The following is a 111,816-nucleotide window of genomic DNA, read 5'->3' on the forward strand; positions in this document are numbered from 1 at the left end:
TCGGTGGCCAGGCTGGCGGCGTGATCGGTGGGGCTGGCGCGCTCGGTGTTGGTGGTCAGGCCGGCGGCGCCATTGGCGGCGGCCTCGGTGGCGGAATCGGGGTCGGTGGTCAGGCCGGTGGTGCAATTGGCGCCGCTGGCCAGGTCGGCGGAGCGGTCGGTGCCCAAGCCGGCGTTGCGGCCGGTGGCCACGCCGGCGTTGCGGCCGGTGGCCAGGCCGGGCTGGCGGGCCAAGCGGGCCTCGCGGGTCAGGCAGGCCTTGCAGGCCAAGCGGGCCTTGCAACCCAAGCGGCTGTCGGCGGTCAGGCCGCTGCGGCTGCGGGTGGCGGAATCGCCGGTACCGGCAACCTCGGTGCTCTGGGCAACGTCGGCGCCAATCCTGCAATCAATGCGGGTGCCGGTGCGGCCCCGCAGGCCGGGCTCATTGCCAGCGAAGGCGCCGCGCTGCATGGTGCCGCGACGCCGCAGATCGGCGGCCCCATCGGAGGTGTCGGCGTAGGCGGGCAGTCCAGCGGCGCGGCCGGCGCGGGGCTCGGCATCGGCGGTGCAGGAACCCACCCGGCGCCCCAGCCCCTGTCCTCTCCCGGAACGGCCGAGCCTGGCGGCCCCGTCGTCGTGACCGCCGGTGGGCCCGGCACGGTTGCCGGCGGGCCTGGCAGCATCGCGACCGGAACCGGCGGCGTGGCCGCGGGACCCGGTGGGGTCGCGACCGCACCTGGCGGAGCGGGGAACGCCCCCGGTGGCGTTGCGACTGGTCCCGGCACCCACGCGCCGGCCGCCGGTAGCGCCGGTGGACACGGCGACATCCTGGGTCAGGAAGGTACGACGCTCGGTGGTGGAAGCGCTCCGGCCGGTGCTGGCACGCCCGGCAGTGCTGGCACGCCCGGCAGTGCGGGCGGCGGTGCGGGAACCGGCGGCGTCACTCCCGGTGACCACTCGCCGACGTTCCCGTCCGGCCAGGGCCCGGTCATCCAGACCGGCGGCACCGGTGCTGGGACCGGCGGGCAGGGCACGACACCGCCGGCCGGCGGTGGGCACGGTCCGGTCATCCAGACGCCGGGCACCACAACGGGCCAAGGCGACGCCGGTCACGGCGGCACGAACCCGCCGGTGATCAACGTCCCGCACAGCCCGGCGCCGCAGGTGGAGACACCGACCCACCCGGCTCCGGCCGACCACGGCCCGGTGGTTACTCCGCAGCAGCATCAGCCGATCGAGCAGCCGACTCACCACGAGCCGCAAAGCCCTTCGGTGTTCGGCCACGAGCCGCCCGCGGCACACACGCCGCCGGCTCACACCGACGTCCCCGGGACGCACGGCGCGGCCGACCACCACGGGTTCTGATTAGCCCGATCGGCGAGCACCGGCGGGGACCTTCATGGTCCCCGCCGGTTTATGCACATACCGTGTTCTGACAGGCACGCGATCGAGAAAGGGGGGCAGCACGGTGGCTCAACCCGATGACCCGCGCCGGGTCAGCGTGATCGTCGAGCTGATCGACCACACGATCGCTATCGCTGAACTCCACGAGCGCGGTGATCTGGTGCAGCGGCTCAAACGTGCGCGCACGCGGATAACCGACCCGCAGATCCGGGTGGTGATCGCCGGCCAGCTCAAGCAGGGCAAGAGCCAGCTGCTCAACTCGCTACTGAACCTTCCCGTGGCGCGGGTGGGCGACGACGAAGCCACCGTCGTCATCACGGTCGTGAGTTACAGCGCGCAGCCGACCGCCCGGCTCGTCCTTGCCGCCGGGCCCAACGGCGAGACCACCACCGTCGACCTCCCCGTCGATGCGATCAACACCGACCTGCGTCAGGCACCGCAAGCGGGCGGCCGCCGCGTGCTGCGGGTGGAGATCGGCGCACCCAGCCCGCTGCTGCAGGGCGGATTGGCATTCATCGACACCCCGGGCGTTGGGGGCCACGGGCAGCCCCACCTGTCGGCGACCCTCGGACTGCTGCCGGATGCGGATGCCCTGCTGATGGTCAGTGATGCCAGCCAGGAGTTCACCGAACCCGAGATGTGGTTCCTGCGCAAAGCGCATCAGATCTGCCCGGTCGGCGTGGTGGTGGCCACCAAGACCGACCTGTACCCGCGCTGGCGCGACATCGTCAACACCAACGCCGCCCACTTGCACCGCGCCCGAGTGCCGATGCCGATCGTCCCGGTCTCGTCGCTGCTGCGCAGCCACGCCGTCAGCCTCAACGACAAGGAACTCAACGACGAATCCAACTTCCCGGCGATCGTCAAGTTCCTCAGCGAAAAGGTGCTGTCCCGCGAGAACGACCGGGTACGCGATGAGGTGCTGACCGAGATCCGTTCGGCAGCAGAGCAATTGACCGTGTCTGCCAGTTCCGAGCTGGCCGTGGTCAACGATCCGCAGGTGCGAGAGCGGCTCACTGCGGACCTCGAACGCCGCAAGCAGGAAGCTCAGGACGCACTCCAGGCGACCGCGCTGTGGCAGCAGGTCCTCAACGACGGATTCACCGACCTGAGCAACGACGTCGACCACGACCTGCGTGCCCGGTTCCGCGCCCTGACCGACGACATCGAGCGGCAGATCGACTCGTGCGACCCGACGCTGCACTGGGCGGAGATCGGCGCCGACGCCGAGGATGCGGTGGCCACCGCGGTCGGTGACAACTTCGTCTGGGCGTATCAGCGGGCCGAGGCGTTGGCCCTCGACGTTGCCCGCTCGTTCAACGACGCCGGGCTGAACTCGGTGATGTCGCCCGAATTGACCTCGCGCCTGATGGCCGGCAACTTCGACCAGCTCAAGGCATTGGCGGAACTGGACGCCAAACCGCAGGGCAAAGGCCAGAAGATGATCTCCGGGTTGCGCGGCTCCTACGGGGGCGTGGTGATGATCGGCATGTTGTCCTCGGTGGCCGGCCTGGGTCTGTTCAACCCGGTATCGGTGGGCGCCGGGTTGTTACTTGGCCGGATGGCCTACAAGGAGGAGAAGGAGGGCCGAATTCTGCGCGCACGCGCGGAGGCGAAGGCCAACCTGCGGCGCTTCGTCGACGAGGTCTCGTTCGTAGTGGGCAAGGAGTCCCGCGACCGGCTCAAGACGATTCACCGTACCCTGCGCGACCACTACCGCGAGATCGCCAACGAGCTGAGTCAATCGCTGAACGAGTCACTGCAAGCCACGGTCACCGCTGCCCACATCGAAGGCGTCGAACGCGATACCAGGGTGCGCGAACTGGAGCGGCAACTGGACATCCTGCGCCAAGTCACCGAAAACTTAGACAAACTGAGGGTACGGGCGACCATAGGACGAGGGTGAGCACAAGCGATCGGGTCCGCGCCATCCTGGGCGGCACCATCGAGGCCTACCGGGGGGAACCGGCCTACCGCCACCGCGCGGACGTCTTCTACGAACTGGAACGCATCGGCGCGCGGCTCAACGAACCCATCCGCATCGCGTTGGCCGGCACCCTCAAGGCCGGCAAGTCCACACTGGTTAATGCCCTGGTCGGTGACGACATCGCGCCGACGGACGCAACCGAGGCCACCAGGATCGTCACGTGGTTCCGGCACGGCCCGACCCCGAGGGTCACCGCCAACCACCGCGGCGGACGCCGCAGCAACGTCCCGATCACTCACCGCGACGGCCTCAGCTTCGACCTGAGCAGAGTCAACCCCGCCGATGTAATGGACCTGCACGTCGAGTGGCCCGCGCAGGAGTTGGTGCACACCACCATCATTGACACCCCGGGAACCTCGTCGTTGACCCGCGAGGCCTCCGAGCGCACCCTGCAACTGCTCGTTCCCGCCGACGGGGTGCCCCGGGTGGACGCGGTGGTGTTCTTGCTGCGCACGCTGAACGCGGCCGACATCGCATTGCTCAAACAGATCGGCGGCCTGGTCGGTGGCTCGGCCGGTGCGCTGGGCATCGTCGGCGTCGCGTCGCGGGCCGACGAGATCGGTGCGGGACGCATCGACGCGATGTTGTCGGCCAGCGACGTCGCCAAACGGTTCACCAGCGAGATGAATCAAACGGGCATCTGCCAGGCGGTGGTTCCGGTGTCGGGGTTGCTCGCGATGACGGCGCGCACCCTGCGGCAGGGCGAGTTCGTCGCGCTGAAAAAACTTGCCGAGTCCGATCCGGCCGAGTTGAACAAGGCGCTGCTGAGTGTGGACCGGTTCGTCCGACCAGACAGCCCGCTGCCGGTGGACGCGCCCATTCGCGCACAGCTGCTGGAGCGGTTCGGCATGTTCGGTATCCGGATCTCGATCGCGGTGCTGGCGGCCGGGGTCGCCGACGCGACAAGCCTGGCCGCCGAACTACTCGAGCGCAGCGGGTTGGTGGCGCTGCGCGAGGTTATCGACCAGCAGTTCGCGCAGCGTTCGGACATGCTCAAGGCGCACACCGCGTTGGTGTCGTTGCGCCGGTTCGTCGAAACCCACCCGGTGCTGGCCACGCCGTACGTCATCGCCGACATCGACCCGCTGCTCGCCGACACCCACGCGTTCGAGGAACTCCGGTTGCTGAGCCAGTTAGCCTCGCGCACAACAAGATTCGATGCAGAAGAGATGTCGTCGCTGCGCCGCATCCTGGGCGGGTCGGGCACCGATCCGGTCAGCCGACTGGGCCTGGATCCCGAATTGTGCCGGCTCGACCCTCAGGAGGCCCCGCGTGCGGCGTTCGCGGCCGCGCGGTGGTGGCGGCGCCGGGCCGAGCATCCCCTCAACGATCCGTTCACTACCCGTGCCTGCCGGGCCGCGGTACGCAGCGCCGAGGGGATCCTGGCCGAATTTCCCGCCCGCCGCTGAGCCGGATCAGGTCTCGGGCGCGGGCGCCGCGGTGGTCGGCGGCGCGGGTGCCGCGCTGGTGGTGGGCGGCCGCTGGGTGGTGGTCGGCGGCTGCTGCGTGGTGGTCGGTGGGTTGGTGGTGGTCGGCTGGGTCGTGGTGGGCTGAGTCGTGGTGGTCTGTTGAGTCGTCGTCGTTGTGGTGGTCGACGGGGTAGTGGTCGACGTCGACGATGTGGTGCTCGACGGTGGGTTGGTGGTTGTCGTGGACGGCGGTGTCGAGGTCACGGTGACGGGGGGAGGCGTGATCACCGTTTCGGTGGGGCTGTTGTCGGTTCCGATCACCGTGGTGGTGATCGGCGGCGGTTGCGATGTCGTGGTGACGGGTTTGGTGTCGGTTTGGCCTAGCGTCAACGCCAGCACGACGGCCAGGATGATGGCCGCGGCGGCGCCGGCCAGGCTCAACAGGATTGCCGGGCGCTTGTACCAGGGCGGAACGTCCGGTTCGGCGGGGTAGCGGTCCTGATCAGCATCGGGATACCCGACGCCCGGCGGCGGTTCGACCGGGCCGGTGTAGTCGGCGGGGCCGGTGTAGGGAACCGGCTCCATCCCGGTGCCACTGTCTTCGGACCACGCAAGCGCGCGGTCAGTCGACTGTCGGGCGTCCTCGGGGAACGCCTCGGTGGGCACCGCGGTGGTCGGGGATGGCGCGGTGGGGGATGCGGCTGTCGCATCGCCGGCGCCGGCGCCGGCGAGACCCGCGGCGCCGGCCAGACCCGCCGCACCGACGGCGCCGGTGGGCACGTCAGAGACGGGACTCATACCCGTTGGCGCAGCGGCGGCCGATTGCGCGATGGCGCCCAGCGTCGCCGCACCGATCGCGGCTCCGAAAAGGGGTTGCGGCGTGGTGAACACCGGCACCTGCAAGCGTTCCGACAGCCGGGTGGTGATCAATGGGATTTCCGCGCCGCCGCCCACCGTCGCCACTGCAGCTAGGGCGCCAATGCCATTGCGCTGCAAGACGTCTCCGACCGCGGAGATGAAGCGGTCCAGCGGACCCGAGATCAGTTGCTCTAGGGCGGTGCGGGTCAGTTGCACGCCGCTGCCCGTACCAATAGCCACCGTCGCCACCGTCGCGGACGACAGTTGTTCCTTGGCTACCCGGCATCCGGCGAGCATCCGCGTCACCGATCCCATCGATGTGGCGGTGCCGGAAACGTCGGTGCTGTCGGCACTGGGGGAGACGGCCAGCAGATGATTCAGGATCAGCTGGTCGATGTCGTCTCCGGAGAACTCGCTGTAGCGCACCGTGCCACCGACCGGCTGGAAATTGGACCCGGCGTTGGCCAGGGTGATGCTGGTCCCGCCGGCGCCGAAGTCGCACAGGGCGACGACCCCGCTGCGGGGAAATCCGGGGCGGGCGTTGAGCGCCGCCAGCGCGGCCGCCGCATCCGAGATCAACGTCGGCGTCCCGCCACCCTTGGCGGTTAGGTCGGGCTGCGCGAACAGCTCCTGACGCAGCGCGGCCACCTGGTTGTCCGACCAGTAGGCGGGCACGGCAATGGTGATCGGTGTCCCGTATCCGACGGTGCGCGCCATCGCTTCCAGCGCCTCGATGGTCAGCGCTTGGCCCAGGTACTTCGTCCCGTCCGCGGCGACCAGCGGTGCCGCATCGCCGACGCGCTCCACGAACCCGCGCAGCACCAGACCGGTTTCGGTCAGATTCGGATTCTCTTCAGGCAGGCCGACTTCGGAAGGGCGGTGCTCGAACAACGTCAAGACCGGCGTGCGGGATACCGGGGCGCTACCCGAGCGGGCCGCGACCAGGTTGGCCACCCCGATCGACAACCCGAGCGACTCGCTCATATCCACACCTCTGAGTCCATTCCTTTGCTGGCGGTCGGCGGCCGTTCCCCACCCTAGCCGTCCAACGGACGGCGGGGCCGGGTCAGAGGCCCGGCGGCAGATTGATGACGGTGGGGATCTGCGGCAACGTTATCTGCGACGGCAGCTTGGGCAGCAACCCGGGTGCGGGGGAGTTCGCCGGCGTCGTGGTCGGCACGCTGCTCGCGGTGGTGGCCGTCTCCGGCGATGTGGTCGTAGTTGTCTCCGGCGATGTCGTGGTGGTCGTCGTCGGGGTGGTCGTCGTGGTCGTGGTGGTGGTCGTGGTCGTCGTCGTGGTGGACGTGGTGGGCGACGTGGTTGTGGTGGTGGTCGTCGTCGTGCTGACCGAAGCGGGACTGGGCCGGCCTTGGGAAAGTAGAACGATGCCGTAGATGATCAGCCCGATCAGAACCGCGATGAGGACTCCCCAGCCCACCAGCGCCAGCGGCCGGCGCCACCCCGGGACCGGTTCCGGCTCGTAGCCGCCACCCGGCCCATAGCCGTGATTGCCATAGGTCGGGTCATTGGCGCCGTAATCGGGCGGGTCGTACCTGGTCACGGGCGCCGATGCTAGTTGCCGCACCCGCCAGCAAACCGCCGCCACGCGGGCCCGTTGCCGATCGGTGACCTGCGCTAGGGCAGGTGCGGCACCGTGATGGTCGGTCCTCCCGGGATGGTGATCGTCGACGGCAGTGGAGGCAGGTGCGGCCCGCGGCGCGTCGGTTGCTGCGACGGCGGCGCGGCGGGCGGCTGACTCCTCGGCGGGTTGGCCGGCGGAGCCTGAGTTGGGGGCTCCGCGCTGGTACTGGGCTCGGTTGTGGTGGTGGTCGTCTCCGTGGTGGTTGTCGTCGTCGTGGTGGTCGTGGTGGTAGTCGACGTTGACGATGAGGTGCTCGGGGCGGGGCTGTTGCTCTTGTCCCCGCCGATCAGTTGGGTAACGCCGTAGGCGATCAGCGCGAGCAGGATCAGGACCAGAATCGCCCAGCCGATCAGCGTCACCGGCCTGCGGTACCAGGGCCGCGGCTCGGCATCGGGATCCTCGTCGAACGGAGCGTATTGATCGGGCGGCTGCCCCTCCACGGTGGGCTGATTCAGCGGCGAGCCATGTTCGACGGTGGGCTGCCACTGCGGCGCTGGACCGTGTTCCACGGTGGGCTGATACTGCGGCGGCGGACCGTGTTCCACGGTGGGCTCATATTGCGGCGGCGGACCGGGCGGTTGCCCTTCCACAGTGGGTTGCTGATGGGGCCCCGGGGGTGGCCCCTGCTGGGGCGGACCATACGGAGGTCCACCCGGCGGCGGGCCCGGCGGACGCGGACCCTGAGGAGGCCCACCCGGCGGCGGGCCCTGCGGCGGGTAACCGCCGAAGCCGCCGTACTCGGTGGGCTGGTTGTTGAAGTCGTCCCCCGGTGGGCCATAACGTGCCACAAGCCGATGGTATAGGGCGGCGCCAGGTCAGCTTAGAACGTGTTCACCTTGTCGATGCTGACGAACATGCCGTGGCCGGTGCCGTTGTTCTGAAACCGGGTGCCGTCCTTGCTGGCGACGATGGTCCAGCCCTGGGCGTCGTACGTCTTGTAGTCAATGGTGACGGTAGGGATGGCGCCGAGGTTGCCCAGCACCCATTGCACGTTGCCGCCCGAAGTGATGTGCACGCCGTTGGCGTGTTCGCCCTCTTTGATCGGAGAGTTGGTGAACGGTGCCTCGCAACCGACGCTTTCCTTGTTGATCTGACAACGCGTCAGCCCCGACTTGGTTTCGATGAAGACGTAACCGTTCTGGTCGGGCTTCAGCGGTATGGCGCCCGGAGTCGGACTGGTTGGTGGCGCGGGCGGCGGGGCCGGTGCGGGGGCCGAGGAAGTCGGCGGCGCGGCGCTCGGGCGCGACGTCGGGAAGGTGGGCTCGGTGGGCCCCGCGCCGGGCGAGGCGATCGGTCTGCCGTCAATGGTGCTGCTGCACCCCGCGACGAGCACGGCGGCGGCCAGCCAGCCCCACCGTGCCTTCGGCAATAACCGCACGTGCTACTCCCCGAACTCTCCGATCCAGGGAGTCAGATTAAGCGCGCCGCGACGCAAGTCACCGCAGTGACGCGCTGTTGCAACGGCCCCGATGGCAAAGCGTTACCCCAGCGCTGATATTCCTCTCTTGACATGTCAATTATGACGGGTCAGAATCGAAACGTCATGGAAAGGGGGATGAGAGTCAGGACTGCGAGATGAGACGGGACAACGACGACATTTGCTACCGGGGATGCGAGCCCGAGCAGACCGGCGGTGGTCGGTTGGTCACCGTGGAAGCCGGCGGCGAGTTCGTCGGACTGCTTCCGCACCGGGTCAAGCACTCCCCGACCGGCTTGATGTGGGGATACGCCGGCTCAGGACCGGCCGATCTAGCCCGCTCGCTGCTCATCCACACCCTCGGCGACGCCGCCCGGTGCGCGGTGTGCGGTGGCGCGCCCCAGCCCCAGAAGTGCCCTTGGTGCGATGAGGGATGGATCGTGCCGTCGTCGACGTATCAGCGGTTCACCTTCGAGGTCATTGCACGGCTGCCCGACTGCGGGTGGACGCTGCGCCGCTCCGACGTTCTTGACTGGCTACAGGGCGCGGAAGGCTGTTGCTGAGCTCATTCCACCGGTTCCGCCGAGGTCGTCGCCTCGGCATCCCCGGCCTCGTCGAGTTGGCGGGCGTGCGCGGCCGCGGTTTCCCGCACTCGGTTTCGGACCAAAAACCAGCCGACGATGAGTGCCGGGATGCCTACCGCGAGGGCGGCAATCATCCAGCGGCCATAGACCTTGTCGAACATCATCAGGACGAGCACGCCCGCCAGAAACACCAACGTGACCCAGCCGGTATAAGGGGACAGCGGCATCCGGAACGCCGGTCGCTCGGGCTCGCCGGACTTGGCCAGGTGATGGAACCGTAGCTGGCACGCGACGATCGTCGCCCACGCGACGATCACACCCGTCGCGGCGATGTGCAGCACGATCTCGAAGGCGTGGCTGGGGGTGACCGCGTTGAGCACGATGCCGAACAGGCCGATCCCGGCCGTGAGCAGGATGCCGCCATATGGCACACCGTTCTTCGACATCGGCGCGGTGAACTTTGGACCGCTGCCGTTGATCGCCATGGACCGCAGGATCCGGCCGGTGGAATAGAGCCCGGCGTTCAGGCTCGACAGGGCCGCGGTCAGCACTACCAGGTTCATCAGGTCGTCGCCCCAGGAAATCCCGAGCTTGTCGAAGAACGTCACGAACGGGCTGACGCCGTCGTGATATGCGGTGTAGGGCAGCAGCAGGGCCAGCAGGAAGGTGGAGCCGATATAGAAGACCGCGATCCGGAACACCACCGAGTTGATGGCGCGCGGCATGATCTTCTCTGGTTCCGCGGTTTCCCCGGCGGCGATGCCGACCAGTTCCACTGCGGCGTAAGCGAAGACCACTCCGGCGGTGACGAGCACCAGTGCCAACGTGCCGGTCGGCAACAGCCCACCGTGGTCGGCCCAGATCGACCAGCCGGTCGGCTGACCCTGAATCTTGAAGCGTCCGGCCAGGAAAATCGTCCCGACGATCAGGAAAGTCACCAAGGCCAGCACCTTGATCAAGGCGGCCCAGAATTCCAGTTCACCGAAGAGCTTGACCGAGATCAGATTCATCGTCAGCACCACCACGAGCGCGACCAACGCCAGGGTCCACTGCGGGATGGGCTGGAACATCTTCCAGTAGCGGCAGTACTGCGCGATCGCGGTGGTGTCCACGATCCCGGTCATCGCCCAGTTCAGGAAATACATCCAGCCGGCGGCGAAAGCGACCTTCTCGCCGAAGAATTCGCGCGCGTAGGAAACGAAGGAGCCGGACGACGGCCGGTACAGGACCAGTTCCCCGAGGGCACGCAAAATCAGGAAAACGAAGACGCCGCAGATCCCGTAGACCACGAACAATCCCGGGCCCGCCGAGGCCAGCCGGCCGCCGGCGCCCAGGAACAAGCCGGTTCCGATGGCGCCGCCGAGGGCGATCATTTGCAGCTGTCGATTCTTCAGCGCTTTGTGATAACCGGCGTCTTCGCGGTCCAGCGCGCGTGCGGGCGGTGTCATCGAATCCTTATCGCCGAAGCTTGCGCGGATGGCCGCGGGAATTGCTTGCCAGGCTATCCCACGGCAAGCCCCACCGGCAGTTCACAGGCCGAGCAGCAACTCCGCGTTGCGGTGGCTGATGCGGGCCCGGTCGCGCTGCGACAGCGGCAGGCTGTCGAGGAAGTTCCGGCCCGCGTTCATGGATCCGAACGGATAGTCGGTGGAGAAGGCCACCCGTTCGACGCCGACATTAGCGACCAGGTTGGCGTAGGTCGCTGGGTCGTTGAAGTTGGCGAACGTGTAGTGCAGATTGCGCCGCAGGTAGGTGCTGATGGGGTGGTTCAGGCCGGTCAGCTCGGGTTTCAGCGTGGCGTCGAAACGCGGTGCCATGAAGGGGATCCCCTCGCCCATATGCCCGATGATCAGCTGCAGGTTGGGGTGACGGTCGAACACCCCGGCCAGGATGATGCGCAGTACATGGGTCGCGGTGTTGATGTGCCACCCCCAGCCCACCGTGGCCAGCGCGAACGACACATGCTCGGAGAATCCGGCATAGCAGGAGTCGATCACCGCCGGCGGCGGCATGGTCGGGTGCAGATAGAGCGGTGCCTGCAGTGCGGCCGCACGGTCGAGGACCGGTTCGAAGTGCGCGTCGTCGAGGTAGACGCCGCGGCAGTGACCGTTGACTACCCCACCCGCGAAACCATGCTTGCGTACCGCCCGTTCCAATTCGTCGGCGGCCGCCTCAGGTTGGCTGATGGGCAGGGTGGCGAACCCGGCCAGCCGGTCCGGAAATCGCTCGATCGCCGCGGCCAGCTCGTTGTTGCAGTCGTGGGCCAGACGCACGGCCGACGGTCCGTCCAGCTGCTCCACGCCCGGGGCCGCCAGCGACAGCACCGCCAGGTCGATGCCCGCGTCGTCCATCGCCTTGATGCGCGCCTCGCCCAGATTGCAGATCGGCTCGACAATGCCCGGTCGTGTTTTCAACCAGCCGCCCGGTCCATTGAGGAACTGCGTTGTGGCGTAATGTTCTTCGATGGCGATGGTGCGCATTTTCTCAGCTCTCCAGGACTCGGGTGGCACCCGACCAGCGCGGGATGTCGTCACTGTTGGCGGCCAGTCGGATGGTCTTGCTGTAGCCGTACTCGGATAGGGTCTCCTGGGCGTGCTCACGTCCGAAGCCGCTGTGTCCCACGCCGCCGAAACCAGTCCCGACGGCGATCCGCACGTAGTTGTTAACGAAGACGGCACCGGCCCGGATCTGCCGGCTCACCCGCAGCGCCCTGTCAGTGTCCTGAGTGAAAACTCCTGCCACAAGGCCGAATTGAGTATGGTTGGCGATCCGGACGGCTTCCTCCTCGGTGTCGAACCGGAGCACCGTGACGACCGGGCCGAAGATCTCTTCGGTTGCCACCCGCATGTCCGGGTCGACGTGGGTGAAAACCGTTGGTGCGACGTAGAAGCCGTCGGCGAGTCGAGGATCGTCGGGCAGCGGCGCCTGGGCGGCGATATGTGCGCCCTCGGTGACGCCGATGTCGAGGTAGTTCAGCACGCGCTGTTGTTGACTGCGGGTGACCAGCGGTCCGACCTCGGTGGTCTGGTCGGCGCCGTCGCCAACCTTGAGGCGGGTCACGGCCGCGGTGAACTTCGTGATGAATTGATCGAAGATGCCGTCCTGCACCAGGATTCGCGATGCCGCCGTGCAGGCCTCGCCCTGGTTGAAGAAGCCACCGTCGATCGCCGCCAGCAGTGCCTTGTCGAGGTCGGCGTCGTCGAACACCAGCAACGGGTTCTTGCCGCCGAGCTCCATCAGCGTCGGGGTCAGGTTTTCCGCGGCGGTGCGCAGTACCGCCGTCGCAGTGGTCGGGGATCCGGTGAAGGACACCTTGCCGACCAGCGGGTGTCCGGCCAGGGCGGCCCTACCGCGCCGCCGCCCGGAACCGCGTGCACCAGATCCTCAGGCAGGGCGGAGTTGATCAGGTCCACCATCCTTAGCACCACCGAGGGTGCCTGCTCCGGTGGCTTCAGCACGATGCTGTTACCCACCGCGAGCGCCGGGGCAGTCTTGCCGGCGGTGTGGATAGGCGGCCAGTTGAACGGCACGATGCCGGCGATCACGCCGTACGGCTCGAGGGTGGTCACATCGAACACCGGTCCGTAGTCGCGCGCGTGACTGGGCAGCACCTCCACCACGCTGGCGAAGTACTCGAAGATCGTTATCGCCGCTTCAACGTCGAACTGACGTGCCTGGGTGATCGGTTTGCCCATCTCCAGCGACTCCAGGGCGGCGATTTCGTAGGCGTGGGAGCGGATCACGTCGGCGACCCGGCGCAGGCAGCGTCCGCGCTCGCGGGCGGGGCGTTGCTGCCAGTCCCGTTGAGCGGCATGGGCGGCCCGAACGGCCTGGTCCACCTGCGCCGGACCCGCAGCACGCACAACGGCGACGGGTCGGCCGGTCGCGGGGTTGTCGACGACGAACTCGTCATCTTCGCAAGGCGATGCCCACCGCGTCCGGGTGACGTCCACGGGCCCGAAAGTACGCCCGGCCCAGCCATCATCACCAGCGAAATTATCTGATGGCCACTAGCACGATTGGTGATAATGGCTGGGTGGAGCTACGTCAGCTCGAATACTTCCTCGCCGTCGCCGACCACCTGAGCTTCACCCGTGCGGCCCGGCGGCTGCATGTCGTCCAGTCCGGTGTGTCCGCGACGATACGGGCGCTTGAGCGCGAACTCGGTGCCGAACTGTTCGCCCGCGGCCCGGCGGGCGTGCGGCTGACCCCTGCCGGGGAGGAGCTCCGCCCGCATGCGCGCGCCACGATCGACGCCGCGCGCGCCGCCAAGGATGCCGTCAACGCCACCCGCGCAACCGTGCGCGGCACCGTCACCGTCGGGACCCTGACCTCGATCAACGTCATCGACCTGCCGGCACTGCTCGCCGAACTGCACGTCCGCCACCCCGAGGTGCGGGTCCAATTGCGGGCGGCGCGTGCCGGCACGACGGGATTGGCGCGGCAATTGCGCGACGGCGACCTCGACATCGCCTTCCTGGTCTTCACCGGCACTCCGCCGTCGGACCTGCGCGCTCGGCTGGTCGCCGACGTCCCGCTGCAACTGGTGGTGCCCAAAGACCACCCGCTGGCGTCCGGCGATTCGGTGACCCTGGCCGAGTTGGCGGGACTGTCATTCGTCGACGCGCCGCCGGGCTACGGCACCAGGATCGTCGTGGACAACGCGTTCGCCGCGGCCGGCGTCGAGCGCACCGTCACCCTGGAGGTCGCCGACATCGGCACCGCCGCGGCCTACATCCGCAACGGACTGGGCATCGGCTTTTTGAGCTGGTCCATCCTCGACGACATCGACGACGACGGGCTGGTCAGCGTCCCGGTGTCCGATCAGAGCCTGTCCTGGCGGCTGTACGTTACGACGTCGGCCACCCGCTCGCCCAGCGCCGCGGTCCGCGCCCTGCTGTCGCTGATCGAGGAGCGGGTCTAGCTCTCCGTGAGCGCGGCCACGGCCGGACCGAACATGGTGTTCTTGATGGCGCCCAGCGTGCCGCGGTCCTTGCTGCCCAGTGGGCGAAGCAGTTCCACGGCCGCGGTCGTCACCGCTCCCTCCCCCGCGGTGACGTCGACGATTCCGAGCCCGGCGGCGTCGACCCCGCCGAAGCGCCTGCCGGTGGTCATCGAGGCGACCGCGGCCTGCGGTGTGACTTTGGCCTGAATCAGGGCCGCCATTCCGGGGGTGAACGGGATATGGATGTCGACCTCCGGGAAACAGAAGAAGCCGCGATCGGCGCGCATCGCGCGGTAATCGTGGGCGAGGGCGAGCATTGCGCCGGCGCCGAAGGCGTGGCCGACCACGGCTGCGGCGGTCGGTATGGGAAGGGTGAGCACCCGCGCGAGCAGCTTGTGCACCCGGCCGACGTAGGACTGCGCTTGGTCGCCGTGTGCGCCGAGCCAATCGAGATCGAGGCCGTTGGTGTAGAACTTGCCGGTCGCGGTGGTGACCAGGCCGTGTGCGTCGCTTGCCTCGATTTCGTCGAGGCGGGCGTTGATCGCTTCGAGAAAGTCCGGCGAGAAACGGTTTTCGTCGTCGCCGAGGTCTAGCACGGCGATCTTCTCGTCGTAGGTCACGCTGATAGTCATGAGGTGGTCCTTTCTGTGGCGCCAGCGCCACCTAACTGGGGCTCGATTTCCAGGACGGCGCGCACCGCGGCACGGAGTTGCTCGCGGGCTGTGGTGCTGCGGAGGCGGTCGCGTCGCAGCAGGATCGCGGTCGGCAGATCGACGATGCACACGGTGATGGCGTCCACCGCGGCCGCGTCCTTGCGGTTCCACGCCCGGTGCGCAAGGCGGATCATCAACTCGATCAACATGGACTCGAGTTTTCTGATCTCGTCGCGAATGTCATTGGGCAGGCCGGGGTCGAGCAGCTCGTCGCGGGGCACCGTCAACAGCAGTCGGCACGAATCGGGATGTTGCTCGGCAAACGCGGCGGGGGTGTCGGCGGCGGCCGCCACCGCATTGATCGCCGCCGCCCGGCCGGGCGCTGCCAGCGCGGCATCGACCACCGCCGTCTGCGCATCCAAGAACCGCCGGCCCGCCCGCAACCAGGCCTGAGCAAGCAGGCCCGCTCGGGAACCGAAGCTGTGGTACAGCGCACCGTTGGACGCACCGACGGCCGCACTGATCGCCCGGATGGTCACCGCGGCCGGGCCGGCTCGCACAGCCAGCGACTCCGCGGCATCCAACACCCGGTCGGTGTCGTGGATACGGGGGCGAGGCACAGGTAGGAGGATAACAGAGCATCCGCTCTATTATAGGGACCGCATCGTTATCTGTTCTGAACAGGACGAACTCAGGCGGTGGCCGGGACCGCCTCGGCCGTAGCGATCACGCCCTGGGCACGGCGTTTACGGCTCCGCGCGACGCCGGTAGCGGCCAGGGCAAGGCAGATAGAGGCGGGAACGATCAGGGCATGCCCACCGATGCGGGCCCCGGCCATCAAACCGGCCACCGCGCCGGTCAGGAATAGCAGCAGCGTCGCGCTGAGGATCGCCGCCTTCCATTTGTCGATGCCCTCTCGGCGGCTGCGGCCCAGCATCAGTCCGAGGTCGGTGACGGTGCCGGTGAAGTGTGTGGTGCGGACCGGCATGCCGCGGAAACTCGAGGTCAGGCCGTTCTGCAGGCCCAGGGCCGACGCGGCCAGCAGCGCCTGCACCGCGGTCTCCTCGATACCCGAACCCAGGATCAGGGATTTGATATCGGATTCCTCGATGCCTGCGGCCGCGAGCAGGAGCAACGTCGCCTGGATGGCCAGCACGGCTGCGTGCCGCGAGCCGATATGAACACGCTTGGAAGCCAGCAGCGCCCCAGCAATGGCCGCTCCGATCAAGAAGCCCAACAGAATGGCGAACAGCACGTGGCTCTCGTAGCGCCAAGGGTGGGCCCGGTCCATGCCGATCTGGGTGGTGATGCCGGTGAGGTTCCCGACGGGAACGGCCATGATCAGGATTGCGACCGCGTTGACCCAGCCGGCGTTCAGCGCCAGCAGCGAGCTGTAGCCGAGCATGCGGCCCTGCGAGGACATGCCCCGCCTGGGTTCCGAACGCCGCAGCACCATGACCTCGCCTACTCGCTTCCCCCGCTGAAACTTTCGGCAAGCCTAACAACAACATCACGAATTAAATTTCGGATTTTGGACTTCATAGAAGGCGCATATGCGGAGGTTGTCTTCCTATGAATCCACCCCGGGAACAAAGTGTCGCCCGGCGCCGTTAGGATGATCAGCAAGTTGAGTGAGTAGCGCTCAAGTCTGGGTTGACAGCAATCGGTCGGCCGGAGCAGTCTTGAGCGGGGTTCACTCAGCATAGTGCAACAACAGAAGCTCTAGATATTCAGGAGGCATCACTATGGCTCGTGCGGTCGGCATCGACCTCGGGACCACCAACTCCGTCGTCGCAGTTCTGGAGGGTGGCGACCCCGTCGTCGTCGCCAACTCCGAGGGCTCGAGGACGACTCCATCCGTCGTGGCGTTCGCGCGCAACGGCGAAGTGCTCGTTGGCCAACCCGCCAAGAACCAGGCGGTGACGAACGTCGACCGCACCATCCGATCGGTGAAACGCCACATGGGCACCGACTGGTCGGTGGACATCGACGGCAAGAAGTACACCGCCCCGGAGATCAGCGCCCGGGTCCTGCAGAAGCTCAAGCGGGACGCCGAGGCCTACCTCGGTGAGGACATCACCGACGCAGTGATCACCGTTCCCGCCTACTTCAACGACGCCCAGCGTCAGGCGACCAAAGACGCCGGCCAGATCGCCGGCCTCAACGTCCTGCGCATCGTCAACGAGCCCACTGCGGCCGCGTTGGCCTACGGCCTGGACAAAGGTGAGAAGGAACAGACCATCCTGGTCTTCGACCTCGGCGGCGGTACCTTCGACGTCTCGCTGCTGGAGATCGGCGAGGGCGTGGTCGAGGTGCGTGCCACCAGCGGTGACAACCACCTCGGTGGCGACGACTGGGACGAGCGCGTCGTGCAGTGGCTGGTCGATAAGTTCAAGGGCACCAGCGGCATTGACCTGACCAAGGACAAGATGGCCATGCAGCGGCTGCGGGAGGCGGCCGAGAAGGCCAAGATCGAGTTGTCCTCCTCGGGCAGCACGTCGATCAACCTGCCCTACATCACCGTTGACGCGGACAAGAACCCCCTGTTCCTGGACGAGCAACTCACCCGCGCCGAGTTCCAGAAGATCACGCAGGATCTGCTGGACCGCACCCGTCAGCCCTTCCAGTCGGTGATCAAGGACGCCGGAATCTCGGTGTCCGACATCGACCACGTCGTGCTGGTGGGTGGCTCGACCCGGATGCCCGCGGTGACCGACCTGGTCAAGGAACTGACCGGCGGCAAGGAGCCCAACAAGGGCGTCAACCCCGACGAGGTGGTGGCGGTCGGTGCGGCTCTGCAGGCCGGGGTCTTGAAGGGCGAGGTGAAAGACGTTCTGCTGCTTGACGTTACGCCGCTGAGCCTGGGTATCGAGACCAAGGGCGGCGTGATGACCAAGCTCATCGAGCGCAACACCACGATCCCGACCAAGCGGTCGGAGACCTTCACCACGGCCGACGACAATCAGCCGTCGGTGCAGATCCAGGTCTACCAGGGTGAGCGCGAGATCGCCTCGGCCAACAAGCTGCTCGGCAGCTTCGAGCTGACGGGTATCGCTCCGGCCCCGCGTGGTGTCCCGCAGATCGAGGTCACCTTCGACATCGACGCCAACGGCATCGTGCACGTCACGGCCAAGGACAAGGGCACCGGTAAGGAGAACACGATCCGCATCCAGGAGGGCTCCGGCATCTCCAAGGAAGAGATCGACCGGATGATCAAGGAAGCCGAGGCGCACGCGGACGAAGACCGCAAGCGTCGCGAGGAGGCCGACGTTCGCAACCAGGCCGAGACGCTGGTCTACCAGACGGAGAAGTTCGTCAAAGAACAGCGGGAGGCCGAGGGTGGTTCCAAGGTGCCCGAGGAAACGCTGAGCAAGGTGGAAGCCGCTGTGGCAGATGCCAAGTCGGCGTTGGGTGGCCAGGACATCGGCGCGATCAAGTCGGCGATGGAGAAGCTGGGTCAGGAGTCGCAGGCGCTGGGGCAGGCGATCTACGAGGCCGCTCAGGCTGAGGGTGCCGCCGCCGGTGGTCAGCCCGGTGGTGCCGGCTTCGACCAGGCCGGTTCGGCTGACGACGTCGTGGACGCGGAGGTGGTCGACGACGACCGGGAGTCCAAGTGACCAACGGCAATCAGCAACCAGAAGGCAACCAGCAGGAACCGGTGACCGTCACCGACAAGCGGCGCATCGATCCTGAGACTGGTGAACCCCGTCAGGCTTCTCCCGGCGCTCCGGCGCCGGGAGGGCCGGCTGGGGCCGCCTCGTCGGACAAGGTCGCCGAGCTGACCGCCGATCTGCAGCGGGTGCAGGCGGATTTCGCCAACTACCGCAAGCGGGCCATGCGTGACCAGCAGGCCGCGGCCGACCGGGCCAAGGCCACGGTGGTCAGTCAGTTGCTGGGCGTGCTCGACGATCTGGAACGGGCGCGCAAGCACGGCGACCTGGAGTCGGGGCCGATGAAGGCCGTGGCGGACAAGCTGACCAACACGCTGACCGGGTTGGGGCTCACCGCGTTCGGCGCGGAGGGCGAGGACTTCGACCCCGCGCTGCACGAAGCTGTGCAGCACGAAGGTGACGGTGGGCCGGGATCCAAGCCGGTGATCGGAACCGTGATGCGGCAGGGCTATCAGCTTGGTGAGCAGGTGCTTCGGCACGCGATGGTCGGCGTCGTGGACACGGTCGCCGACGAGCAAGCGGCAAGCGACGTCGCCGGTTCGTCGACCGAACAGGCCGACACGAGCGATAACGCCGACGGCTCCGGTGATTAAGGCACAGAATCTACGAGAGGGTGAGGAGGTGACGCGACATGGCTCAGCGTGAATGGGTCGAGAAGGACTTCTATAAGGAGCTGGGCGTCTCCTCTGACGCCAGTGCCAAGGACATCAAGACCGCGTACCGCAAATTGGCGTCCGATTTGCATCCGGACAAGAACCCCAGCGGAGCCGAACGATTCAAAGCGGTCTCCGAGGCCTACTCCGTCCTGTCCGACGAGGCCAAGCGCAAGGAGTACGACGAGACCCGCCGGCTGTTCGCCGGCGGCGGCTTCGGTGGCGGGCGGCGGTTCAACACGGGCGGCTTCGGTGGCTTCGCCGGTGGCGGTGACGGTGCCGAGTTCAATCTGAACGACCTGTTCGACGCCGCCGGGCGATCCGGCGGCGCCAACATCGGCGACCTGTTCGGCGGCTTGTTCGGCCGCGGAAGCACCGCTCGTCCGACCCGACCACGCCGCGGCAACGACCTCGAAACCGAGACCGAACTGGATTTCATCGAGGCCGCCAAGGGCGTCGCGATGCCGCTGCGGCTGACCAGCCCGGCGCCGTGCACCAACTGCCACGGCAGCGGTGCGCGTCCCGGCACGAGCCCCAAGGTGTGTCCGAACTGCAACGGCGCCGGCGTCATCAGCCGCAACCAGGGCGCGTTCGGTTTCTCCGAGCCCTGCACCGAATGCCGGGGCAGCGGCTCGATCATCGAGCACCCGTGTGAGGAGTGCGGCGGCAACGGCGCGACCACCCGGACCCGCACCATCAACGTGCGGATTCCCCCGGGTGTGGAGGACGGGCAGCGGATCAGGCTGGCCGGGCAAGGTGAGGCCGGATTGCGCGGTGCCCCGTCGGGTGATCTGTATGTGACCGTGCACGTGCGTCCGGACAAGGTGTTCGGCCGTGACGGTGATGACCTCACCGTGACCGTGCCGGTCAGTTTTACCGAATTGGCATTGGGCTCAACGCTTTCGGTGCCCACCCTGGACGGCAAAGTGGGCGTGCGGGTGCCGAAGGGCACTGCGGACGGCCGGATCTTGCGGGTGCGCGGACGCGGGGCGCCCAAGCGCAGTGGTGGTAGCGGCGACCTACTCGTCACCGTCAAGGTGGCGGTGCCGCCGAACCTGGAGGGTGCCGCCCAGGAGGCGCTGGAGGCCTACGCGGCGGCCGAACGGGCCAGCGGGTTCGACCCGCGAGCGGGATGGGCAGGTAATCGCTGATGGCTATGCACTCGAAAAAGAAAGAGGAGTCGCGGACGTTCCTGATCTCGGTCGCCGCCGAACTGGCCGGTATGCACGCGCAGACGTTGCGCACCTACGACCGGCTCGGCCTGGTCAGTCCGCAGCGCACACCCGGCGGCGGCCGGCGCTACTCCGAGCACGATGTGGACCTGTTGCGCGAGGTGCAGCGTCTCTCTCAGGACGAAGGCGTCAACCTCGCCGGCATCAAGCGCATCATCGAGCTGACCAATCAGGTCGAGGCGTTGCAGTCCAGGCTCAAGGAGATGGCGGAAGAGATTGCAGTGCTGCGCGCCAACCAGCGCCGCGAGATCGCGGTGGTGCCCAAGAGCCGGGCGCTGGTCGTGTGGCAGCCGCGCAACTCGCGGTAGAGGCGCGCAACCGCGTCAGACGCGGATCGAGAACTGCGCGACGGCAGGCTCACCCGGCCGCGCTGACCGGAAGCCGCCGCGACGCAACGCGTCGGTAGGGGCGGCCATCGGTTCGAAGCACACCAGGTCCTCCCCCGGGGGTGCGAAGATCTGCGCGGCGGTGTAGCCGCGTTCGAAATGCACTTCGAGCCTACGGTCACCGCCGGACACGGCGAACACCGCGCCCTCCGGCACCTCGTCGTACGCATCGTCAAAGCTTTTGTCGCCCAACGCTTCGCGGGTGGCTGGCCACGGGCTCGTCGCGCCGGTCGGCAACCCCCTGTCGTCGAGCGCCAGGTGCCGCAGCGGCGGCGTCTCGATAATCCAGTCGCCGCGGGTCACCCCCGGCAACTGCAGATAGGGATGAAAGCCGAAGCACAGCGGCACGGCCCGCTCGCCGGTGGGCGTCACCGTGGCACGCACCGTCAGCGTGCGATCGGCCAATCCCACGGTGACCCGCAGCACGTGCGGATACGGGAAGCTGGACAGCAGTCGCGGGTCGGCGCCGAAGTCCAGTTCGGCGCTCAATTCGTTGGTCGACTCGTCGATCACCTGCCAGCCGGGGTAGGCGGCCAGGGTGCCGTGGATCGGTAGTCCATTCGGGTCGGCGCGCACCCTATTCTCACCCGGCGTCACCGTGACGGTGACGTTTTCGGCGGTATAGGTGTTGTCTCCCAAGCGATTTGCCCAGGGGTACAGGATGGGGATGCCCATCGTCTTGCCGGCCGAGAGGTAGGCCTCCAGGCCGCGTCGCTGACCCAGCAATTCCACGCCGTCGTCGCTGAGCGACGTGCCGATCATGCCCGCGTCGGGGACGAATTGTGCCGCCACCGAGGACGAGGGGTCGCGCAGCGTGACGACGTGCACCGGCTCAGCCTAACGTGACAGCGGGTCGTGCTGAATGCGTTCGGGCGGCGCGCCTTTGGCCACCAGCGCCGCCTTGGTCGCGCGGATCATCTCTGGCCCGCCGGCGATCAGGATCTGCCGGTCGCCCCAGCCGCCGTACCGGGTCACCACCTCGAGGAGCCGGCCGGTTTGGCGCACGTGTAGCCCGCGCGGCGGCGACGGGTCGGGATACTCGGCGGCCCAGGGCGGATCCCCGTTGTACTCCGAAACCGGCGTCACCGACAACCACGGATTGTGCGCGGCGACCTGCCACAGCGTGCGCAGGTCGTACAGTTCGCAGCGGTAGCGCGCTCCGAAGAACAGGTGCACCCGCGGGTTCTCGGCGAAGCGGCTCAGATCCATGATCAGCGCGCGCAGCGGGGCGAGGCCAGTGCTCCCGGCGACCATCAACACGTCGCTGCCGTCGCGGTCGACCCGCAGTCCGCCGTGTGGACTGGACAGTCGCCACCGGTCGCCGGGCCGGGTCTCGCCGACGATCGCATTGCTGACCAGCCCGCCGGGCACCACCCGCACGTGGAACTCGATTCCCCCGCCGGGGTCGGCCGGAATGGCGGGGCTGAAATAACGCCAGCGACGCGGGCACTGCGGAATCTGCACGTTGACGTATTGGCCGGCGAGGTACTGCAGCGGCCGATCCAGATGCAGCCGAACGACCGCGAGATCCCGTGACACTCGGGAGTGTTCGATGACGGTGCCATCCCACCAGGCCGGTTCGTCCTCGGAGTCCGCCGCGCCGCTCATCACCCCGGCGAACAGGTTGAGCGACTGGTCGGCGGCTTGTTGCACGGGACGGGTCCAGGCGGCGCCCAGATGGGAGCGCAGCGTCGAGTAGAGCGCGTCGCGCAGTGTCTGATAGTGGCCCGGTAGCACGCCGTACTTGCGGTGGTCGCGGCCCAGTTGGGCGAGGAAGGCGACCGGGGTGTCGGCGCGCTGCGCGATTAATTCGCCGTAGAGCCAATGCATCGCATGGGCGAAAGCGGCCCGCTGGCTGTCCATCTCGGGTGGAAAAAGGTCGCGCACCGACGTGTCGAGGGCGAACCAGTGGGTGTAGAAGCGGTGGACGAGTTCGTTGGAGCCGGTGGAGGCGTCGGCGGCGAAGGCGTCCCGCAACACCTGCAGTGCGTCTCGGTCGTCCAGTCCCACGTACGCCGATTCTAGGGGTGTCGCCAATCGCAGCGAGCGGACACAAATGCCCCCTTTTCCGCCGCGTGTCGGGGACTTTACGTCTGCTCGCGCGGATTGGTTAGACTTGAGCGGAACAGACTCAACCTTGACTGCGTTGTACTACGCGACAAGCATTTTTCTAGACGTACCCCGAACGGAGGTGTCGTGGACTCTTTCAACCCGACCACCAAGACGCAGGCGGCCCTGACGTCGGCGCTACAGGCTGCCTCGGCGGCCGGTAACCCCGAGATCAGGCCCGCTCATCTGCTGTTGGCGCTGCTGACGCAGAACGACGGGATCGCTGCACCGCTGCTGGAGGCTGTCGGTGTCGAGCCCGCCACCGTCCGCGCCGAGGCGCAGCGCCTGCTGGACCGCTTGCCGCAGATCAGCGGTTCCAGCTCACAACCCCAACTGTCCCGCGAATCGCTGGCGGCCATCACGACCGCGCAGCAGCTGGCCACCGAGATGGACGACGAGTACGTCTCGACCGAGCACCTGATGGTCGGGTTGGCCACCGGCGACTCCGATGTCGCCAAGCTGTTGACCGGCCATGGCGCCTCGCCGCAGGCGTTGCGGGAAGCGTTCGTCAAGGTGCGCGGCAGCGCGCGCGTGACCAGCGCCGACCCTGAAGCCACCTACCAGGCGCTGGAGAAGTACTCCACCGACCTGACCGCCCGGGCTCGGGACGGCAAACTCGACCCGGTCATCGGACGGGACAACGAGATTCGCCGCGTGGTGCAGGTACTGTCCCGTCGTACCAAAAACAACCCGGTGCTGATCGGTGAACCCGGCGTAGGCAAGACCGCCATCGTCGAGGGACTGGCGCAACGCATCGTGGCCGGCGATGTACCCGAGAGTCTGCGCGACAAGACTGTTGTCGCCCTGGACCTCGGATCCATGGTGGCCGGCGCGAAGTACCGCGGCGAGTTCGAGGAACGGCTCAAGGCGGTGCTCGACGACATCAAGAACTCGGCTGGCCAGATCATCACGTTCATCGACGAGTTGCACACCATCGTCGGCGCCGGCGCGACCGGCGAGGGAGCGATGGACGCCGGCAACATGATCAAGCCGATGCTGGCCCGCGGTGAGCTGCGCCTGGTGGGCGCCACCACGCTCGACGAGTACCGCAAGTACATCGAGAAGGACGCCGCGCTGGAGCGCCGCTTCCAGCAGGTTTTTGTCGGTGAGCCATCGGTGGAGGACACGGTCGGCATTTTGCGCGGCCTCAAGGACCGCTACGAGGTGCACCATGGGGTGCGGATCACCGACTCCGCGCTGGTGGCCGCGGCGACGTTGTCCGACCGCTACATCACCGCCCGCTTCCTCCCGGACAAGGCCATCGACCTCGTCGACGAGGCAGCCAGCCGGCTGAAGATGGAAATCGACTCGCGGCCCGTCGAGATCGACGAGGTGGAGCGGCTGGTGCGGCGGCTCGAGATCGAAGAAATGGCGCTGGCCAAGGAAGAGGACGAGGCATCCAAAGAACGGCTGGAGAAGCTGCGCGCCGAGTTGGCCGACAAGAAGGAGCAACTCGCCGAGCTGACCACCCGCTGGCAGAACGAGAAGAACGCCATCGACGTGGTGCGTGAGCTCAAGGAGCAGCTGGAGGTGCTGCGCGGGGAGTCCGAGCGTGCCGAGCGCGACGGCGACCTGGCCAAGGCCGCCGAGCTGCGCTACGGCCGCATCCCGGAAGTCGAGAAGAAGCTCGACGCTGCGCTGCCGCAGGCCGCGGCCCGTGAGAACGTCATGCTGAAGGAAGAGGTCGGCCCTGACGACATCGCCGACGTGGTGTCCGCCTGGACCGGCATCCCCGCCGGACGGCTGCTGGAAGGCGAAACCGCCAAGTTGCTGCGCATGGAGGACGAGCTGGGCAAGCGCGTCGTCGGTCAGCGCAAGGCCGTCACCGCGGTTTCTGACGCGGTGCGCCGCAGCCGGGCCGGGGTCGCCGACCCCAACCGGCCGACGGGTTCGTTCATGTTCCTTGGTCCCACCGGCGTCGGTAAGACGGAGTTGGCCAAGGCGTTGGCGGACTTCCTGTTCGACGACGAACGCGCCATGGTCCGGATCGACATGAGCGAGTACGGCGAGAAGCACTCGGTGGCCCGGCTCGTCGGTGCCCCGCCCGGCTACATCGGCTACGACCAGGGCGGTCAGCTCACCGAGGCGGTGCGGCGCAGGCCGTACACGGTGATCCTGTTCGACGAGATCGAGAAGGCGCACCCGGACGTGTTCGACGTGCTGCTGCAGGTGCTCGACGAGGGTCGGTTGACCGACGGCCAGGGCCGCACGGTCGACTTCCGCAACACCATCTTGATCCTGACGTCCAACCTCGGGTCGGGCGGCGACGAGGACATGGTGATGGCGGCGGTGCGCGCGGCGTTCAAGCCGGAGTTCATCAACCGGCTCGACGACGTGATCATCTTCGCCGGCCTCGAACCGGGCGAACTGGTGCAGATCGTCGACATCCAGCTGGCCCAGCTGCAGAAGCGGCTCGCGCAGCGTCGCCTCACCCTCGAGGTGTCGCTGCCCGCCAAGCAGTGGCTGGCCCAGCGCGGCTTCGACCCGATCTATGGTGCCCGTCCGCTGCGCCGGTTGGTGCAACAGGCGATCGGCGACCAGCTGGCCAAGATGCTGCTGGCCGGCGACGTGCACGACGGCGACATCGTGCCGGTCAATGTCAGTGCCGACGGCGACTCCCTGGTGCTGGGCTAACCGGCTCGGCTAACACCCGCGAAAAGACGCAAAAGCGCCCAAACGAACCGTTTGGGCGCTTTTGCGTCTGCTCGCCAGCTAACCGAGCTCGAATTCCCGGGTCTGGGCACCGGCATCGATGATGGCCCGCAGCCGTTCGCGGGCCACCGGCTGGGCGAGCGCCTCGCGAAACAGCTGATCCTCGATGCGCAGGCCGGTCGGCAAATCCTCGGACAGCGCGGCGTCGACCGCGCGTTTTGCCGCCGCAATGGCGCTCTGCGGGGCCGAAGCGATGCGCGCGGCCAGTTTGTCGACGAACCGCCGCAACTTCTCCGGCGGCAGCGCCCGGTCGACGTACCCCCAGGCTTCGGCGGTCGCAGCGTCGACATCCCGGCAGCCCAGAATCACCTCTAGAGCCCGGCCACGTCCGACGAGCCGCGGCAACCGCTGGGTGCCGCCCCCGCCGGGGATGATCCCCATCGCCACCTCGGGCTGGCCGAAGACCGCCTTGTTCAGAGCCGCATAGCGCATGTCGAACGCCATGGCCCACTCGCTGCCACCGCCCCGGCAAATCCCTTCGATGACCGCGATCGTCGCTTTGGGCAACGTCCGAAACTCCTCCATCACGGCGTGGAAGTAACTCAGCTCGTCGTGCAGTCCGGTGTCGTCGGTGGGTAGGTCGAGGATCATGCCGACGTCGGCGTGCGCGATGAAGAACTCCGGATCGGCGGAGTCGACGACCAGCACCCGCACGTCGTCGTCGGCCGCCACCTCGCGGGTAAGGCGCACGATCTCCTCCGCGAGCGGTAGATCGAGCAAGTTCAGGGGAGGATTGTCGATCGTCGCGCGGCAGATACCGCTGCTGAGGGAGACGCGCATCAGTCGGTAGCCGGCGAAACTCATGACCGAAAACCCTACGCGGACAATCGTGCGGGTATTCGGTCCTGTGATTCGGTTGTGACCTGCTCGGATTCTTCGTTCCGTACTGACTACAGATACTCTGTTGGGGATGGTCCCGCTCTGGTTCACGCTCTCCGCACTGTGCTTCGTCGGTGCGGCGGTGTTGCTGTACGTCGACATCGATCGGCGGCGCGGGCGCAGCAGGCGCCGCAGGTCCTGGGCCAGGTCGCACGGCTTCGATTACGAGCGCGAATCGACCGACATTCTGCACCGCTGGAAGCGCGGCGTGATGTCCACAGTCGGCGATGTGCCGGCCCACAACGTCGTACTGGGCCAGATCCGCGGCGAGGCCGTCTACATCTTCGACCTCGATGAGGTCGCCACGGTGATCGCCCTGCACCGCAAGGTAGGCACCAACGTGGTGGTGGACCTGCGGCTCAAGGGCCTCAAAGAGCCCCGGGAGAGCGACATCTGGCTGTTGGGGGCGATCGGACCCCGCATGGTGTACTCCACCAACCTCGACGCGGCCCGCCGGGCCTGCGACCGGCGCATGGTCACCTTCGCGCACACCGCACCCGACTGCGCCGAGATCATGTGGAACGAGCAGAACTGGACACTGGTCGCGATGCCGATCGCCAGCACCCGGGCGCAATGGGACGAGGGTCTGCGCACGGTACGTCAGTTCAACGACCTGCTGCGGGTGCTGCCGCCGCTGCCGGCGGAGACCCCGGAGGACGAGGGTGAGGGCGAGGGCCGCCGCAGCGCTGCCCCGGGTCGTCCGTTGGCGCCGGCCGCTCGTGCGGAGTTGCCGCAGCGCCGCACCCAGGCAGACCCGGGCGCCGGCGTCGTGCCAGATCCGGTCCGGCGTGCCGCCGAGCCGATCCGCCGGGAGCCGCGAGCGGGCCGCAACGGCCATCAGGCCAGCAACTACCAGCACTGAGAGCACATGCCCCGACCCGTTGCGCTGATCACTGGGCCGACGTCCGGCATTGGCGCCGGATATGCGCGTCGGTATGCCCGCGACGGCTACGACCTCGTTTTGGTCGCCCGCGACGTCGGGCGCCTCGAGCAGTTGGCCGGCGAACTGCAGTCCGAGGCCGGCAACATCGAGCTGTTGCCCGCCGACCTCGCCGACGCCGCCGATCGTGACAAGGTGTCGGAGCGGCTCGCCGAGGGGGTGCGGGTCCTGGTCAACAACGCCGGATTCGGCACCTCCGGTGACTTCTGGGAAGCCGACCCCGCGCAGTTGCAGAAGCAGCTCGACGTCAACGTCACCGCCGTCATGCACCTGACCCGTGCAGCATTGCCGGCCATGCTCGATGCCGGCGCGGGCACCGTCATCAACATCGCCAGTGTCGCCGGCCTGCTGCCCGGCCGCGGGTCGACTTATTCGGCATCCAAGGCGTGGGTCATCTCTTTCAGCGAGGGGCTGGCCAACGGATTGCAGGGCACCGGTGTCGGCGTGCACGCGGTGTGTCCCGGGTACGTCCGCACCGAATTCCACAGCCGCGCCGGGCTCGACATGGCCGAGGTGCCGTCGTTCATGTGGCTGGAAGTGGACGACGTGGTCAGCGAGAGCCTGGCCGATATCGCGCACGGCAAGGTGATCAGCATTCCGAGTGCGCAGTACAAGTTCCTCGTCGCGACGGGCCGAGCGATGCCGCGGAGGCTGACCCGGTTGGCCACCAAACGATTCGGCAGTGGCCGTGGGCGAACCTGATCAGCAGGCCCGCACCGAATTGGCCGAGCTGGTGCGGCGGCTGTCCGTGGTGCATGGGCGGGTCACCCTGTCGTCGGGCAAGGAGGCCGACTACTACGTCGACCTGCGGCGCGCCACCTTGCACCATCGTGCCTCGGCCCTGATCGGCCGGCTGATGCGGGAGATCACCGCAGACTGGGATTACGCACTCGCCGGCGGGCTGACGCTGGGCGCGGACCCGGTGGCGACCGCGATCATGCACGCGCCCGGCCGGCCAATCGACGCCTTCGTCGTCCGCAAATCAGTGAAAACCCATGGGCTGCAGCGACTTATCGAAGGTTCCGACGTTGCCGGTCAGCGGGTGCTGGTGGTCGAGGACACCAGCACCACCGGCGGTTCCGCGCTGACGGCGGTGCGCGCAGTGCGCGACGCCGGGGGCGAGGTCATCGGGGTGGCCACCGTCGTGGACCGGGCGACCGGCGCCGCCGAAGCGATCGAAGCCGAGGGTGTTCCGTACCGCAGCGTGCTGGGCCTGGCCGATCTGGGGTTGGGCTAGGCCGCCGAAGGTGCGATCCCTTGTTGCGCTCGTCCTGGCTCTCGCCTGCCTGGTGGGCTGTTCGGGCTCCAGCGGTCCCGCCCGGATTTTCGGCGCGTCCAGCGCGCGGATCGGCGAATCCCAGGCGGTGTTCGGCTGGAACCTCTCGGTGACGAATTTCCGGTGGTCGGAAGACTACGTGCTGGTCGACGTCGACGCCGCCCCGACCGATCCGGCCAAGCCGCACGCCAAGCCCGAAGACATCCGGTTCGGGTTGTACGGTGCGCTGTCGCACCCGATGGAGTTCAACGGGCTCAACAGCTGCAACGACGCCGTGACCAAGACGCCGGAAGTGCGCACGCCGCTGACCGCACCGCCCAACCGGCTCACCGGCACGGTCTGTCTGGGCCCGCTCAAGGAGCGCAGCGTGGTGCGGGGTATCTACGTCTACTCACCCAACGAGCGGATCCCCGACACCGCGGCCGCCTACGCGGCAGCCTTTCCGGTGGGCCTGTTGCCGACCAACGTCAACGACACCGGGCTGGTGGTGAAGAGCACCAGCGTGTCGGCCTGGCGCGCCGACGGCATGCCGATCACCAAGGCCCAGTTAGGCGATCCAACGGCTTTTAACGGCAACGGTTACATGCTGCTGGCCTTGGAGGCCGGCGCGGTGGGGGCGCGCTATCGAGAGGACTCCGCCCGCCGAGGCGGGCCCATGATGTTGCTGGCCACACCCACGCTGCCCGGGCGCGGGCTCAATCCGGCGTGCGCGGCCTACGGCTCCTCGGTGCTGATCCTGCCCGACGAATCGCGGGACTCGGTTCAGGTCAACGCGTCGCTGTGCACCCAGGGCGAGGTCAATCAAGCGGTGCTGTACGCGACGATCGCAATTGTCGGCACCCACGCCGCGGTCTGGCTCTCCCGGTGAGTGAACCCGGGCCCACCGAATGGGGCGCCCCGGTCGCGGGTGTCGGGCCCTGGCCCGGTGACCCGCCCGACGATCCGCGCTATGACCCGAATCTGTTGCGCGACGGGGATACTCGCAACGTTGTCGACGCCTATCGGTACTGGACCCGCGAGGCGATCGTGGCTGACATCGACCGGCGCCGGCACCCGCTGCACATCGCGATCGAGAACTTCGGGCACGACGCGAACATCGGCTCGGTGGTGCGCACCGCCAACGCGTTCGCGGTCGACACCGTGCATATTGTCGGCCGGCGCCGGTGGAATCGCCGCGGCGCCATGGTGACCGACCGCTATCAACGATTGCGGCACCACGACAGCGCCGCCGAGTTGATCGACTTCGCCGCCTCCGCCGGACTGGCGGTCGTCGCGGTGGACAACGTCCCCGGTGCCGTTCGGCTGGAACAGGTTTTGTTGCCGCATGACTGCCTGCTGGTGTTCGGACAAGAAGGGCCCGGCATCACCGATGAAACCCGAACCGGTGCGGCGATGACGGTGTCGATCGCCCAGTTCGGATCGACGCGCAGCATCAATGCCGGTGTGGCAGCAGGAATTGCGATGCACGCCTGGATTCGGCAGCACGCCGATTTGAACCGGGCCTGGTGACCGCCAGCTCCACACTCAGCTCCATAAGGTGACGTGAATCTTGGGCCGAAACCGGGTCACTCCAACGCCACTGCCCCGAATCATCGCCTGAATGCACCTCGGTGTGGTGATGAAACGGACCAGCTCGGACACCGCGGGCTGGCGGGCCGAGGGCGCCAGCGTCGCTGCGCACCATTCGCCGGCCTTGTCCAGGCCGGTCCCGACGACGTGCGACAACCGGCCCGCGGCAAGGTCTTTGGCGACGGCAAAGCCGATGGTCAGAGTCACGCCGCCGACGCGCAGCACCTCCTCCAAGGCTGCGGCGTCGCTCTGAAAGATCCGTTGCTGTGACTCCGGGATCGCCAAATCGCGCAGCATGTTTGCGATCTCACCGTCCACACTGCCGGCAGACGGTCCCAGCATCCATTGCTGGCTGCGGATCAGCGCAGGCGTCGGAATGCCCGTCGCCAGTGGGCTGTTCGGTGCGACCACGGTGATCAGCTGGTATTTGAGGAACGGCCGCACAAAGATCGATCCGTCTGAGCCGAAGGAACTTTCACTTGCCGGTCCGATCGCGATGTCGACCGCCCGCGAACAGATCAAGTCACGGAATTGGCTGGTCGGGTGAACGCTCAACTCCACCGAAAGGTCGTCGGCCCGGGAGGAGAAGAGTTCGATCAGTCCAGGCGCCGCGTGTTCGGCGAAGGTGCTCGACGCGGCGATGCGCAACAGCCGGCGGCCGTGGGCGGCCTCGGTGACCTCGATGGCCGTTTGCCGTTGCAAGCCCAGGATTTCCACCGCCCGGCTCGCCAGCCGCAAGCCGCCCGGCGTGAACGCCAGCCCGGCGCCCGTCCGGGTGAACAACGGATCGTCGAGTTCCTTGCGCAGCGCGGCGACGTGCATCGAGATGCCGGCGTCGGAGACACCGAGCTCCGCGGCGGCCGCTCGTACCGAACCCAGACGTACCACGGCCGCGTAGGCCCGAAGCTGCGCCGGGGTCATGGGGCCAGCCTACTTTCAGCCGCCGCGTCCGAGGCATACCGTTACACACGTGCGTGATGTGCTCGACGACTTGATGTCGATGTGGCGCGCCGGTGAGACCGCCGGGCTCGGCACCGTGGTCCGCACCATGCATTCGGCGCCGCGGCCGCCCGGCGCTGCCATGGTCGTGGCACCGGACGGTTCGGTCAGCGGCTCCGTCTCGGGTGGCTGCGTGGAAGGCGCCGTGTACGAACTCGCCACCGACGTGATACGTACCGGCGCGCCGCGCCTGGAGCGCTACGGCGTCAGCGACGGCCCCGAACTCGACGGGAGCTTCGAAGTGGGTCTCACCTGTGGCGGGATCATCGATGTCTTCGTCGAGGCCGTGTCGCAATCGACCTATCCCGAACTCGCTTCGGTGGCCGAGGACATCGCCGCGCAGCGGCCGGTAGCCGTCGCCACCGTGGTCGCTCATCGGGATGCGAGCCGGGTCGGTCGCCGGCTGGTGGTTCGCGCGGACAGCCATGCCGGGACGCTGGGTTCGGCGCGCGCCGACGCGGCGGTGGTCGATGACGCCCGAGGGCTGCTCGCGCTGGGCCGCAGCGAGATCCTCGATTACGGTCCCGACGGGCAGCGCCGCGGCGAGGGCATGGAGGTCTTCGTGGCCAGCCACGCGCCCCGCGCGCGGATGCTGGTGTTCGGCGCCATCGATTTCGCCGCCGCGCTGGCTCGCCAGGGATCCTTCCTCGGCTACCGCGTCACCGTCTGCGACGCCCGGGCGGTGTTCGCCACGCCTGCACGCTTCCCGACCGCCGACGAGGTGGTCGTCGACTGGCCGCACCGCTATCTGGCCGCGCAGGCGAGCGCGGGTTCCGTCGACCGGCGCACCGCGGTCTGCGTGCTCACCCACGACCCCAAGTTCGACGTGCCGCTGTTGGAGGTCGCGCTACGGCTCGATCTCGGCTACGTCGGCGCGATGGGATCGCGCCGAACACACCTCGACCGGTTGGACCGGTTGCGGGCGGTCGGCCTGACCGATGTCGAGCTGGCCCGGCTGTCCAGTCCGATCGGGCTCGATTTGGGCGCCCGGACTCCGGAGGAGACGGCGGTGTCGATCGCCGCCGACATCATCGCGCGCCGGTGGGGCGGCGGGGGCCGACCGCTGGCCGAGGTCACCGGCCGCATCCACCGGGACATGCAAGTCAGCCCTTAGTTAAAGGATCGCTTAACTCGTCATTGACGCGCCTGGGGCGTGGGCTGACACTTTCGGCATGCAAGTACCTGGCCCCTTCGAATACGAGCGTGCGACCAGCGTGGACCACGCCATCGGACTACTGGACCGGTTAGGGGAGGGGGCGCGCGTCGTCGCCGGCGGACACAGCCTGCTGCCGATGATGAAGCTGCGCATCGCCAACCCCGAATACCTGGTCGACATCAACGACCTGGCGCCCGAACTGGGGTATGTGATCACCGACCCGACATTGGTGCGCATCGGCGCGATGACCCGCCACCGGGAGATCCTCGAGTCCGAGACGCTGGCGGCGGTGTGCCCGATCTTCCGCGACGCCGAACGAGTGATCGCCGATCCGGTGGTGCGCAACCGCGGCACCCTGGGCGGGTCGCTGTGCCAGGCGGATCCGGCCGAGGACCTGTCCACCGTGTGCGAGGTGCTGGACGCGACGTGCCTGGTGCGCGGACCGTCGGGGGAACGGGAGATCCCTATCGACGACTTTCTGGTCGGGCCGTACGAGACGGCCACCGCCCCCAACGAGATCCTGATCGAGGCGCGGATTCCGCTGCGGCACAACACATCCAGTGCCTATGCCAAGGTGGAGCGACGGGTGGGTGACTGGGCGGTCACCGCGGCGGGAGCATGCGTCACGCTGGACGGCGACTCGATCGTCGCCATCCGGGTGGGGTTGACGGCGGTCAACGCCGATCGGGAGAGGCTGGCGGAGTTATCGGCGTCGATCGCCGGGAGGCCGGCCACCGAGGAGACCTTCGCCGAGGCCGGCCGCATGGCCGGGCAAGCCTGCGAGCCGGTGTCCGACATCCGCGGCACGGCCGAGTACAAGCGGCACCTCGCATCGGAACTCACCATCCGAACCCTGCGCAAGTCCGTCGAGCGGGTGCGCAACATTCCTGCGCCGGAGGGGAACTGATCATCATGCAAGTAACCATGACCGTCAACGGCGAGCCCGTCACCGCCGACGTCGAGCCCCGCATGCTGCTGGTGCACTTCCTGCGAGATCAGTTGCGGCTTACCGGCACCCACTGGGGTTGTGACACCAGCAACTGCGGAACCTGTGTTGTCGACGTCGACGGCGTCCCGGTGAAGTCTTGCACCATGCTGGCGGTGATGGCGTCCGGGCACAGCGTACGAACCGTCGAGGGACTGGCGGGGCCGGATGGATCGCTCGACCCCGTGCAGGAAGGCTTCATGCGCTGCCACGGCCTGCAATGCGGCTTCTGCACGCCGGGAATGATGATCACCGCCCGCGCCCTGCTGGACCGCGACCCCGACCCCGACGAGGAGACCATCCGGGAAGCGATCTCCGGGCAGATCTGCCGCTGCACCGGCTACACGACCATCGTGCGCTCCATCCAATGGGCCGCAAATCATTCACAAGCGGAGGCCCCGACGTCATGACCACCTTCAAAGACGAGGCGTCCCGTCCCCCGTCACCGGAAGACACCGCGGACAACGACCAGAAGCCTTGCGGCTACGGGCGGATGCTGCGCAAAGAGGACCCGCGGTTCATCCGGGGGCGCGGCCGTTACGTCGACGACATTGCGCTGCCGGGCATGCTGCACCTGGCGATCCTGCGTTCGCCCTACGCGCACGCCAACATTGTCAGCGTCGATGTGACTGCAGCGCAAGCACATCCGAAGGTCAAGCTGGTGGTGACCGGCGCGGCGCTGGCGGAGAAGGGCCTGGCCTGGATGCCGACGTTATCCAACGATGTGCAGGCCGTGCTGGCCACCGACAAGGTGCGCTTCCAGGGACAGGAAGTGGCGTTCGTCGTCGCCGAGGACCGCTACTCGGCGCGTGACGCGCTGGAGCTGATCGACGTCGAATACGACCCGCTGGATCCGGTCGTCGACGCCCGCAAGGCGTTGGACCCGTCCGCGCCGGTGATCCGCACCGACCTGGACGGCAAGGCCGACAACCACTGCTTCGACTGGGAGACCGGTGATGCGGCCGCCACCGACGCGGTGTTCGCCAAGGCCGACGTGGTGGTCAAACAGGAGATCGTCTACCCGCGTGTGCACCCGGCGCCGATGGAAACCTGCGGCGCGGTAGCCGATTTGGACCCGGTCACCGGAAAGCTGACGTTGTGGTCCACCACGCAGGCGCCACATGCGCACCGCACGCTCTACGCCCTGGTCGCCGGCCTGCCCGAGCACAAGATCCAGGTGATCTCGCCCGACATCGGCGGCGGCTTCGGCAACAAGGTGCCGATCTATCCCGGCTACGTCTGCGCCATCGTCGGCTCGCTGCTGCTGGGCAAGCCGGTGAAGTGGATGGAGGACCGCAGCGAAAACCTGACCTCCACCGGCTTCGCGCGCGACTACATCATGGTGGGCGAGATCGCCGCGACCGCCGACGGCAAGATACTGGCAATCCGGTCCAATGTGCTGGCCGACCACGGCGCGTTCAACGGCACCGCCGCTCCGGTCAAGTACCCGGCCGGGTTTTTCGGCGTGTTCACCGGCAGCTACGACCTCGAGGCGGCCTACTGCCACATGACCGCGGTGTACACCAACAAGGCGCCCGGCGGGGTGGCCTACGCGTGCTCCTTCCGGATCACCGAGGCGGTCTACTTCGTCGAGCGACTGGTGGACTGCCTGGCCCATGAGCTGAAGATGGACCCCGCCGAGCTGAGGTTGCGAAACCTGTTGAAGGCGGACCAGTTCCCGTACCGGAGCAAGACCGGCTGGACGTACGACTCCGGCGATTACGAGACGACCATGCGCAAGGCGATGGACATGATCGGCTACCAGGCCCTGCGCGCCGAACAGGCCGCAAAGCGGGAGCGCGGCGAGTTGATGGGCATTGGCATGGCCTTCTTCACCGAGGCGGTGGGCGCCGGGCCGCGCAAGGACATGGACATCCTCGGCCTCGGTATGGCGGACGGTTGCGAGCTTCGCGTGCACCCGACCGGTAAAGCCGTGGTGCGGCTGTCTGTTCAGACGCAGGGGCAGGGGCACGAGACGACGTTCGCCCAGATCGTTGCCGAGGAGCTGGGCATCCCGCCCGACGACATCGACGTCGTGCATGGCGACACCGACCAGACACCGTTCGGGCTGGGCACCTACGGCAGCCGGTCCACACCGGTGTCCGGCGCCGCGGCCGCTCTGGTGGCGCGCAAGGTGCGGGACAAGGCCAAGATCATCGCGTCGGGCATGCTCGAGGTGTCGGTGGCCGACTTGGATTGGGAGAAAGGCAAATTCCACGTCAAAGGTGACCCGTCGGCGGCCGTCACCATCCAGGACATCGCGATGCGTGCGCACGGCGCAGGCGATCTGCCCGAGGGTCTCGAGGGCGGCCTGGACGCCCAGGTCTGCTACAACCCGGAGAACCTGACGTACCCGTACGGCGCGTATTTCTGTGTGGTGGACGTTGATCCAGGTACCGGCGTGGTGAAGGTGCGGCGATTCTTGGCCGTCGACGACTGCGGCACCCGCATCAACCCGATGATCATCGAGGGCCAGGTGCACGGCGGCATCGTCGACGGCATCGGGATGGCGTTGATGGAGATGATCGCCTTCGACGAGGACGGCAATTGCCTGGGCGGCTCGCTGATGGACTACCTGATCCCCACCGCGCAGGAGGTACCGCACCTGGAGACCGGGTTCACCGTGACACCGTCGCCGCATCACCCCATCGGCGCCAAGGGAATTGGCGAATCGGCAACGGTGGGTTCCCCGCCTGCCGTGGTCAACGCGGTTATCGATGCGCTGGCCCCGTACGGTGTTCGGCACGCCGACATGCCGCTGACACCGTCGAGGGTTTGGGAGGCCATGCAGGGTCGGGCCCGGCCGCCGATCTGATAATCATGACCATCAGCGAACGGGCTCAACAACTTCACGCCGCGCGCACACCTTTCGTCCGCGCGACGGTGGTCCGCGCCGAGCAGCCCACCTCGGCATCGCCGGGCGACGAGGCGATCCTGTTGGCCGACGGCACCATCGAGGGCTTCGTCGGCGGGCAGTGTGCCCAGAACTCGGTTCGCAAAGCGGCGCTGGGTGTCCTGCAGGCCGGGGAGAGCGTGTTGTTGCGGGTGCTGCCCGATGGAGACGTGCATTTTCCCGAGGCGCCGGGCGCCTGCGTGGTGGTCAACCCCTGCCTGTCCGGCGGATCGCTGGAGATCTTCCTGACCCCGCAACTGCCGGCCCCGCTAGTACGCATTTACGGCGCCACACCGATCGCCGACGCACTGATCCAGATCTGCGGCGTGCTCGGTTACGACGGGCGCAGGGGCGAGGGTGGCGACATAAGTCCGGATGACACCAGCGCGGTCGTCATCGCCAGCCATGGCGGTCCGGAAGCCCAAATCATCCGTACAGCACTGGATAACGACGTCCCCTACATTGGACTGGTGGCCAGCAAGGTGCGCGGCGCCTCTGTCCTGTCCTCGCTGGACCTCTCCGAATCCGAACGCGCCCGGGTGCACTGTCCGGTTGGCCTGGCCATCGGCGCCAAGACGCCGACGGAGATCGCGGTGGCAATCGCCGCGGAGCTCATCGCCTCCCTCCGCGATGGCACCCTCGTCCGGTCTGCCCCCGCCGTCGGCGCCATTCGGGAAGCGGTCGACCCGGTGTGCGGCATGACCGTGGTCGTCGGACCCCGCGCCGAATACCTGCATCTGGCCGGCACGGATTACTGGTTCTGTTGCTCGGGATGCCGAAGCGCATTCGCCGACCGGAACGGAATATGACGGTCCCGCGCGTCACCGGTATCGTTCTGGCCGCCGGCAGTTCCCGTCGGCTGGGCAGCCCGAAACAACTACTGCCGTACCGGGATACCACGCTGCTCGGTGCGACGCTGGATGTTGCCCGAGCGGTCGGATTCGACCAGTTGATCGTCACCCTGGGCGATGCCGCACAGCAGGTTCGCGACCGGGTGCCATTGGACGGTGCCGAAGTGGTGGCCGTCGAGGACTTCGGCACCGGGTGCTCGGCGTCGCTACAGGCGGCGGTGCAGTGGGTGAACCCGCGGGCGGCTGGCATCGTGCTGATGCTGGGCGATCAGCCCCGAGTGGCCCCGGTGACGGTGCGAGACGTGATCGACAAGGGGCCGGATACCGACGTGCTGGTATGCCGGTACTCCGATGGCATCGGACACCCATTCTGGTTCAGCCGCAACGTATTCGCGGAGCTAGCCCGCTTGCACGGTGATAAGGGGGTCTGGAAGCTGATCGAGTCGGGCCGGTACCCGGTCGAGGAACTGGTGGTGGCCGGGCCCGTCCCGTTGGACGTGGACACCTGGGACGACTACCGGCGTCTGCTGACGGCGGTGCCGTGATGACCTTCACCGGTCCCGACGAGGTGGTCCGACTCTTCGATGCCCAGGACTATCTGCTGGACACCGGGACGGCGTCGGCGATCTTCCTGGCCGTGACGCTCGGCAGGCCGCTGCTGCTGGAGGGCGAACCCGGCGTCGGCAAGACCACCGCAGCCAAAGCGCTTGCCGGCGTGCTTAATACCAGCCTGGTGCGGCTGCAGTGCTACGAGGGGCTGACCGCTAGCGAGGCACTCTATGACTGGAACTATCAACGTCAGCTGCTCTCCATCCGGCTTGCCGAGGCGCGCGGCACCGGGATCGCCGAAGGCGACCTGTACACCGAGGCGTACCTGCTGAACCGGCCCATCCTGCAGTGTGTTCGGCACCGCGGACCCACACCCCCGGTGCTGTTGATCGACGAAATCGACCGTGCCGACGACGAATTCGAGGCGCTGCTGCTGGAGTTCCTCGGCGAAGCCGCGGTCACCGTCCCCGAGTTGGGTACCTTCGTCGCCGAGCGGCCACCGATCGCGGTGCTCACCTCGAATCGCAGCCGCGACTTGCACGACGCACTGCGACGGCGCTGCCTGTATCACTGGATCGACTACCCCGAGCCGGCGCGGGCGGCCGAGATCGTGCGGCGCACCGTACCCGGGGCCACCGCACCACTGATCGACCATGCCACCCAATTTGTCGGCGCCGCCAGGGGACTCGATCTGGACAAGCCGCCGGGAGTGGCCGAGACCATCGACTGGGTCGCGGCTCTGGTTTCGTTGGGCGTGGCTGACCTGGTGGATCCGGCCGCATTGGCCAGTCTCGGCGCGCTGGCCAAAACCCCCGACGACCGTACTCTCATCAGCGACGCACTGGTCGAATACAGCCCCACCTGAGTCGAATACAGCCCCACCTGAGAGGACAAAGATGAAGATCGCCAACCAGTTCACCGTCAGCGCACCAATCGAGCAGGCCTGGGACGTGCTGTGCGACCTGGAACGGGTGATTCCGCTGATGCCCGGCGCCCAGTTCACCGGTCACGAGGGTGAGGAGTACCTGGGCAAGGTCAAGGTGAAGGTCGGGCCGGTCACCAGTGAGTTCAGCGGCAAGGTGCATTTTGTCGAGCAGGACCAGAGCCAGCACCGTGCCGTCTTCGACGCCAAGGGCAAGGAGGCGCGCGGCACTGGCAACGCGGCCGCCACCGTCACCGCCCAGCTGCAGGAAGCGGGGGAGCGCACCAACGTCACCGTCGACACCGATCTGAAGATCGTGGGCAAGCTGGCCCAGTTCGGCAGCGGCATGTTGCAGCAAGTCTCCGAGAAGTTGCTGGGCCAGTTTGTCGAGTCACTCGAAGCCGAACTGGCAGCGCAGAATTCACCAGCCACCCCCGCCGAAGAACCCACAGCCGCAGAAGCTTCGGTGCGGACAGCAACTGCTCCTCCAAAGGAGCCCGAGGCGATCGATTTGCTGGAACTTGCCGGCGGCGACCGGATCAAGAAGTACGGCGCCGCGGCGCTGGCGGCGCTGACGGTTCTTGCATTGTTGTGGGTGTTGCGCCGGCGCCGCTGAGCGCGATGACCACCCCGGCCCTGTTGCGGGGCGTCGACCTGGCGGCTTTTGCGGCCGGCTTGGTGGCGCGGCTACGCCGCGCCGGGGTGACGGTATCGGCTAGCGGCCAGGCGAGCTTCGTGCACGCGTTGCGAGAACTGCCGCCCCACAACCGATCCGCTCTGTACTGGTCGGCGCGGCTGACCCTGGTGAACCGGGTCGACGAGCTAGTGTCTTTCGACAAGGTGTTCGCCGAGATCTTCGGCGGTGCCGAGCTGGACGGCCCCGAGCAACACCCGATTCCGCTGCCGGGTCCGCGCACACCCGCCGCAGGGACCGTGCACCGCGGCGCCGGGCAATCCAGCGTGCCGCAAACGCAGACGCTGCCGTGGGTTACCCGCGGCGGTGCCGACCCCGACGCCGCCGCCGGCATCCGGCTGCCCGATGTGGCGCCCAGCCGCATCGCGGCCTTGGCCGATGAATCTTTCGCCCGGTTCGATCCTGACGATCTGCGGTTGCTCGGCTCGTGGCTGGAGGCATCGGTGCGGCACTGGCCGCAGCGGCGCAGCATGCGTGCAGAACTCAACCCGCACGGCAAGCGGATCGATCTGCGGGCGACCATGAGCGCGTCGCGGTCGTCGGGCTGGGAAGTGCTGACGCTGGCCAGAACCCGGCCGCGCCGCCGGCCTAGGCGCGTCGTCCTGGCCTGCGACGTGAGCCGATCGATGCAGCCTTACGCTGCCATCTATTTGCACCTGATGCGAGCGGCGGCGTTGCGTCAGGCGGGTTTGCGGCCAGAGGTGTTCGCCTTCTCGACGTCCTTGACGCGGCTCACCGCGGTGTTGTCACACCGCTCGGCGGAGCTGGCGCTGCAGCGGGCCAATGCGAAAGTTGTTGATCGCTACGGTGGTACGTTCATCAGCCGTAATATCGAGGCACTGCTGGCGCCGCCGAACGGCAACGCCCTGCGTGGCGCGGTGGTGATCATCGCCTCCGACGGCTGGGACAGCGACCCGCCGGAGAGGCTCGGTCACGCGATGGCGAGGCTGCGGCGCCGCGCCGACCTGGTGGTGTGGCTGAATCCCCGTGCCGCACAGCGTCGATTCCAGCCCGCGGCGGGCGCGATGGCGGCTGCGCTGCCGTACTGCGATCTGTTCATGCCCGCACATTCACTGAGCGCGTTGCAGGACGTGCTGCGGGCGGTCGCCGGCCAGGTGCGGCAGCGCTAGGCTACCCGCAATTCAGGTGAGCCCGGCCAGTTCCTCGTCGGGTGCGTTGGCGACCAACCGGTGCCGGCTGTAGCAGGCGAAGTACAGCATGAACGCGCCGAACACCGCCAAACAGCACAAGGTGGCCACGCCGTCGACCAGGAACGTGGCGATCAGCGCCAATGCGGCGATCACCAACGCGAAACCGGTGGTGACCACGCCACCGGGTGTCCGGTACGGACGGTCCATCTCGGGCGCCCGTCTGCGCAGCACGATGTGGCTGACCATGATCAACACATACGACAGGGTCGCCCCGAAAACCGCCATGTTCAGCAACAGATCGCCCTGGCCGGTCAACGACAACCCGAACCCGATGAGCCCGGGCACGATCAGCGCCAGCGTCGGCGCCTTCCGCGAGTTGGTAACGGACAGGACCGTCGGCAGGTAACCCGCCCGGGACAGCGCGAACAGCTGCCGCGAATACGCATAGATGATCGAGAAGAAGCTGGCGACCAGACCGGCCAGTCCGATGTAGTTGACGGCTTTGGCTGCTCCACCCGGCCCCAGCGCCGCCACCAGCGGGTTGCCGGATGTCGACATCGCCTGCGCGCCACCGGAACCGGTGGCCAGAATCAGTACCAACACGCACGTCGCGAGCAGCACGGCAAACGCCACGGTGATGCCCCGTGGCACATTTCGGGCCGGATCGGCCGTCTCCTCCGCGGCCAGCGGCACGCCCTCGATAGCCAGGAAGAACCAGATCGCGAACGGCAACGCCGACCACGCCCCCAGATACCCGTGCGGCAGGAACGCCGATGCGCCAAGCGAATTCGTGGGCGCGATGTTGGTTAGATTCGCCGAATCGAAGTGCCCGACGGCGGCGACGCAGAAGATCGCGATCCCCACCAGCGCTATCGCGGTGATCGCGAACATCACCTTCAGCGCCTCGCCGACCCCGGCCAAGTGAATGCCGATGAACAGCGCGTAGATCGCCAGGTACACATACCAGCCGTCGCGAATGCCGAACAGGCCCAGCGACTCCACATAGGCGCCGATGAACGTCGCGATGGCAGCCGGCGCGATCGCGTACTCGATCAGCACGGCGGTGCCCGTCGCAAAGCCGCCCCAGGTCCCCAGCGCACGCCGCGCGAACGTGTACCCGCCGCCGGCGGTGGGCAGCGCGGAGGACAACTCGGCCATCCCCAGCACCAATGCCAAATACATGGCGGCGATCACGCCGGTGGCGAGCACCAACCCCCCGAAGCCGCCGTGAGCCAAGCCGAAGTTCCAGCCCGAGTAGTCCCCGGAGACCACGTAGCTGACACCAAGTCCCGCCAGTAGCAACCAGCCGGCGCTACCGGTTTTCAGTTGCCGCTTCTCCAGGTAGGTGCGCGGCTCCGGGTGGCTTTCCACAGGGCTCCCACGTTAAGGCAGGATCGGCAGGTATGGATCAGGTATGGGCGAACCGGGCGGGCAGCTCTGAAACCGCCGTCACGCAACGGCACCTGACGCGACTGTGGGGGTTGCCGGGAACACAGCTGGGCGTGGTGGCCTGGCCGTCGGAGCGCAGGGACCGGTTGTTCGGCACCTGGCACTACTGGTGGCAGGCGCATTTGCTGGATTGCCTGGTCGACGCTCAGCTACGCGACCCGCAGCCGGAGCGGAACACCCGGATCAAGCGGCAGATCCGCTCGCACCGGTTGCGCAACAACTTCTTCTGGACCAACAACTACTACGACGACATGGCGTGGCTGGCGCTGGCGCTGGAACGTGCCACCAAGGTGGCCGGGGTGCAGCGCGACCGGGCGTTGCGCAAGCTCGCCGGGCAGTTCGTCGACTCCTGGGCGCCCGAGCAAGGCGGCGGCATCCCGTGGCGTAAGGGTGGCGAGCGTTTCTTCAATGCCCCCTCCAACGGCCCGGCGGGGATCTTTCTGGCTCGGTACGGGAATCACGTGCAGCGGGCCGACCAGATCAGCGACTGGATCGACCGCACACTGATCGACCCCGAGATGCACCTGGTGTTCGACGGCATCAAGGACGGCTCGCTGGTGCGGGCGCAGTACACCTACTGCCAGGGCGTGGTGCTCGGCTTGGAGACCGAGCTTGCCAAGCGCACCGGCGCCGAGGTCCGGGAACGACACCAGCTGCGGGTGCGCCGGCTGGTCGCCGCCGTCAAGGAACAGATGGCGCCTTCGGGTGTGCTCAAGGGCGCCGGCGGTGGTGACGGCGGGTTGTTCGCGGGCATCACCGCGCGCTATCTGGCGCTGGTGGCCACCGACCTGCCCGGTGATTCCGCCGAGGACGCCGTGGCCCGGGACAGCGCCCGCGGCATCGTGCTGGCCAGCGCGAAGTCAGCGTGGGACTACCGCCAGACGGTGGACGGCCTGCCGGTGTTCGGCGCGTTCTGGGATCGCGACGCCGAACTGCCGAGCGCGGGTGGTCAGCAGGCGCAGTTCGTCGCGGGCGCGGTGAACAGTTCGGAGATTCCCGAACGGGACCTGTCGGTGCAGCTGTCGGGCTGGATGCTGATGGAAGCCGCACACGCCGTCAGTTGATCTGCCAACTAGTCGACGCTGGCGTCAGATGACTCTTCCTTATTCGCGCCCCTGCGCCGCGAGCGGTAGGTCTTCCAGGCGGCGATGAACGCGGGCATCAGTGACACAAAGAGAATGCCCAGGATGATCTTCTCCAGGTTCTGGTGCACGAACGGCACGTTGCCCAGGAAGTAGCCGAGTGTCGTGACGCCGCCACCCCATAGCGTGCCGCCCACGATGTCGAACCCCAGGAAGACGGGGTAGCGCATGTAAGAGATCCCGGCGACCACCGGCGTGAACGTCCGGAGGAACGGCGCGAACCTGGCCAGGATGATCGCCCACGGCCCGTACTTCTCGAAGAACGCGTGCGATTCGGTCACGTAGTGCTTCTTGAAGAACCGCGAATCTTCCTTCTTGAACAGAGCCGGACCGATGCGACGGCCGATGAAGTACCCGGTCTGGTCGCCGAGCACCGCGACGACGGCGACGGCGGGCGCCAGCACCCAGATGTCGATGGTCCCTTTCGACGCCAGCAAGCCGCCGGTGAACAGCAGTGACTCACCCGGCAGGAGCGGAAACAGCAGACCGGTTTCTATAAAGACGATGATCAGGATCCCGGGTAGCACCGCAGACCCGAAGACGCCGCCGGGGCCCAACCAATACCACGGGTCGAGGAAGTCGCCCAACGCGACAACCGAGGTGCTCATGATGCTTCAACATACCGGCGTTGCAATACTGGGTGGACCAAAGTCTTCGAGGAGGAAGTCTCATGCCCATCGCAACGCCCGAGGTCTACGCCGAGATGTTGGGCCGTGCCAAGGAGAATTCGTACGCTTTTCCGGCCATCAACTGCACTTCTTCGGAGACCATCAACGCGGCCATCAAAGGCTTCGCCGATGCGGGCAGCGACGGCATCATCCAGTTCTCCACCGGAGGCGCGGAGTTCGGCTCCGGCCTCGGTGTCAAGGACATGGTGACCGGCGCCGTCGCGCTGGCCGAGTTTGCCCACGTTATCGCGGCGAAGTACCCGATCAACGTTGCGCTGCACACCGACCACTGCCCCAAGGACAAGCTCGACACCTACGTGCGCCCGCTGCTGGCGATCTCATCCGAGCGTGTCTCTGCGGGCAAGAACCCGTTGTTCCAGTCCCACATGTGGGACGGCTCGGCGGTGCCGATCGACGAGAACCTCGAGATCGCGCAGGAACTGCTCAAACAGGCCGCGTCCGCCAAGATCATCCTGGAGATCGAGATCGGCGTGGTCGGCGGTGAGGAGGACGGCGTCGCGAACGAGATCAACGACAAGCTGTACACCACCCCGGAGGATTTCGAGAAGACGATCGACGCGCTGGGCCACGGCGAGCACGGCCACTACCTGCTGGCGGCGACGTTCGGCAACGTCCACGGTGTCTACAAGCCCGGCAACGTGAAGCTGCGTCCCGACATCCTGGCCCAGGGTCAGAAGGTGGCCGCGGCCAAGCTCGGACTCGGCGACGACGCCCAGCCGTTCGACTTCGTCTTCCACGGCGGTTCGGGCTCGGAGAAGTCCGAGATCGAGGAGGCGTTGCGGTACGGCGTGGTGAAGATGAACGTCGACACCGACACCCAGTACGCGTTCACCCGCCCGATCGTCGCGCACATGTTCACCAACTACGACGGCGTGTTGAAGGTCGACGGCGACGTGGGTTCCAAGAAGGTCTACGACCCGCGCAGCTACCTCAAGAAGGCCGAGGCCGGCATGACCGAGCGCGTCATCGAGGCCTGCAACGACCTGCACTGCGCTGGCAAGTCCCTCGCCGGTTAGGCGGGCGGGCTAACTCGCGCGACTAACTGGGGGACTGGCAGATCTTCCACTGCTCGTCGCGGTACTGCAGATCCAAGCTGCGCGTCGACCGCGTTTGCGGGTCATAGGCCATGAACGAGGTGATATTGGCCTCGGCGTGCTGGCCGTTGACCACCACCTGGTCGATGCTGGCGATCACCGGATACTGCTTGGCCGCCGACACCCGGCGGTAGGTCTCCGTCCAGGCCTTCTCGTCGTAATCCACGTAGCCGTCGCGGGTCGTGCCGCAGGTTATGCCGCGCAGCGCCGTCAGGTCGCCCCGCTGTATTGCCACGTCGAAGCTCTGGATGGTCTGCCGGACCTGCTCCTCCTGCGAGGGCTTGGCGTGCTTGGTTCGGGTGAGCAGCACCGTGCCGAAGATCGCGATCGCCGCCAGCGCCAACACGATCACCACGATCGCCAGCACCCAGCCCCAGTTGCGGTGCTTCGGTGCGGTTTTCGTCGCGCCACGCGGCGGAATCGACTGCGGCACTGCGGCTTTCGGCGGCGGCTGGGAACCTGGTGGCGGTTGGGACCCGGGTGGCAGCGGCACCGAGCCCTGCGGCGCCGGGCGGGTTTCGAAGACCTCGGTGGCAGCTTCCGGGGCCGTGGCGATGACCTGGGTTTCTTTCTCGTCGAAGCCGGGCGCGGTGAATCGGCGCTCGGGTTCATCCGGGGCGGTCGGTTCGGACGTCTCGTCCGGTTGCTTTTTGGCGATCCTCAGAGCCTCGGTTTCGGCATCACCTGTGACCAGGGGGTAGCCCTCGGTGGCCTCGTTGCTGGGGTCGCGCTCGCGCTCCGGGTTGCCGCGCAAGGATTTGCCGTCGCGGTCGGACTCAGGTGCGTTGGGCATGAATGGAGCTTAGCGACAGGCTTGGCAAGATGTAGGCATGACGCCGACCGGTGATCTTCTGGGACCTGATCCAATTCTGCTGCCGGGCGACAGCGAGGCCGAGGCTGCGCTGCTCGCCGACGAGAACCCCGGCATCGTCGCCGCCGCGCACCCGTCGGCATCGGTGGCCTGGGCGGCGCTCGCCGAGGACGCACTTGCCGAAGACCGCGCTATCACCGCCTACGCGTACGCCCGCACCGGCTACCACCGAGGGCTGGACCAGCTGCGCCGCAACGGCTGGCGGGGCTTCGGCCCGGTGCCATATTCGCACGAGCCGAACCGGGGATTTCTGCGGTGTGTGGCAGCACTGGCACGCGCCGCGGATGCCATCGGCGAAACCGACGAATACCGACGCTGCCTGGACCTACTCGACGACTGTGATCCCACCGCCCGCCAGGCGCTGGGTCTTTAGCAGCCGCTAAAACGTTTCTTCGCAGTGCCCGTCCGGGCAGTCGATCTGCACGGTGGCGTGGTCCAGTCCGCGGGCCGATAGGACCGCACGTGCCGCGTTCAGCACCTGCGTCGAGTCCCGGTCGCTGGTCAGGTGCGCGGTGACCATGTCCTTGCCCGGTGACAGCGTCCACACGTGCAGATCGTGGACGTCGGTCACGCCGTCGAGCTCGCCCAGCGCCGAACGTAGTTCGGCCACATCGATGTGTGCCGGCGACGACTCAGACAGGATCCGCAGCGCGGCGCGCGCCAGCGCAATCGCCCGCGGCAATACCCACAGTGCGACAAGCACCGCGACCACCACGTCGGCGTAGGGCCAGCGCGTCGTGACGGTCACGATGCCGGCGATCAGGACGCCGATGCTGCCGACGGTGTCGGCGACCACCTCCATGTAGGCGCCCTTGACCGCCAGGCTGTCGTCCGAATGAGACCGCAGCAGCATCGCCACCACGAAGTTGGCGGCAACCCCGGCCAGCGCCACCACGATCATCGGCACGCCGGGCACCGACGGCGCCCCGCCGAGCCGGTCGATCGCCTCGTACAGGATGAACAGCGCCACCCCGACCAACAGCACCGCGTTCGCCACCGCGGTGAACACCTCGGCGCGATGCCAACCGTAGGTGCGGTCCGGTGACGAGCTGCCCCGGCGGGCCAGCACCACGGCGGCCAGCCCCATGAACACCGCCACCACATCGGTGAGCATGTGCCCCGCGTCGGCCAGCAGCGCTATCGAGTTGATCAGCAGCGCGGTCGTCAGCTCGATGACGAAGAATGCGGCCAGGATGCCCGCCGCGGCGATCATCCGCGGGATCATTCGCGACGCATCCGCCTCCGCGGGAGTGTGACTGTGTCCGGCACCCATGCGCAGTAATATATGCGCGAAGTCGCATATATCGCAATACTCAGAACCAGGCGCCCCAGAACCGGGTCAGCCCCGCCCCGGCCATCGACAACCGCGGCGGCACCCCGGACAGATCGAAAAGCCAGTACACCGCCTCGAAGAAATAGCGGTTCAATCCGGGCGCCAGCAGCACGACCAACAGCACGAAGAGCCCGAACTGCTTGGCGGGGGCCAAGGCACGCTGGGTCTGCGGGCTCAGGTGCGGCTCGACGGCGTCGTAGCCGTCCAGGCCGGGTACCGGCAGCAGATTCAGCACTACCGCGGTCAGTTGCAGGAATCCCAGGAACGCCATCCCGGCCGTGAACACCAGGTGTGCCGGGTCGTACCGGACCCGCACCGCGGCCAGCAGCAGCACCGCCAGCACCAGGTTGGCCGCCGGACCGGCCAGACTGACCAAAGTCCGCCGGGCGGGCGTCATGAATCCGGTCTGCAGATACACCGCCGCGCCCGGCAGCCCGATACCCCCTAACGCGATGAACACCATCGGCAACACCAGCGACAGTGCGAGGTGGCTGTATCGCCGCGGATCCAGGCTGAGGTAGCCGCGCACCGCCGCGTCGCGGTCACCGAATCGCCACGCCGTGTACGCATGCCCGAACTCGTGCAGACATAACGACACCAGCCAGCCCGCGATCACGAAGATGAACACCCCGGCGTAGGCCAGCGGACGCACGACCGATCCTGCGGCCCAGGCCAGCGCCCCACCGATGACCGCCAGACCGACCAGGCCAAGGAATATCGGGCTGGGCCGCACCGGTCGAAACTACCGAACCAGCTGCCAGCCTTCGACATTGCGGTAGAACGACGATCTGCGGATCGGTCGGGTCGCGGGGACACCGTCGCGCACCACCGCCGCTCCGGTGGTGCCCAGCTGCGCGGCGCGCCCGCTGAACCAGCGCACCCACCGGCCCGCCACGGCGGCGCGCACCCCCGGCAACGCCAACGTCGGCTCGATCCAGACCGCCGTGACGTCGCCATCGAACAACACGGTGTCGTCCACGACGGCCTCACCACGGATCGACGCCGCCCCCTCAACCGGTAACCACACGCCGCGCCCGACGATCACCGTGCCGGTCTCGTCGCGGATCAGCGGTACCCGACGGGCGGTCCCGCGGCGTGCGCGGCGGGCGGCGCGCGAACCCGCGTGCAGCCGGTAGGCCCGGGTGGCGCGGGTGCGCCGACGCGGCACGTAGGCCACCTCGACGTCCAGCCGGTCGGTGCGCAGCAGTCGGGTCAGCACGGAGGCCAGGTCGGCGTCCCAGCCGACAACCACCAACCGTCGGCAGGTGTCGAGCAGAGCTTCCATTTCAGCGGGATCGCCGGCGCGGTGGGTGGGCAGGCCGCGCAAGCACCGTGGCGGGCGGGCATTGCCGAACCGCAATACCGCCACGCCGGACGCGTTCTGCGCCGCATTCATGGCACTCCTCGCAAACCGCTGGGTAGGGTAGGTCACCGGCTGGACCACAATAAGCGGCCCAACCTGCGAGACGAGTTGGGAGCACGTCATGCCGGCAATCGTCCTGATCGGCGCCCAGTGGGGCGACGAGGGCAAAGGTAAGGCCACCGATCTGCTCGGTAGCCGGGTGCAGTGGGTGGTCCGCTACCAGGGCGGCAACAACGCCGGGCACACCGTCGTACTGCCCACCGGCGAGAATTTCGCCCTGCACCTGATCCCGTCGGGCGTCCTGACACCCGGGGTCACCAACGTCATCGGCAACGGCGTCGTCATCGATCCCGGCGTGCTGCTCGACGAGCTCAAAGGCCTGGAGGACCGCGGCGTCGACACCTCCAAGCTGCTGATATCGGCGGACGCTCACCTGCTGATGCCCTACCACGTGGCGATCGACAAGGTCACCGAGCGCTACATGGGCAGCAAGAAGATCGGCACCACCGGACGCGGCATCGGGCCGTGCTACCAGGACAAAATCGCCCGAATGGGTATCCGGGCAGCCGACGTGCTCGACCCGACGCAGCTGGCGCACAAGATCGAGGCCGCGCTGGAGCTCAAGAACCAGATCCTGGTCAAGATCTACAACCGCAAGGCACTCGATCCCGAGCAGGTCGTTGAGTCGCTGCTACAGCAGGCCGAGGGCTTCAAGCACCGCATCGCCGACACGCGCCTACTGCTCAACACCGCGTTGGAGGCCGGCGAGACGGTGTTGCTGGAAGGTTCGCAGGGCACGCTGCTCGACGTCGACCACGGCACGTATCCGTATGTCACGTCGTCGAATCCAACCGCCGGTGGCGCCTCAGTCGGCTCCGGCATTGGCCCGACCAGGATCACCACGGTGCTGGGCATCCTGAAGGCCTACACCACGCGGGTGGGTTCTGGTCCGTTCCCGACCGAACTGTTCGACGAGAACGGTGAGTATCTGTCCAAGACGGGCGGCGAGTTCGGGGTCACCACCGGCCGGCGGCGCCGGTGCGGCTGGTTCGACGCCGTGATCGCGCGCTACGCCACCCGAGTCAACGGCATCACCGACTACTTCCTCACCAAGCTCGACGTGCTGTCCAGCCTGGAGACGGTGCCGGTGTGCGTGGGCTACAAGATCGACGGCAAGCAGACCTCCGAAATGCCGATGACCCAGAGCCTGCTGTGCCGTGCGGAGCCGGTGTACGAGGAGCTGCCGGGCTGGTGGGAAGACATCTCCGGCGCGCGCGAATTCGATGACCTGCCCGCCAAGGCACGCGACTACGTGCTGCGGCTCGAAGAGCTTGCCGGAGCGCATGTTTCGTGCATCGGCGTGGGACCGGGTCGGGATCAGACCATCGTGCGGCGCGACGTGCTGGCGGCGCGTCCGTGACAGATCCGGACCCCAAGGAACTCGACCCCGAATACGAACACCACGGCGGCTTCCCGGAATACGGGGCGGCCGATCCGGGAGAGGGCTTCCGCCGCTTCGTCACTGCCATGCGCAAGGCGCAGGACCTCGCCGTGTCGGCCGATCCCAGCGACGACGTCTGGGACAAGGCAGCAGAGCACGCCGCCGCGCTGGTCGAGTTGCTGGGGCCGTTTCAGGCCGAGGAGGGCAGGTCCCCGGCGGGACGGACGCCGGATCTGCCCGGCATGGGCAGCCTGCTGATGCCGCCCTGGGACCTGACGCGCTACGGCCCCGACGGGGTCGAAATGACCGGCTACTTCAGCCGATTCCACGTCGGAGGCAACATGGCGGTGCACGGCGGTGTACTGCCGCTGCTGTTCGACCACATGTTCGGCATGATCTCGCACGCAGCCGGCCGGCCGATCAGCCGAACCGCGTTCCTGCATGTGGATTACCGCAAGATCACCCCGATCGATACGCCACTGGCGATCCGCGGTCGCGTCACCGGAATCGAGGGTCGCAAGGCGTTCGTGTCCGCGGAACTGGTGGACACCGACGAGACGGTGCTGGCCGAGGGGAACGGCCTGATGGTGCGACTGCTGCCTGGGCAGCCCTGATCACTGCTGGTTCGGATTCGGCGGTACCACGATGATGGTTGCCCCCGGGATCGCCGCCAGCGTCGCGGCGAGATTGGCGACGACCCCGGGCGGCAGCCCTTGCGGCAGACCGGGGAACTGCGCCGCCGTGGCGGCCGCCGGGACGGCCGGTGCATTGGCGGCGGGCCGAGCGGCCGCGGCGGCGCCGCCGCTGGCCGCCGGGGCTGCCTGCGTTGGGGTCGAGGAGGAACCTCCCCGGGCTGCGAGACTCGCGAGGCCGGTGCCGGCCATCCCCGCGACCGCCAGGCCGGCGTAGCCGCCGTTCTCGCCGCCGATCACGACTGGTGTGGTGCCGGGGTACATCGCGGCGACCTGGCGCACCGCGGGGGGCATGAACCAACTCTGCGGTACCGTCAGGCCCCCGAGGCCGGCGCCAGCGCCGGAAACCGCGGCGGCTCCGGCGCCGACGGACCGCAGTCCGATCCGGCCCGGGCCGACCATGGGGCGCTCGGCAGGAACCGGTGCGCCACCGCCGAGTTCTTCTTCCTCCAGTTCGTTGCCCTGCTCGAGCTGTTCCTCCTGAACTTCATCGCTGCGGACTTCCTCGCTGAACTGCCCCAGCGCCACGATCAAGCTCGCACCCGCGAGGCCCGCTGTAGTGAGTACGAGCAGGTCCAGATCTTCGAATGGACTCGGTAAAGGAATCACCGGCGCCGCCGGCGCGACTGCGGCGGCAAGTGGGGCACCCTCGTCGGTCGTGGCCGGCGGCGGAGCGAACGGCGTCAGCTGCGACGCGGCTTCCGAATCGCCGGCGTAGCCCGCCATCGCGACCACATCCTGTGCCCACATCTCGCCGTAATCCGCCTCGCCGGTCGCGATTGCGGGTGTGTTCTGGCCGAAGATATTGGTCCGCGCCAACGACATGACGGTGTCGCGGTTGGTGGCGATCGCCGCCGGTGGCACGGTTGCGGCGTAGGCGGCTTCGTAGGCGTTTGCTGCGGCCACCGCCTGCGCGGCGGCCTGCTCCGCTTGGGCGGCGGTAACCCGCATCCAGGTCACGTACGGAGCTACCGCAGCCGCCATCGAGATGGACGACGAACCGAGCCACTCGTGGCCAGCGAGTCCGGAGATCACCGCCGTATAGGACTCCGCCGTCGCATTCAACTCGTTGGCCAACCGCTCCCAGGCCGTGGCCGCCTCGACCAGCGGCCCCGATCCAGGGCCGGAATAGATTCTGGCGGAATTGATTTCGGGTGGCAGCGCCCCGTACTCCATGCCAAGCATGCCTATGCCCCCCATCGGCTCGGACTCACGACAGCCATGCACCTCCCCGCGGCACTGTGCGCCACGCCATTCAGCAAATGTTCACAAGGCTTTCACAAATATTCCCAAAGAAGAGTCCAGCGGCGTTGCTCGGGGGATCGCACCTATCCTTGAGCGGTGACCGACGGCGTTACCGAAGGACCAGATGGAGCCGACAACCAGCAGCTCCCAGCGGGGGCCGAACCGGGGACGACGGTCCTGTCCGTCGAGGCCGAACCTGATGTCGGCCCGCGCGTGTTGGTGCTTGGATCCGACCCGGCGGGTGAAGAGTTGACCGTCGCCCTGCAGCGGCTGGGCGCCGAGGTCATCACCGCCGACGCCGAGACGCTTGCCGACGCCGAAGAGCTCACGGCGGTCGGGCAAGGGTTGCAACCGGACTTCGTGGTGACCCTTGCCGGGGCGGTCGACGTGGTCGCCGTCGGTGGGTTGGAAAATCAGGACACCGAGCTGGTGCCCAGTGCCCGTGGGGTGCGGCTCACCGCGGATCGGGAGGGCCTGCGCCGACTGGCAGCTGACGAACTGGGCCTGCCCACCGCGCCGTTCTGGTTCGTCGAGTCGCTGGCAGAACTCGAGGCGGTGGCCGCCCACGCCGGCTACCCGCTGCTTGTCAAGCCGGTGACCGGTGACGACGGCCGGAACCGGTCGGTGGTTCGCGACGCCACCGAGGTGGCCGGTGCCTGGGAGCGGGCAACCGCGGGCGGAGGCAACCGGGTATGGGCGGAGACGGTGGTCGACGTCGAGTTTCTGGTCACCCTGATCGTGGTGCGCAGCGAGGGACCATCCGGCCCGGCCATCGGGTTCTGTTCGCCGATCGGGCATTCCAGCGAAGACGCCGAGGCGCTGGAGTTTTGGCAACCGCAGGAGCTGACGCCCGCGGCGCTGGACGCCGCGAAGTCGATCGCCGCGCGTATCGTCAAGGCACTGGGCGGGCGTGGGGTCTACAGCGTGGAGTTGATGATCAACGGCGACGAGGTGTACTTCGCGGAGGTAGTGGCGGGCTTGTCGGACAGCGCCTGGGTGACCCTGCGTAGCCAGCGGCTTTCGGCATTCGAACTGCAGGCCAGGACCGTGTTGGGGGTAGCGGCCGACACGCTGATGATCTCGCCGGGCGCCGCCCGGGTGATCGATCAGGGCGCGACGGCACCCGGCGTGGCACCCAGTGGTGACGTGCTCGCCCAAGCCCTCTCGGTGCCGGAGAGTGACGTGCGAGTGTTCGTCCCGGCGCCTATGGACCAACCCGCGCCTGCGCCGGACAGGTGGGGGGTGGCGCTGGCGACGGCGCCCGACGTGGCCACCGCGCGCGACCGCGCCCGGCAGGTGGCGGCCGGGCTGAATGTGCGAGACTCACGCGGGTGAGCTACGCAGGAGACATCACGCCTCTGGAGGCGTGGAAAATGCTGACGGACAACCCCGACGCCGTACTCGTGGACGTGCGCACCGACGCCGAGTGGCGCTTCGTGGGGGTTCCCGACCTCTCAAGCCTGGGGCGCGACGTGCTCTACATCGAGTGGAACCGGTCCAACGGACAGCACAACGACAGATTCCTCGCCGAACTGCAGGACAAGCTGCCGGCCGCCGAGAGCGAGCGCCCGGTCGTTTTTCTGTGCCGTTCCGGTAACCGCTCCATCGGCGCGGCCGAAGTGGCCACGGAGGCGGGAATCGGGCCGTCGTACAACGTGTTGGATGGCTTCGAAGGCCAACTCGATGCGCAGGGCCACCGTGGGGACACGGGGTGGCGCGCAGTAGGGCTGCCTTGGAAGCAAGGCTAGTAACAGGGCCAGTGCAGGGATGACCGACCCGAAATCCATTCGCACCTCCAAGCCGTTGCCGGACGGCGTCGGACAGGCCACCATCGGTGTGCGCGGGGGACTGACGCGCTCGGGGTTCGAGGAGACCGCCGAGGCGATGTTCTTGTCGTCCGGCTACGTCTACCCATCCGCGGCCGTCGCCGAGCAGTCGTTCACCGGCGAGGTGGACCACTACGTCTACTCGCGCTACGGCAATCCCACCGTCAACATGTTTCAGGAGCGCCTGCGGCTGATCGAGGGCGCTCCGGCGGCGTTTGCGACGGCCAGCGGCATGGCCGCGGTGTTCGTTTCGCTGGGCGCCCTGCTGGGTGCCGGCGATCGCCTGGTTGCGGCGCGCAGCCTGTTCGGTTCGTGTTTCGTGGTGTGCAACGAGATCCTGCCGCGCTGGGGAGTTGAGACCGTCTTCGTCGACGGCGACGATCTCTCGCAGTGGGAGCAGGCGCTATCGGTGCCTACCCAGGCGGTGTTCTTCGAGACACCGTCGAACCCGATGCAGTCGCTGGTCGACATCGCCGCGGTCACCGAGCTGGCCCACGCTGCCGGCGCAAAGGTGGTGTTGGACAACGTCTTTGCGACGCCCTTGCTGCAGCAGGGCTTTCCGCTCGGCGTCGACGTGGTGGTGTACTCCGGAACCAAGCACATCGACGGCCAGGGCCGGGTGCTGGGCGGCGCCATCCTGGGCGACCAGGAGTACATCGACGGCCCGGTGCAGAAGTTGATGCGCCACACCGGCCCCGCGCTGAGCGCATTCAATGCCTGGGTGTTGCTGAAAGGCCTTGAGACGCTTGCGGTTCGGGTCGACTACAGCAACTCCTCGGCGCAACGCATCGCCGAGTTCCTGGAGGAGCACCCCGCGGTGCGCTGGGTTCGCTACCCGTTCCTGCCGTCACATCCGCAACACGACCTGGCCAAGCGCCAAATGACCGGCGGCGGGACGGTTATCACCTTTGAATTGGACGCCGCCGAAGGTGCGTCCAAGCAGCGGGCATTCGAAGTGCTCGACAAGCTGCGGCTGATCGACATCTCCAACAACCTTGGTGACGCCAAATCCCTTGTCACCCATCCGGCGACCACGACGCACCGGGCGATGGGCCCCGAGGGCCGGGCCGCCATCGGGCTGGGCGACGGCGTGGTTCGTATTTCCGTCGGCCTGGAAGGCACCGACGATCTGATCGCCGATATCGACCAGGCGCTGAGCTAGCCGGGGCTAACCCGCCTTCTGTTCGGCCTTTTCGGCTTGTTCGGCGGCCGCCAACGCGCCTTGGCTTTCGGCGGGTCCGATCCCTTGGCTTTCTTCCATCCACTTGGTCACGACTCTGGCGTAGATCATCTGGCTGGTGATGGCCATCTGACCACGGGTGCGGCCGAGGAACGAGATCACCCAGGAGAACAACGCCGCGATCCGGTTGCGGTGGCCCACCAAGTAGTAGAGATGCAGGACCAGCCACGCCAGCCAGGCGATAAAGCCGCCAAACTCGAACTTGCCGACCTGCGCGACGGCGTTATATCGAGAGATCGTCGCCATACTGCCCTTGTTGAAGTAATCGAACTTCTCTCGGTTGGCCGGGTCGTCTTTGCCTTTGACGGTGTTCTTGATGATCTTGGTGGCATAGTGCGCGCCCTGGATCGCGCCCTGCGCCATGCCTGGCACGTCGGGCACCATCGCGAGGTCACCGATCACGAAGACGTGCGGGTGACCCTTGACGGTGAGGTCGGGCTCGACGATGACCCGTCCGGCTTTGTCGGTTTCAGTGCCGTCGGACTGGTCGGCGATCATCTTGCCTAGTGGACTGGCTTGGACACCGGCAGCCCATACCTTGACCGCGCATTCGATGCGGCGCTCGCCGGTCTCCTTCTCTTTGATCGTGATGCCCTTGTAGTCGACTGCGGTCACCATGGCGTTGAGCTGTACCTCGACGTCCATCTTTTCCAGCCGTCGTTGCGCTTTGCCGCCCAGCTTCTCGCCCATTGGTGGCAACACCAGGGGTGCGGCATCGACCAGGACTACTCGGCACTCGTCGGGTCTGATGGTGCGAAACGCTCCGGCCAGGGTGCGTTCTGCTAGTTCGACGATCTGACCAGCCACCTCGACGCCGGTAGGCCCGGCTCCCACCACCACGAACGTCAGGCGACGTTCACGCTCAGCCTGGTCAGTGCTGACCTCGGCTGCCTCGAACGCGCCGAGGATACGGCCGCGCAATTCGAGTGCGTCATCGATGGTCTTCATGCCGGGTGCGAACGTGGCGAAGTGGTCGTTACCGAAATAGGACTGCTGGGAGCCGGACGCGACGATCAGGCTGTCGTACTCGGTCACCGTCTCCATGTCCAACAATTTCGATGTGACGGTCTTGGCCTTCAGGTCGATTGCGTTGACCTCGCCCAGCAACACCCGCACATTCTTCTGCTTGCGTAGGACCAAGCGGGTGGTTGGAGCGATGTCGCCCTCGGACAGGATGCCGGTGGCCACCTGGTAGAGCAGCGGCTGGAACAGGTGGGTCGTCGTTTTGGAAATGAGTGTGATGTCGACATCGGCCCGCTTGAGCTTCCTGGCCGCATTCAGGCCACCGAATCCGCTTCCGATGATGACCACGCGATGGCGCTTGGTCGCGGCTTGTTGCTCGTTGGATGGGTGCGACATGCTCTCCCCTTCTGGGTTCCGACTGATCTCACTCTCTCAGCGCGCATACCCACCCTATGACTCGATTAGCCGAACGTCTTCTGGTCATGCCCAGATGTCGCTCGCGCTAGCAAAGCGGCCGCGGGTTAGCGGCCGTTGCCGCCGCCTCCGCCTCCGGTGCTACCACCTCCGGTGCTGCCGCCTCCGGTGCTGCCGCCGCCGATGCTTCCGCCGCCGGTGCTGCCGCCGCCGATGCTTCCGCCTCCGGTACTGCCACCGCCGATGCTTCCGCCTCCGGTGCTGCCACCGCCGATGCTTCCGCCTCCGGTGCTGCCGCCGCCGGCGCTTTCACCGCCGGTGCTCCCACCAGGCGCCCCACCGCTCGCCGCCCCGCCACCAGGTCCTCCGCCATCAGGTGCTCCACCGGTCGGCGCCCCGCCGCCGGGCGCTCCGTCCGGAACTCCGCCGGGCGCGCCACCCGGAGTTCCGCCGGGCGCGCCACCCGGAGTTCCGCCGGGCGCCCCACCCGGATTTTCGCCGGGCGCACCACCCGGAGTTCCGCCGGGCGCCCCACCCGGAGTTCCGCCGGGAACCCCACCCGGGTGCGCGGGCCCGCCCGAGCCGTACGGCTTTCCGGGCTGGCCGGTGTGATGGTGCTCCGGTGCCGCAGGGCCCGGGACCACCACCGGCGCCGGGTCAGGAGGAAAGAGGTTGGGGTCGAGCGCCTGTGGGTTGTCGTGGCAGCCGAACGGGTTCGGGTTCGCTCCCCATCCCGGGTCCCAGACATCACCTGGACACCAGTGCGGCGGCGGTCCCGGCTCGGCGTGAGCTTCACCGGCCACACTCGTGCCGATCAATCCGATACTCACAACAAAAGCCGCCGTACTTACAACGGCATATGTAAATTTCGTCATGCCTTTTTCTTACCTAAGCTAACTGTGCGAAAAGCTCACAGCAGCCGCGAGGTAACTGTGTGCCGTCGTCTGCGTCGTCATGTAGGAATATACCCCCATAGGGTATATGCTGGCCGAGTGAGAAATCGGCGCGCGGGCCCCTGGATCGTGGCCCTTGTCGCGTCATTGCTGCTCGGCATTGGGGTTCATTGCGGTTTGCCGCGGAGCGAACCTAACGCGGACATCGTCACTCACTCCGCTTTCGCCGTTACTTCAGTCAGCCGCTTCGTTGGCGCCCGCGACCACATTGCACACCCCGACGCATTGAGGTTGCCCTGCCCCACCAAGCTCAGCGCGGCGGTCGCGCCCGAGCCGTATACCGCGGCGCTGGCCGGCGTCAGCCTGGTCGCGGCGATCGGCGCCCTTGCGCTGTTTACCGGGTTCGCGGCGAGCGGTGGTCGCAGTCCGCCCAGGTATCCGCGCCTTGTCGTTGTCGGTCGCGATCTCTTGACGCGGCTCTGTCTAGCCCGTCGCTGAGTGGTCAGCGTCAGACCGTACCCCCTTGGGCGTGGTCGGTGATCGCTGTTGCTGCAACGAGTCCCGTTCGCGGCCATTCGCGCACGGGCTGGCGCACCTGGAGACAAGGACATGGATTTTGGCGCACTACCACCTGAAATTAACTCGGCCAGAATGTATTCCGGCCCCGGCGCGGCATCAATGCTGGCTGCTGCGGCGGCTTGGGAGGCGACGGCCGAAAACCTCTATGCCGCGGCGACTTCCTACAATGACATCCTCTCCGCCCTTACCGGTCAGGCGTGGAGAAGCGACGCAGCGCTCGCCATGATGGCAGCGGCCACCGCGTATTTGGCCTGGATGAGTAACACCGCGGCGCAAGCTCAGCATGCGGCTGCCCAATTACGCATGGCCGCAGGGGTATTCGAGACCGCGCGGTCGGCCACCGTGCCGCCGCCCGTGGTTGCGGCCAATCGCACGCTACTAACGTTGCTCACCGTGACCAATGTGCTGGGCGTCAACACCCCGGCCATCGCAACCACCGAGGCGGACTACGGAGAGATGTGGGCCCAAGATGCCGCGGCCATGTACGGCTACGCGAGCGGCTCGGCAGCCGCGTCGACATTGACGGCCTTCGTTGCGCCCGGCGAAGTCGCCGACGCGGCCGGGCTTGCAGAGTTATCCGCGGTAATTTGGAAGGTGCCGCAGACCCTGCAACAACTTGCGCAGCCGTTGCAGTCGGCAACATCGACCTTCAGCTCCTCCGTGTCGGCGATGTCCTCGTTGAGTTCGGTCGCCAAGACGCTCGGTTCCTCCACCGTGGCCCTGTCCAGTGAGTTGCCGGGTCTCTCCGGTGCGGCCCGCACAGTTGCGGCACCCGCGAGACTGATCGCGGGTTGGGGCCCGTCGGCCGTGTCCGGGCAGCTGGGTCAGGCATCGCACCTCGGGCCGCTGTCCGTGCCGCAGAGCTGGGCGTCGGTGGCGGCGACGCCCCGCTCGGCGCAGTTGGCCGGCGCCGTTACTGCGGTGACACCGGTCGACAGTGCAAACGCGTTGGGCGGACTGCCATTTGCCGGGCTGGCACCGCGTGGTGAAAGCGCTCCTAACGGCACCGCGCCACGGGCTGGCACGCGACTTACAGTGATGCCGCGCCCCGAGTTCATCGGCTAGGTATGACGGTTGCAGGTGTCGGTCGGAACGTGCCCGTGCCACTATGAGCGTCATGTCCGCGACGAGGCACGTCGTTCTGATTCACGGCAATTGGAGCCGTGGGGAACAGTTGGCTGCTGTCCGCCATGCCTTCGAAGAGCGCGGATACCGGGCGCACACCCCCACGCTGCGCCATCATGAGCTGCCGATTGATGAGGGCGCGATGAAGATTGCGGCGCTCAGTATTCGGGACTACACCGACGATTTGCTGAATTTCGTTGCGTCCCTTGATTCGCCGCCACTTCTCGTCGGTCACTCGATGGGTGGACTGCTGGCACAGCTGGTCGCGGCTCGCATTGAGCACACCGGTCTGGTGGTCTTGTGTCCGGCGCCCGCATCTGGCATCACCGGCTCATCGACTCCGGCCAACCGCCGATTGGTTACGCCGCATTACTTGCGGTTGCGTCCATGGGCCAAGCCGGTACGTCCTCCGACCTTCGATCAGTTCCGACGTTGGATCGCCAACAGTCAGACCGAGGAAACCGCGCGAGAGACCTATTCCGGCTTGGTGTGCGAATCCGGACGGGTGCAGTGGGAGATGTTGCTTGCAATGTTGAAGCTCTCGACTGTCACGGTGGTCGACGCCGCGGCGGTAACGACTCCGGTGCTGGCGATCGGCGGTGAACGTGACCGCATCGTGCCGGCCGAGGTGGTGCGGCAGACGGCTGATCAATTTCGGCAGGCGACCGTTGTCGAGATTCCCGGTGCCGACCACATGGTGTTATCCGGGGCTTCGCTACCGGTCGCGTTGCGGGTTATCGACGACTGGATTGCGAGCAACAGTCTCGGTCCGGGGTAGGAGCTTTGCCGACCACCTTCTCAATGGTTCTGGTCTGGAACGGAGCTCATCTGACCTGGCACCGGTGGCGCGCATTTTCGGTGAGGCACCACACCCCTTTGCGCGCGTTTCTGACGAGTCAACAGTCAGTGGCGGGGGGTAGTATAGAACGTATGTTCGAGTCGAAGTCCGATGTGTCGGCTGAGGAGCAGTTGGCGCGCTTTAACCGGTATATGGACGAGCTGCTCGACCATCGGGAGGGGTTGACGGCCAAGACGGCGGAGTCTGCGGGGTGGATTGCGCGCATCCAGGCGGCTGCCCGGGTGCAGAACCAGGCCGCCGCACTGGAGTTCGTCGCGGTCGGGCAGTTGTTCGGCTACCGGCTGTCGCGCAGTGCCGAGACCGAGGATTGGGCGATGGACACCATGGAGGCCGTCGCCGCCGAGGTCGCCGCGGGGCTGAAGGTCAGCCAGGGGCTGGGGTTGGCCAAAGTGCGCTACGCGCGCGCGATGCGCGAGCGTCTGCCGCAGGTCGCTGAGGTTTTTATTGCCGGGGATATCGATTTCTCGGCGTTCGCCACGATCGTCTGGCGCACCGACCTGATCACCGATCCGACGGCGCTGGCCTACGTCGATACCCGTATCGCGGCCAGCGTGACCCGCTGGCCGTCGCTGACCGCCGCCCGGCTGGCCAAAAAAGTCGACACCATCGTGGCCCAGGCCGATCTCGACGCGGTACGCCGCCGCAAGAAAAACCACAAAGACCGCGAGGTATACATCGGCGAGGACTGTGAAGGCACCTCCGAAATCCACGGCAGCCTGGCCAGCCCAGATGCCCGCGCGCTGGACGCCAAACTGTCCGCCCTAGCCGCCACCGTCTGCCCGCACGACCCCCGCACCCACGACCAACGCCGCGCCGATGCCCTGGGCGCGATGGCCGCCGACGCCACCCGACTGGGCTGCCGCTGCGGGCGCCCCGACTGCACCGCCGCTCAACGCAAACCCGCCTCCCCGATCACCATCCACGTCATCGCCGAACAAGCCACCCTCACCGGCAACACCACCACCCCAGCCAGCCAGATCAGCGCCGAGGGCCTCATCACCGCCGAACTACTCGCCGAACTTGCCCTCACCGCCACACTCGTACCGCTCATCCACCCCGGCGACTCCCCACCCGAACCGCACTACCGGCCCTCTCAAGCCCTGGCCGACTTCGTACGCGCCCGCGACATGACCTGCCGCTGGCCCGGATGCGACGTGGCAGCCACCCACTGCGATCTCGACCACACCATCCCCTACAACCAGGGCGGGCCCACCCACGCCGGTAACCTGAATTGCTTCTGCCGGCGCCATCACCTGATCAAAACCTTCTGGGGCTGGACCACACGCCTACTCCCCAACGGCAACCTGATCCTGACCTCTCCCACCGGAGACACCCATGCCACCGTCCCCGGCAGCGCCCTGCTGTTCCCCAGCCTGTGCCGACCCGTGGGCGGCATGCCCACCCACCAACCCCAGTTGCCCCAGCATTACTGCGCCGAGCGCACCGCCATGATGCCCCGACGCCGCCGCACCCGCACCCAACACCGCGCACACCGCATCGCCACCGAACGCCGCCACAACCGCAACGCCCGCCTCAACCCCAAACCCCAAACCGGTGACCACCCCGCCCAGCCCCCACCCACCGACGACGACCCACCCCCCTTCTAGACGGCTGATAGCCGCCATTCACCCGGCACGCCCTTGAGTTGGTGCGCGCCGCGGTCCTCGAACTCCAGCCCGGACCCGATCACCAGATCGCGCAGCGTGCTCGACACCAGCACCTCGTTGGGCCGGGCCAATGCGCTCACCCGCGCCCCGATATGCACCGCGATCCCGCCGATGTCGTCGCCGCGGACCTCACATTCACCGGTATGCAACCCTGCTCGCACCTCAATGCCCAACGCCTGCACCGCATCACGAATCGCCATCGCACAACGGATCGCCCGCTGCGGACCATCGAACATCGCCACAAAACCATCACCGGTGGTGTTCACCTCACGACCCCGAAAACGAGATAACTGCGACCGCACCACCGCATCGTGCGCATCCAGCAGCGCACGCCAATCCCGGTCGCCCATCTCGGCAGCCCGGCGCGTCGAATCCACAATGTCGGTGAACAACACCGTCGCCAAAACCCGATCATCGGCCACCGCAGCCTGCTCGCCCGTCAAAAACTCGGCGATGCAACGGAAGGAATCACGCCAGGGTTCGACGAAGTGAAACATATTGCGGCCCGGCAGTTCGACGTATTTGGCGCCCGGTATCTGTTCGGCGACGGCCCTGCCCATGGCGGGTGTGATCATGGGGTCATTGCTGTGCTGCACGACGAGGGTTGGCACGCGAACGGTCGAAAGCACCGGCCGCACATCCATTTCGGCCACAAGCGGAAGCATGAGGGCGACTGTCCAAGGGCTGGCGGCCAGTCGTTCCTCACGTGCCCACGCCGCACGGATCTCCTCGTTCCACGGCATGTCCGGATTGAGCACATGGTTGAACTCACCCGTGCCCCACATCGCCGTCATAGCACCAAGAACTTCCCCAGGATCCATCCCAGTGCGTTCCGAAAGCGGGATCGCGTAGCTCTCCAGCAAGACCAGCGCCGCTGTACGGGACGGATATGTTGCGGCGAACAGCGCCGCTGGCGCCAACGCTCCGTCGACCGCCACGAGGACCGCCTCCGAACTGCCTAGATCGTCCAACACTGCGGTGATGCTGTCGGCCCACTGCTCCAAAGTCGGCAACGCACCGGGTGCCACAGGGTCGGACACTCCGGTGCCCAGCTGGTCGAAGAAGATCAGCCGGCCCAGCGAGGCCATCGCCTCAACCCAGCCCTGGATGGATGGTAGCTCCGGGAGATGCTCGCAGCACGTGAACCAGTTTGGGACGAACACAATGTCGCGTGGACCTGCGCTCGACGCACGATAGGCGACGCGTAAGTCCCCGTTCAGCGCATAGCGCGTCTCCGAGAACATTGCGGAAGTCTAGCTCCGGGGGAACGCCGTCATCACACGTTTCTGCTGCTCAAAAGCGTTCCTGAAGTGTTTTCTAGGTGGGCCAAGAACTCGCGGTGCTCCGGAAATTGTTGTTCGGCGGACCACAGAAGTCCGAGTTGGTGCCGGCCAGCAGGACGAAATAGCCCTCGCCGCGGCGGGTATCGCTATAGGGCGGGTAGCTCCACCCGCTGTTGCACATGGACGTCGGCGTGCCCACCGTGGCCCGGCGCCAACTGTTCTTGACGCACGCCTTCAACGCTTCGACGTCCTTCACGCTGCTCTTGGCGATGACCAGCATTCCGCCGCCCCATTGCCCGTCGGCCCTACGGTAGGCACGCGCACCGAACCCCGAGTTGTTCGTCTGACAGCCCAGCGCGCGCTGCAACGGTTGGAACACGGTCGCAAGGTCACGGTTAGTGAGACCCGATGCCGCAGTGATGAATCCGGCGGCGTCGTTGCCGTCGACCTCCTGCACGTTGGCATCGTGGAAACTGAACAGCTGTTGCCCGATGGCGGCATTGGCGCCGCCACCGACGACCGGGCCGCTGCCGGTGGACGGCATCGGCGGCAACTCACCGGCGGGGTCGGCACCGGCCACGGGTGCCAGGGCGACCGATAACCCAACGGCAATGACCAGCCTTGCAATTACTTTCACCGGTTACCTCCGATTCCGAACATCACCCATCTTCTTGTACGCATCGGCCGTCAGCAACCGCCAGCGGGCGACGTAAGGGTGCTACCGGAAGGCGGCCTCTCCCGTGAAGGCTTGGCCGAGAACCAGCTGGTGCATCTCCGGGGTCCCTTCGTAGGTCAGCACCGACTCCAGGTTGACCATGTGCCGGATCACCGGGTACTCCAGCGATATCCCGTTGCCGCCCAATATGGTTCGTGCGGTACGACAGATTTCGATCGCCTCCCGGGTGTTGTTGAGCTTGCCGAAGCTGACCTGGTCCGGGCGCAGTCCGACCCCGTCCTTCAGGCGGCCCAGGTGCAGCGACAGCAGTTGTCCCTTGTGCAACTCGACCGCCATGTCGACCAGCTTGGCCTGCGTCAGTTGGAAACCGGCGATCGGGCGCCCGAACTGGGTGCGTTGCGTCGCGTATTCCAGCGCGGACTGCCAGGCCGAGCGTGCCGCACCCATCGAGCCCCAGATGATTCCGTAGCGCGCCTCCGATAGACACGCCAGCGGCCCTTTCAGACCGGTCGCCTCGGGCAGCAGCGCGTCGGCGGGCAACCGCACGTCGTCAAGCACCAATTCACTGGTGATCGAAGCCCGCAGCGACAGCTTGTGGTGAATCGTGTTCGCCGTGAAGCCCGGGGTGTCGGTCGGCACAATGAACCCCCGGATTCCCTCGTCCGTCGCGGCCCACACCACAGCGACATCGGCGATCGATCCATTGGTGATCCACATCTTGCGGCCGTTGAGCACCCAGTCCGAACCGTCGCGCTTGGCCCGCGTCTTCATCGCCGCCGGGTCGGATCCGACGTCGGGCTCGGTCAGCCCGAAGCAACCGATGAGCTCGCCCGCGGCCATGCCGGGCAACCACCGCTGCTTCTGTTCCTCCGAGCCGTTATTCCAGATCGCGAACATCGCCAGCGAGCCCTGCACCGACACCAGCGACCGGATACCGGAATCGGCGGCTTCGAGTTCCAGGCACGCCAGGCCATAGTGCACCGCGGACGCGCCGCCGCATCCATAGCCGTGCAGATGCATACCGAGCAGGCCCAGTTCACCGAACTGCTTGGCCAATTCGCGCGCTACCGGCAGGTCACCGTCCTCGAACCACTGGCCCACATACGGGATCACCTGCTCGGCGCAGAACGCCCGCACCGTATCGCGCACGGCGATCTCGTCGTCGGACAACGATGCGTCCAAACCGAGTGGGTCGTAGGGATCGAAGACGGGCGGTGTCGAGTTACTTGCAGCGGTGCTCATGCCTCAATCCTGCCCTTGCCCGGTAGTCTCGCTGCATGCAACCACGGCGGGGGCCGGCCTGGCTTGGCTGGCTGGTGACCGATGTCGTGGCCGTTCTGGTGTTTTGCGCGCTAGGGCGGCGCAGTCACGACGAGGGCGTCACGGCCAGCGGCCTCGCGACGACGGCCTGGCCGTTTCTGGCCGGTACGGCGGTGGGCTGGCTTTTATCGCGGGGCTGGCGCAGGCCGACGGCGGTGGTGCCGACTGGCGTGATCGTGTGGGCGTCGAGCTTGGTGGTCGGCATGCTGTTGCGAAAAGTAAGTTCGGCCAGCGTGGCGGTGGCGTTCATAGCGGTGGCTTCGACAGTGACCGCGGTCTTCCTGCTCGGCTGGCGCGCGGCGGTCGAACTCGTCGCACGGCGACGTTCGGACGGCTGAAAGGTTCGCCGGTTTGGTACGCGAGGACGGTGACACCTGGGATCTGGCTACCGGCGTCGGTATGACGGCCACCTTCGGCGCGGTCGCCAGGGCGGTGGGCACCAATAAGGGCCTGCTTGACGATCCCTTTGCCGAACCGTTGGTGCGGGCGGCCGGCGTGGATTTCTTTATCCGGGTCATCGAGGACAACCGTTATGCAACCGACGGCGGCAACGACCCCACGATGATTGGCATGATCAATGTCCTCGCCGTGCACGGTCGGTTCCTGGACGAGCTGTTGACCAGTGCCGCGCGAGCGGGTGTCCGGCAGGTGGTGAACCTGGGATGTGGCCTGGACACTCGGGCGTTTCGGTTGTGGTGGCCGCCCGGAATGAGGTTCTACGAGATCGATCGGTCGAAGGTGGTGGATTTCAAAGAGCAAGTCCTGCACCAAATCGGCGCCAAACTGACCGCGCACCGGTACGCGCTGGGCGCCGACCTCCGCGCTGAATGGTTGACGGCGTTGCGTCGAGTTGGATTCGACCCGGCCCAACGTACCGTCTGGATTGCCGAAAACCTGCTCGTTGGCTACCTGCCGCCGGAGGCGCAGGATCGGCTGCTGCGCGACATCACCTCGATGAGCGCGGCCGGCAGCTGGTTTGCTGCCGATCACCTGCCATGGACGCCGGAGCAGCTGGAAGAGGGTCGGGCCTTCCTTGATGGCTGGCGCCAGCAGGGACTGGACATTGACCTGACCAAGGTTACTTACGAGGCCGAATTCCGTTCGGTGTCAGAATATTTGGCGGCGCACGGGTGGCAGACCACCGACCGGACGCTGGTTGACCTGCTGACCGCCACCGGGTTGGGCGGCCGGCGACCGGTCAGTTCACACGACATGGCGATCACGCCGCGATACGTCACCGCGATCCTGGCCGCAAGCAGTGACGGGCACGGGCCAAGTGACGGCCGCTAACGGGGATCGGCTGCGCTTCGTCGCGACCGCATTGCAGGATCCACTGGCTCAACCCCTGCTCGTGGCGCTGGCCGACGAGTACGCGGAGCGCTACGGCGGCGAGCCGGCACGGTATCTGGCCTGGCTCGTCGACAGCCCGGACGGTGAGTTCGCCGAGCCACACGGGGGCATGTTGATCGGAGTCGTGGACGGGGAGCCGGTAACCGGAGGCGCATTCTGTCGATTCGACGCCGAGACGGCCGAACTCAAGCGGATATGGACTCACCGCGACCATCGCCGCCGCGGCTACGCGACGGCGCTGCTGGCGGCACTGGAATCTCTGATCGCCGCCCGCGGTTACACCAGGGTGTACCTGATAACCGGTGATCGCCAGCCCGAGGCCGAAGAGCTTTACCAGGCCACCGGCTACACGCGGTTGGCCGAACCGCTACCCGCCCGCGGCCCGGTGTTCCCGGTAGCCTTCCTGAAAATCCTGGAACAGAAACGGACATGACGTTTCATCTGGGCGTGGCCCTCGACGGGTACGGCTGGCACACCCACGCGTGGGTGCTGACGGCCGAGACACGCTCGGTGCTCACCGGAAACTACTGGGCGGATCTGGCGGTCACCGCCGAACGCGGGCTGCTGGATTTCCTCACCATCGACGACTCGCTGATGCCGCAGGTCGGCCGCAGCTCCCGGCTACATCCGGACCGACTGACCGGGCGCGGGGACGCGGTGCTGGTCGCCGCTCGCATCGCGCCGCTCACCCGGCACATCGGGCTGATCCCGGTGGCCACGGTCACTCATACCGAACCCTTTCATGTCTCCAAAGCCATTGCCACGCTTGACTTTGTGTCGCACGGCAGGGCGGGTTGGCAACCCCGCGTCAGCGGCACCGCCCACGAGGCGGCCTTGTTCGGTCGCCGGACGATCAACCCTGCCGAATTATTCGAGGAGGCAGTCGAATTCGTCGACGTGGTGCGCAGGTTGTGGGACAGCTGGGAGGACGACGCGGTGATCCGCGACGTCGACGCCGGACGCTACATCGACCGGGACAAGCTGCACTACATCGATTTCACCGGAAAGTACTTCTCCGTAAAAGGTCCGTCCATCACGCCGCGCCCGCCGCAGGGTCAGCCGGTGGTGGCCGCCCTCGCCCACGCCACACCCGTATACCAATTCGCGGCCGAAACCTCCGACCTCGTCTTCGTCACGCCCGCCGACGACGCCGGCGCGGTCGGCATCCTCGACGAAGTGCGCGGCATCAGCGAATGCCTGAAGGTGTTTGCCGACATCGTCGTTTCATTCCACGGGCAGGACGACTTCCGCTCCGACACCTGGGTATGGACGGGCACCCCAACCGAATTGGTGGACCTGCTGCTGGGTTGGCGACGCGTCGGCTTCGACGGGGTGCGCCTGCGTCCGGCCGTGAACGCCACCGATCTTCCGGTGATCGCCGACCAGGTGGTGCCGCTGTTGCAAGATGCGGGCCAGTTCCGCACCCGGTACCGGGAATCCGAGACGCTGCGCGAGCGGCTCGGGTTGCCGGTGGCACCCAATCGATATGTGGCGGTGGACCAATGATCCCGTTGTCAATTCTGGACCTGGCGCCGATCAGCGCCGGCAGCGACGCGACCACCGCGTTGCGCAACACCATCGATCTGGCTCAGCGGGCCGAGGGGTGGGGCTTCAAACGGTACTGGGTGGCCGAGCACCACTTCGTCGGCGTCGCCAGTTCGTCGCCGGCGGTGTTGATCGGCCAGATCGCTGCCGCCACCAACCGAATTCGGGTTGGCGCGGCCGCGGTTCAACTGGGCTACACCACCGCGATTGCCGTTGTCGAGAACTTCGGCATGCTCGACGCCTTCTACCCCGGGCGGATAGACCTGGGTGTCGGCCGCTCCGGGCAGCGTCGCTCCGATGAGCGCAAACCCAAGCAGCCCAAAGAACCCCGCCCGCCGCGCCGGTGGCATGAGGTCGACGGAGTGGTGGTGCCAACGCCGTTCGATCTGCGCGGGTTACTCGACCTCGAACGGCTGCAGGCCAGCATGGCCATCCTGCAGCAGCCCCAGGCGATCTCGCCCGACTTCGACGAGCAGGTGCGGGACATGGTCGCGTTCCTCGAAGGCAGCTACCATGCCGGGGAGTTCGACGTTCACGCGGTGCCCGGTGAGCATTCGGGCCTGCGGCCGTGGATCTTTGGCAGCAGCAGAGGACAAAGCGCCCGGGTGGCCGGCGCGCTGGGACTGCCCTTCGTCGCCAGCTACCACATCACCCCCGCCACCGCGTTGGAAGCCGTCGAGGCGTACCGCGAAACCTTTGTGCCGTCGGTCGCGCTGGAGCGCCCCTACGTGGTGGTCTCGGCCGACATCGTGGTGGCCGACGACACCGCCACCGCCCAGCGCCTGGCCGCCGGGTACGGGCACTGGGTCTACTCGATCCGGACGGGCGTCGGCGCAATGCCCTATCCCGACCCGGATGAGTGCGGACCGCTCACCGAGGAACAACTGGCGGTGGTAAAGGACCGCATTGCGACGCAATTCGTCGGCAATCCCGACGAGGTCGCCGAACGTCTGCAGGCCCTCCAACGGGTCACCGGTGCCGACGAACTCGTCGTCACCTCGGTCACCCACCGCCATGAGGACCGCCTGCGATCGCACGAGCTGATAGCTCGGAGGTGGGGGATAACCCCATGAGCCGCAAGCCCATTCATCTGGCGGCTCACTTTCCTGGGGTGAACAACACGACGGTGTGGGCTGACCCTACCGCCGGCAGCCAAATCGAGTTCGACTCCTTCGTCCATCTCGCCCGCACCGCAGAACGCGGCTTGTTCGACTTCTTCTTCCTGGCCGAAGGCCTGCGGCTGCGCGAGCACCGCGGTCGCATCCACGACCTGGATGTCGTCGGTCGGCCGGACACCTTTACCGTGCTGGCGGCGCTGGGCGGAGTCACCGACCGGATCGGGCTCACCGGGACCATCAACACCACCTTCAACGAACCATTCGAAGTGGCAAGACAATTCGCGACGCTCGACCACTTGTCCGGCGGGCGGGCCGGCTGGAACATCGTGACCTCGTCGGACGCGTTCACCGGCGCGAACTTCCGGCGCGGCGGCTTCCTGCACCATGCCGACCGCTACCGGCGGGCCGAGGAATTCGTCACCGTCGCCCGGAAATTCTGGGACAGCTGGGCACCCGACGCCGTCGTGGCCGACACCAGCGCCCGGGTCTATGTCAATCCGGACGGCATCCGCAGCGTCGAACACCGCGGCGAGCAGTTCGACGTTTGTGGCTTCGCGACGCTACCGGCCGGGCCCCAGGGACATCCGGTCTTGCTGCAAGCCGGCGACTCCGACGAGGGCCGCGCGTTCGGCGCTCGGTATGCCGACGCGTTGTTCACGCTGCACGGGTCGTTGGAGGACGGTCGGCGGTACTACGCCGACGTCAAGGGCCGCGTGCGGGCCGCCGGCCGAGATCCCGAGCAGGTCAAGGTTTTTCCGGCGGCGACGTTCGTGCTGGGGGACACCGACGACGAGGCTCGGGACAAGGCGCGCCACATTCGCTATCAGCAGGTCAGCGGCGCGACCGCGATCACGATGCTCGAACAGGTGTGGGGCCGCGAGCTCACCGATTTCGATCCCGACGGCCCGCTGCCCGATTTCGATCCGGTCGTCGACAGCGACATCACCCAGGGCCGCGTCCGCCACGGTGACCCGGTCGCGGTGGCCCGGCGTTTCCGAGAACGCGCCGCGGCGGCGGGGTTGTCCATCCGCGAGTTGGTCATCGCGATCACCGCTCGGCAACAGTTCGTCGGCACCGCCACCCACATCGCCGATGAGATCGACCGCTATATCCAGGCCGACGCCTGCGACGGGTTCATTCTGGTGCCGCACCTGACGCCGCACGGCCTCGACGAGTTCGTCGACCGGGTGGTGCCGATCCTGCAGGAGCGAGGCGCGTACCGCACCGAGTACCCGGGCGCGACGCTGCGCGAGAACTTGGCGGGCTAACGGGCCTTCTTCAGGGCCGCCTCGGTCGCTTCCCGGATGGGCCCGCGCCACAGGGGGCCATGACCCGGCGCCAGGATCTCGGTGTCCAGCAGCGCCAGCGCCGAAAGCGTGCGGATGCAGTCCTGCTGGCTGTGACTGAAGATCGCCGGCAGCAGTTGCGGCCCGTCGTGGCGGATCAGCGGATGCCCGGTGACCAGCGCGTCGCCGCTGGCCAGCACGCCGTCGACCAGGTAGGAGCAATGCCCGTGGGTGTGCCCGGGGCTGAAAACGGGTTTTGGATGGCCGGGCAGGCTCGCCGCGATGTCGGGCGTCAACGGCTGTGCGGTCGGAATGCCGTCGCGGACCAGGCCGCCGCTGCGCACCACGTGCGCGGTCCACACCGCCCAGCGGGGCCGCCAAAGACGCAGCGCCAGATCGGCCACCGACACCTGTTCCAGGTACTCGCGCTTGGCGTGGCCCACCTCCTCGGCGTGGCAGTACACCGGGGTGCCGTGCTCGCGGGCGAACCAGATCGCGGTGCCGAAGTGGTCGATATGGGCGTGCGTGAGCACGATGGCGCGCAGGTCGGCGGGACCGAAGCCCAGCTTGCGCAGCGAGTTCAACACCTCCTCGCGGTCACCGGGATAGCCGGCGTCGATCAGCATCACACCGGTGTCGTCGGTGACGAGCACCCAATTGACGGCAGGACCGTGCGCGAGGTGGACGGTATCGGTGATTTGAACCAGCTGCGTCTTCCCCGCCATGACCGAGAGTGTAGGAGCGATTGGGTAGGAGTGACCGCAAGCGCGGCGAAGCCGGGCGCAGCGGGTCGCGACCAAATGGGTAGGAGTAGAAAAGACTGGTGGCTGAACTGAAACTCGGATACAAAGCGTCCGCTGAGCAATTCGCACCCCGTGAGCTCGTCGAACTGGCCGTTCTTGCCGAAGCGCACGGCATGGACAGCGCCACCGTCAGCGACCACTTCCAGCCGTGGCGGCACAAGGGCGGACACGCGCCGTTCTCCCTGGCCTGGATGACCGCCGTCGGCGAACGCACCGAGCGGCTGCAGCTGGGCACCTCGGTGCTCACACCCACGTTCCGGTACAACCCCGCCGTGATCGCGCAGGCCTTCGCGACCATGTCGTGCCTCTACCCGAACCGCATCTTCCTCGGTGTGGGCACCGGCGAGGCGCTGAACGAGATCGCCACCGGATACGAGGGCGACTGGCCGGAATTCAGGGAGCGCTTCGCTCGGCTGCGTGAGTCGGTCCGACTGATGCGCGAGTTGTGGCGCGGTGACCGCGTCGACTTCGACGGCGAGTACTACCGGACCAAGGGCGCCTCGATCTACGACGTGCCCGAGGGTGGCGTACCCGTGTACATCGCCGCCGGTGGCCCTGCGGTGGCCAAGTACGCGGGCCGCGCCGGCGACGGTTTCATCTGCACCTCCGGCAAGGGCGAAGAGCTCTACACCGAGAAGCTGATCCCGGCGGTCAAGGAGGGCGCGGCGATCAACGACCGCAACATCGACGAGATCGACAAGATGATCGAGATCAAGATCTCCTACGACACGGACCCGGACCTGGCTCTGGAGAACACCCGATTCTGGGCGCCGCTGTCGCTCTCGGCCGAGCAGAAGCACAGCATCGACGACCCTATCGAAATGGAAAAGGCCGCCGACGCGCTACCGATCGAGCAGATCGCGAAACGCTGGATCGTGGCATCCGACCCCGACGAAGCCGTGGAGAAGGTCGGTCAGTACGTGACGTGGGGCCTGAATCACCTGGTCTTCCACGCGCCCGGACACGACCAGCGCCGCTTCCTGGAGCTGTTCGAAAAGGATCTCGCGCCGAGGTTGCGCAAACTTGGCTGATGGCCAGGCCGTCCCGGCCAGCATCTATATCGCTGCACCCGAACCCGAGACCGGCAAGTCGACCATTGCGCTGGGGCTGCTGCACCGGCTGGCCGCCACCGTCGCCAAAGTCGGTGTGTTCCGGCCGATTACCCGGCCCGGCCCGGACCCGGACTACATTCTCGAGATGCTGCTGGAGCACTCCACCGCGGCTCTGCCCTACGAGCAGTGCGCGGGCGTCACCTATCAGCAATTGCACGATGACCGAGATGGCGCGATCGCCACGATCGTCGACCGGTACCACGCGCTGGCACAGGAGTGTGACGCCGTGGTGATCGTCGGCAGCGACTACTCCGACGTGGGCACCCCGGCCGAATTGTCGGTCAACGCCCGGATCGCGGTGAATCTGGGCGCGCCGGTGCTGCTGACCGTTCGCGCCAAGGACCGCACCCCCGACGAGATCGCCGCCGTCGTCGACGTATGTCTGGCCGAGCTGTCCGCGCAACGCGCGCACGCCGCGGCCGTGGTGGCCAACCGTTGTGACCCGGCCGAACTGGCATCGGTCGCCGAAGCATTGGAAGAGTTCACGCCACGCGGTTACGTGTTGCCCGAGGAGCCGCTGCTGGCCGCGCCGACGGTGGCCGAATTGACCGAGGCGGTGAACGGGACGCCGGTGCGCGGTGACGCACCGCTGGCCCAGCGCGAGGTGATGGGTGTGCTGGTCGCGGGGATGACCGCCGACCACGTGCTGGAACGGCTGCGCGACGGGATGGCGGTAATCACTCCCGGTGACCGCTCGGACGTGGTGCTCGCGGTGGCCAGCGCCCATGCGGCTCAAGGGTTTCCGTCGTTGTCATGCATCGTCCTCAATGGCGGCTTCGAGCTGCATCCGTCCATCGCGGCCCTGGTCGAAGGGTTGCGGCTGCGCCTGCCGATCATCGCCACCGACCTGGGGACATACGACACGGCCAGCGCGGCAGCCTCGGCTCGCGGTCGGCTGACCGCAAGCTCGCAGCGCAAAATCGACACTGCGCTGGAGTTGATGGGCCGCCATGTCGACATCACCGACCTGCTCGAACAACTCACCATTCCGATTCCGACGGTCACCACACCGCAGATGTTCACCCACCAGCTGCAGGAACGGGCCCGAGCGGACCGCCAGCGCATCGTGCTGCCCGAGGGCGAGGACGATCGGATCCTCAAGTCGGCGGGCCGGTTACTGCAACGCTCCGTCGCCGACCTGACGATCCTGGGCGACGAAGCCCAGGTGCGGTTGCGCGCAGCCGAACTCGGCGTCTGCCTGGACGACGCGACGGTGATCGACCCGCGCACCAGTGACCTACATGAGCAGTTCGCCGAACAATACGCCGAACTTCGCAAGGCGAAGGGCGTCACACTGGAGCACGCACGCGAAATCATCCACGACGCAACCTACTTCGGCACCATGCTGGTGTACAACGGGCTTGTCGACGGCATGGTGTCCGGTGCCGTGCACACCACCGCGCACACCGTACGGCCGGCGCTGGAGATCATCCGTACGGTTCAAGACGTCTCGACGGTGTCCAGCATCTTCCTGATGTGTCTGCCCGACCGGGTGCTGGCCTACGGTGACTGCGCGATCGTGCCGAACCCGTCACCCGAGCAGCTCGCCGACATCGCGATCTCCTCGGCGCGCACGGCCGCGCAGTTCGGCATCGAGCCGCGGGTGGCCATGCTGTCCTACTCCACCGGTACCTCGGGTTCCGGTGAGGATGTTGAAAAGGTCCGGGAGGCAACCGAACTCGTGCGGTCCCGGCAGCCGGACCTGCTGGTGGAAGGGCCTATTCAATACGACGCGGCGGTGGACCCGTCGGTCGCTGCGACCAAGATGAAGGATTCGCCGGTGGCCGGGCGCGCCACCGTGCTGATCTTCCCGGACCTCAATACCGGCAACAACACCTACAAGGCGGTGCAGCGGTCGGCCGGCGCGATAGCGGTGGGCCCGGTACTGCAGGGGTTACGCAAGCCGGTCAATGATCTGTCCCGCGGTGCGCTGGTCGAAGACATCGTCAATACCGTTGCGATCACGGCGATTCAGGCGCAGGACGTCCATGGCTGACCGGCTGGTGCTGGTGATCAACTCCGGCTCGTCGTCGCTGAAATTCCAGCTCGTGGACCCCGACTCCGGAGCGTCGCGGTTCAGCGGCAGCGTCGAACAGATCGGGGAGCCATCGTCGGATGTCGCCGACCACGATGCCGCGTTGCGTCGCGCCTTCGATCTGCTGGCCGACGACGGGATCGATCTGAAGCACTGTGGGCTGGTCGCCGTCGGACACCGGGTGGTGCACGGAGGCAAGAGGTTTCATCGGCCGACCCGGATCGATGACGAGGTGATCGCCGAGCTGCAGAAGCTGTCCGCACTGGCGCCGCTGCACAACCCGCCCGCACTGCAGGGCATCGAGGTGGCCCGCAAACTGCTGCCCGACGTCCCGCACATAGCGGTGTTCGATACGGCGTTCTTCCATCACCTGCCCCCGGCGGCGGCGACCTATGCCATCGAGCGGGAGTTGGCCGAGAAGTGGGACATTCGACGGTACGGCTTCCACGGCACCTCGCACGAGTACGTCAGCCAGCAGGCCGCCCAATTCCTGGGTGTGCCGCTGGAGAGTGTGAATCAGATTGTGCTGCACCTGGGCAACGGGGCATCGGCGTCCGCGATCGTCGGTGGCCGGCCGGTCGAGACATCAATGGGTTTGACGCCCTTGGAAGGTCTGGTCATGGGCACCCGCAGCGGCGACATCGACCCCGGTGTCTACAGCTATCTGTGGCGCACCGCGAAGATGGACGTCGACGAGATCGAATCGATGCTGAACAAGAAGTCCGGGGTGCAGGGCCTGGCGGGCGAGCGGGACTTTCGCCGGCTGCGGTCGATGATCGAATCGGGCGACGCCGCAGCCAAACTCGCATATGACGTGTTCATCCACCGACTGCGCAAATACATCGGTGCCTACCTTGCGGTGTTGGGTCACACCGATGTGGTGAGCTTCACCGCGGGGATCGGCGAGCACGCCGCGACGGTGCGGCGGGATGCGCTGGCGGGCCTGTTGGAACTGGGTATCGAGTTGGACGAGGAACGCAACGCCACGGGCTCCGGGACGCGGCGCATCTCCACCGACGATTCGCCGATTGCGATCCTGGTGGTCCCGACCGACGAGGAACTGGCCATCGCCCGCGACTGCGTCAGCGTCCTATAGAAACCCGATCCCGGACCGACCGGGTCCCACCGACGGCGTGGGGTCGGTGGTCAGCGTGTGGACCAGCAGGTCGTGGTAGACATCGCGGAAATCGGTGGTGTACTTCAGGTCTCCGTGATCGAGGTCGGTGAGGCTCGGCTCCTGGCCGTAGAACCCGCCCCTGACTCGAGCGCCGGCGACGAAGACCGGCCCGGCGGTGCCGTGATCGGTGCCCTGCGATGCGTTGGCCGCCACCCGCCGCCCAAACTCGGAGTAACCCAGCACTACGACGTTGCGGCCACAGGGATCGGGGGTCATCTTCTGCAGGAAGCCGCTGACCGCTTCGTCGAAGGTCCGCAGTAGCCGCTGCTGGGTCCCGCGCTCCTGCGCGTGGGTGTCGAAACCGCCGAGGTGCACCAGGTACACCCGGGTCGGCACGCGGGCGAGGATCGCGGCGGCAACCATGCTCAAGCGGCTTGCCAGGGCGTTGTTTTCGTCCTGTTGTGCGGTGATCGGCCCGAAGGCCGCCTCGGTGGTTCGCGCGGCACGATAGGACCGGCGCACGGCGGCCATCGCGGGTGTGTCGGTGGGGTCGTCGATCCCCAGGGCCTGGATCGTCGATTGGAACATGTCCGTCCGGCCGGCCCGTCCGGCCGGCAGTGTGTTCGTCGACAGCGCTGCCGCCGTGTGCTTTTCGCCGACCGCTACCAGGGGTAACACGCTGCCGATGTGCACCGCCCGCAGCGGGTCGTCCCCGGTGGCATCCAGCCACCGCCCGATCCAGCCGGTCGGTACCGGTTCGGCCGGTGATGCGGTCTGCCAGATGTCCATGGAGCGGAAGTGGCTGTGATCGGGTTTGGGATAGCCCACGCCCCGCACGATTGCCAGTTGCCGTTGCTGCCAGAGTTGAGCAAGGCCGGACAGCGCGGGATTCAGCGCGAGCTGTGCGTCGAGCCGCAGGACGTGTTCGGGGTCATAGGCCAATTCCGGGCGGGCGTCGTGATAGGCGTTGTCCGCGTAGGGAATCACCGTGTTGATACCGTCGTTGCCGCCGTACAGAGTGACGATCACCAGGATGCCGACGTTGTCGGTCAGCGGTCGCTCGTGGGCTGCGTGCAATAGATCGTCCCAACCGACGGCGACGGTGCCGGATAGCAACCCGATCGCACCGACACCCGCGCCGGCGGTGAGAAACCTGCGGCGATTCATGAGGTCAGGTACTCCGGTGTGTTGACCGCGGCGGCAACCAATTGCGCCGGTCTGCGGATCAGCGGTTGCAGCGCCTCGATGGTCCGATCGGTCCAGGCGCCCACGCCGATCAGGTAGCCGACCGCGTCGATGCGTTCGCCGGCGGACGCGCCGTCCACCAGGGACAGGTCGGCGTCTCGCGCCAGCGCGATCGCGGCGCGCAGCCGGGTGCGCGCCGACGCGGTGGACAGCCAAACCTGGCCGCGGGGCCAGCCGTTGACGTCGGTAGGGAAAAACAGCCGCTGTCCCAGCGCCTTGAGCGTCGCGTCGAGCAACTTGGCGTGGGCATCAACGGAGACCTTGAGTGTCCGGACCACACCGACCAGCCATTCGACCGGGGCGTTGACGACGGTCGCTCGGGCGGCGGTGAATTCGTCGTCGACCAGGATGGCGCGCGTCAGGGCCTTGAGGTCGCGCCGCACGCCGTAGGCGGCGACGATGCGGTCCAGCGCCGAGGGCGACGCCGGCTCGTCCGAGGCCAGTTGTTGCCACAGCCGCCCGGCAACGTAGGCCGCCGACTGCGGCTGTGCCAGAACGGCATCGCAGAAACCGTCCGCATCGAAATCACCGGTGTTGCCGAAGAGCGTCTTTGGCATTGGGTCGTAGCGCCGCGGCACCAGAACCGGCTGGCCGTCGCCGATAGTCCAGCCGGTCAGCGCCCGCGCGCCCGCGCGCACATCGTCCTCGGAGTAGCCGTTGTTGTGGCCCAGCGCGAACAGCTCCATGAATTCGCGGGCCAGGTTCTCGTTGGGGGCTTTCGCGGTGTTCAGTTGTCCGTCCAGCCAGCGCAGCATCGCGGCGTCAGTCAGCATGCTGAAGGCAAGCGTGCGAAAGTCGCCCAGGGCCAGGGTGCGCAGCTTCTGGTTCTGCGCAGCCATGTACGCCGCCACCCGAACCTTCTGAGCTGAGGTGGCAAAGTGGTTGTGCCACAACAGGGTCAGCTTCTCATGCGTGGGCACCTCCACGGCGACCATGCGGGCCAGCCACCATCGGACCAATTGATCGTTCTGTTCTGCGAGTTGCCGCCGGTACTGGGTGCGGGCCGCGGGTGTGGCGCCCCTGCCCGGCGGTTGCGGCGGCGTGAGCGTCGGCATCGGTGTCGCGACGGCACCGCGGTCCGCATCGGGATCCGCGTCGAGCACGGTGTCGACGTAACTGGGCCAGTACTGCCCGGCCACCGCGTCGATCTCGGGCCCGGTGGCCCCGAACCCGGTCCGGCGCAGCACGCGGGCCGTCATGATCCACCGCGGGGACTGCCCGGCCATAGTGTCCCACTGTCGCCGTTGAACCTATGTTTTTGCTGAGGGAAGGCGCTATTCGTGACGCCGATAATTCACCGCTGCTAATGTCCGCTTTTGATATCAGCGAGTTGCATTGCCCACCTGAATCGGCTGTATTGTTCGACGTTTCAAAGGAGTCGAAATGAAGTTCAAGCCTGGTCGCCAAGGCGCTGCAATATTGGGTTGTGCAGCGGCGTTGCTGTTTTCTCCCGCGATTGCCGTCGCAGATCCGCCCGACCCGCACCAGCCCGACATGACGAAGGGCTGGTGCCCGGGCGGCCGTTGGGGGTGGGGCCAATTGGCCGTGTGTGACGGCGAGAAATATCCCGACGGGTCGTTTTGGCACCAGTGGATGAAGACCTGGATGGTCGGACCGCAGTTCTATTACGACTGTGTCGGCGGTGACGAGCCGATGCCTGGTCCGCCGCCACCCGGCGGCTGCAACGGGGCGATTCCGGCGGACGCTCCGCCCGCACCCTGACCTAGAACGTGCTGGTGGGCCGCACCTGGTTGGCCATGTCCACCAGCGTGTAGCGGTGCCGCTGGGTCGGCGCAACCCGAGCCAGCTTGCGCAGCGACGCCTCGACACCGAGCCGTAGGCCGTGGTCGGTGAACGGGAAACCCAGAATGTGGTTGGTGCTGGCCTTATTTTGGTTGTCCTGCAGCCAGTCCATCGCCCCGCCCAGCACCAGGGCGCGGATCTGCAACACCCGAGGCTCGGTCGGTGGCAGCGCCTCCACCCGCCGGGCGGCGTCGCGGATCTGCTCCTCGGTGATCTCGCTCTGCGACCGGCCGGACAGCAGGGTCACCGCGCTGGTCAGCCGGGCAGTGGTGAAATGCCTTGAGGTGGGCGGTACTTCGTCCAGGGTCTGAACCGCCCCCTCGCGATCGCCTTGCGCGGAACGGGCTCTGGCCAACCCGAAGGCCGCCGAGATCACTCCGTCGTTGGTGTTCCACACCGTCTGGTAGAAGTTCTGCTCGTCGGTTCTTCCGGCCAGCTCGGCGGTGGCGGCCAAGGCCAGCTTCGGCGCCAGCTCGCCGGGGAAGGTGTTGAGCACCTCGGTGAAATGCTTGATGGCAGAGTCGTAGTCGCCGGTGAGCAGCTCGGCGACGGCCTTGTACCAGATCAACCGCCACTGCCAGCCAACACGCTCGGCGAGGTCATCGAGCTTACGGGCGGCCTTGCTGACGTCGCCCAGGTCGAGCAGCGCACGCACCTCCATCAGTGGCAGCTCGACGGACTCCGACAGGTCGAGGCCTTCGGCGTCCAACGACCCGTGCCGCGCCGCCCGCAACGAATCCAGCGTCTGCACCGGCTGGGAGAGCACCGTCGCCTGCAGCACCGGTGCGGCCACGTCGGCCGGATCCACCAGCGGCACCGATAGTGCGGTCACGATCTCCTTCGCGGTCAGCTTCTCCGAATGCACCTGGCCGTCCAGGTATACGTCGGTGTGGGCGACCAGCAGGTCCACCCCGAAGGTGGAACGGCTGGGACTGAAGACCGTGGACAGGCCGGGGCGCGAGATACCGGTGTCCTGGGCGACCACCTCGCGCAGCACACCCATCAACTGCGCGGACATCTCCTCCGCGCTGCTGAAACGCCGACGCGGATCGGGGTCGATGGCGCGGCGCAGCAACCGGCCGAACGAGTCGTATTTGGTCAGCACCGGGTCGCCGTCGGGCAACCCGTCGACATAGCGGCCGTTGCGGGTCCGCAGATCCAGCGTCAACGCCGCCAGCGTGCGTCCCACGGTGTAGATGTCGGTGGCGACCGTCGGGCCGGTGCGCACGATTTCCGGCGCCTGGTAGCCGGGGGTTCCGTACAGGTAGCCGAACGAGTTGATCCGCGACACCGCACCCAGGTCGATGAGCTTCAGCTGCTCCTCGGTGAGCATGATGTTCTCCGGCTTCAGGTCGTTGTAGACCAGGCCGATGGAATGCAGATAGCTCAGCGCGGGCAGGATTTCGAGGATGTATGCGATCGCTTCGGCGACCCGCAGCTTTTCGCCCTTGCCGCGCTTGAGCGACTGCCCGCCGATGTACTCCATGACGATGTACCCGACCGGGTCGCCGTGCTTGTCGTTGTGTTCGACGAAGTTGAAGATCTGCACGATCGAGGGGTGTACGACCTCGGCCAGGAACTGCCGCTCGGCCATCGCGATGGCCTGCGCCTCCGCGTCGCCGGAGTGCACCAGCCCTTTGAGCACGACCGGACGGTCGTTGACGTTGTGGTCCACCGCGAGATACACCCAGCCCAGGCCGCCGTGGGCGATGCAGCCCTTGACCTCGTACTGGCCGGCGATCACGTCACCCGGACTGAGCTGGGGCACAAAGGAATACGGACTGCCGCAATACGGGCACCAGCCCTCTTTAGAACCTTTGCCCTCCGAGCCGGACCGGCCGACCGGCCGGCCGCAGTTCCAGCAGAACCTCTTCGATTCCGGCACAACCGGATTGGTCATCAGAGCCTTGAGCGGGTCGATGTCCGGAACCCGCGGAATCTCTACCAGGCCACCGCCCAGGCGCCGCACGGCCGGAAGCGCTCTCGTCGCCCCCGGCATCCGGTCCTGCGGCTGGGTGTCGAGGTTGCCCAGTGAGATGGAGAAGTCGTCGTCGTCATCGTCGTCGAAATCCGGTCGGAACAGCGCCTGCGTGGCCTGCGGCCGGCTCCCCGTCGTCGCGGTCGCGCCGGTCTGCGCGTCGGCAGCCTGGCCGCCGGCCGACTCGTCCTGTTCGGTCGGGGTCAGTTCGTCCTGCTGATCCGCTTTGGAGGGTTTGGCCATCAGTCCAGGTACCTCGGCTGCGGCGGTAGCGGCGCGGGCCCGAGCACCGTCAACCACTTGCGGTACAAGGTGTTCCAGGTTCCGTCGGTGCGGATGCGTTCCAGGGTGCCGTTGACGAACCGGACCAGTCCGGTGTTGTCCAGGTTGATCCCGATGCCGTACGGCTGGGTGGCCATGTTCGGACCGACGATGTGCAGGTACGGATCTTCCTCCACCAGGCCGGCCAGGATCGAGTCGTCGGTGCTCACCGCGTCGATCTGGCGCTGCTGCATCGCCACCAGGCAGTCCGCCCAGTTCACCACCGAGACGATGATCGCCGGCGGTGCGATCTCGCGGATCCGTTGCAGCGAGGTGGTGCCGCGCGCGACGCACACGCGTTTGCCGGACAAGTCGGCCACCTTGGCGATGCTCGAGTCGCGCGGGGCCAGGATGCGCTGGTTGGCGTCGAGGTAGACGGTGGAGAAGTTCACCAGCTTGCGGCGTTCGCAGGTGATGGTCATGGTCTTGACCACGACGTCGACCTGCGATCGCTGCAGTGCCGTGATGCGTTCGTCGGCCGACAGGATGCGGTACTCGACGTGGTTGGGGCCGCCGAAGATGTCCCGGGCCACCTCGCCGGCGATGTCGACGTCGAAGCCGGTGATCTCACCGGTGATGGGGTCGCGGAAGCTGAACAGGTTGCTGCCGATGTCCAGGCCGACGATCAGCCGGCCACGGCTGCGGATGTTGGCGACCGCGGCGTCGGCGTCGGCCTTGTTCGGGAACGGTCGCAGGCTCGCGGTGGGGTTGCAATCCTGGCCGGTGTTGTTCGCCGGCAGCGGCGCCTCGATCGGCAGGACTTCCATGCCGACCGGGGTCGGCTGCGGCAGCGTGGGGGTCACCTCGGCCTTGAGCGGTTCGGAGTGGCCGCAACCGGCCAGCAGGGCCGCGACGCCGAGCAGCCCGGCCGCCCGCCGGAGTCGGGGCAGCCGCTTCATCACCGGTACTCTTTCAGCCGGGGCCACAGGCCCAGGGCGACCGCAATGGCGGCACCGAGGCTGAGTACCACGGCGCCGACCTGCGCCCCGGCCAATCCACGTTTGGCGTTCAGCACGTCGTTTCGCAAATGGTTGCGACTTTGCTCGATGGTCTTGGTCAGCGCTTCGTCGAGCTTGTCGAACGCCGGGGTGGAGTCGTCCTCGCCCTTGCCGAGCGCCACCTGGGTGGCCGCGCGGTAGTTGCCCACCGAGATGAAGGCATTGATCCGGTCGTTGGCCTGCTGCCAGCGGATCAGCAGCTGGCCGGCACCCTGCAGGTCGGGCTTGTCGACCGCGTCATCGCGCGCCATGTAGGCGTCCAGCTGACGGTGCATGGCGTCGATGCGCTGATAAAAGGCCTGCTTGCGCACCTCTTCGTCGCCACGCCGGATCAACGACAGCGTCTCGTCCGCCCGCGCCTGCTGCGCCGTGATGGCCAGGTTCGTGACGGTCTTCAACGACTCGGCCGCGGTGTCCTTCGCACTACGGCTGGCCGTCGTCGAGATCGTCAGCGCTGTCCCCACCCACACCACCATGATGAGGATACCGAGACCGCCGACCACCAGGCCGGGGTTGATGCGACGCCGGGTACGCCGGGCCAGCCATCGATGGCAGAAGGCACCGAACACCACGGTCGTGGTCACGACGAGGATTACCGGGGCCGGTATCTGGGTGGATGCGGTGGTTTCGCTGTCCACCCGCGCCGACGTCGCCTGATACAGCCGTTGCGCGTTGGGCAGGATCGTGTTCTGCATCAGGCCCGAGGCCTCCGACAGGTACGACGAACCGACCGGATTGCCCGCCCGGTTATTGGTGCGGGCTATCTCCACCAGCCCGGTATAGACGGCCAGTTCGGCGTTGATCTGGCCGAGCAGCTGCACCAGCGATTCGTCGGTCAACCCACTGGAGGCCCGGGTCACCGCCACCGAGGCGTCGGTGATGGCCTGCTCGTAGCGGAGCCGGACCGCCCGCGGTTCGGCCTGGGCGATGAACGCGGTGGCCGCGGCGGCATCGGCGACCGACAGCGTCGTGTAAAGCTGTCCGGCCGCGAACGACAACGGCTCGGTGTGCTCGAGCACCGTGGTCAACACTTGCTGTCGGTGGTTGATTGTGGTCGAGGTGGCGAAGGCGCTGGAGACGCCCAACGCGGCCAGCACGATTCCGATGGTCAGGATCCGGCCGGGCGTCGTGGAAATGAACCACCAGCGCGGATGAGCCGGTTCGGCGGGCGAGCGCGATCCCAGTGGCTCGGTCGACGGGTGCGCCAGCTCAACCGTCACGTTTGCTCAGCCCTCATCTTTCGGCCATTTTACGAACCCGTATAAGCAAATTCTAAGAGCAAGTGCCGACGGATGGGGGAGGCGGAGCCAATTGCCCGCGCGGGTTCGCCACGCCGACCTCCGCCGGGCTGCATATCCTGAATCCGTGCGGGGCGACGGTGACGGATGGGTGATCTCCGAGCGCGGCGCACATTACTGGGGCAGATTCGGCGCGGCCGGGCTGTTGTTGCGGGCCCCCCGACCGGACGGCACCCCGGCGGTGTTGCTGCAGCATCGGGCGGTGTGGAGCCACCAGGGCGGAACCTGGGGGTTGCCCGGCGGTGCACGGGACAGCCATGAGACTCCCGAGCAGACCGCGGTGCGCGAAGCCCACGAAGAGGCGGGGCTGGATGCGCGGCGGGTCACCGTCCGGGCGACGCTGGTGACCGCGGAGATCGCGGGTATGGGCGGCACCCGGTGGAGCTACACGACTGTCGTCGCCGATGCCGACGAGATGCTGGACACCGTGCCCAACGGGGAAAGCGCGGAACTGCGCTGGGTCGGTGAGGACGAGGTCGCCGGCCTGCCGTTGCATCCCGGATTCGCGGCCAGCTGGGAGCGGCTGCGCACCACGGCGGTCACCGTAGCCCAGCACGACGACGTGCCCCGGACCCTCGAACACGGCGAGCAGTTCTACTGGTGCATGCCGGGTGCCGCGGAACAGGCGCCGTCCCAGCTCAGCCAGAACATCAGCGCACTGCTGCAAGCGCCGAACTGAGCTGTCGCGCCGCGGCCTGAGGGTCCTGGGCGGCGGTGATGGCGCGCACCACCACGACGCGACGGGCTCCGGCTTCGAGCACCTGCGACAGACGGGAGGCATCGATGCCCCCGATCGCGAACCAGGGCTTGCCGGTGCCAAATCCCGCGGTGGCACGCACCAGGCCCAGCCCGGGCGCCGCGCGGCCCGGCTTGGTCGGGGTGGGCCAGCACGGTCCGACACAGAAGTAGTCGGCCGCGGCGGCCGCCCGCGCGGCCTGCTGTGGGTCGTGACTGGACAGGCCCAGCACCGTGTCGGGGCCGACGATGTCCCGCGCGGCGGGCAGCGGCAGGTCGTTCTGGCCCAGGTGCAGGATGTCGGCGCCGGCCACCCGCGCGATGTCGGCGCGGTCGTTCACCGCGAACAGGGCGCCGTGCCTGCGGGCGGCGTCGGCCAGGATCTCGCAGGCTGCCAGCTCGTCGCGCGCCTCCAGCGGACCGAACCGCCGCTCACCGGGCGAACCCTTGTCGCGCAGCTGGATGATGTCGACCCCCCCGGCGAGCGCGGCGTCGGCGAACTCGGCCAGATCGCCCCGTTCCCGGCGGGCATCGGTGCACAGATACAACCGTGCTGCGGAGAGGCGGGCGAGGGGAGGCTGCACACCGCGACGTTAGCGCGCTAGCGTGGACCCCGAGGAACACACGTTGAACACACGGGAGTCCCGGGACCAGCGGGGCTGAGAGTGGGCACACCCTCTGTCGAGGACCTGTCCTGACCGTCACACCTGATCCGGATCATGCCGGCGAAGGGAGCGAACGATGACCAACTCGTTGGCCGTCATAGGCGGCGGCGTCATCGGGCTGTCGGTGGCCCGCCGGGCCGCGCAGGCTGGCTTGTCGGTGACCTTGCACCGTTGCGACGACCAGGGCGCCTCCTGGGTCGCCGGGGGAATGCTGGCCCCGCACAGCGAGGGCTGGCCCGGCGAAGAGCGGCTGTTGCGGCTGGGCCTGGAATCCCTGCGGCTGTGGCGGGAGGGCGGCTTTCTCGACGGGCTGGGCTCCCAGGCGGTGACCGCACACGAGTCGTTGGTGGTCGGGGTCGACCGGGCCGACGTCGCCGAGCTGCGGACCGTGGCGGACTGGTTGTCCGGCCAGGGACATCCGGTGGAGTGGGAGTCGGCCGCCCGTGACGTGGAACCTCTTCTGGCGCAAGGTATTCGGCACGGATTCCGGGCACCGACCGAGCTGGCGGTGGACAATCGCGCCGTCCTGGCGGGGTTGAGCCGCGAGTGCGAGCGACTCGGCGTGCGGTCGGCGGGCCCGGTGCGGGACACCGCAGCCGCGCAAGGCGACACCGTGGTGATTGCCAACGGGATCGATGCACCGGCATTGTGGCCGGGGCTGCCCGTCCGCGCGGTGAAGGGCGAGGTGCTGCGGTTGCGCTGGCGAAAGGGCTGCATGCCGTTGCCGCAACGGGTGGTTCGGGCCCGGGTGCACGGGCGGCAGGTGTATCTGGTGCCGCGTGTGGACGGCGTGGTGGTGGGCGCCACCCAGTACGAACACGGCCGCGACACCGCGCCGGTGGTGTCGGGGATACGCGACCTGCTCGACGACGCGTGCGCGGTGTTGCCGGCGCTGGGCGAGTACGAACTGGCCGAGTGCGCCGCCGGGCTGCGTCCGATGACCCCGGACAATCTGCCGATCGTGCAGCGGTTGGACGAGCGGACGTTGGTGGCCACCGGCCACGGCCGATCGGGGTTCCTGCTGGCCCCCTGGACCGCCGAGCAGATTGTGTCCGAACTGATTCCGGTGGGAGCGCACTCGTGATCGTGGTGGTGAACGAGCAGCGGGTCGAGGTGGACGAGCAGACCACCGTCGCGGCGCTGCTGCAGTCGATGGGTTTCCCGAATCGCGGCATCGCGGTGGCGCTGGACGCCACGGTGCTACCGCGATCCGGTTGGGCCACAACGCTTTCCGATGGGGCACAACTCGAGGTAGTGACGGCGGTGCAGGGTGGCTGATTCGAAACTTACTATCGCCGACCGTAGTTTCGCCTCGCGGCTCATCATGGGCACCGGGGGAGCGACCAACCTGGCGGTGCTGGAGGAGGCGCTGGTCGCCTCGGGTACCGAGCTGACCACCGTGGCTATCCGCCGCGTCGACGCCGAGGGCGGCACCGGGTTGCTCGACCTGCTGAACAAGCTTGGCATCACGCCGCTGCCCAACACGGCCGGTTGCCGCAGCGCCGCCGAGGCGGTGTTGACGGCGCAGCTGGCGCGTGAAGCGTTGAGCACCAATTGGGTCAAGCTCGAAGTCATCGCCGACGAACGCACCCTGCTACCCGACGCCGTTGAATTGGTCAAGGCGGCCGAACAATTGGTAGACGACGGGTTCGTGGTGCTGCCTTACACCAACGACGACCCGGCGCTGGCGCGCAGGCTGGAGGACGCCGGTTGCGCCGCGGTGATGCCGCTGGGTGCGCCGATCGGCACCGGCCTGGGAATCACCAACCCGCACAACATCGAGATGATCGTGGCCCGCGCCGAAGTTCCAGTGGTGCTGGATGCCGGCATCGGCACGGCCAGCGATGCCGCGCTGGCCATGGAATTAGGTTGCGACGCCGTGCTGTTGGCCACCGCGGTCACCCGCGCGGCCGACCCGCCCGCGATGGCTGCCGCGATGGCGGCCGCGGTCACCGCCGGATACCTGGCCCGGCGGGCCGGGCGGATCCCGAAACGCTTCTGGGCGCAGGCGTCCAGCCCCTCCCGGTGATGGGACGCTATGTCGCGCTGGGCAGTTCGATGGCGGCGGGCCCCGGCATTCGGCCGCGGGCGACGGGCGCACCGTGGCGGGCGGGCAGATCGGCCCGCAACTACCCGCATCTGGTCGCCGAGCGCGCCGGTCTGGACCTGACCGATGTCACCTATTCCGGTGCCACCACCGCCCACGTCCTTCGCGAGCGTCAGCACGGCACGCCACCCCAGATCACCGCGCTGAACGGATCGGAGACGCTGGTCACCGTCACGATCGGCGGCAACGACGTGGGTTACGTTCCGCTGTTGATGACTGCGTCATTGCCGGGGTTGGTGCGGCGCCTACTGGGCGGACTCACCGGTGAACTGCTCGACGATGTCGCGCGCGACCGTGCCCTGACCGAGGTTTACGGCTCGCTCTGCGAGGTGGGTCGCGCGGTCCGGCGGGGTGCACCGCAGGCCCGGGTGCTGTTCGTCGACTACCTGACCATCCTGCCGCCCACGGGTCAGCCGTCGCCGCCGCTGGGTCCCGAGCACGCCGAGTTGGGTCGGCGAGTGGCCGCGACGCTGGAGCGATTAACGGCAGAGGCCGCCGCGGCGACCGACTGCGAGGTCGTGCGCGCCGCGGCGGCCAGCCGCGATCATCATGCCTGGTCTGAGCGGCCGTGGACCACCAAACCCGGTGTGCCGCTACCGTTCCGGCCGGCTCCGCTGCACCCCAACGGGGCAGGAATGCGCGCGGTCGCCGACTTGATCCTGGCGGAGTTGTAGGGCTCAGCCGTTGGTGCGCCACCACTGGTAGAGCGCGCCGGTGTTGCCGTCGGCTGCGCGAACGAAGGCCAGCACGTTTTTGGCGTCGGTCGTCCAGATGACTTCGGCTTTACCGCTGTCGGTGCCGCAGGCGACCTGCCCGGCCGACTCGGTCGAACTGCCCTGGTGCCAGGTGGTCGGCGACTTGGCGTCCCCGCAGTTGGTCAGCTCGTCGCTGCCGATCAACTTGGTGAATGCGCTGGCCAGGTCTGCGCTGTTGGGAAATTGGAAGTACTTGGCCGATGCGGGCCCGGTGCTGTCCGAGTTCTGCCCGCACTGCAGCACCGCCTGGACGGTGGGAAATGCCGACTGCACCTCCGAAACCGGTTGCGAGGAACAATTGCTGGAGCTGTAACCCTTCGAGAGTGTTGAAGTGAGCGCGTCGCTTGGGTCGGCGGACGCGGTGGCGGCGCCGACGCAGGCGAAACTACTGAGGAGCGCGGCGGTGGTGATACCACGCAGCGCGTGCGAGAGGTGACTCATTGGTAGCTCCTTGTGATTGACGGCGCGGATCGGAAAGCAAGACTTACTTTGCTCATAGAAATCGTAGGGCCATCTTTGTACCACGCAATATTTTTCGCAAAGAATTCTTCAGCGGTCTTTCGTGACACTATTGGAGCCCTATCGGCCGGACCGATTGTTCAGCCGTTGGTTTTCCACCACTGATAAAGCGCCGGCACGTCGGTGTTGGATGCCCGGATGTAACTCAGCACGTTCTTGGCATCGGTGGTCCAGATGATTTCGGCGGCATCCTGGTAGGTGCCGCAGGCCACCTGCCCAGCGGTGCCGCCGTTGCCCTGGTGCCAAGTGGTCGGTGACTGGCCGCTGTCCCCGCACGCGGTGAGGGCTTCGTCCTTGATGCTGACGCTGAATCCGGCGTTGAGATCGTTGGAGTTGTTGTACAGCAAATAGGTCGCCTTGACCGGGCCGGCCGGGTCGGCGTTCTGCCCGCAGTTGATGGCGGCCGCCACGCCCGGGGGCGGATCCTTGACGGTGCAGTTGCTCAGCGAGTAGCCCTTGGACAATGCCGCGGCCAGGGTGTCATTGGGGTCGGCGTTCGCGGTGGCCGTACCGGTGTAGACCAAGCCGCCCATCAGCGCCGCGGCCGAAGCGCGCAACACAGTTCTGCGGTGAGACATCTCCGCAGTGTATTTCGCGGGAGCACCAGAGAACAGGTGCCTGGTTACTAGCCTGCATCGCAGAATATCCGCTGGCCTAGGTCCCAGATGTCAAATCCGTTGCAGGGCAACAGTTTCTTAGTGAAACAACATGGTGGTCCACCCGTGCCGGTGGGCCGCGGGGCGAAACGGGATAAGCCGCCCGCACCAATTTCAGATTGGTAGTGCTGTTGGGTCGGGTCTCCGGTATGGTAAGCCTCGTTTCACGCCAGCTAACTTCTTCGATCAGGAGAATCCATGACACAACCACCACCGCCCGGTTACCCGCCGCAGCAGCCGCCGGCGGGGCAGCAGCCGGACAACTACTTGGTCTGGTCGATCCTGGCGACGCTGTTCTGCTGCCTTCCGCTCGGAGTCGTGGCGATCGTCAAGTCCACCCAGGTCAGTGGTCTGTGGGCGCAGGGACAGTACGCCGAGGCCCAGGCCGCCGCGGACAGTGCGAAGAAGTTCGTCAAGTACTCGGTGATCGCCGGCATCGTCGTCGCCGTCATCTACGGCATCTTGATTGCGGTGGGTGCGATGAACACCGATGTGAACACGGCGATGGTCGCGTTCGATTACCTGAATCTGGGCTGATCCCATGGTGACCCGCCAAGGGTCGACGCCCGCGAAACTGGGTGCGCCACTGATAGTGGCCGCAGCCGCATCAGCAGCGTGCGTCGGCATTTGGCTGGGTGACCCGACAACCCCGCACGGCCCACTGCCGGTTTGCCCCACCAAAGCGTTGTTGGGCATCGATTGCCCGGGGTGTGGCAGCCTGCGCATGATCTACAGCTTGTTGCACGGCAATGTGTTGGCGGCCGCCAGGTTTAACGCGCTCGGCCTGGCGGCGCTGGTTCTGCTGCTGTGGGCCTACCTGGCCTGGACGTACGGGCGGGTGGTGGGCCGGCGAATCGGCAGTTGGGAACACAGTCGCTGGGCGTCGGTGGTGACGCTGTCGCTGGTGGTGGCCTGGTTTGTGGTGCGCAACCTGCCGTTCGCGCCGTTCAACGCGCTGTTCGTCTAACGATGCGAAAGCCGCATTCGCCTGTGCGGATGCGGCTTTCGCGCGTGGCGACGATCTCGAGGCCCATCTGGTCTAGTCTGGGCGCAATGGTGCACAAATCGAAGGCGATGCCGGCGGTGCTTGCTGCGGTATTGATCGCCGCCCTCATGATGACCGGCTGCGGACGCGGCACCAGCCAGCAGTCCGGCGGCAGCAATCAATCCGCCACCGAGTTCGCCACCACGCTGCGCAACAAGGTCACCACCGACGCGATGATGGCGCACTTGTCCAAACTTCAGGACATCGCCAACGCCAACAACGGCACCCGAGCCGTGGGCACCCCCGGCTATGAAGCCAGCGTCGACTACGTGGTGGAAACGTTGCGCAAGCACGGTTTTGACGTGCAGACCCCGGAGTTCTCGGCCCGGGTGTTCCACTCCGAGAAGGGGTCGGTGTCGGCGGGTGACCTGACCGCCGAGGCGCGCGCGCTGGAGTACAGCCGGGGCACGCCGGCCGAGGGCGTGACCGGGCCGCTGTTGTTCGCTCCCACCGACGAGAGTCCGGGCTGCACACCGTCGGACTACGACAGGCTGCCCGTGCAGGGTGCGGTAGTGGTGGTCGATCGGGGCTCGTGCCAGTTCGCGCAGAAGGAGGATGCCGCCGCGCAGCGCGGAGCGGCGGCGCTGATCGTCATCGACAACGTCGACGAGCAGGCAATGGGTGGCACGCTTGGAGCAAACACCGATGTCAAGATCCCGGTACTCAGCGTCACCAAGTCCGTCGGATTCCAGCTGCGTGCCAAGTCCGGTCCCGTCACCGTCAAACTCGATGCGCACACCCAGGATTTCAAAGCTCGCAATGTGATTGCCCAGACCAAGACGGGGTCCACGTCGGACGTGGTGATGGCCGGTGCGCACCTGGACAGCGTGCCGGAGGGGCCCGGCATCAACGACAACGGCTCGGGCGTGGCTGCTGTTCTGGAAACGGCTGTGCAGCTTGGAAATTCGCCCCAGGTACACAATGCGGTGCGGTTCGGCTTCTGGGGCGCCGAGGAACTCGGCCTGATCGGTTCGCGCAATTATGTCGAGTCGCTGAACCTGGACGGTCTGAAGAACATCGCGCTGTACCTGAATTTCGACATGCTCGCTTCGCCGAATCCGGGCTACTTCACCTACGACGGCGACCAGTCGCTGCCGATGGACGAACGTGGCCAGCCGGTGGTGCCGGAAGGCTCGGCCGGGATCGAACGCACTCTGGTCGCCTACCTGAAGGAGGCCGGGAAGACCGCGCAAGACACTTCCTTCGATGGTCGGTCCGACTACGACGGGTTCACCCTGGCCGGGATTCCGTCGGGCGGTTTGTTCTCCGGCGCCGAGGGCAAGAAGTCCGACGAGCAGGCCAAGCTGTGGGGCGGGGCGGCCAACGAGCCGTTCGACCCCAACTATCACCAGAAGGGTGACAACCTCGAGCACATCGACCGCACCTCGCTGGGCATCCAGGGTGGTGGAGTCGCCTACGCCGTGGCCCTTTATGCGCAGGATCTCAGCGGCCGAAACGGTGTTCCGATCATTGGAGACCGCACGCGCCACGTGCTCGCCAAGCCATGACGCGTCGGCTCGCCGTCCTTTTGCTGACGCTCGTGGTGCTCGCGGCATGCTCGGCATCGCGTTCGTCGCATCCGTCGCCGGGCGTGGCGCCCGATCCGGCGCGATCCCTGGCCGCCAAGGTGACCGCGGAGGGGATGTTCGTGCACCTGCGCGCCCTGCAGGACATTGCCAACGCCCACCGCGGCAGCCGGGCCGCCGGCACGTCCGGCTATGACGCGAGCGTGGATTACATCGCGAAAGCATTACGCGACAAGGGGTTTGAAGTCTCCACACCGCAATTCCAGCGGCTGCACACGGTGTCGGAGGGAAAGCCGACCCTGACCGTCGCCGGCCGTAGCTTTCCCGTTGACCAGGCCTCGTTGCTGGTCCGGACGCCGCCGGGCGGTCTGGCCGGGCAGGTGGTGCGGCCGAGCCAGCCGGCCGGCTGTGCGGCGGCCGACTACCCGGCCGCGTTGCCCAAGGGCGCCATCGCGGTGGTCGACGACAGCCGTTGCTCGGTGGTCGACAAGCAGAACAGCGCGGTGGCCAAGGGCGCGGCGGCGGTTATCGTGACCAGCCAGCCCACCGGTCAGGGGGCGCCGCCCACCCTGTTCAATCCCGGTTACTACAACCAGCTCACCCTGCCGGTCGCGGTGGTCGGAGCCGCCGGGGCGGCCGCGCTGGGACGCAGCACCGCGACGGTGCGGCTGGTGCTGGACGCCGAGAACGTCAAGGTCATCTCCCGCAATGTATTGGCGCAGACCAAGACCGGCGCATCGGACGAGGTGGTGATGGTCGGCTCGCACCTGGACAGCCCGGTGGACAGTCCCGGTATCAACAACGCCGGATCCGGGGTGGCCGCCGTGCTGGAAACGGCGCTGCAGCTGGGCCCGTTGCCGCCGGTGGCCAACGCAGTGCGGTTCGCGTTCTGGGGCGCCGCGGAGAACGGACTCAACGGCTCGATGGACTACGTGTTCGGCCTCGACAACGCGAAGCTGAACGACATCGCCCTCTATCTGAATTTCGACATGCTCGGATCCCCGAACCCGGGCTTTTTCACCGACGACGGCGATCAGTCCGGTCCGGCGGGCCCGGGCGTGGCGTCGGCAGATGTGCCGGAAGGTTCGGCCGGTATCGAGCGCACGCTGGCGGGTTATCTGAACCTGGCCGGCAAGCGGCCGGCCGACATGCCGTTGAACACCAACACCGATTACCATCCATTCCTGGTTGCCGGCGTGCCGGTCGGGGGCATGAATACCGGCGCATCGCAGACCAAAACGACTGTCCAGGCGCGTCTTTGGGGCGGTCAGGCGGGCGCCGCCTTCGATCCTGGCTACCGCAGCCCGCGAGACACGGTGGAGGCGGTCAACCGCGAGGCGCTAGGCGTGATGGGCGCCGGGGTCGCGTTCGCGGTGGGCACCTATGCGGAGTCGATCGGCGGGGTAAACGGCGTCACGCCCCACGACAAGCGGCATCGGACGCGAGTTTCCTAGCGCTACGCCTTGAGGTGTCTAGACTAAGGGATCCTTGCGTGCAGGCCGGTCGGGACGGGGTTGGTGGATGAAGTTGCGCTCGCACACATTGATCGCCTGGTTGCGGGCTGGATCGGCCTGCCTCGGGGTGGTGCTGATGGTCGTGGGTTGCACCACCATGGTGCCCGGACGCGCGGTGTCGATCCTCAACGATCCGTTCCGGGTCGGTGGTTTGCCGGCCACCAGCGGGCCCAGCGGTACCAAGCCGAACGGACCGGCGCCCACCGGCACGGTGCTCAACACCAACAACGGGCCGATCGACAAGTTGTCGTTGTACTCCATCAACGACATCGAGGAGTTCTGGAAAGCCAACTACACAGCCCCGTTGAAGGGCTCGTTCAAACCTGTCGACAAATTGGTTTCGTATGACTCCAATGACCCGAACAGTCCGATCGTCTGTTACAACGAGACCTATCAGTTGGTCAACGCGTTCTTCACGTCCCGATGCAACATGATCGCTTGGGACCGTGGGGTATTCATGGCGGTCGCCCAGCAGTACTTCGGGGATATGTCCGTGAACGGCGTGCTCGCACACGAATTCGGGCACGCCCTGCAGACGATGGCCAAACTGGTCACCCGGCGGGACCCCACGATCGTCCGCGAGCAGCAGGCCGACTGCTTTGCCGGGGTGTATCTGTACAACGTGGCCTCGGGCAAGTCGTCACGCTTCACACTGAGCACCGCCGACGGGCTCGACCACGTACTCGCCGGGATCATCACCACCCGCGACCCGGTGATGGACGCCGACTCGCAGAACGACGATGAACACGGGTCGGCGCTGGATCGCGTCAGCGCCTTCCAGATGGGCTTCGTCACCGGAACGCAGGCGTGTGCCGCGATCAACAAGGCCGAGGTCGAGCAGCGCCGTGGCGACCTGCCGACCGCGTTGCGGGTGGACACCAGCGGCAGCACGGAGACGGGCGAGGTAAAGATCACCGAGGACACCCTGAACACTCTGATGGAGCTGATGGGCAAGATCTTCTCGCCGAAGAAACCGCCGACCCTGTCCTTGAAGGAGGGCGGTTGCTCGGATGCCAAGCCCAGCCCGCCTGCCTCCTACTGCCCGGCCACCAACACCATCGCGGTAGATCTGCCCGCGCTGGCGACCATGGGCAAGGTCGCCGGCGAGAAGGAGCACAGCTTGCCCCAGGGTGACGACACCGCGCTGTCGATCGTGATGTCGAGATACGCACTGGCGGTGCAACACGAGCGCAAGCTGCCAATGCAAAGTCCCTGGACCGCGCTGCGCACCGCCTGCCTCACCGGCGTCGCGCACAAGAAGATGGCCGAGAACATCGAGCTCCCTTCGGGTAATTCGCTGGTATTGACGGCCGGCGACCTCGACGAGGCCGTGGCCGGCTTGCTCACCAACCACCTCGTCGCCAGTGACGCCGACGGCGCCAGCGTGCCCGCCGGTTTCACCCGAATCGCGGCGTTCCGCGCCGGCGTGGGCGGGGAGATGGAAGGTTGCTACTCGCGCTACCCGGGATAAGGAGGCTCCTGTGACCGAACCGCCCTACTACCCACCGCCACCGGGTGACTACCCGCCGCCGGGCGGTGGTTATCAGCCGCCGCAGGGCGGCGGCTATGGCTATCCGCCCCCGCAACCGCCTGGATATGGATATGGCTATCCGTCGCCGGGTTACCCGCAGCAGAGCGTCGGCACGAACGGGATGGCGATCGCGTCCCTGGTGACGGCGCTGGTCGGTTTCCTGATCTGCATCATCGGCTCGTTCCTGGGGGTGATCTTCGGGATCATCGCGCTCAACCAGATCCGCAATACCGGCCAGAGTGGGCGCGGGATGGCGATCGCCGGGATCATCATCGGCGGGCTCGGCACCGCACTGGCCCTGGTCCTGTTCATCTTCTTCGTGATCATCGGCGCCAATTCCAAGCCGGACGACACCTATTCCGGGGCACCCGCCCCGGTTGTTGCCGTGCAGTACCACGCGCTTTCGGCCGCGGCGGCCTAACTAGGAACGCCGCCCGGTCCACCACCCGGTGGTGGGTCCAGCGATCTCGGGATGGGGCACGTAATGGGTCGGCTCAACGGCCTCGTCCTCGCGGTGTTCGTCGCGCACCCACATCACCACGAACACGGTGACCAGAAGCCACCCCATCGCAACGGTGGGAATCGACCACAACCGCCTGACCAGCAAAGCGGTGCCGCACCGGGCCGCGGTTTCGCCCTCGACCTGCGTCTGAACCGCCATGGCGCCGATCCCATTACCGCAGTTGACCTTCATGCCGTAGATGTCGAACTGATCGAGGTAGACGGGGAACCACAGCGCTCCCAGCCCGATCAACGCCATTGCCACGCCGGCAATCCCGAGGTATATCTGACGGTGGCTCACATCTTCTCCCAGGCGATGTTAATCGTTGCTCGGTCAATGTTTCGGGTTGCGCGCTAGGTCATGCAGACGTTCGAAAACAGCAGGACCGGCCAGGACACGATCGATCCCAAATAAGAAACCGCCAGGTCGGCGCCGTGCAATTCGCGTAGGTGCTCGGTGTGTGTATTCGACCAAACCGTTCCGACCAGCAGGTAGGGCACGCCGATGACGATTCCGATGGCTAACAGCCGACCCGCTGTGAGCTGATAGCTCAGCACCCGGCGAATTGTCTGCAACATCTGACCCGCCCACCAATCGGACCCTCCCTGCGTCCATATGTTAATGGGGATTCTACAGAAGCGTGGGCAAATTATCGAAAGCGGCGGGCTTCAGACCAGCAGGCGAAGGGCCGCCGCGACCGCCAGCTGGGCGACGTCGAGGTTCTTGGAGCCGAGGTCGTGGCGGGCGCCGGTGATCTCGACGATTTCGGTGCGCGCCGGGATCAGCGCGGCCGCGTCACGCAGCTCGGCGATGGTGGCGAACGGGTCCGAGGTGCCGTGGGTGAACACCGTGGGGGTGGTGATCTCCGGCAGGTGTTCGGTGCGGGCGCGCTCCGGCTTGCCGGGCGGATGGACCGGGTAGGAGAACAGCGTCAACGCGTCGACCGGTGCGCGGTTTTCGGCAACCACCATGGACGCCTGCCGCCCGCCGTAGGAGTGTCCGCCGGCCACCAACGGTCCGTCGGCGAGGTCGCGGCACAACTGGATCGCCTCGACGATGCCGTCCCGGTCGGTGGCGGCCGAACCCGACGGCGGGCCTTTCGGCCGGCGGCGTCGGTACGGCAGGTTGTACCGTACGGCCAGCCAGCCGACTCTGGCCCACTCGTCGCAAACCCGTTGCAACAGTGGGGAATCCCGATTGCCGCCGGCGCCGTGGGTCAACACCGCGACGCCGTGCGGAGTGCCTTCCGGCCGGTGCGCGATTCCGGCGATCTGCTCGAGGTTCACGAACCGAGCCGGAACAACGCGGAGACGGGTCCATGCCCTCCGCCCAGGGGGTAGGCGGCGCGCAGACATTCGGTCACCCAACGCTTTCCGAATGCCACCGCGTCCGGCACGGAATATCCGTGGGCGAGTGCGCAAGCCACCGCGGACGCCAGGGTGTCCCCGCCGCCATGGTCGTCCCCGGTGGGCAGTCGCGGCGTGTCGAACTCGTAGAAGTCGGCGCCGTCATAGAGCAGGTCGCAACTGCGGTCCGACGATCGCAGGTGGCCGCCCTTGACCAGCGCCCAGGCCGGCCCCAGGGCGTGCAAGGCCTTGGCCGCCGCGCGCTGAGATTCGGGGTCGACGACGTCGATGTCCACCAGCAGGCGCACCTCGTCCAGGTTCGGGGTCACCAGGGTGGCCAACGGAAACAGTTGCTTCCGAAGCGAATCCAGCGCGGAGCCGGCCAACAGGGGATCGCCGTGCATGGACGCGCACACCGGGTCGACGACCAGCGGCACGGTCAGTTCCAGCTGCCGCCAGGTCCGCGCCACCGCGCCGATGATGGCCGACGATGCCAGCATCCCGGTCTTGGCGGCCTGGATACCGATATCGGTGACCACCGCCTCGATCTGACCGGCCACCACGTCGTCGGGCACTTCGTGAAAGCTCTTGACGCCCAGCGTGTTCTGCACCGTGACCGCGGTGACGGCCACGCATGCGTGCACGCCCAGCAGGCTGATGGTGCGCATGTCGGCCTGAATGCCGGCACCGCCTCCGGAGTCGGATCCGGCAATGGTTAGCACCCGCAGCGGCGTCGCTGCCGGCTGCGGTAACGGCAGGAAGCTCACGCGAGCGGGAGATACACCCGGTTGCCGTGTTCGGCGAACTCGCGTGACTTTTCGGACATGCCCCTGGCGAGCATGGCCTCGACGTCCTCTTCGGTCTCCAGCCCGTGCTTGGCGGCGTAGTCACGGACATCTTGCGTGATACGCATCGAGCAGAACTTCGGCCCGCACATCGAGCAGAAGTGCGCGGTCTTGGCGGGCTCGGCCGGCAGCGTCTCGTCGTGGTACTCCCGGGCGGTGTCGGGGTCGAGGGACAACGCGAACTGGTCGTTCCACCGGAACTCGAAACGGGCCTGCGACAGCGCGTTGTCGCGCTCCTGTGCGTGCGGGTGCCCCTTGGCCAAATCGCCTGCGTGCGCGGCGATCTTGTAGGCGATGACCCCGTCCTTGACGTCCTTGCGGTCGGGCAGGCCGAGGTGTTCTTTCGGGGTGACGTAACACAGCATCGCGGTGCCCGCCTGGGCGATGATCGCGGCGCCGATCGCCGAGGTGATGTGGTCGTACGCCGGTGCGATGTCGGTGGCCAGCGGTCCCAGGGTGTAGAAGGGGGCCTCCTCACATAGCTCCTCTTCCAGGCGCACGTTCTCCACGATCTTGTGCATCGGGACGTGGCCGGGGCCCTCGATCATCACCTGCACGCCATGGGCTTTGGCGATTTTGGTCAGTTCGCCCAGGGTGCGCAGCTCGGCGAACTGCGCGGCGTCGTTGGCGTCGGCGATGGAACCCGGGCGCAGGCCGTCACCGAGGGAGAAGGTGACGTCGTACTGCGCGAGGATGTCGCAGAGCTCCTCGAAGTTGGTGTACAGGAACGATTCCCGGTGGTGGGCCAGGCACCAGGCGGCCATGATGGACCCGCCGCGGGACACGATGCCGGTGACCCGTTTGGCCGTCAGCGGCACGTACCGGAGCAGCACCCCGGCGTGCACGGTCATGTAGTCCACACCCTGTTCGCACTGCTCGATCACGGTGTCGCGGTAGAGCTCCCAGGTTAGTTCGGTGGGATCGCCCTTGACCTTTTCCAGCGCCTGGTAGATCGGCACGGTGCCCACGGGCACGGGGGAGTTGCGCAAGATCCACTCGCGGGTTTCGTGGATGTTCTTGCCGGTGGACAGGTCCATGATGGTGTCCGCGCCCCAGCGGGTGGCCCACACCATCTTGTCGACCTCCTCGGCGATCGACGACGTGACGGCCGAGTTGCCGATGTTGGCGTTCACCTTGACCGCGAACGCCTTGCCGATGACCATCGGTTCGCTCTCGGGGTGGTTGTGGTTGGCCGGGATCACGGCGCGCCCGCGGGCGACCTCGTCGCGGACCAGTTCGGCCGGCATGCCTTCGCGCGCGGCGATGAACGCCATCTCGGCGGTGATCTCACCGGCGCGGGCGCGCTGCAGCTGAGTGCCGCGGTCGCGGACCACGCCCGGTCGCGGCGGCAACCCGGCCGCCAGATCGATCACCGCGTTCGGGTCGGTGTACGGCCCGGAGGTGTCGTACAGATCGAAGTGGTCGCCGGTGGACAGGTCCACCCGACGAAACGGCACTCGCATGCCGTCCAAGTCTCGATACACCTTGTGGCTGCCGGCGATCGGGCCGGTGGTCACGGACGGTGCTGACGGTTTGACGGTCACAGTCATCTCTATCTCCCTACGCCGGCATTACCCGGTCAGGTTCGTACGGTCGACGGCCCCAGCCGTCCTCTCAGCGCACTGGGCATGCGCTCCCGCGTATTTTTTGGTGGTGTCCCCCACGCTAGCGCAGCGCCACCCGCGCATGCGAGGGGAGAACGCCCGCGGCCGAGTTGAGCTGCCGGTATGTGGGGTCGCTGACGAATGGAATGATGGCGGGGTGCAACCCGCCGGAGCCCGCCCCTACCTCAATGTAGGCAGCTTCCGGTTCTGGTTCGTCGGCCAGCGCTGGGAATGGTCGGACGAGGTGGCCCGCATGCACGGCTACGAGCCCGGTTCGGTCGAGCCCACCACCAAACTGCTGCTGTCGCACAAACATCCGGAAGACCGCGCGCACGTGCAGGACCTGCTGGACTACGCGCTGCGTTCGGGGGAGCCGTTCTCCAGCCGGCACCGATTCATCGATACCCGTGGTCAGGTGCATGACGCGATCGTGGTGGCCGACCGCATGCTGGACGAGGCGGGTGCGGTGCTGGGCACAGCGGGCCACTACATCGATCTGACTGACACCTTCGATGAGGCGCGCCAAGAGGTGCTCGACGAGGCGTTGCCCGACCTTTTCGAGAACCGCGCGGCGATCGAGCAAGCCAAAGGTGTGCTGATGTACGTGTACCGGGTCACCCCCGAGCAGGCCTTTCGGGTGCTGCAGTGGCGCTCGCAGGAAACCAACGTGAAACTGCGCGCGCTGGCCAAGCAACTGCTAGACGAGGTCACGTCGCTGGCCAATCCGTCGACCGTCGCGCAGGGACAGTTCGACCACCTGTTGTTGACGGTGCACGAACGCATCCCTGCCGAATCCGGCACCTAATTAGCGGGTTATTCTCCACAGCACTGAGAAAGGGTGGGGTGGCGGAATCGGGTATCCGCGCCCTGGCCGCCGGCCGAAATCTGACACATTTAGGCGGGTAACACCGGATGGAGCTGCTGAAGGTCACCCAGGAGTCGCGTGCGGACGGGGTCGTCGTGCTCGCCGACGGGGATATAGATTCGAGTAGTGTCGACAAGCTGATTGCCCAGCTCAAGAGCGCGCTCGAACTGGCCGCCACCCACCCAACGCGCCTGGTGATCGTCGATCTGGAGCGGGTGAACCTGCTCGGCAGCGCCGGGTTGAACGCATTGCTGGACTGTCATGAGGAAGGCGTCGCCGCCGGAACTTCCGTGCGACTGGTCGCCGACCATCCCCCGGTGCTGCAGCCCATCAAGGTCACGGAGCTGGACCGGATCCTGCAGGTCTATCCGACCGTGCCCGACGCGCTGCGCAACCACCAGGAGCGCTGACAGGCGGCTCTACTCGGCGTCTTCCAGCGCCTCGCCGAGTTCCTCTAGGAGTTGATTGCGGTGATTGCTGGCCAGCACGTGTCCGGTGGCGATGACCAGGGCGACCGGCCAGTCGATGAGTTCGAAGGCAGCCAGCGCCGCCAAGCCGCCGTAATAGGCCAGTTGCTCGGGACGAGGCACGGCGACCTTGCCCACCACCGGAAGGTTGATCGCGAAGGTGTGGCCCTCCCGGATCTTGTCCACGGCGTCGCGCTGGGAGGTTTCTCGGCGAGTTTTGTTTTCCGCCATCATTTGCCTTTCAGTAACGAAGGGTTTGCCGTTGCGCCCGATGAAGCGGTCACCGTCGGGAATATGACGACGACAGATCATCTGGCTGACCCGCTAGCTTCGTCGTTCGCCGCGTTGCTGAGGGGGCCTTTGACCGAGCTTTATGCGCTGATGTGGCGCGTCGGGGTGCTCGAGGTCGAGACGAGCGATCGGGCGCCGCACCGGGCGTTGGAGGACGCGGCGCGCAGCCGAGCAACGGGCTGATCACCGGCACATTGCTCAACAGTGCTGATCGCCCGTGATCAGTTGGTGCTACGCAGGTTGCCGGTGCCTGCGCGCCGGCCGGCTGCCTTCTTGGCTGCCGTCTTGGCGGGGGCCTTCTTGGCCGCGGCCTTGCGCGGTGTCGAAGTCTCCGGCGCTTCCTCGGTGGGTACCGCCGTCAGTTTCGTCGGGGTCGGCGGCGCGGGCTGTTCGGGTCCGTGGCCCAACTTGCGCAACAACAGCGCACCGCCTCCGACGGCCAACAGGATCGGCCACTCGACCAGACCCGCGGCACCTACCGCCCCGAGCGCCAGCGCCGCCGCGGGAGTGGACTTGCTACCGGTGCTGAGTCCCTGCTGGATGCCTTCGGCGGCGCCTTTGACGCCGCCGACGATGCCGTTGATCGCCGCGCCACCGACAGCGCCGGCCGCAGCCGTGGTGGCTGTCGCCGCCCGACTCACCGTTCGACCCACACCGCGCACCGCTCCGTCGACGACACCCATGATGACTCCCTGGCTTGACTCTCCTGTCTGTATACCCCCCCTGTCGCGCAGTTCACCAGAATCAGCAACCGAATTCACAGCAGGCCCCAAACTTGCTGGGGCCTCAGGGGGCACGAAGATCAACGAGCACCGGGGCGTGATCGCTGGGCGCCTTGCCTTTGCGCTCCTCCCGGACGATCTGCGCGTCGGCGACGCGTGCCGCCAGCGACGGCGAGCCGAGGATGAAATCGATACGCATCCCTTGCCTTTTCGGGAACCGCAACTGGGTGTAGTCCCAATACGTGTAAACGCCAGGTCCGGGCGTGAAAGGCCTTACCACGTCCACGAATTGCGCTTCGACGATGGCGTTGAAGGCCTGCCGCTCGGGCTCGGACACGTGCGTGCTGCCCCGGTAGAAATCGGTGCTCCAGACGTCCTCGTCGGTGGGCGCAATGTTCCAGTCGCCGACCAGTGCAATCGGGGCGGTCGGATCGTCACGTAGCCATCCCGCGGCGGTATCCCGAAGCGCCGCAAGCCATTCCAGCTTGTACACATAGTGCGGATCGGTGAGGGTGCGGCCGTTGGGGACGTACAGGCTCCACACCCGTACGCCGGCGCAGGTTGCACCCAGGGCACGGGCCTCCGCCGCGGCAGCCACGTCGGGCTTGCTGCTCCAGGTGGGCTGTCCGTCGAATCCGACCTGCACGTCCTCGAGGCCGACGCGGGATGCGATCGCCACGCCGTTCCACTGGTTGAACCCGACGTGTGCGGTCTCATAGCCGAGTTCGAAGAAGGGCAGCGCCGGAAACTGCGTGTCCGAGCATTTGGTCTCCTGCATCGCCAGCACGTCCACCTCGGCGCGTTGCAGCCAGTCGAGGACGCGGTCCAGGCGACTACGGATCGAGTTGACGTTCCACGTGGCCAGCCGCAGCGTGCCGTCGGGCATGAGTTCTCCTATCTCACGGATGGCAGGACGTACCGCCGGCGATGATGCAGCCGAAAGCCCAAAGACTGTGCGGCGGTGGTCGAGTCGGTCTCCGCCACCGCCACGTGCGCCCGGGTTGCGCCGCGACTCGCACCCCAGGCCAGCAGCTCCTCGCACCGTCCGGCGTCGCCCGAGGGCGTGGCGGACAGGCCCACCCACCGAGTGCCGTCGGGTGCGTCGGATACCGCGGCGTGAACCGGGCCCTCATCCGGTCGTGGTTGCGGGACGGGTTCGCGGCGCGCGGGGTCAGCTTCGAGGTCGAGCACCAGAACCTGTTCGACGACTTCGCAAGCCGGGTCCGGTGGGCTGGGCAGCAGGCGGTCGGGGATGGCGAGCCGCGGGGTCAGTCCGCGGCTGGTGTACCAGGCGGCAATCGCCGGGACGGTGTCCATTCGGGCCGAGACATCCAGTGGGACAGCTGAATTGGCGGCCAGGACGGGACCGTGCGCGCGCAGCAGCCAGCCGTCCAGCCAAGTGTGTTCGGTGCCGCGCCAGGCCGCCGCGGCAGCGTGCTCGAGCGCCCGAATGTGGGCGGTGCGTACCGGCGCGTCGGTCAGGACGCGCAGCGCCACCACATCGGCGGGTGCCACCTCGACGATCGCACCGGACTTCGTCTGCACACGCGCCGTGGGCTCGACGGTCAGCAGGCGCCCGACCGCATCGGACAGCGGCGGGACCGAGCCGGGGGGCCGCCGGTAGCGGAGCGTCACCCGGGTGCCGAGGGCCGGCCAGGAGATCATCAGTGACCGAACGGGTCGGGCCCCTCACCCGGCAACCAGGACAAACCGGGCACGCCCCATCCATTCGACTTGATCGCCCGCTTCGCGGCCCGAGCGTGCCGGCCGATCAAGCGGTCCAGGTAAAGGAATCCGTCGAGGTGCCCCGTCTCGTGCTGGAGCATGCGGGCGAACAACCCGGTGCCCTCGATGCTGACCGGTTTGCCGTCCGCGTCGAGCCCGGTGACCCGGGCCCAGTCGGCGCGGCCGGTAGGGAAGGACTCGCCGGGAACGGACAGGCAGCCCTCGTCGTCGTCATGCCCGGCGCTGGGCATGGTCTCCGGGATCTCGGAGGTCTCGAGCACCGGGTTGATCACCACGCCGCGACGGCGGTTGGTCAGCCCGCGGTCGTCGGAGCAGTCGTAGACGAACAGCCGCAGTCCGTACCCGATCTGGTTTGCCGCCAGGCCGACGCCGTGGGCGGCGTCCATCGTGTCGTACATGGTCTTGATGAGTTCGGGCAGATCCGCCGGCAACGATCCGTCGGCGCCCACGGGGACGGGCGTCGTGGGCGTGTGCAGGACTGGATCTCCCACGATGCGGATGGGTACGACTGCCATGGTCGGCTAGCTTAAGGGCAGGCCGGATCGGACCGGCATGCAAGTGTGATCAAGGTGACCTCGCGCACCCGCGACGTCCGCTGCCTGGCACGGAGCACCGGACGGGCCGAACAAGTCAGCCGACTCGCGGGGCTGCATTCCGGTCCAATGCAAACGGGCGTGTTTCAATATTCGCGCAAAACATTTGCCCCTATGTAGGTCAAAGTCATTCGAGTTTTCGCCGGAAGGGTCCAGGGGAAGCGATATGGACAGCGCGATGGCGCGGGCAAATCGAGCGGGGGACGACTCGGAGATAACCGATGGCCTGACTCGTCGTGAGCACGACATCCTGGCCTTCGAACGTCAGTGGTGGAAGTTCGCCGGGGTCAAGGAAGACGCCATCAAAGAGCTGTTCTCGATGTCGGCGACCCGCTACTACCAGGTGCTCAACGCCCTGGTTGATCGGCCCGAGGCGCTGGCGGCCGACCCGATGCTGGTTAAGCGGTTGCGGCGGTTGCGCGCCAGCCGACAGAAGGCCAGGGCCGCGCGCCGCCTCGGCTTCGAGGTCACCTGACGGGTCCCGGCTACAGTTGGCTCGATGAACGAGCGCGTACCTGATTCTTCGGGTCTTCCCCTGCGGGCCATGGTGATGGTGCTGCTGTTCCTGGGCGTGATCTTCCTGCTGCTGGGCTGGCAGGCGCTGGACTCGGCCGGGAAGTCCGACGACGACACGTCCGCGGTCACGACGGCGCTCACCACCAGCGCGCCGACGTCGACAAGTGCAAAGCCGGCGGCGAATCAGGCCGAGGTGCGGGTGTACAACATCTCCTCGCGCGAGGGCATCGCCGCACGCACCGCCGACGAGCTCAAGGCCGCCGGCTTCAAGGTGACCGAAGTGACCAACCTGGCGATACCCGACATCTCAGCTACCACCGTCTACTACAACGACGAGGGCGAGAAGGCGACCGCGGATGCGGTGGGGCAGAAGCTGGGCGCACCGGTCGAAAAGCGCATCCCCGCACTTTCCGACCAGCCGCCGGGTGTCATCGTTTTGGTGACGGGTTGAGACTGAGTTCGCCTGGCCGCCAGGCTAGGCTCTCGGCTATGCCTAAGCTCGCCGGTCTCAATGTCGCAGCCGCCACCGTTTCCGCCCTGTCTGCCGTTGCACTGCTAAGCGCCTGCAACTCGCCTCAACATGCGTCGACGACACCGGGCACCACGCCGTCGGTCTGGACCGGAACCCCGGCGCCGGCGACCTCCGGTCACCAGGAAGCCACGCCGAGTCCGCAAGCCGGGGCTGCGGCGCAGACGTTGCTCTCGGTGCTCAAGGGGCCCGATGGCGCGCAGATCGCGACGGCGAAGTTCGAGTTCGCCAACGGCTATGCCACCGTCACGATCACCACGACCGGCTCCGGTGTGCTCTCACCGGGTTTCCACGGCGTGCACATCCACAAGGTCGGCAAGTGCGAGCCGAATTCGGTTGCGCCGACCGGCGGTGCGCCAGGTGACTTCCTCTCCGCCGGTGGGCATTTCTCCGCCCCGGGGGCCAGCGGTCAACACGCCAGTGGCGACCTGACGTCGTTGCAGGTCCGCAAGGACGGGCAGGGGATGCTGGTGACGACGACGGACGGCTTCACCGCCGAGGACCTGTTGTCCGGCAGCAAGACCGCGATCATGATCCACGCCGGCGCGGACAACTTCATGAACATCCCGGATCGCTACCAGATCAACGGACAGCCCGGGCCGGACGAGACGACCATGACCACCGGTGACGCCGGCAAGCGGGTGGCGTGTGGTGTCATCGGGACTGGGTAAGGGACCGGATAAGGGTCCGAGCGGTCTGCCGGCCACCAGGGCGGCCCACCGCATCGATTTCGCTCGTTCGCCGCGCCCGACCGTCGGCGTGGAGTGGGAGTTCGCCCTCGTCGACGCCCACACCAGGGACCTGAGCAACGAGGCCACCGCCGTCATCGCCGAGATCGGTGAAAACCCTTGCGTGCACAAAGAATTGCTGCGTAACACCGTCGAGGTGGTCAGCGGCATCTGTGAGAACGCGGGGGAGGCGATGGAAGACCTGGGTCGCACCCTGGGCCCCGCGCGCCGGATTGTCCGGGACCGCGGGATGGAGCTGTTCTGTGCGGGCACCCATCCGTTCGCCCAGTGGTCCAGCCAGAAGCTCACCGATGCCCCCCGCTACGCCGAGCTGATCAAGCGCACCCAGTGGTGGGGCCGGCAGATGTTGATCTGGGGTGTGCATGTGCACGTGGGGATTTCGTCAGCCAACAAGGTCATGCCCATCATGTCCTCGCTGCTCAACCAGTACCCGCACCTGTTGGCGCTGTCGGCGTCCTCGCCCTGGTGGGGCGGCGAGGACACCGGGTACGCGAGCAACCGATCGATGATGTTCCAGCAGTTGCCGACCGCGGGACTGCCCTTCCACTTCCAGAAATGGTCGGAGTTCGAAGGCTTCGTTTACGACCAGAAGAAGACCGGCATCATCGACCACGTCGACGAAGTGCGTTGGGACATAAGGCCTTCGCCGCACCTCGGCACGCTCGAGGTGCGCATCTGCGATGGGGTGTCCAACCTGCGCGAGTTGGGTGCGCTAGTGGCACTGACGCACTGCCTGATCGTGGATTTGGACCGCCGGCTGGAAGCCGACGAATCGCTGCCCACCATGCCGCCCTGGCACGTTCAGGAGAACAAATGGCGAGCGGCCCGGTACGGGCTGGATGCGGTGATCATCCTGGACGCCGACAGCAACGAGCGGTTGGTCACCGAAGACCTCGACGACGTGCTGAACCGGCTGGAGCCCGTCGCCAAATCGCTGCGCTGCTCCGACGAACTGGCCGCGGTGGCCGACATTCCGCGCCGCGGCGCGTCCTATCAGCGGCAGCGCCGGGTCGCCGAGGAACACGACGGCGACCTGCGTTCGGTGGTGGACGCGTTGGTTGCTGAGTTGGAGATCTAGCGGACCGCCGATTCCCGCGAATGTGTCAGTGCGGCAATCTGTCTGAGCATCCGACGGACGACCACGCGGTGTGCGCCGCTGCCGATGACCAGGGCGCGGTAGATCTTGCCGTGCGGTCCGGGGAAGGCGGCAAAGGTGACCGCCCGCAGCCGGCTGCCATCCAGGTCGCTGCCATAGGGCTCGATTTCGAAGATGAGCCGGTAGACCGCGAAGGGGTGCCGGCCCCGCAACGCCAGCCGGCACGGCTCGATTGCCTCGTGCAGCTTGAAACCGATGGGAACCGTCGTGGGGTCCGCCGGGTCGCGGCACATCTTCTGCAACAACGCGGACCAGACGTCGGACGCAGCGGCGTGGATCGCGATAGCATGCTCATCGATATAGGGTAATCGTTCCATATAGAGGGATCGTACTAGATCATGGCCCCGCCGCGGAAGCATGAAACCGATGTGATCCTGGACGCGACGCGAGCGCTGGTGCTTACCGGCGGCCCCCGCGCCGCAAGTGTCGCGGCGATCGCCAAGGCCAGTGGCGCACCGGCCGGGACGCTTTACCACCGGTTCGGCAACCGCGACGGGGTGGTCATCGCGGCATGGCTACGGGCTCTCGAGCGGTTCCAGACCCGCGCGCTGGCGGCTTCGGCCGATACGGCCGTGGAGGTGGCGGTGGCCATGGCTGTCGCGGCAGTAGAGTTCGCCGGCGAGCAGCCGGCGGACGCGCGACTGCTGTTGACCATCCGGCCCGACGACCTGGTCGACGGCCGGCCCGACCCGTCGTTCCGCGAGACCCTGGCCGTGATGAATGCGCCGCTGATCGAGCGGGTGCGGGAATTGGCGCAAGAGTTGTACGGCAGCAGCGATCCGCGCGCCGTCGATGCGGTGAACCGTGCGGTCGCCGACCTGCCCTACGCGGTCGTGCGTCGCCACGCCCACGACGATCCGCCGCCCGAATGGCTGGTGGAGGACGTCGCGGCTGCTGCCCGGGCGGTGCTCACTAGTTATGGTGGCTAGGGGGTGAGATGGTGATAGATCGCGAACCGGTCGAGATGGCGATGTTCCCGCTGGAATCTGTGCTGCTGCCCGGCGAGGACCTGCCGTTGCGGATCTTCGAGCCCCGCTACACCGCGCTGGTCCGCGATTGCCTGGACCGCCCGGAGCCCCGGTTCGGGGTGGTGCTGATATCGCGCGGCCGGGAAGTGGGCGGGGCCGATGCCCGTTGCGATGTCGCGGCGGTGGCGCGGATCGACGAGTACGTGGACGCCGGTGCGGGGCGGTATGTGCTCAGTTGCCGAATGGGCGAACGCATCCAGGTGGTGGAATGGCTGCCCGACGACCCCTATCCGCGGGCGCGGGTCCGGGCGTGGCCGGACGAACCGGGGCCGCCGGTGACCGCCGCCCAGTTCCGCGATATCGAAGACCGGGTGCTGACGCTGTTCGAACGCATCGCAGCGGTGCGCGACGTGGAGCTGCCGGAGCGCGATGTGCTGCTCAACTATCCGGACGAAGCCACCGACGACATTGGGAAATTGCTGTACGCGTTGGCAACTCGCGTTCCTATGGGTCCGGCCGACAAGTACGCCGTGTTGTCGGCGGCGTCACCCGCGGACCGGCTGGTGGCGTTGCTCGAGGCGGTGGACTCGGTTGCCGCGATGATCGAATTTCAGTTGTCCGAGTAGCCGCTCCGAGTGAGTCTTCAGCTCTCCCCGGCGAACGCGCGCAGCGCTTCCACCTGCAGCGGGTCCAACGAGGGCCGGACTTTTTCCCGGGCGGCGGCCAGGTCGGCCGCGGTGACGTCGTCGGCATTGATAGAGCGCCGCATAGCCGTCAGCGCCGCCTCGCGCAGCAACGCCACACAGTCGGCGGCGCTGTAGCCATCCAGGCCGGCGGCCACCGCGTCCAAATCCACATCGGCGCTCAGGGGAATGGATTTGCCTGCGGTGCGCAGGATTTCGCGTCGCGCCTCGGCGTCAGGTGGCTCGACGAACACCCGGCGTTCCAACCGACCGGGCCGCAGCAACGCCGGGTCGATCAGGTCGGGACGGTTGGTGGCACCGAGCACCACCACATCGCGCAACGGGTCGATGCCGTCGAGTTCGGTCAGCAGCGCGGCCACCACCCGGTCGGTCACGCCGGAATCGAAGCTCTGGCCACGCCGCGGAGCCAGCGCGTCCACCTCGTCGAGGAAAACCAGCGACGGGGCGGAATCCCTTGCCCGTCTGAACAATTCGCGAACCGCTTTCTCCGAAGAGCCCACCCATTTGTCCATCAGCTCCGAACCCTTCACGGCGTGCACGCTCAGCTGGCCGGTGCTGGCCAGGGCGCGAACAACGAAGGTCTTCCCGCAGCCGGGCGGGCCGTAGAGCAGCACACCCCGTGGCGGGTCGACTCCCAACCGGGAGAACGTGTCCGGGTGCTGCAACGGCCACAGCACCGCCTCGGTCAGCGCCTGCTTGGCGTCGGCCATGTCACCGACGTCGGCGAGGGTCACGCTGCCGACGCTGACCTCCTCGCTCGCCGACCGCGACAACGGCCGGATGACGGTGAGCGCCCCCAGCAGGTCCTCCTGGTTGAGCTTGGGCGGCTGGCCGTCTGCGCTGGCCCGCGACGCCGCCCGCAGCGCCGCCTCCCGGGTCAACGCGGCCAGATCCGCTACAACGAAACCCGGTGTACGAGAAGCGATTTCGTCAAGGTCGAGGTCGCCGGTCGGCACCGGCTTGAGCACCGCCTCCAACAGCGCCCGGCGCGTCCCGGCGTCCGGCAGTGGCACACTGAGCTCTCGGTCGCACAACTCGGGCGACCGCAGCCGCGAGTCCAGCTGGTCGGGCCGCGCACTCGTGGCGATCAGTGCGACGCCGTCAGTGGCCACCGCGGTGCGCAGCTCGGCCAGGATCAGGGCGGCCACCGGCTCGGCAGTCTCGGGCAGCAGCGCATCGACGTCGGTGATCAGCAACACCCCGCCGCCGTCGCGCACGGCCGTCACCGCAGACGCCACGGACTGCAGCCGATCGTCGGCGGCCAGTGCGCCGACTTCCGGGCCGTCCAGCTCGACCAGCCTGCGGCCGGCACACACCGCCCGCACCAATGTCACTTTGCCGACGCCCGGCGGTCCCGAGACCAGTACGCCCAGGTTGGTCCCGGCGCCGAGGGTCTTGAGGAGATGGGGCTCGTCGAGGGCAAGCTTGAGCCATTCGGTTAATTTGGCGGCCTGCGGCTGAGCACCCTTGAGTTCTTCCACCGCAATGTCCGGGCTGGCGACACTGACCCGTTCGCGCGACGTGTCGCCAGCCCTGCGGTCGACCGCGCCACCCCAGGTGACCAAGGTGTTCGGCTGCACGCTGACCGGCCCGTCCGGGTCCACCCCGGTGACGGTCAACAGTTCCGAGGTCCAGCTGATGCCGACCGACGACGCCAAGGCGCGGGTGGCGGCCGAGGTGGAGGTGCCCGGACCCAGGTCGCGCGGCAGCAGCGACACCGCGTCACCGACGGTCATCACCTTGCCGAGCAATGCCAGCCGCAGCGTGGCCGACGAGAGGGATTGCATCGCCATTGTCGAGCCGCGCAGCGTCACCGTACGTGCGCCGTAGACGGTAACCGCACTGACGATGACCTCGGTGCCCTCCCGAAGGCCGGCGTTGGACAGGGTGACGTCGTCGAGCAACACGGTGCCGAACGGGATGGTGCCCGCTGCCATGCCCGCGACCGCCGCCGTGGTGCGCGACCCGGTCAGCGACACCGCGTCCCATTCCCGGATCCCTAGCGCTGCAATGGCATTCGGATGCAGCCGAACCACGCCCCGGCGCGAGTCGACCGCCGAGGTGTTCAGCCGCGCGACGAACGTGAGCTGGTTGGAACCGGTCAAAGTCGCCTGCCCGGCTTGCGCAGCCCGAGCCGCGCCATCGACCGTCGGTGCGGCTGGGCCCGTCGGGTCGCGCGCCGGGCGGCGCGGCGTTGTTTGTTGTTGTCCTCCCACGCCTCGGGGTGCTTGGCCAGCCACCGCTTGCTGCGGACCGCGAACGGGATATGGCAGACGTAGGAAATGATGATCACCCAGATCAGGATGTAGGGCTGCAGCACCGCGGCCGCCGCGGCGATCGCCAGGACCGCCAGCAGCGGGGCCGCCCAGTTCGGCGGCACCGCCAGGGTGTGGAACTTTTTCATCGGCAGCGCGCTGACCATGAGCAGCGACGTCCCGGCGATCCAGAACGCCAGGAACCAAATCGACGTCCACCAGCCTTCACCGAACTGCAGCTTGAGGGCGATCGTGCCGATCATGGACACCGCGCCCGCCGGCGCTGGCATGCCCACGAAGTACTCCTTGGCGAACGGCGGCAGCGTTCCGTCGTCCTGCTGAGCGTTGTAACGGGCCAGTCGCAGCACCACGCACACGGCGTACAGCAACACCACCGCCCAGCCGATCGGCCATTCGTACAGCAGCGTCACGTACACCACCAGCGCCGGGGTGACGCCGAAGTTCACCGCGTCGGCCAGCGAGTCGATCTCGGCGCCCATCCGGGATTGGGCGTCCAGGATGCGCGCCACCCGCCCGTCCAGCGCGTCGAGGATGGCGGCCACCGCGATCAGCGCCATGGCCGGGATCGGCTTGTGGTCCAGGGCGAACTTGATCGAGGTGAGACCCGCGCAGATGGACAGCACGGTCATCGCGCTCGGCAGCAGATGCAGGTCGACCGTCCGTCGTCCTCGAGGCTTCTCGATCATGACAACTCGGCCAGGACGGTCTCGCCGCCGACGGCGTGCTGGCCCACCCGGACCAGGGGCTCGGTGCCCGGCGGGAGGTAGGTGTCCAGTCGAGAGCCGAACCGGATCAGCCCGTAGGTGTCGCCGATGGACAGCTTGTCGCCGATGTGGGCCTGGCACACGATGCGGCGAGCCAACAGGCCGGCGATCTGGACGACGACCACCTCCGCGCCACTGGCCGTGCGCAGCCGCATGCTGGTCCGTTCGTTGGCCTCGCTGGCCTCGGGCAGGTCGGCGGACAGGAACTGGCCGGGGCGGTGCTGGACGGCGAGCACCTCACCGCTCACCGGCGCCCGCTGGACGTGAACATCGAGCAATGACAGGAAAATGCTCACCCTGGGCAGCGGGGTATCGCCCAGGCTCAGTTCGGCTGGTGGGGCGGCGAAGTCGACCAAGGCGACCGTGCCGTCGGCGGGCGCGACGACCGCGCCGGGCCGGTTCGGTGGGACCCGTGGGGGATGACGGAAGAACCCCGCGCAAGCGCCCGCCGCCAACAGGCCCGCCCGGCGCACCCACGTCCGGCGATATCCGACGGCGGCCACGGCCAGGCCGGCGGAGACGAAAGGTATACCTGCCGGGTGGAGCGGGGGAATGGTGGACCGCACCAACTCGAGCCAGTGTGCAGGACCATCGGAAGAACCAGGGCGTCGTGCCACGCGGGTCATCTTACGGAAGGCTGGTGGACCGGGGTTCGTTCCGGCCCTTGCTGGGAACGCTTACAACCGATTTGCTTGCCCGAGGAGTCTGATTCCAATTCCGCCGAAGGTTATGGCCGCGGCGCGGCTGCGTCGCGCGAAGCTGGGTGTCACGGCGGTGTTCATCGCCCATGCTGTGCTGTTTTCGTCGTGGGCCGCCCATATCCCGCAGGTCAAGGCGAGTTTGGGGTTGTCGGACGCCGCGCTGGGCACCGCGTTGTTCGGGGCGCCGCTGGGGTCGGTGCTGGCGACGGTGTGCTGCCACTGGGCGCTGCCCCGGTGGGGGAGTCAGCGATTGGTGCCCATCCTGGTTGCGGGTTACGCCTTCGCTGGGATGACGGTGGGGCTGGCGACGTCCGGCGGCTGGCTGTTTGCCGCACTTGCGTTGTGGGGGATGTTCCAGGGCGGGCTGGATGTCGCGATGAACACCCAGGCCGGCACGGTTGAGCGACTCGAGCGCCGCCCGATCATGGCGCGGTTTCACGGGATGTGGAGCCTGGGCGCGCTGCTGGGAGCGACGATTGGTGCGGCCTGCGTCAGCGCCGGGATCGGCCTTGCGCAACAGTTGACGGTCCTCGGGGTGGCGGTGCTGTTGCTCGGGGCGGCGCTGGCGCGGGCCTTCGTCGCCGACGAAGCCGCGACCGCCGCCTCGGGCGAACCTCGGCGCGGCTGGATGAACGGCACCGTGGCGATCCTGGCCGCGGTGGCATTCGGCTCGTTCCTGTGTGAGGGTGCGGCCGCCGACTGGTCGGCCAACTACGTACACGATGTCGTCGGTGCAGGTCCG

116 protein-coding genes, 2 pseudogenes and 1 riboswitch (1 of these 119 only partly in view) are annotated in these 111,816 nt (G+C 67.2%); of the genes and pseudogenes, 68 read left to right on the forward strand and 50 right to left on the reverse strand.

What is annotated here, in order from left to right; genetic code table 11:
* Positions 1-557 (reverse strand): annotated as a pseudogene (locus BN972_RS29435) (hypothetical protein); the annotation flags it as partial.
* A 57-nt stretch (positions 558-614) separates the two neighbouring features.
* Here BN972_RS29435 and BN972_RS29440 point away from each other — a divergent pair.
* The 3 genes from BN972_RS29440 (at position 615) to iniC (ending at position 4,778) form a co-directional block, all read left to right on the forward strand.
* Positions 615-1,343 (forward strand): hypothetical protein, encoded by a 729-nt coding sequence (locus tag BN972_RS29440; protein ID WP_080696650.1) that lies wholly within the window; start codon positions 615-617, stop codon positions 1,341-1,343.
* A gap of 103 nt (positions 1,344-1,446) precedes the next feature.
* Positions 1,447-3,288 carry a dynamin-like GTPase family protein gene (locus BN972_RS00860; protein WP_036351759.1) on the forward strand — a complete coding sequence of 614 codons (1,842 nt, stop codon included), beginning with the start codon at positions 1,447-1,449 and terminating at the stop codon, positions 3,286-3,288.
* Entirely contained in the window at positions 3,285-4,778 is a 1,494-nt protein-coding gene (gene iniC, locus BN972_RS00865) for an isoniazid-induced dynamin-like GTPase IniC (protein ID WP_036351764.1), read from the forward strand. Before BN972_RS00860 ends, iniC begins: the two co-directional genes overlap by 4 nt.
* A 6-nt stretch (positions 4,779-4,784) precedes the next feature.
* On the opposite strand, the gene BN972_RS00870 is transcribed toward iniC, so the two are convergent.
* Complete coding sequence (locus BN972_RS00870; RefSeq protein WP_036351767.1) at positions 4,785-6,620, reverse strand: Hsp70 family protein; 1,836 nt, start codon at positions 6,618-6,620, stop codon at positions 4,785-4,787.
* 104 nt (positions 6,621-6,724) lie between these two features.
* Between BN972_RS00870 and BN972_RS29885 the strand changes: the two genes are divergently transcribed.
* On the forward strand, positions 6,725-7,030 hold the full coding sequence (locus tag BN972_RS29885) for a hypothetical protein (protein WP_200869689.1): 306 nt from the start codon (positions 6,725-6,727) through the stop codon (positions 7,028-7,030).
* A gap of 241 nt (positions 7,031-7,271) precedes the next feature.
* Here the strand turns inward: BN972_RS29885 and BN972_RS30080 are convergent, their stop codons facing one another.
* Both BN972_RS30080 and BN972_RS00885 read right to left on the reverse strand, forming a co-directional pair.
* On the reverse strand, positions 7,272-8,066 hold the full coding sequence (locus BN972_RS30080; RefSeq protein ID WP_235192340.1) for a hypothetical protein: 795 nt from the start codon (positions 8,064-8,066) through the stop codon (positions 7,272-7,274).
* A gap of 32 nt (positions 8,067-8,098) precedes the next feature.
* Positions 8,099-8,656: a hypothetical protein gene (locus BN972_RS00885; RefSeq protein ID WP_051544934.1), complete on the reverse strand. Its 558-nt coding sequence runs from the start codon at positions 8,654-8,656 to the stop codon at positions 8,099-8,101.
* Positions 8,657-8,853: 197 nt separating this feature from the next.
* Between BN972_RS00885 and BN972_RS00890 the strand changes: the two genes are divergently transcribed.
* Positions 8,854-9,258: a DUF6166 domain-containing protein gene (locus BN972_RS00890; RefSeq protein ID WP_036351773.1), complete on the forward strand. Its 405-nt coding sequence runs from the start codon at positions 8,854-8,856 to the stop codon at positions 9,256-9,258.
* A gap of 2 nt (positions 9,259-9,260) precedes the next feature.
* Here the strand turns inward: BN972_RS00890 and BN972_RS00895 are convergent, their stop codons facing one another.
* From BN972_RS00895 to BN972_RS30775, 4 genes are all read right to left on the reverse strand, one after another.
* On the reverse strand, positions 9,261-10,727 hold the full coding sequence (locus tag BN972_RS00895; protein WP_036351776.1) for an amino acid permease: 1,467 nt from the start codon (positions 10,725-10,727) through the stop codon (positions 9,261-9,263).
* An 81-nt stretch (positions 10,728-10,808) separates the two neighbouring features.
* Positions 10,809-11,759 carry an amidohydrolase family protein gene (locus tag BN972_RS00900; RefSeq protein ID WP_036351778.1) on the reverse strand — a complete coding sequence of 317 codons (951 nt, stop codon included), beginning with the start codon at positions 11,757-11,759 and terminating at the stop codon, positions 10,809-10,811.
* A 4-nt stretch (positions 11,760-11,763) separates the two neighbouring features.
* A complete protein-coding gene (locus BN972_RS30770) occupies positions 11,764-12,591 on the reverse strand; it encodes an aldehyde dehydrogenase family protein (RefSeq protein ID WP_261785858.1) in 828 nt (275 codons plus the stop codon).
* Positions 12,528-13,232 carry an aldehyde dehydrogenase family protein gene (locus BN972_RS30775; protein ID WP_261785859.1) on the reverse strand — a complete coding sequence of 235 codons (705 nt, stop codon included), beginning with the start codon at positions 13,230-13,232 and terminating at the stop codon, positions 12,528-12,530. Before BN972_RS30775 ends, BN972_RS30770 begins: the two co-directional genes overlap by 64 nt.
* An 83-nt stretch (positions 13,233-13,315) precedes the next feature.
* Here BN972_RS30775 and BN972_RS00910 point away from each other — a divergent pair, with 83 nt between their 5' ends.
* The gene (locus BN972_RS00910) at positions 13,316-14,203 is read left to right on the forward strand and encodes a LysR family transcriptional regulator (protein ID WP_036351781.1); all 888 of its coding nucleotides are present in this window, start codon (positions 13,316-13,318) and stop codon (positions 14,201-14,203) included.
* On the opposite strand, the gene BN972_RS00915 is transcribed toward BN972_RS00910, so the two are convergent.
* The 3 genes from BN972_RS00915 to BN972_RS00925 form a co-directional block, all read right to left on the reverse strand.
* Positions 14,200-14,856, reverse strand: coding sequence for an enoyl-CoA hydratase-related protein (locus tag BN972_RS00915; RefSeq protein ID WP_036351784.1), 657 nt, complete (start codon positions 14,854-14,856; stop codon positions 14,200-14,202). The two genes, BN972_RS00910 and BN972_RS00915, sit on opposite strands and share 4 nt — an antisense overlap.
* Positions 14,853-15,497 carry a TetR/AcrR family transcriptional regulator gene (locus tag BN972_RS00920; RefSeq protein WP_036351786.1) on the reverse strand — a complete coding sequence of 215 codons (645 nt, stop codon included), beginning with the start codon at positions 15,495-15,497 and terminating at the stop codon, positions 14,853-14,855. The genes BN972_RS00915 and BN972_RS00920 overlap by 4 nt, the downstream gene beginning before the upstream one ends.
* A 71-nt stretch (positions 15,498-15,568) precedes the next feature.
* On the reverse strand, positions 15,569-16,333 hold the full coding sequence (locus tag BN972_RS00925) for a YoaK family protein (RefSeq protein ID WP_036351789.1): 765 nt from the start codon (positions 16,331-16,333) through the stop codon (positions 15,569-15,571).
* A gap of 289 nt (positions 16,334-16,622) precedes the next feature.
* Between BN972_RS00925 and dnaK the strand changes: the two genes are divergently transcribed.
* From dnaK to BN972_RS00945, 4 genes are read left to right on the forward strand one after another with little or no spacing between them, the layout of a single operon-like run.
* Entirely contained in the window at positions 16,623-18,494 is a 1,872-nt protein-coding gene (dnaK, locus tag BN972_RS00930) for a molecular chaperone DnaK (protein WP_036351792.1), read from the forward strand.
* Positions 18,491-19,141: a nucleotide exchange factor GrpE gene (gene grpE / locus BN972_RS00935; RefSeq protein WP_036351796.1), complete on the forward strand. Its 651-nt coding sequence runs from the start codon at positions 18,491-18,493 to the stop codon at positions 19,139-19,141. Before dnaK ends, grpE begins: the two co-directional genes overlap by 4 nt.
* A gap of 38 nt (positions 19,142-19,179) precedes the next feature.
* Positions 19,180-20,352, forward strand: a complete 1,173-nt coding sequence (gene dnaJ / locus BN972_RS00940; RefSeq protein ID WP_036351802.1) for a molecular chaperone DnaJ — start codon at positions 19,180-19,182, stop codon at positions 20,350-20,352.
* Between the two features lie 5 nt (positions 20,353-20,357).
* Positions 20,358-20,741 carry a heat shock protein transcriptional repressor HspR gene (locus BN972_RS00945; protein WP_036356175.1) on the forward strand — a complete coding sequence of 128 codons (384 nt, stop codon included), beginning with the start codon at positions 20,358-20,360 and terminating at the stop codon, positions 20,739-20,741.
* 15 nt (positions 20,742-20,756) lie between these two features.
* On the opposite strand, the gene BN972_RS00950 is transcribed toward BN972_RS00945, so the two are convergent.
* Positions 20,757-21,647, reverse strand: a complete 891-nt coding sequence (locus tag BN972_RS00950) for an aldose 1-epimerase (RefSeq protein ID WP_036351805.1) — start codon at positions 21,645-21,647, stop codon at positions 20,757-20,759.
* A gap of 9 nt (positions 21,648-21,656) precedes the next feature.
* A complete protein-coding gene (locus tag BN972_RS00955; RefSeq protein WP_036351808.1) occupies positions 21,657-22,829 on the reverse strand; it encodes an FAD-binding oxidoreductase in 1,173 nt (390 codons plus the stop codon).
* 186 nt (positions 22,830-23,015) lie between these two features.
* On the opposite strand from BN972_RS00955, the gene clpB reads away from it, so the two are divergent.
* On the forward strand, positions 23,016-25,562 hold the full coding sequence (gene clpB / locus BN972_RS00960; protein ID WP_036351811.1) for an ATP-dependent chaperone ClpB: 2,547 nt from the start codon (positions 23,016-23,018) through the stop codon (positions 25,560-25,562).
* 78 nt (positions 25,563-25,640) lie between these two features.
* On the opposite strand, the gene BN972_RS00965 is transcribed toward clpB, so the two are convergent.
* The gene (locus BN972_RS00965) at positions 25,641-26,444 is read right to left on the reverse strand and encodes an enoyl-CoA hydratase/isomerase family protein (protein WP_036351814.1); all 804 of its coding nucleotides are present in this window, start codon (positions 26,442-26,444) and stop codon (positions 25,641-25,643) included.
* A 106-nt stretch (positions 26,445-26,550) separates the two neighbouring features.
* Here BN972_RS00965 and ttfA point away from each other — a divergent pair, with 106 nt between their 5' ends.
* From ttfA to BN972_RS00990, 5 genes are read left to right on the forward strand one after another with little or no spacing between them, the layout of a single operon-like run.
* Entirely contained in the window at positions 26,551-27,381 is an 831-nt protein-coding gene (ttfA, locus tag BN972_RS00970; protein WP_036351816.1) for a trehalose monomycolate transport factor TtfA, read from the forward strand.
* A 6-nt stretch (positions 27,382-27,387) separates the two neighbouring features.
* Positions 27,388-28,161, forward strand: a complete 774-nt coding sequence (locus tag BN972_RS00975; RefSeq protein ID WP_036351819.1) for an SDR family NAD(P)-dependent oxidoreductase — start codon at positions 27,388-27,390, stop codon at positions 28,159-28,161.
* Entirely contained in the window at positions 28,148-28,696 is a 549-nt protein-coding gene (gene pyrE / locus BN972_RS00980; protein ID WP_036356178.1) for an orotate phosphoribosyltransferase, read from the forward strand. Before BN972_RS00975 ends, pyrE begins: the two co-directional genes overlap by 14 nt.
* A 10-nt stretch (positions 28,697-28,706) precedes the next feature.
* Positions 28,707-29,603 carry a hypothetical protein gene (locus tag BN972_RS00985; protein WP_036351821.1) on the forward strand — a complete coding sequence of 299 codons (897 nt, stop codon included), beginning with the start codon at positions 28,707-28,709 and terminating at the stop codon, positions 29,601-29,603.
* The gene (locus BN972_RS00990; RefSeq protein ID WP_036351823.1) at positions 29,600-30,244 is read left to right on the forward strand and encodes a TrmH family RNA methyltransferase; all 645 of its coding nucleotides are present in this window, start codon (positions 29,600-29,602) and stop codon (positions 30,242-30,244) included. Before BN972_RS00985 ends, BN972_RS00990 begins: the two co-directional genes overlap by 4 nt.
* A 15-nt stretch (positions 30,245-30,259) precedes the next feature.
* Here the strand turns inward: BN972_RS00990 and BN972_RS00995 are convergent, their stop codons facing one another.
* Positions 30,260-31,225, reverse strand: a complete 966-nt coding sequence (locus BN972_RS00995) for a LysR family transcriptional regulator (protein WP_036351826.1) — start codon at positions 31,223-31,225, stop codon at positions 30,260-30,262.
* Between the two features lie 49 nt (positions 31,226-31,274).
* On the opposite strand from BN972_RS00995, the gene BN972_RS01000 reads away from it, so the two are divergent.
* The 9 genes and pseudogenes from BN972_RS01000 (at position 31,275) to BN972_RS01040 (ending at position 40,483) form a co-directional block, all read left to right on the forward strand.
* The gene (locus tag BN972_RS01000) at positions 31,275-32,417 is read left to right on the forward strand and encodes an XdhC family protein (RefSeq protein ID WP_169717426.1); all 1,143 of its coding nucleotides are present in this window, start codon (positions 31,275-31,277) and stop codon (positions 32,415-32,417) included.
* Between the two features lie 58 nt (positions 32,418-32,475).
* On the forward strand, positions 32,476-33,366 hold the full coding sequence (locus tag BN972_RS01005; protein ID WP_036351828.1) for an FAD binding domain-containing protein: 891 nt from the start codon (positions 32,476-32,478) through the stop codon (positions 33,364-33,366).
* 5 nt (positions 33,367-33,371) lie between these two features.
* Complete coding sequence (locus BN972_RS01010) at positions 33,372-33,854, forward strand: (2Fe-2S)-binding protein (RefSeq protein WP_036351831.1); 483 nt, start codon at positions 33,372-33,374, stop codon at positions 33,852-33,854.
* Positions 33,851-36,259, forward strand: coding sequence for an aerobic carbon-monoxide dehydrogenase large subunit (locus BN972_RS01015; protein WP_036351837.1), 2,409 nt, complete (start codon positions 33,851-33,853; stop codon positions 36,257-36,259). Before BN972_RS01010 ends, BN972_RS01015 begins: the two co-directional genes overlap by 4 nt.
* A gap of 5 nt (positions 36,260-36,264) precedes the next feature.
* Positions 36,265-36,972: pseudogene (locus BN972_RS01020) on the forward strand (XdhC family protein); the annotation flags it as partial.
* A 170-nt stretch (positions 36,973-37,142) separates the two neighbouring features.
* Positions 37,143-37,733, forward strand: a complete 591-nt coding sequence (locus tag BN972_RS01025) for a nucleotidyltransferase family protein (RefSeq protein ID WP_036351839.1) — start codon at positions 37,143-37,145, stop codon at positions 37,731-37,733.
* Positions 37,733-38,602 (forward strand): AAA family ATPase, encoded by an 870-nt coding sequence (locus tag BN972_RS01030; protein ID WP_036351844.1) that lies wholly within the window; start codon positions 37,733-37,735, stop codon positions 38,600-38,602. Before BN972_RS01025 ends, BN972_RS01030 begins: the two co-directional genes overlap by 1 nt.
* A gap of 31 nt (positions 38,603-38,633) precedes the next feature.
* Positions 38,634-39,275, forward strand: coding sequence for an SRPBCC family protein (locus BN972_RS01035; RefSeq protein WP_036351846.1), 642 nt, complete (start codon positions 38,634-38,636; stop codon positions 39,273-39,275).
* Positions 39,276-39,280: 5 nt separating this feature from the next.
* Positions 39,281-40,483 carry a vWA domain-containing protein gene (locus BN972_RS01040; protein ID WP_036356188.1) on the forward strand — a complete coding sequence of 401 codons (1,203 nt, stop codon included), beginning with the start codon at positions 39,281-39,283 and terminating at the stop codon, positions 40,481-40,483.
* A 12-nt stretch (positions 40,484-40,495) separates the two neighbouring features.
* Here the strand turns inward: BN972_RS01040 and eat are convergent, their stop codons facing one another.
* Entirely contained in the window at positions 40,496-41,875 is a 1,380-nt protein-coding gene (gene eat, locus BN972_RS01045; protein WP_036351849.1) for an ethanolamine permease, read from the reverse strand.
* A 32-nt stretch (positions 41,876-41,907) separates the two neighbouring features.
* Between eat and BN972_RS01050 the strand changes: the two genes are divergently transcribed.
* Entirely contained in the window at positions 41,908-43,017 is a 1,110-nt protein-coding gene (locus BN972_RS01050) for a glycoside hydrolase family 76 protein (RefSeq protein WP_036351851.1), read from the forward strand.
* An 8-nt stretch (positions 43,018-43,025) separates the two neighbouring features.
* Here the strand turns inward: BN972_RS01050 and BN972_RS01055 are convergent, their stop codons facing one another.
* Positions 43,026-43,703 carry a DedA family protein gene (locus BN972_RS01055; RefSeq protein ID WP_036351854.1) on the reverse strand — a complete coding sequence of 226 codons (678 nt, stop codon included), beginning with the start codon at positions 43,701-43,703 and terminating at the stop codon, positions 43,026-43,028.
* 62 nt (positions 43,704-43,765) lie between these two features.
* Between BN972_RS01055 and fbaA the strand changes: the two genes are divergently transcribed.
* On the forward strand, positions 43,766-44,800 hold the full coding sequence (fbaA, locus tag BN972_RS01060) for a class II fructose-bisphosphate aldolase (protein ID WP_036351858.1): 1,035 nt from the start codon (positions 43,766-43,768) through the stop codon (positions 44,798-44,800).
* 22 nt (positions 44,801-44,822) lie between these two features.
* Here fbaA and BN972_RS01065 read toward each other — a convergent pair whose 3' ends face one another.
* Positions 44,823-45,671, reverse strand: a complete 849-nt coding sequence (locus tag BN972_RS01065; RefSeq protein ID WP_036351861.1) for an Rv0361 family membrane protein — start codon at positions 45,669-45,671, stop codon at positions 44,823-44,825.
* A 37-nt stretch (positions 45,672-45,708) separates the two neighbouring features.
* Between BN972_RS01065 and BN972_RS01070 the strand changes: the two genes are divergently transcribed.
* Entirely contained in the window at positions 45,709-46,122 is a 414-nt protein-coding gene (locus BN972_RS01070; RefSeq protein ID WP_036351864.1) for a DUF3151 domain-containing protein, read from the forward strand.
* A gap of 6 nt (positions 46,123-46,128) precedes the next feature.
* Here BN972_RS01070 and BN972_RS01075 read toward each other — a convergent pair whose 3' ends face one another.
* From BN972_RS01075 to BN972_RS01085, 3 genes are read right to left on the reverse strand one after another with little or no spacing between them, the layout of a single operon-like run.
* Complete coding sequence (locus BN972_RS01075; protein WP_036351867.1) at positions 46,129-47,022, reverse strand: cation diffusion facilitator family transporter; 894 nt, start codon at positions 47,020-47,022, stop codon at positions 46,129-46,131.
* Positions 47,023-47,062: 40 nt separating this feature from the next.
* Positions 47,063-47,815, reverse strand: a complete 753-nt coding sequence (locus BN972_RS01080) for a site-2 protease family protein (RefSeq protein ID WP_036351876.1) — start codon at positions 47,813-47,815, stop codon at positions 47,063-47,065.
* Positions 47,816-47,824: 9 nt separating this feature from the next.
* On the reverse strand, positions 47,825-48,478 hold the full coding sequence (locus BN972_RS01085) for a hypothetical protein (RefSeq protein WP_036351880.1): 654 nt from the start codon (positions 48,476-48,478) through the stop codon (positions 47,825-47,827).
* An 88-nt stretch (positions 48,479-48,566) separates the two neighbouring features.
* Between BN972_RS01085 and BN972_RS01090 the strand changes: the two genes are divergently transcribed.
* The gene (locus BN972_RS01090) at positions 48,567-49,865 is read left to right on the forward strand and encodes an adenylosuccinate synthase (protein WP_036351884.1); all 1,299 of its coding nucleotides are present in this window, start codon (positions 48,567-48,569) and stop codon (positions 49,863-49,865) included.
* The gene (locus tag BN972_RS01095) at positions 49,862-50,500 is read left to right on the forward strand and encodes a PaaI family thioesterase (protein ID WP_036351887.1); all 639 of its coding nucleotides are present in this window, start codon (positions 49,862-49,864) and stop codon (positions 50,498-50,500) included. Before BN972_RS01090 ends, BN972_RS01095 begins: the two co-directional genes overlap by 4 nt.
* Here the strand turns inward: BN972_RS01095 and BN972_RS01100 are convergent, their stop codons facing one another.
* A complete protein-coding gene (locus BN972_RS01100) occupies positions 50,501-51,754 on the reverse strand; it encodes a PPE family protein (RefSeq protein ID WP_036351889.1) in 1,254 nt (417 codons plus the stop codon). It abuts the gene before it with no gap.
* 165 nt (positions 51,755-51,919) lie between these two features.
* Here BN972_RS01100 and purT point away from each other — a divergent pair, with 165 nt between their 5' ends.
* From purT to BN972_RS01115, 3 genes are read left to right on the forward strand one after another with little or no spacing between them, the layout of a single operon-like run.
* The gene (gene purT, locus BN972_RS01105; protein WP_036351892.1) at positions 51,920-53,158 is read left to right on the forward strand and encodes a formate-dependent phosphoribosylglycinamide formyltransferase; all 1,239 of its coding nucleotides are present in this window, start codon (positions 51,920-51,922) and stop codon (positions 53,156-53,158) included.
* Positions 53,155-53,571: a rhodanese-like domain-containing protein gene (locus BN972_RS01110; RefSeq protein WP_036351897.1), complete on the forward strand. Its 417-nt coding sequence runs from the start codon at positions 53,155-53,157 to the stop codon at positions 53,569-53,571. The genes purT and BN972_RS01110 overlap by 4 nt, the downstream gene beginning before the upstream one ends.
* A gap of 19 nt (positions 53,572-53,590) precedes the next feature.
* A complete protein-coding gene (locus BN972_RS01115) occupies positions 53,591-54,811 on the forward strand; it encodes an O-succinylhomoserine sulfhydrylase (RefSeq protein ID WP_036351899.1) in 1,221 nt (406 codons plus the stop codon).
* Positions 54,812-54,817: 6 nt separating this feature from the next.
* Here the strand turns inward: BN972_RS01115 and BN972_RS01120 are convergent, their stop codons facing one another.
* Positions 54,818-56,248, reverse strand: a complete 1,431-nt coding sequence (locus tag BN972_RS01120; protein ID WP_051544938.1) for an NAD(P)/FAD-dependent oxidoreductase — start codon at positions 56,246-56,248, stop codon at positions 54,818-54,820.
* Between the two features lie 106 nt (positions 56,249-56,354).
* Positions 56,355-56,801 (reverse strand): hypothetical protein, encoded by a 447-nt coding sequence (locus BN972_RS30085; protein ID WP_235192342.1) that lies wholly within the window; start codon positions 56,799-56,801, stop codon positions 56,355-56,357.
* Positions 56,802-56,877: 76 nt separating this feature from the next.
* Here BN972_RS30085 and lpqS point away from each other — a divergent pair, with 76 nt between their 5' ends.
* From lpqS to BN972_RS01145, 4 genes are all read left to right on the forward strand, one after another.
* Positions 56,878-57,657, forward strand: a complete 780-nt coding sequence (gene lpqS, locus BN972_RS31320; protein WP_455709857.1) for a putative copper homeostasis (lipo)protein LpqS — start codon at positions 56,878-56,880, stop codon at positions 57,655-57,657.
* 111 nt (positions 57,658-57,768) lie between these two features.
* Positions 57,769-58,803, forward strand: a complete 1,035-nt coding sequence (locus tag BN972_RS01135) for a PPE family protein (protein ID WP_036351903.1) — start codon at positions 57,769-57,771, stop codon at positions 58,801-58,803.
* Positions 58,804-58,855: 52 nt separating this feature from the next.
* Complete coding sequence (locus BN972_RS01140; protein ID WP_036351905.1) at positions 58,856-59,641, forward strand: alpha/beta hydrolase; 786 nt, start codon at positions 58,856-58,858, stop codon at positions 59,639-59,641.
* Positions 59,642-59,853: 212 nt separating this feature from the next.
* A complete protein-coding gene (locus tag BN972_RS01145; RefSeq protein WP_235192408.1) occupies positions 59,854-61,329 on the forward strand; it encodes an HNH endonuclease signature motif containing protein in 1,476 nt (491 codons plus the stop codon).
* Here the strand turns inward: BN972_RS01145 and BN972_RS01150 are convergent.
* The 3 genes from BN972_RS01150 to BN972_RS01160 form a co-directional block, all read right to left on the reverse strand.
* Positions 61,326-62,633, reverse strand: coding sequence for an adenylate/guanylate cyclase domain-containing protein (locus BN972_RS01150; protein ID WP_036351907.1), 1,308 nt, complete (start codon positions 62,631-62,633; stop codon positions 61,326-61,328). The two genes, BN972_RS01145 and BN972_RS01150, sit on opposite strands and share 4 nt — an antisense overlap.
* 73 nt (positions 62,634-62,706) lie before the next feature.
* Complete coding sequence (locus tag BN972_RS01155) at positions 62,707-63,309, reverse strand: hypothetical protein (RefSeq protein ID WP_036351910.1); 603 nt, start codon at positions 63,307-63,309, stop codon at positions 62,707-62,709.
* Between the two features lie 81 nt (positions 63,310-63,390).
* The gene (locus BN972_RS01160; RefSeq protein ID WP_036351912.1) at positions 63,391-64,590 is read right to left on the reverse strand and encodes an acyl-CoA dehydrogenase; all 1,200 of its coding nucleotides are present in this window, start codon (positions 64,588-64,590) and stop codon (positions 63,391-63,393) included.
* Positions 64,591-64,625: 35 nt separating this feature from the next.
* Between BN972_RS01160 and BN972_RS01165 the strand changes: the two genes are divergently transcribed.
* The 6 genes from BN972_RS01165 to BN972_RS01190 all read left to right on the forward strand — a co-directional run bounded on the left by BN972_RS01165 (position 64,626) and on the right by BN972_RS01190 (position 69,949).
* Complete coding sequence (locus BN972_RS01165; protein WP_036351918.1) at positions 64,626-65,006, forward strand: DUF3054 domain-containing protein; 381 nt, start codon at positions 64,626-64,628, stop codon at positions 65,004-65,006.
* A gap of 61 nt (positions 65,007-65,067) precedes the next feature.
* A complete protein-coding gene (locus BN972_RS01170) occupies positions 65,068-65,958 on the forward strand; it encodes a class I SAM-dependent methyltransferase (protein ID WP_051545233.1) in 891 nt (296 codons plus the stop codon).
* Complete coding sequence (locus BN972_RS01175) at positions 65,945-66,451, forward strand: GNAT family N-acetyltransferase (protein WP_036351921.1); 507 nt, start codon at positions 65,945-65,947, stop codon at positions 66,449-66,451. Before BN972_RS01170 ends, BN972_RS01175 begins: the two co-directional genes overlap by 14 nt.
* Positions 66,448-67,524, forward strand: a complete 1,077-nt coding sequence (locus tag BN972_RS01180; protein ID WP_036351927.1) for an LLM class flavin-dependent oxidoreductase — start codon at positions 66,448-66,450, stop codon at positions 67,522-67,524. The genes BN972_RS01175 and BN972_RS01180 overlap by 4 nt, the downstream gene beginning before the upstream one ends.
* Positions 67,521-68,636, forward strand: a complete 1,116-nt coding sequence (locus BN972_RS01185; protein WP_036351929.1) for an LLM class flavin-dependent oxidoreductase — start codon at positions 67,521-67,523, stop codon at positions 68,634-68,636. The genes BN972_RS01180 and BN972_RS01185 overlap by 4 nt, the downstream gene beginning before the upstream one ends.
* Positions 68,633-69,949, forward strand: coding sequence for an NtaA/DmoA family FMN-dependent monooxygenase (locus BN972_RS01190; protein ID WP_036351931.1), 1,317 nt, complete (start codon positions 68,633-68,635; stop codon positions 69,947-69,949). Before BN972_RS01185 ends, BN972_RS01190 begins: the two co-directional genes overlap by 4 nt.
* On the opposite strand, the gene BN972_RS01195 is transcribed toward BN972_RS01190, so the two are convergent.
* Complete coding sequence (locus tag BN972_RS01195) at positions 69,946-70,692, reverse strand: MBL fold metallo-hydrolase (RefSeq protein WP_036351934.1); 747 nt, start codon at positions 70,690-70,692, stop codon at positions 69,946-69,948. The two genes, BN972_RS01190 and BN972_RS01195, sit on opposite strands and share 4 nt — an antisense overlap.
* Before the next feature lie 98 nt (positions 70,693-70,790).
* On the opposite strand from BN972_RS01195, the gene fgd reads away from it, so the two are divergent.
* The 3 genes from fgd to BN972_RS01210 are packed head-to-tail and all read left to right on the forward strand — an operon-like array spanning position 70,791 to position 75,013.
* Entirely contained in the window at positions 70,791-71,801 is a 1,011-nt protein-coding gene (gene fgd, locus BN972_RS01200; protein ID WP_036351937.1) for a glucose-6-phosphate dehydrogenase (coenzyme-F420), read from the forward strand.
* Positions 71,794-73,878, forward strand: a complete 2,085-nt coding sequence (gene pta, locus BN972_RS01205) for a phosphate acetyltransferase (protein ID WP_036351939.1) — start codon at positions 71,794-71,796, stop codon at positions 73,876-73,878. The genes fgd and pta overlap by 8 nt, the downstream gene beginning before the upstream one ends.
* A complete protein-coding gene (locus BN972_RS01210; protein ID WP_036351941.1) occupies positions 73,871-75,013 on the forward strand; it encodes an acetate kinase in 1,143 nt (380 codons plus the stop codon). The genes pta and BN972_RS01210 overlap by 8 nt, the downstream gene beginning before the upstream one ends.
* Here BN972_RS01210 and BN972_RS01215 read toward each other — a convergent pair.
* Together BN972_RS01215 and BN972_RS01220 are read right to left on the reverse strand one after the other, a co-directional pair.
* Complete coding sequence (locus BN972_RS01215) at positions 75,008-76,201, reverse strand: DUF1501 domain-containing protein (RefSeq protein ID WP_036351942.1); 1,194 nt, start codon at positions 76,199-76,201, stop codon at positions 75,008-75,010. The two genes, BN972_RS01210 and BN972_RS01215, sit on opposite strands and share 6 nt — an antisense overlap.
* Positions 76,198-77,505, reverse strand: coding sequence for a DUF1800 domain-containing protein (locus BN972_RS01220; protein WP_036351945.1), 1,308 nt, complete (start codon positions 77,503-77,505; stop codon positions 76,198-76,200). The genes BN972_RS01215 and BN972_RS01220 overlap by 4 nt, the downstream gene beginning before the upstream one ends.
* A gap of 157 nt (positions 77,506-77,662) precedes the next feature.
* Between BN972_RS01220 and BN972_RS01225 the strand changes: the two genes are divergently transcribed.
* Complete coding sequence (locus BN972_RS01225; RefSeq protein ID WP_036351949.1) at positions 77,663-78,001, forward strand: hypothetical protein; 339 nt, start codon at positions 77,663-77,665, stop codon at positions 77,999-78,001.
* 1 nt (position 78,002) lies between these two features.
* Here BN972_RS01225 and BN972_RS01230 read toward each other — a convergent pair whose 3' ends face one another.
* From BN972_RS01230 to glnX, 3 genes are read right to left on the reverse strand one after another with little or no spacing between them, the layout of a single operon-like run.
* The gene (locus tag BN972_RS01230; protein WP_036356200.1) at positions 78,003-80,303 is read right to left on the reverse strand and encodes a serine/threonine-protein kinase PknG; all 2,301 of its coding nucleotides are present in this window, start codon (positions 80,301-80,303) and stop codon (positions 78,003-78,005) included.
* Positions 80,303-81,280, reverse strand: a complete 978-nt coding sequence (locus BN972_RS01235) for a glutamate ABC transporter substrate-binding protein (RefSeq protein ID WP_036351952.1) — start codon at positions 81,278-81,280, stop codon at positions 80,303-80,305. Before BN972_RS01235 ends, BN972_RS01230 begins: the two co-directional genes overlap by 1 nt.
* Positions 81,280-82,599 (reverse strand): protein kinase G-activating protein GlnX, encoded by a 1,320-nt coding sequence (gene glnX, locus BN972_RS01240; RefSeq protein ID WP_036351955.1) that lies wholly within the window; start codon positions 82,597-82,599, stop codon positions 81,280-81,282. Before glnX ends, BN972_RS01235 begins: the two co-directional genes overlap by 1 nt.
* A gap of 145 nt (positions 82,600-82,744) precedes the next feature.
* On the opposite strand from glnX, the gene BN972_RS01245 reads away from it, so the two are divergent.
* Positions 82,745-83,356 carry an NUDIX hydrolase gene (locus BN972_RS01245; RefSeq protein WP_036351958.1) on the forward strand — a complete coding sequence of 204 codons (612 nt, stop codon included), beginning with the start codon at positions 82,745-82,747 and terminating at the stop codon, positions 83,354-83,356.
* On the opposite strand, the gene thiE is transcribed toward BN972_RS01245, so the two are convergent.
* Positions 83,328-83,996: a thiamine phosphate synthase gene (thiE, locus tag BN972_RS01250; protein WP_036351962.1), complete on the reverse strand. Its 669-nt coding sequence runs from the start codon at positions 83,994-83,996 to the stop codon at positions 83,328-83,330. The two genes, BN972_RS01245 and thiE, sit on opposite strands and share 29 nt — an antisense overlap.
* A gap of 157 nt (positions 83,997-84,153) precedes the next feature.
* On the opposite strand from thiE, the gene thiO reads away from it, so the two are divergent.
* Genes thiO through BN972_RS01270 form a run of 4 tightly spaced genes read left to right on the forward strand, consistent with a single transcriptional unit; the run spans position 84,154 to position 86,858 of the window.
* Positions 84,154-85,161, forward strand: a complete 1,008-nt coding sequence (gene thiO, locus BN972_RS01255; protein ID WP_036351965.1) for a glycine oxidase ThiO — start codon at positions 84,154-84,156, stop codon at positions 85,159-85,161.
* A complete protein-coding gene (thiS, locus tag BN972_RS01260; protein WP_036351968.1) occupies positions 85,158-85,355 on the forward strand; it encodes a sulfur carrier protein ThiS in 198 nt (65 codons plus the stop codon). Before thiO ends, thiS begins: the two co-directional genes overlap by 4 nt.
* Positions 85,348-86,106, forward strand: a complete 759-nt coding sequence (gene thiG, locus BN972_RS01265; protein WP_036351970.1) for a thiazole synthase — start codon at positions 85,348-85,350, stop codon at positions 86,104-86,106. Before thiS ends, thiG begins: the two co-directional genes overlap by 8 nt.
* Entirely contained in the window at positions 86,106-86,858 is a 753-nt protein-coding gene (locus tag BN972_RS01270; RefSeq protein ID WP_036351972.1) for an SGNH/GDSL hydrolase family protein, read from the forward strand. Before thiG ends, BN972_RS01270 begins: the two co-directional genes overlap by 1 nt.
* Before the next feature lie 3 nt (positions 86,859-86,861).
* On the opposite strand, the gene BN972_RS01275 is transcribed toward BN972_RS01270, so the two are convergent.
* Positions 86,862-87,380, reverse strand: a complete 519-nt coding sequence (locus BN972_RS01275; RefSeq protein ID WP_036351974.1) for a hypothetical protein — start codon at positions 87,378-87,380, stop codon at positions 86,862-86,864.
* Positions 87,381-87,538: 158 nt separating this feature from the next.
* Complete coding sequence (locus BN972_RS01280) at positions 87,539-88,036, reverse strand: hypothetical protein (RefSeq protein WP_036351978.1); 498 nt, start codon at positions 88,034-88,036, stop codon at positions 87,539-87,541.
* Positions 88,037-88,312: 276 nt separating this feature from the next.
* Between BN972_RS01280 and BN972_RS01285 the strand changes: the two genes are divergently transcribed.
* The 6 genes from BN972_RS01285 (at position 88,313) to BN972_RS30090 (ending at position 94,151) form a co-directional block, all read left to right on the forward strand.
* Entirely contained in the window at positions 88,313-88,651 is a 339-nt protein-coding gene (locus tag BN972_RS01285; RefSeq protein ID WP_036351981.1) for a CD225/dispanin family protein, read from the forward strand.
* A gap of 4 nt (positions 88,652-88,655) precedes the next feature.
* Positions 88,656-89,081, forward strand: coding sequence for a DUF2752 domain-containing protein (locus BN972_RS01290; RefSeq protein ID WP_036351984.1), 426 nt, complete (start codon positions 88,656-88,658; stop codon positions 89,079-89,081).
* 86 nt (positions 89,082-89,167) lie between these two features.
* Positions 89,168-90,667, forward strand: coding sequence for a M28 family metallopeptidase (locus tag BN972_RS01295; RefSeq protein ID WP_036351987.1), 1,500 nt, complete (start codon positions 89,168-89,170; stop codon positions 90,665-90,667).
* On the forward strand, positions 90,664-92,139 hold the full coding sequence (locus BN972_RS01300; protein ID WP_036351990.1) for a M28 family peptidase: 1,476 nt from the start codon (positions 90,664-90,666) through the stop codon (positions 92,137-92,139). The genes BN972_RS01295 and BN972_RS01300 overlap by 4 nt, the downstream gene beginning before the upstream one ends.
* Positions 92,140-92,206: 67 nt before the next feature.
* A complete protein-coding gene (locus BN972_RS01305; RefSeq protein ID WP_036351992.1) occupies positions 92,207-93,670 on the forward strand; it encodes a neutral zinc metallopeptidase in 1,464 nt (487 codons plus the stop codon).
* Positions 93,671-93,680: 10 nt separating this feature from the next.
* Positions 93,681-94,151 (forward strand): DUF4190 domain-containing protein, encoded by a 471-nt coding sequence (locus BN972_RS30090; protein WP_051544943.1) that lies wholly within the window; start codon positions 93,681-93,683, stop codon positions 94,149-94,151.
* On the opposite strand, the gene BN972_RS01315 is transcribed toward BN972_RS30090, so the two are convergent.
* From BN972_RS01315 to thiC, 5 genes are all read right to left on the reverse strand, one after another.
* Positions 94,152-94,532 (reverse strand): hypothetical protein, encoded by a 381-nt coding sequence (locus BN972_RS01315; protein WP_065141338.1) that lies wholly within the window; start codon positions 94,530-94,532, stop codon positions 94,152-94,154.
* Positions 94,533-94,585: 53 nt separating this feature from the next.
* Positions 94,586-94,810, reverse strand: a complete 225-nt coding sequence (locus tag BN972_RS01320; protein ID WP_036351995.1) for a hypothetical protein — start codon at positions 94,808-94,810, stop codon at positions 94,586-94,588.
* Positions 94,811-94,900: 90 nt separating this feature from the next.
* On the reverse strand, positions 94,901-95,518 hold the full coding sequence (locus BN972_RS01325) for an alpha/beta hydrolase family protein (RefSeq protein WP_036351997.1): 618 nt from the start codon (positions 95,516-95,518) through the stop codon (positions 94,901-94,903).
* Positions 95,515-96,345: a bifunctional hydroxymethylpyrimidine kinase/phosphomethylpyrimidine kinase gene (gene thiD, locus BN972_RS01330; RefSeq protein WP_036352000.1), complete on the reverse strand. Its 831-nt coding sequence runs from the start codon at positions 96,343-96,345 to the stop codon at positions 95,515-95,517. Before thiD ends, BN972_RS01325 begins: the two co-directional genes overlap by 4 nt.
* The gene (thiC, locus tag BN972_RS01335; RefSeq protein ID WP_036352002.1) at positions 96,342-97,973 is read right to left on the reverse strand and encodes a phosphomethylpyrimidine synthase ThiC; all 1,632 of its coding nucleotides are present in this window, start codon (positions 97,971-97,973) and stop codon (positions 96,342-96,344) included. The genes thiD and thiC overlap by 4 nt, the downstream gene beginning before the upstream one ends.
* A riboswitch (TPP riboswitch) is annotated at positions 97,964-98,073 on the reverse strand. Its footprint overlaps the gene before it by 10 nt.
* 3 nt (positions 98,074-98,076) lie before the next feature.
* Here thiC and BN972_RS01340 point away from each other — a divergent pair.
* Together BN972_RS01340 and BN972_RS01345 are read left to right on the forward strand one after the other, a co-directional pair.
* Positions 98,077-98,832: a PAS and ANTAR domain-containing protein gene (locus BN972_RS01340; protein ID WP_235192343.1), complete on the forward strand. Its 756-nt coding sequence runs from the start codon at positions 98,077-98,079 to the stop codon at positions 98,830-98,832.
* A 107-nt stretch (positions 98,833-98,939) separates the two neighbouring features.
* Positions 98,940-99,302, forward strand: a complete 363-nt coding sequence (locus BN972_RS01345; protein WP_036352008.1) for an STAS domain-containing protein — start codon at positions 98,940-98,942, stop codon at positions 99,300-99,302.
* 9 nt (positions 99,303-99,311) lie between these two features.
* Here BN972_RS01345 and BN972_RS01350 read toward each other — a convergent pair whose 3' ends face one another.
* The gene (locus tag BN972_RS01350; protein ID WP_036352010.1) at positions 99,312-99,593 is read right to left on the reverse strand and encodes a hypothetical protein; all 282 of its coding nucleotides are present in this window, start codon (positions 99,591-99,593) and stop codon (positions 99,312-99,314) included.
* A gap of 60 nt (positions 99,594-99,653) precedes the next feature.
* On the opposite strand from BN972_RS01350, the gene BN972_RS01355 reads away from it, so the two are divergent.
* The gene (locus BN972_RS01355) at positions 99,654-99,833 is read left to right on the forward strand and encodes an Rv1535 domain-containing protein (RefSeq protein WP_142277049.1); all 180 of its coding nucleotides are present in this window, start codon (positions 99,654-99,656) and stop codon (positions 99,831-99,833) included.
* Positions 99,834-99,871: 38 nt separating this feature from the next.
* Here BN972_RS01355 and BN972_RS01360 read toward each other — a convergent pair whose 3' ends face one another.
* The 4 genes from BN972_RS01360 to BN972_RS01375 form a co-directional block, all read right to left on the reverse strand.
* Positions 99,872-100,333 carry a hypothetical protein gene (locus BN972_RS01360; RefSeq protein WP_036352016.1) on the reverse strand — a complete coding sequence of 154 codons (462 nt, stop codon included), beginning with the start codon at positions 100,331-100,333 and terminating at the stop codon, positions 99,872-99,874.
* A 103-nt stretch (positions 100,334-100,436) separates the two neighbouring features.
* On the reverse strand, positions 100,437-101,243 hold the full coding sequence (locus BN972_RS01365) for an exodeoxyribonuclease III (protein WP_172831310.1): 807 nt from the start codon (positions 101,241-101,243) through the stop codon (positions 100,437-100,439).
* A gap of 23 nt (positions 101,244-101,266) precedes the next feature.
* Positions 101,267-102,037: a GNAT family N-acetyltransferase, cg3035/Rv0428c family gene (locus tag BN972_RS01370; protein WP_036352020.1), complete on the reverse strand. Its 771-nt coding sequence runs from the start codon at positions 102,035-102,037 to the stop codon at positions 101,267-101,269.
* Positions 102,037-102,633 carry a peptide deformylase gene (locus BN972_RS01375; RefSeq protein WP_036352023.1) on the reverse strand — a complete coding sequence of 199 codons (597 nt, stop codon included), beginning with the start codon at positions 102,631-102,633 and terminating at the stop codon, positions 102,037-102,039. Before BN972_RS01375 ends, BN972_RS01370 begins: the two co-directional genes overlap by 1 nt.
* Positions 102,634-102,877: 244 nt before the next feature.
* Between BN972_RS01375 and BN972_RS01380 the strand changes: the two genes are divergently transcribed.
* From BN972_RS01380 to BN972_RS01395, 4 genes are read left to right on the forward strand one after another with little or no spacing between them, the layout of a single operon-like run.
* The gene (locus BN972_RS01380) at positions 102,878-103,186 is read left to right on the forward strand and encodes a DUF3263 domain-containing protein (RefSeq protein WP_036352026.1); all 309 of its coding nucleotides are present in this window, start codon (positions 102,878-102,880) and stop codon (positions 103,184-103,186) included.
* Positions 103,187-103,210: 24 nt separating this feature from the next.
* Positions 103,211-103,678: a LytR C-terminal domain-containing protein gene (locus BN972_RS01385; RefSeq protein WP_051544946.1), complete on the forward strand. Its 468-nt coding sequence runs from the start codon at positions 103,211-103,213 to the stop codon at positions 103,676-103,678.
* A 38-nt stretch (positions 103,679-103,716) separates the two neighbouring features.
* Positions 103,717-104,427 carry a superoxide dismutase[Cu-Zn] gene (gene sodC, locus BN972_RS01390; protein ID WP_036352030.1) on the forward strand — a complete coding sequence of 237 codons (711 nt, stop codon included), beginning with the start codon at positions 103,717-103,719 and terminating at the stop codon, positions 104,425-104,427.
* Between the two features lie 25 nt (positions 104,428-104,452).
* Positions 104,453-105,583: a glutamate--cysteine ligase gene (locus BN972_RS01395; RefSeq protein ID WP_036356212.1), complete on the forward strand. Its 1,131-nt coding sequence runs from the start codon at positions 104,453-104,455 to the stop codon at positions 105,581-105,583.
* Here BN972_RS01395 and BN972_RS01400 read toward each other — a convergent pair.
* A complete protein-coding gene (locus BN972_RS01400; RefSeq protein WP_036352032.1) occupies positions 105,580-105,978 on the reverse strand; it encodes a hypothetical protein in 399 nt (132 codons plus the stop codon). The two genes, BN972_RS01395 and BN972_RS01400, sit on opposite strands and share 4 nt — an antisense overlap.
* Positions 105,979-105,999: 21 nt before the next feature.
* Here BN972_RS01400 and BN972_RS01405 point away from each other — a divergent pair, with 21 nt between their 5' ends.
* Together BN972_RS01405 and BN972_RS01410 are read left to right on the forward strand one after the other, a co-directional pair.
* Complete coding sequence (locus BN972_RS01405; RefSeq protein ID WP_036352035.1) at positions 106,000-106,590, forward strand: TetR/AcrR family transcriptional regulator; 591 nt, start codon at positions 106,000-106,002, stop codon at positions 106,588-106,590.
* Positions 106,591-106,598: 8 nt separating this feature from the next.
* Positions 106,599-107,255, forward strand: coding sequence for an LON peptidase substrate-binding domain-containing protein (locus tag BN972_RS01410; protein WP_036352037.1), 657 nt, complete (start codon positions 106,599-106,601; stop codon positions 107,253-107,255).
* A gap of 17 nt (positions 107,256-107,272) precedes the next feature.
* Here the strand turns inward: BN972_RS01410 and BN972_RS01415 are convergent, their stop codons facing one another.
* Genes BN972_RS01415 through BN972_RS01425 form a run of 3 tightly spaced genes read right to left on the reverse strand, consistent with a single transcriptional unit; the run spans position 107,273 to position 110,990 of the window.
* Positions 107,273-109,438, reverse strand: a complete 2,166-nt coding sequence (locus BN972_RS01415; RefSeq protein ID WP_036352041.1) for an AAA family ATPase — start codon at positions 109,436-109,438, stop codon at positions 107,273-107,275.
* On the reverse strand, positions 109,435-110,295 hold the full coding sequence (pssA, locus tag BN972_RS01420) for a CDP-diacylglycerol--serine O-phosphatidyltransferase (RefSeq protein WP_036352044.1): 861 nt from the start codon (positions 110,293-110,295) through the stop codon (positions 109,435-109,437). Before pssA ends, BN972_RS01415 begins: the two co-directional genes overlap by 4 nt.
* A complete protein-coding gene (locus tag BN972_RS01425) occupies positions 110,292-110,990 on the reverse strand; it encodes a phosphatidylserine decarboxylase (protein ID WP_099051037.1) in 699 nt (232 codons plus the stop codon). Before BN972_RS01425 ends, pssA begins: the two co-directional genes overlap by 4 nt.
* Positions 110,991-111,102: 112 nt before the next feature.
* Here BN972_RS01425 and BN972_RS01430 point away from each other — a divergent pair, with 112 nt between their 5' ends.
* Positions 111,103-111,816, forward strand: partial view of an MFS transporter gene (locus BN972_RS01430; protein ID WP_036352049.1) — the 5' portion only. 450 nt of this gene lie beyond the right edge of the window; 714 of the gene's 1,164 nt are visible here — the first part of the coding sequence; it begins with the start codon at positions 111,103-111,105; its stop codon lies beyond the right edge, outside the window.

The sequence above is a fragment of the Mycobacterium asiaticum DSM 44297 genome (assembly GCF_000613245.1).
Taxonomy (GTDB): Bacteria; Actinomycetota; Actinomycetes; order Mycobacteriales; family Mycobacteriaceae; genus Mycobacterium; species Mycobacterium asiaticum.

Excerpts from the sequence above, each read along its gene's own strand:
- BN972_RS01305 (WP_036351992.1), top strand. The coding sequence starts at position 92,207 with ATGAAGTTGCGCTCGCACACATTGATCGCCTGGTTGCGGGCTGGATCG.
- BN972_RS01145 (WP_235192408.1), top strand. The coding sequence starts at position 59,854 with ATGGACGAGCTGCTCGACCATCGGGAGGGGTTGACGGCCAAGACGGCG.
- BN972_RS01195 (WP_036351934.1), bottom strand. The coding sequence starts at position 70,692 with ATGGCGGGGAAGACGCAGCTGGTTCAAATCACCGATACCGTCCACCTC.
- BN972_RS01135 (WP_036351903.1), top strand. The coding sequence starts at position 57,769 with ATGGATTTTGGCGCACTACCACCTGAAATTAACTCGGCCAGAATGTAT.
- BN972_RS01010 (WP_036351831.1), top strand. The coding sequence starts at position 33,372 with ATGCAAGTAACCATGACCGTCAACGGCGAGCCCGTCACCGCCGACGTC.
- BN972_RS00945 (WP_036356175.1), top strand. The coding sequence starts at position 20,358 with ATGCACTCGAAAAAGAAAGAGGAGTCGCGGACGTTCCTGATCTCGGTC.
- BN972_RS01300 (WP_036351990.1), top strand. The coding sequence starts at position 90,664 with ATGACGCGTCGGCTCGCCGTCCTTTTGCTGACGCTCGTGGTGCTCGCG.
- BN972_RS01370 (WP_036352020.1), bottom strand. The coding sequence starts at position 102,037 with ATGATCTCCTGGCCGGCCCTCGGCACCCGGGTGACGCTCCGCTACCGG.
- BN972_RS00975 (WP_036351819.1), top strand. The coding sequence starts at position 27,388 with ATGCCCCGACCCGTTGCGCTGATCACTGGGCCGACGTCCGGCATTGGC.
- sodC (WP_036352030.1), top strand. The coding sequence starts at position 103,717 with ATGCCTAAGCTCGCCGGTCTCAATGTCGCAGCCGCCACCGTTTCCGCC.
- BN972_RS01210 (WP_036351941.1), top strand. The coding sequence starts at position 73,871 with ATGGCTGACCGGCTGGTGCTGGTGATCAACTCCGGCTCGTCGTCGCTG.
- BN972_RS01150 (WP_036351907.1), bottom strand. The coding sequence starts at position 62,633 with ATGTTCTCGGAGACGCGCTATGCGCTGAACGGGGACTTACGCGTCGCC.
- BN972_RS00870 (WP_036351767.1), bottom strand. The coding sequence starts at position 6,620 with ATGAGCGAGTCGCTCGGGTTGTCGATCGGGGTGGCCAACCTGGTCGCG.
- BN972_RS01220 (WP_036351945.1), bottom strand. The coding sequence starts at position 77,505 with ATGGCCGGGCAGTCCCCGCGGTGGATCATGACGGCCCGCGTGCTGCGC.
- fbaA (WP_036351858.1), top strand. The coding sequence starts at position 43,766 with ATGCCCATCGCAACGCCCGAGGTCTACGCCGAGATGTTGGGCCGTGCC.
- BN972_RS01065 (WP_036351861.1), bottom strand. The coding sequence starts at position 45,671 with ATGCCCAACGCACCTGAGTCCGACCGCGACGGCAAATCCTTGCGCGGC.
- BN972_RS01075 (WP_036351867.1), bottom strand. The coding sequence starts at position 47,022 with ATGGGTGCCGGACACAGTCACACTCCCGCGGAGGCGGATGCGTCGCGA.
- BN972_RS00925 (WP_036351789.1), bottom strand. The coding sequence starts at position 16,333 with ATGGTGCTGCGGCGTTCGGAACCCAGGCGGGGCATGTCCTCGCAGGGC.
- BN972_RS01090 (WP_036351884.1), top strand. The coding sequence starts at position 48,567 with ATGCCGGCAATCGTCCTGATCGGCGCCCAGTGGGGCGACGAGGGCAAA.
- BN972_RS01190 (WP_036351931.1), top strand. The coding sequence starts at position 68,633 with ATGAGCCGCAAGCCCATTCATCTGGCGGCTCACTTTCCTGGGGTGAAC.
- BN972_RS01410 (WP_036352037.1), top strand. The coding sequence starts at position 106,599 with ATGGTGATAGATCGCGAACCGGTCGAGATGGCGATGTTCCCGCTGGAA.
- lpqS (WP_455709857.1), top strand. The coding sequence starts at position 56,878 with ATGGTGCTCCGGTGCCGCAGGGCCCGGGACCACCACCGGCGCCGGGTC.
- BN972_RS01290 (WP_036351984.1), top strand. The coding sequence starts at position 88,656 with ATGGTGACCCGCCAAGGGTCGACGCCCGCGAAACTGGGTGCGCCACTG.
- BN972_RS01235 (WP_036351952.1), bottom strand. The coding sequence starts at position 81,280 with ATGAAGCGGCTGCCCCGACTCCGGCGGGCGGCCGGGCTGCTCGGCGTC.
- BN972_RS01180 (WP_036351927.1), top strand. The coding sequence starts at position 66,448 with ATGACGTTTCATCTGGGCGTGGCCCTCGACGGGTACGGCTGGCACACC.
- BN972_RS01120 (WP_051544938.1), bottom strand. The coding sequence starts at position 56,248 with ATGTCGCACCCATCCAACGAGCAACAAGCCGCGACCAAGCGCCATCGC.
- BN972_RS01030 (WP_036351844.1), top strand. The coding sequence starts at position 37,733 with ATGACCTTCACCGGTCCCGACGAGGTGGTCCGACTCTTCGATGCCCAG.
- BN972_RS01050 (WP_036351851.1), top strand. The coding sequence starts at position 41,908 with ATGGATCAGGTATGGGCGAACCGGGCGGGCAGCTCTGAAACCGCCGTC.
- BN972_RS01355 (WP_142277049.1), top strand. The coding sequence starts at position 99,654 with ATGACGACGACAGATCATCTGGCTGACCCGCTAGCTTCGTCGTTCGCC.
- BN972_RS01270 (WP_036351972.1), top strand. The coding sequence starts at position 86,106 with ATGGGACGCTATGTCGCGCTGGGCAGTTCGATGGCGGCGGGCCCCGGC.
- BN972_RS00895 (WP_036351776.1), bottom strand. The coding sequence starts at position 10,727 with ATGACACCGCCCGCACGCGCGCTGGACCGCGAAGACGCCGGTTATCAC.
- BN972_RS01345 (WP_036352008.1), top strand. The coding sequence starts at position 98,940 with ATGGAGCTGCTGAAGGTCACCCAGGAGTCGCGTGCGGACGGGGTCGTC.
- BN972_RS01295 (WP_036351987.1), top strand. The coding sequence starts at position 89,168 with ATGGTGCACAAATCGAAGGCGATGCCGGCGGTGCTTGCTGCGGTATTG.
- BN972_RS01230 (WP_036356200.1), bottom strand. The coding sequence starts at position 80,303 with ATGGCCAAACCCTCCAAAGCGGATCAGCAGGACGAACTGACCCCGACC.
- BN972_RS01385 (WP_051544946.1), top strand. The coding sequence starts at position 103,211 with ATGAACGAGCGCGTACCTGATTCTTCGGGTCTTCCCCTGCGGGCCATG.
- BN972_RS01380 (WP_036352026.1), top strand. The coding sequence starts at position 102,878 with ATGGACAGCGCGATGGCGCGGGCAAATCGAGCGGGGGACGACTCGGAG.
- thiO (WP_036351965.1), top strand. The coding sequence starts at position 84,154 with ATGACCAACTCGTTGGCCGTCATAGGCGGCGGCGTCATCGGGCTGTCG.
- BN972_RS01285 (WP_036351981.1), top strand. The coding sequence starts at position 88,313 with ATGACACAACCACCACCGCCCGGTTACCCGCCGCAGCAGCCGCCGGCG.
- BN972_RS01040 (WP_036356188.1), top strand. The coding sequence starts at position 39,281 with ATGACCACCCCGGCCCTGTTGCGGGGCGTCGACCTGGCGGCTTTTGCG.
- BN972_RS01115 (WP_036351899.1), top strand. The coding sequence starts at position 53,591 with ATGACCGACCCGAAATCCATTCGCACCTCCAAGCCGTTGCCGGACGGC.
- BN972_RS01225 (WP_036351949.1), top strand. The coding sequence starts at position 77,663 with ATGAAGTTCAAGCCTGGTCGCCAAGGCGCTGCAATATTGGGTTGTGCA.
- BN972_RS01350 (WP_036352010.1), bottom strand. The coding sequence starts at position 99,593 with ATGATGGCGGAAAACAAAACTCGCCGAGAAACCTCCCAGCGCGACGCC.
- BN972_RS01320 (WP_036351995.1), bottom strand. The coding sequence starts at position 94,810 with ATGTTGCAGACAATTCGCCGGGTGCTGAGCTATCAGCTCACAGCGGGT.
- BN972_RS00965 (WP_036351814.1), bottom strand. The coding sequence starts at position 26,444 with ATGAGTTTCGCCGGCTACCGACTGATGCGCGTCTCCCTCAGCAGCGGT.
- BN972_RS00890 (WP_036351773.1), top strand. The coding sequence starts at position 8,854 with ATGAGACGGGACAACGACGACATTTGCTACCGGGGATGCGAGCCCGAG.
- BN972_RS01185 (WP_036351929.1), top strand. The coding sequence starts at position 67,521 with ATGATCCCGTTGTCAATTCTGGACCTGGCGCCGATCAGCGCCGGCAGC.
- BN972_RS01400 (WP_036352032.1), bottom strand. The coding sequence starts at position 105,978 with ATGGAACGATTACCCTATATCGATGAGCATGCTATCGCGATCCACGCC.
- dnaJ (WP_036351802.1), top strand. The coding sequence starts at position 19,180 with ATGGCTCAGCGTGAATGGGTCGAGAAGGACTTCTATAAGGAGCTGGGC.
- BN972_RS01275 (WP_036351974.1), bottom strand. The coding sequence starts at position 87,380 with ATGAGTCACCTCTCGCACGCGCTGCGTGGTATCACCACCGCCGCGCTC.
- BN972_RS01085 (WP_036351880.1), bottom strand. The coding sequence starts at position 48,478 with ATGAATGCGGCGCAGAACGCGTCCGGCGTGGCGGTATTGCGGTTCGGC.
- BN972_RS01360 (WP_036352016.1), bottom strand. The coding sequence starts at position 100,333 with ATGGGTGTCGTCGACGGAGCGGTGCGCGGTGTGGGTCGAACGGTGAGT.
- BN972_RS01170 (WP_051545233.1), top strand. The coding sequence starts at position 65,068 with ATGACGGCCACCTTCGGCGCGGTCGCCAGGGCGGTGGGCACCAATAAG.
- ttfA (WP_036351816.1), top strand. The coding sequence starts at position 26,551 with ATGGTCCCGCTCTGGTTCACGCTCTCCGCACTGTGCTTCGTCGGTGCG.
- BN972_RS01055 (WP_036351854.1), bottom strand. The coding sequence starts at position 43,703 with ATGAGCACCTCGGTTGTCGCGTTGGGCGACTTCCTCGACCCGTGGTAT.
- BN972_RS01165 (WP_036351918.1), top strand. The coding sequence starts at position 64,626 with ATGCAACCACGGCGGGGGCCGGCCTGGCTTGGCTGGCTGGTGACCGAT.
- BN972_RS01005 (WP_036351828.1), top strand. The coding sequence starts at position 32,476 with ATGCAAGTACCTGGCCCCTTCGAATACGAGCGTGCGACCAGCGTGGAC.
- BN972_RS01140 (WP_036351905.1), top strand. The coding sequence starts at position 58,856 with ATGTCCGCGACGAGGCACGTCGTTCTGATTCACGGCAATTGGAGCCGT.
- BN972_RS00915 (WP_036351784.1), bottom strand. The coding sequence starts at position 14,856 with ATGACTATCAGCGTGACCTACGACGAGAAGATCGCCGTGCTAGACCTC.
- BN972_RS01025 (WP_036351839.1), top strand. The coding sequence starts at position 37,143 with ATGACGGTCCCGCGCGTCACCGGTATCGTTCTGGCCGCCGGCAGTTCC.
- BN972_RS01035 (WP_036351846.1), top strand. The coding sequence starts at position 38,634 with ATGAAGATCGCCAACCAGTTCACCGTCAGCGCACCAATCGAGCAGGCC.
- BN972_RS01215 (WP_036351942.1), bottom strand. The coding sequence starts at position 76,201 with ATGAATCGCCGCAGGTTTCTCACCGCCGGCGCGGGTGTCGGTGCGATC.
- BN972_RS01070 (WP_036351864.1), top strand. The coding sequence starts at position 45,709 with ATGACGCCGACCGGTGATCTTCTGGGACCTGATCCAATTCTGCTGCCG.
- BN972_RS01015 (WP_036351837.1), top strand. The coding sequence starts at position 33,851 with ATGACCACCTTCAAAGACGAGGCGTCCCGTCCCCCGTCACCGGAAGAC.
- pssA (WP_036352044.1), bottom strand. The coding sequence starts at position 110,295 with ATGATCGAGAAGCCTCGAGGACGACGGACGGTCGACCTGCATCTGCTG.
- BN972_RS01375 (WP_036352023.1), bottom strand. The coding sequence starts at position 102,633 with ATGGCAGTCGTACCCATCCGCATCGTGGGAGATCCAGTCCTGCACACG.
- BN972_RS00995 (WP_036351826.1), bottom strand. The coding sequence starts at position 31,225 with ATGACCCCGGCGCAGCTTCGGGCCTACGCGGCCGTGGTACGTCTGGGT.
- dnaK (WP_036351792.1), top strand. The coding sequence starts at position 16,623 with ATGGCTCGTGCGGTCGGCATCGACCTCGGGACCACCAACTCCGTCGTC.
- BN972_RS01160 (WP_036351912.1), bottom strand. The coding sequence starts at position 64,590 with ATGAGCACCGCTGCAAGTAACTCGACACCGCCCGTCTTCGATCCCTAC.
- BN972_RS29885 (WP_200869689.1), top strand. The coding sequence starts at position 6,725 with ATGACGGTGGGGATCTGCGGCAACGTTATCTGCGACGGCAGCTTGGGC.
- BN972_RS01280 (WP_036351978.1), bottom strand. The coding sequence starts at position 88,036 with ATGTCTCACCGCAGAACTGTGTTGCGCGCTTCGGCCGCGGCGCTGATG.
- BN972_RS00900 (WP_036351778.1), bottom strand. The coding sequence starts at position 11,759 with ATGCGCACCATCGCCATCGAAGAACATTACGCCACAACGCAGTTCCTC.
- BN972_RS01100 (WP_036351889.1), bottom strand. The coding sequence starts at position 51,754 with ATGGAGTACGGGGCGCTGCCACCCGAAATCAATTCCGCCAGAATCTAT.
- thiC (WP_036352002.1), bottom strand. The coding sequence starts at position 97,973 with ATGACTGTGACCGTCAAACCGTCAGCACCGTCCGTGACCACCGGCCCG.
- BN972_RS01405 (WP_036352035.1), top strand. The coding sequence starts at position 106,000 with ATGGCCCCGCCGCGGAAGCATGAAACCGATGTGATCCTGGACGCGACG.